Genomic DNA, 113473 nt, shown 5'->3' with positions numbered 1-113473 from the left:
CGAATTCGCCGTACAGCTTGACTGCGATGAAATTCACCGAGCCCATCGCCATGAGCGCCGCGAGCGCCCAGATCCAGTTCGGCACGCCGGGGAACCACATGTGCATGTAGACGCCGACCGCCGTGATTTCCGCCATGCAGGTGACGATCCACACGAACCAGTAAGTCCAGCCGGTCAGGTAGCCGGCGAGCGGGCCGAGGTAGTCGCGCGCGTAGCGGCTGAACGCGCCGGCGACCGGATTGGTGATCGCCATCTCGCCGAGCGCGCGCATGATCAGGAAGATCGCGATGCCACCCAGCAGGTAGGTCAGCAGGATGGCCGGGCCGGCCGTGCGGATCGCGCTGGCCGAGCCGAGGAACAGGCCGACGCCGATCGTCGCGCCGAGCGCCATCAGGTTGATGTGCCGTTCTTCGAGCCCGCGGTGCAACTGGTCTTCCGGTTGTTTCAAGTCCGTCTCCTGGCAGCCGGGAGCGGCCGCCGTCATTGTGTCGATGTCAATGCGCGACCGTTCATGCCGATATAGGCAGCCGAAAACGAAATAATCCCCGCCGTTGATTTCCGAATGAGAAACGACACGGATACTGCGTCAATCCGATGGGAATCGCCGCGGATTATCCGCATATTCCGGAGAAATCCGGAAAACGGATCGGGCCTCTTTCACGGAATACGCCCGTGCGGCCCGTGCGGCCCGTGCGACGCGGCTGAGCGCGTGACGAGCGGCAACGGGATCAATCGCTTTCGGCGCGAACGAACGCGCGTCGAATGTGCGCGATCACGCGCACGCAATATGCAGGCGGGATTATATGGATACTTGGAGGTTTCACGCCAGCCGATTTTCACAAAATCGCAATGCGTGAAACCGGTAGCGATATTCGAATGCGCGCGGTGCCGCGCGCGCATCTATTTTGACAACGTCGCGCGCACCGTATATTCGCCTTCGAGCGCGCCGTGTTCCGGACGCACGAAATAGCGCGACGAATCGAGATCGGCCGGCAGCGGCTCGACCGGATAGCCGTGCTTCTCCCACGCATCGAGGCCGCCCTTCAGCGCCCGGATGTTGTGGATCATCTTCTTGCGCTGCATCTTCGCAATCAGGCGCTTCGCGGTTGCTTCGTTCGGGCACACGCAATAGACGACGATCGGCCGTTTCAGCATTTCCGGGTCGAGCAGGTCCGGCGAATCGAGATCGACCGGCACCGCGCCGGCGATCCGGTACGGCTCGCGTTCGCGGATCGCGCGCGGCCGCGCATCGAAGATCAGCGGCGGTTCGTCCGACGTCATCATCTCGACGAGCTGCGGCGGCGAGATGCGCACCTGCGCGAGATAGCGGCGGAACTGCACGCGGCGCACCCAGCGGTACAGCAGGAACGTGATGAAGATCGCGAGGAACGCGTCGAGGATCGTGCCGCCGCTCGCGCGCACCCACAGCACGAACTGGACGATCTGATCGTGAATGGCCGCGCCGCCGACCAGCCAGAACGCGGCCCACAGCGATGCGCCGGCCAGATCCCAGAACAGGAACACGCCGACGCCGATCGCGGTCGTGCCGAGCAGCGGCGCCGACACGAGGCCGAGGCCCGGCAGGAACTTGGACAGCACGAGCAGCGGCGCGCCGTATCGTTCGAATACGTTACGCGCGAAGCGCAGCGTCGTGTCGAGCGACAGCGAGAAGCGCACCAGGCCGTTCAGCAGGCGCCGGCCGCGCGTGCGGCCCATGAAGAACCACAGCGAATCGGCAAGCATCGTCGCGCCGATCGCCGCCGCGAACATGCTTGCCCAGGACGCCTGCCCCATTGCCGCCATCGTGCCGCCGAGAATCAGCATCGGCACGGCCGGCACCGGCACGCCGAGTTGCGTGATCAACACGCTCGCGAATACGGCCCACGGGCCGAGCGACGATGGAATTGCAACGGGAAAGTGCCACACGGCGGCGCTCCTGGAAGACATGCGGGCCGCGCGACGGGGGCCGTCGGTCCGGCTGTGCAACGGCCGCCGCGGCACGTCCGCAGCAGGCCTTGCGCATCACGGGCATTCTAAACGGGTTTGACCGGGATCGTGCGGAACACACGCCGTCGGCGCGGGCTTCGGGGCCGACGGTTGCACCGCTTGCGGCGATCACGCGGCCGGGCGCTGCGCGAGCCTTGCAACGTGCTCCGCGTAGTCGGGAAACGCGGCAGCCAGCATGGCCGCGTCGGCCAGCTCGAATTCCGCGAACTCGAACCCCGGCGCAACCGTGCAGCCGACGAGCGCGACGTGCTCCGGCGACGCGCAGCGCGCGCCGAACCAGCGCCCGGCCGGCACGACCGCCTGGAACACGGTGCCCGGATGCGTGAGCGGGTTGCCGAGCCGGTGAATCGTCAGCCCGTCGCGCTCGTCGAGCACCCACACCTCGAGCGGATCGCCCGCGTAGAAATGCCAGACCTCGTCGGAACGGATCCGGTGCCACGACGAATAGGCGCCGTCGCACAGCAGGTAGTAGATCGCGGTCGATGCGGCGCGCGGCGCGCCGTCGGCCGGGCGCACGACCGAATCGGTCGCGCGGTAGGTTTCGCGGAAATAGCCGCCCTCGGGGTGCGGCTGCAGGTTGAACTGGCGAATCAGGTCGGTGGCGGAAATCGGCATGGCGGATGACGTCGGCAAGGTGAGAAACCGGCATCCGGCGTACGGCCCGGTTGGTCGCGGATGCGACCGGGTGCCGCCGGATGCCGCTGCGTCGATCGCCGCGGCCATACGCGCGGCGAGGAAGCGGACACGGTCGATGCTGCCAGAACTGCGTGTCGGGATGCAACCGCGGGCACGCAATAGCGCACATGCGCTCGCGCATCCGGTGCGCCCTCGACCGTTCGGCGCATGCGTCGAACGCGACAGGCGCACCCGCGCGCGCTGCGCCGATCAGCGCGTCGCGCGTTCCGTCAGGCGGACATCCGGCAAAGGCGCCCGCCCGCAACCGCCCATGCGTCAGCAACGCACCGCGTGCATCACGCGGCCGTCGGCGCGCCGGGCTCGCTGTGCCGCACCAGCAGCACGGGCCGGTCGGCCGCGCGCAGCAGCGATTCCGCGACGCTGCCGAGCAGCAGCCGGCGCAGCCCGTGCCGCCCGCTCGTGCCCATCACGATCAGGTCGGCGTCGGCTTCGGCCGCCGTACGCATCAGCACCGTGGCGACATCCTCGCCGTACGCGTCGAGCGCGCGCACGGTGCCCGGCACGTGCTGCTGCGCGAGCTCCGCTTTCGCATCGTCGAGCACCGGCGTCGCGGCAGCGGTGGCGGCCGCATCGCCGTCGTGCTCGGCCGCGAAGCCCGCATCGACGTCGACGAGCTGCGGCCGATGCTCGACGACATACGCGCAGGTGACCTCGCCGCCGGACGCCGCCGCGATCCGGATCGCCTCGTTCAGCGCGAGACGCGCGCTCGGGCTGCCGTCGAGCCCGACGAAAATCCGCTTGTACATGGTCCCTCCCTCCGACCGGGCACGCGTCGCGCGTTGTGCGACGGCGGCCCGTTATCGCAAGCCGGCCCGGCGCCGGTTTGCCTGCCGAACAGTCTGCCCCACGTGCCGACGCGCTCGTTGACGCGCGTCAAGCGCGGCCGGCGCGCCCGCTACTTCGCGCCGTTTGCCGCATTTTCAGCTGACCCTATTACAAAAAACGTGTAAAACGCGCACAATTTCACCTTGAAAATAGACGTTGTGCGCAGCCGGTGCGAGTTTTGCCCGGTTTTGCCGTGCTGCCCGAGTGCCTTGGGTCTGTTCACGCTAACAACTGATTTGCAAGCGTGCGTTGCCGGTTGCCCCCAACGGGCTTCTTTCGGAGCGCATGCAAGGAGTGAAGCGCGCCGTTTGGCCGAGCCAAACGCCCGAAGGAAGTCCCCTTGGGGAACAAGCGACGATCTACGCCACAATGAGGCCGGCAACGCACGTCTCCCTGATTTTTGATAGAACATTTTTGTGAGGCTGGCCACCGGAAGGGCCGATCGCCGTGTGATGCTCCTGGCGAATACGTCGAGTATTCGCTTCGTCGCATTCCTTGCGATCGGCCCTTCCGGCGGCCAGCGCAAGCCCGTTAATAGCGTGAACAGGCCCTTAGGCGGCCCCGACAACAGAATGGCCATCGAATGACCGCCAGTGGAACCCCGACGCGTGATGCCCGAGGGCCCACGCGCCTCCAGATCATGTTACGCCAGCCGCTCGCGGCTGGCGTCGTCGCGCTGTGCGCCGGCGCGGTGCTGTCGCTCGGCGTCGCGCTGCTGGTGCGCGAGCAGTGGCAAGGCGCCGTCCGTACGCGCTTCGCGCGCCGCACGACGCACGTGACCGCAATGCTGCGCCACGAGCTGCAGGCCGGCGTTGCCGTGCTCGAAGGCGCGCGCGGCGCGTTCAGCCTCGTTCCGGAAATGACGCCCGAGCAGTGGCGCCGGTATGCGGAGACGCTCGATCTCGACAGCGGCCGCTCGCCGGTCCGGCAGATCGGCTATGTGCCGCTGCCGCCCGCGGCGCGCAGCGCGCTCGCCGGCGCGAAACCGATGCCGGGCGGCGTGCTCGCGGCGGCGGCGCTCAGCGCGCCCCCGTCGAGTTCGCCCGTCGTACGCTTCGGTGCATCCGACGCGGCGCCGCTGGCGCGCGCGCTGCAGACCGGCGACATCGCGCTCGGCGTGCACCCGGCCGACGACGAGACGTCCCGCGACGCGCGCACCCTCACGCTGTTCCTGCCCGTGAGCACCTCGCCACGTGCGGCCGCCACGCCGTCCGGCACGCGCGAAGCCGGCGCCGACGGGATGCTGTTCGCGGCGCTGAGCCCGCGGCGGCTGGTCGAGCGCGCGCTCGACGCGGAACGCGGGATCGACCTGTGGATGACCGCCGGCGGCGATCCGCGCGCGATCGTCAGCGTCGAGGCGACGACGGACGAAGCGTCGGCGTCGCCCGACCTGTTGCGGCGCACCGACGAACTGAATTTCGGCGGCACCGCGCTGACGCTCGCCTACTCCGCGGACGGCCGCCCGAGCGCGACCGGCGCGCAGCGCGCGGCCGGCACGGTGCTCGCCGCGGGGCTGATCGCGTCATTCGCATTCGCGGCGCTCGTCCATGCGCTGATACGCGGCCGGTTAGGCGCCACGGCCGATTCCGGTGCGAGCAGCCGCGGCATCCTCAACGAGGCGCGGATGATGGGCATTATCCGTTCGTCGATGGAAGCGATCATCACGATCGACGAGAAGCAGACGGTCGTGATCTTCAATCCGATGGCCGAGCAGGTGTTCGGCGTGTCCGCGATGGAGGCGATCGGCGCGCCGCTGTCGCGCTTCATCCCCGAGCGGTTCCGCGCCGCGCACGCGAAGCATGTCGACCAGTTCGGCGTGACGGGCGTTTCCGAGCGGCAGATGGGCCGCCAGCGCGTGCTGTTCGGGCTGCGCGCCAACGGCGAGGAATTTCCGATCGAGGCGTCGATCTCGCAGATCCGCGACGCGTCGGGCAAGCTCTATACCGTGATGCTGCGCGACATCACCGAGCGGCTGCGCGCCGAGAATGCGCTGAAGCAATCGCGCGAGGAATTGCGCGAACTGTCGGCGAACCTGCAGAACGTGCGTGAAGAAGAAAAGACGCGCATCGCGCGCGAACTGCACGACGACCTCGGCCAGCAACTCACCGCGCTGAAGATGGACCTGTCGGTGGTCGAGCAGCAGTTGCGCGTGCCCGACCGCGCGCAGCCCGACGCGGGCACGCTGTCGCACCTGCAGGGCATGCGGCGGCTGATCGACGCGACGGTCGCATCGGTGCGGCGCATCGCGGCCGACCTGCGGCCGGTGATGCTCGACGATCTCGGCCTCGTGCCGGCGATCGAATGGCTCGCGAACGATTTCACGAACCGCTACGGGATCGATGTCGAGCGTCACATCGAAACGGGCGGCCTCACGTTCACCAGCGCGGGCGCGACCACGCTGTTCCGCATCGTCCAGGAAGCGCTGACGAACGTCGCGCGTCATGCGGATGCGACGCGCGTCGCGCTGCGGCTCGACATCGAGGACGGCCTCTGCGTGCTGCGCGTCGCGGACAACGGCCGCGGCGCGGCGCCCGGCGGCACGGTCCACGAGGACAAATCGTTCGGCCTGATCGGCATTCGCGAACGCGCACACATGCTGGGCGGCACCGTGACGATCGATACCGCGCTCGCGCGCGGTTTTTCGATTACCGTCGCGTTTCCGCTCAGTTCCGTTCAACAGGAAACTCTCATCTCATGATCAAGGTGCTCATCGCCGACGACCATACGCTCGTGCGCGACGGTCTGCGGCATATCCTCCAGAACGCCAGCGGATTCGAGGTGGCCGGCGAGGCCTGCGACGGCCCGTCGACGATTGCGCTCGTGCGCTCGACACCCGCGCAGGTGCTCGTGCTCGACCTGTCGATGCCGGGCCGCAACGGCGTCGAACTGATCAAGCAGATCAAGGACGAGAAGCCCGCGCTGCGCGTGCTCGTGCTGACGATGCACGCGGAGCAGCAATATGCGGTGCGAGCTTTCCGCGCGGGTGCATCAGGCTATCTGACGAAGGAAAGCGCGAGCGCCGAACTGGTCGGCGCGGTCACGAAGGTGGCGTCGGGCGGCGTCTACGTGAGCCTCGCGATGGCCGAGCAGTTCGCGCAGAGTCTGAACGAGCCGGCCGAGACGCTGCCGCACCAGCGGCTGTCCGACCGCGAATTCGACGTGTTCCGGCGGATCGCCGCCGGCCAGACGCTGACCGAGATCGCGCAGGCGCTGTGCGTGAGCGCGAAGACGGTCAGCACCTACAAGACGCGGATCCTGGAAAAGATGCAGATGCCGCACGAAGCGGCGCTGGTGCGTTACGCGATGCGGCACAAGCTGCTCGACGAAACGGACGACGTGTAACGGACGACGTGTAACGGACGACGTGTAACGGACGACACGAAACAGCGGATCGCGAGCCGCACCGGCCGAGCCGGTGCGCGACTTTTACCTGGCGGGCACCGGGCACGCGAGATCGCCTTCCTCGCAGGACAGATAGGCCTTCAGCGTTTCCGTGCGCGCCTTCGTCAGATCGTCGAGGCAGGTCGATACGACCATCGGGTATACGCTGCCGCCCTCGGCGTTCGCGCTGGAGAAACCGCATTCGGCATCGCGGTAAGCGATCCACGCGCGCTGCGCATTCACGAGTTTGTCGGCAAGCGGCCGCGCATCGCGCAGGCGCCCGGTGACGGCCTGGTAGGTCCGGTTCAACTCCCCATCGGATTTCTTGTACGCGCGATCGGCACACGCCGTCATCGTCGCCTGATCCGTCGCGTCCGCACAATTCGCCTGTGCATGGGCGACGTTCGCCGCCAGTGCCAGCGAGCACAGCAGACCGGTCAAGACACGCATGGATGCTCCTTGTTGTTCGTTGAAGTCGTGGAAGCCGGTGCGGAGCCTGACGCCCCTGCCGCGCCTCGGCGCGCGGCGACACCGTCCGCGATGCTAGCGCATGCGCGTTCGCTTGTCAGCCGGCATCGTGCTCGCGCGCCGGCTTGCATATCACCCACGCGCACCTAAACTGGAAAAATTGATACGCCGCTTCAGGCCAGCGCTATCGCATCCATCCCGTCCCGCTTCCGCGCATTTCTCAGCGCATTTCGCGTTCGTACCGCCGAGCGGGTGTGACGTTTCGTCAGCCGGTTTCCTCTGCCTTGCGCAACGCGCAATCGCCGTCACTCTCTGGAGGAAATCATGAGCTATCACCTGGAAGGCCGTCTGCTCGAGGTCTGCAACTGTCGCGTACTATGCCCGTGCTGGATCGGCGAAGATCCGGATTTCGGCGTGTGCGACACCATCGTCGCATGGCATGTCGACAAGGGCACGGTCGACGGCGTCGACGTCGGCGGCAACACGATCGCCGCGGTGTGCCGCGTGCCGGGCAATATCCTGCAAGGCAACTGGACGGCCGCGATCTTCGTCAGCGACACGGCGTCCGACGCGCAGGAGCAGGCGCTGCTCAAGGTCTACACGGGACAGGCCGGCGGCCCGATCGCCGAACTCGCGAAACTGATCGGCAAGGTCGTGTCGATCGAGCGCGCACCGATCCGGTTCGACGTCGAAGGCGCGCGCGGCACGCTGTCGATCGGCACCGACTATCACGCGGAACTCGAGCCGTACCTGGGCCCGAGCGGCGCGCAGACGACGCTGACCGACACCGTGTTCTCGACGGTGCCCGGCGCACCCGTGTTCGTCGGCAAGGCGCCCGTCTACCGGTCGAAGAATGCGGCGATCGGCATCGACGTCGATCTGAAGAATCACAACGCGTTGCAGAGCACGTTCCTGTTCGACGCGTGAATCGCGATCGCACGGCAACGGCCATGGCAGCGTCGCTGCATCGGCGCCTGTTTCCGCTTGTGCTCACGAGCCTCGTTGCATTCGCGTGGGTCACGCTGTGGGCGTGGACGCGCAGTCCGTACGGGCGTTATCTCGAGCACGGCGACGGTGTCGCCTCCGAACCGTTCAGCGCGCTTTGTCGCGCGCTGCCGGGCGGCGCGTTATGGCTGCCGGCCGTGCTGAACGCGGCCGCCTGGACGCTGATGATTCTTGCGATGATGCTGCCGACCACGCTGTCGCTGTTCGATGCGTTCGCGCGCGTCGTCGCGAACCGCCCCGACCAGGCGCGCCTGCTCGCGCTCGTCGGCGTCGGCTACGTCGTCGTGTGGAGCGGATTCGGCCTCGTCGCGCACGGGCTGCATGCGCTGGTGCTGACGGGCGTCGCGCATGTGCCGGCGCTCGCGTGGCGCGGCTGGCTGATCGGCGCGGCCGTGTTCACGCTCGCCGGCGCCTTTCAGTTCAGCCGGCTGAAGGAACACTGCCTGGACCGGTGCCGCACCCCTTTCAGTTTCGTGATCAGCCGCTGGCGCGGCCGCACGCCGTTGCGGAACGCATTTGCGCTGGGCGCAAGCCACGGGCTCTTCTGCGTCGGGTGCTGCTGGGCGCTGATGCTGCTGATGTTCGTCGTCGGCGCCGGCAGTCTGGGCTGGATGCTGTCGCTCGCCGCGCTGATGGCCATCGAAAAGAATGCGGCGTGGGGACGGCAGCTCACGGCGCCGCTCGGCGTCGCGCTGTTCGGCGTGGCCGTGCTGATCGCCGCGAACCACGCGTGAGGCCCGCGATGCGCCCGCCCGCCTCCGCATTCGCGCTGCACGTGCGGCCGGGCGTGCGGGTCGCCGCGCTGACGTCCGTCGCGATGCTCGCATTCGCGTCGAATTCGCTGCTGTGCCGGCTCGCGCTGCAGGGCGGACGGATCGACGCGGCCAGCTTCGGCAGCCTGCGCCTCGTGTCGGGCGCGCTGATGCTCGCGATCGTTGCCCGCGCGGGTGCGCAACGCCCCGCCCCGCCTGCGGACTGGCCCGCGGCGGCGATGCTGTTCGCCTATGTCGCGTGTTTCTCGTTCGCGTACCTGACCGTCAGTGCCGCGACCGGCGCGCTGATCCTGTTCGGCGCCGTGCAACTGACGATGTTCGCGGCGGGATGGCGCGCCGGCGAACGGTTCGCCCCGGCGGGCTGGGCCGGGTTCGGCGTCGCGCTCGGCGGGCTGCTGTATCTGGTTTCGCCGGGGCTCGCGGCGCCGACACCGCAAGGCGCCGCGCTGATGACTGTCGCCGGCGTTGCATGGGGCATCTACTCGATACGCGGCCGCAAGCCTGCCGATCCGGTCGCGGCGACCGCCGGCAACTTCCTGCGTGCCGCACCACTGGCGCTCGCGTTGAGCGTCGCGCTCGCCGACCGCGTGCACCTGACGCCGGCCGGCATCGTGCTTGCCGTGCTTTCCGGTGCACTCACATCCGGCCTCGGCTACGTCGTCTGGTATGCCGCGCTGCGGCACCTCACGGCCATGCGCGCCGCGGCAATCCAGTTGTCCGTGCCGCCGATCGCCGCGGCCGGCGCCGTGCTGTTCCTGTCGGAACAGCCGACCTGGCGGCTCGCGCTCGCATCGGCCGCCATCCTCGGTGGCGTCGCGGCGGTGCTCGCGACCCGCGCTCGCCACGCAGGCACCTCGCCGTGACGCCAGGCCGGCGCACCGCGCTCGCCCCGGCTCATTCGTGCATGCAGAAACGAAAAACCCGCACACGGATACCGTGCACGGGTTTCGGGGAAGCCTGCAAACCGGGCGCCCTCGCGGGCGCCGGCCGGCTTAGTGGCCGAAGTACACCGACGAACGATCGGCTGCGGCCGGCACGACCACGCGCTGACCCGATTGCGACGTTGCGGCGGCATTCGCGCCGTAGCCCGTTGCGTCGGCCTGCGCGCCGGTGTTCTGCGCGGCGGCGATCTTTGCCTGGGCGGCCTGGATGTTTTCCGGGTAGTTCACCCAGTCGTTCGGGTTGTAGCCGGCCTTTTCGAGCTGCACCAGCTCGGCGCGCACTTGCGCGCGCGTCAGGGGCTGCTGGTTCGATTGGGCGAACGAGACGATCGGTGCGGCCACCAGCGCGGCCAGTGCAACTGCCTTGATCAGCGATTTCATGATGCGTTACCTCCAGGATTGTTTTGTCAGGCGCTTCGGACTCGGGGTCGTTGCGCATGAGTAGAAGTCTAGGAGGCTCGACTATCAGGGTAAATACTTAAATCGCAAATTCACTGTTGACGGGAACCGTACAATCGCGGGGAAATTGGCCTATTCATCAGACGATTATCGGCGTTCACGCGCCGAATGCCGCGCTACGGCATCCGGCGGGCGCTGCCCGCGTGTCAGCGCGCTTGGTCGGTATCCGTCGACGCCATCAACCTGTCGAACAGCAGTGCCTTGAGGCGAACCAGATCGTCGGCGCCGGTCTCGCCGAACGCCGCGTGATGAAGCGTCAGCGCCGGCGCCACCGGATCGGCATGCACGGCCCGCACCGTGCCGTCGAGCGCCAGCAATTCGACGCTGTCGCCCGCCGCGTACGGCAGCAGCACGCGCAACGGCTCGCCGGGTGCGGCGATCGTCCGGTCGAACGCGACCGACAGTCCGCTCAGGCTGATGTCGTGCACCATTCCGATGCGTTCCGTCCCACCCGCTCCACCCGTACAGCAGGCCGCGATCCGCGCCGGCACGCGCGGCTCGGCGCGCGTGCGCAGCCGATCGACGAAACCGGGCGGCGACAGGATCATGAACGGCGCGGCGCCCGACGCCTGCACCGACTCGACCGTCGCGCCGAAACGGGACACCGCGGCCCGGCCGATCGCCACCGCTTCGACGTCATCGCCGCGCGCGAAGTCGAGCGCGGCCGCCGGCTGCGGCTCGACGAACAGCGCACCCGACGCGGCGACGCCGATCAGCCGGAAACGCTGCAGCGTGCGTGTCGTGCCGACCCGGCGGCGGATGCCGATCGCCGCGCCGGCCGACAATCCCATTCGCGTGGCGGGCGGCGCCGTGCCAGGCACGCGCGGATCGGCATCGGTGTCATCGCGCCGGCGCACGGGCCGGAAATGGTCGAACAGGAAAGCATGCTGCGCGGCATCGCTCAGCGTCGTGCCGGCCGGCAGCAGCGCGGCGCCGTCGGCATCGTAGAGATCGAAGCCGAATGGCACGCCTGCGCAGAGGTCGTCGCGCGCCAGCGCGACATAGTCGTTGGGAGGCCGCATCGGAGTGGCGCGGAGCGACCGCGCGAGCTGTCGTGACAACAGGATTACGGCAGCATCGCGCGAAATCTGAACGGCTTCGTTACTGCGAGGCGCCCGTCGTGTCGGGAGCGGCCGGCGCGACCGGTGCGGGCGGCTGGACTGGCGTGGCCGAAGGCGCTGCGGCCGGTGCGGCGCCGATGCCCGTGCTGCCGCCGCTCGCCGTACTTGCACCGGCCGGCGGCTGCGCCGTCTGCGGTTGCGATGCGCCTGCCGACAGCGCGGCGGCCGATGCGGCCACGTCGGACGCCGGGAGCCATTCCTCGACGATGCCGCCGGACGCCGCTTCAGGTGCCGATGCGGCCGAAGCAGCCGATGCCGCGCCTTCGTCGGCCTCCGGCGGAAGCTCCGGACGCTGCGTCCTGACGGGCGCGGGCGTCTTCTTCGGCTCGGGCCTGAACCATGTGTCGAACAGATCCGTTGCACGCTCGCGCAGCGACGCGAACCAGCCGGGCGACGGCTCGGTATCGAATTTCGCCTTCGTGTCGACGATCCGGGCGCGCTGCGCGCGCTGGAAGAAATCGCCGACGATCGGCAGCGCGCTGTGCGCACCCTGCCCCCAGTAATCGCTGCGCAGCGTCACGCGGCCGTCGTCGAATCCGACCCACGCACCGGCGACGAGGCCGGGCTGCATCAGGATGAACCAGCCGTCCGCGTTGTCCTGCGTCGTGCCCGTCTTGCCGGCTACATCGCCGCGAATGCCGAAGCGCGTGCGGATGCTGCCGCCGGTGCCGCGCGTCACGACATCGCGCATCACGTCGAGCAGCGTCTTGTCGGCTTCGGCGTCGAGCGCGCGCTCGGGCGGCGCCGGCGCGTACTCGGCGAGCACGTCGCCCTGGCGGTTTTCGATGCGCGTCACCATTTGCGGTTCGACGTACAGCCCGCCGTTCGCGATCGTCGCGTACGACGCGACCATCTCCTTCAGCGTGACCGGGCTCGTGCCGAGCGCGAGCGACGGCACGCGTTCGAGCGGGCTTTCGCGCACGCCCATGTCGCGCGCGAACCGTGCAACGGCCGCGGGCCCGACCTTCTCCATCACCTGCGCGGTGATCCGGTTGCGCGACAGCGCGACCGCGTCGCGCAGCGTCATCGGCTTGCCCGTAGGCGGTACGTCGTCGTTCGGCCGCCAGATCTCGCCGCCCTTCAGCGGAATCTCGACCGGCTGGTCGATGAACGTGTCTTCCGGCTTCATCCCGCTCGCGAACGCGACGCCATAGACGAACGGCTTGAACGTCGAGCCCGGCTGGCGCCGCGCCTGCGCGACGTGATCGAACGGCTCGTCGGTAAAGTCGCGGCTGCCGACCCATGCGCGGATCTGCCCGTCGCGCGGATCGATCGCGACGAAGCCGGCCTGCACGTCGGTCTTCGTCTTGCACAGCGCGCGCATGAAGCCGCGGTCGGCCGCGAGCAGCTTCATCGCGGCCGCGTCGTCCTTGCCGGCGTCCTGCGCGGCCTTGTACTCGGGCGACTCGCGCATGAAGGTGCGGAACACCTCGTTGTCGGTGCCGCAGCCGTCGCGGCCGCTCCACGCGTTGTTCGCAATGCCCTGCAACTGGTTGCCCTGCAGCGTGAGCGCCTGGGTCGCCATCTGCTGCAGCCGCGAGTCGATCGTCGTGCGCACGACGAGGCCATCCGAGTAGATGTTGTAGTCGTTGCGGTCGGCCCACGCGATCAGCCATTTGCGCAACTGCTGCGCGAAATGCGGCGCCGGCCCCGGCGGCTCCTTCTGCCGCTCGAAGTCGATGCGCAGCGGCCGGCGCTGCAACTGCGAGAACTGCGCCGGCGACAGCTTGCCGTACTTCACCATCTGGCCGAGCACCGTGTTGCGCCGCTGCAGCGCGCGCTCCGGGTTCAGCACCGGGTTGTAGTAGCTGTTGCCCTTCAGCATCCCGACGAGCGTCGCGCTGTCGAGCACGTCGAGCTCGTCGGCCGACTTGTCGAAATAGGTGCGCGCGGCCATCTCGACGCCGTACGCGTTGTACAGGAACGGCACCGTGTTCAGGTAGGTCTCGAGGATCTGGTCCTTGCTGTAGACGGCTTCGATCTTCAGCGCGGTGATCGCCTCCTTCACCTTGCGCGTGAGCGTCGGCGCGCGGCCGATCTCGTCCGGATACAGGTTGCGCGCGAGCTGCTGCGTGATCGTCGAGCCGCCCTGGCGGCTGCCCGAGAACGTATGGAGCGCGGCCGACGCGGTGCGTTTCCAGTCGAGGCCGTGATGCGCGTAGAAGCGATGATCCTCGGTCGCGATCAGCGCGTCGACCATGTGCGGCGAGATCTGCTTGAGCGGCACCCACTCGCGGTTCGACGGCTTGAATTCGGCCAGCAGCTTGCCGTCGGCGGACAGCACCTGTGCGGGCTGGTCGACGCGCGCCTTGCGGATATCGCCGATGCCCGGCGTGAACGGGATCAGCACGACCACGTACAGCACGAACAGCGCCGGCACGGCGGCGGCCGTGAGCAGCGCGCCGCGGCGCGTCGGATGACGGAGATGCCGCAACGCGGCGGCGGCGAGAGGCTTGACCCTCGCGACGGCGGCAGCCGCGACGGGTTGGGCGCGCGCGACCCAGCTGGCACAGAAGTCACGCACTGACGACACGTTTCGGCGATTCACGCGGGTGGAGCTCGGCTGAAAAGGGTGCATCGTACCAAAACTCGCGCGGCCCGCCGGGCCGTGGCGGCTTTACGCCGGCGTGCACCGCGCGGCGGCGCGGCCGTTCGCACGCAAAAAAGGCGCGTGCCCCGCAACGGGGGCGACGCGCCAAGCCTGGTACTACAACCGGGTAGCCGCGCGACGGCGGCCGATCGGCGCCGCTGTTCAGCGCACGAGAAAACCGTAGGTCAGCGGATCGCGTTCGTCGACGATCCAGTTCGCGAAACCGCAGATATGCGCGCTGCCTTCCACTTCCGGGATCACGGCCGGGATGTCGCCGACCGTCGTCTCGCGCAGCACGCGCCCCTTGAAGATCGTGCCGACGATCGATTCGTTGACGAGCGTGTCGCCGGCCGCGAGCAGCCCGCGCTGGTACAGCTGCGCGACGCGCCCGCCGGTGCCGGAGCCGGTCGGCGAACGGTCGACCTCGCGATCCGCGAACACGCAGCAGTTCGCCTGCGTCGAGCCAGGATGGCGCGGCGCGTTCGCGATGATCGTGCCGTAGATATGGTTGATTTCCGGAATCTCCGGATGCACGACCGGGTACTTCGCGTTCGCGGCGGCCTTCACTTCCGCGCCGAAGCGGATCAGCTTTTCCACCGCCGCCTCGCGCACCGGCAGGTCGAACGGTGCGCCGTCGACGTAGAAATAGAACGCGCCGCCATACGCGATGTCGCCGGTCACGGTGCCGAACGACGGCGTGTCGACCGACACGTCGCGCCGCCAGATGAACGACGGCACGTTGACGAAGCGCACGGGCCCCGCATGCTCGCCGTCCCACTTGACGAAGGCCTCGATGAAGCCGCACGGCGCGTCGATGCCGACCCGCGTTTCCGGCACGGTGCGCTGCACCCAGCCGAGCTCGACCGCGGCGGTCGACAGCGCGATCACGCCGTGCCCGCAATGGTCGCTGTAGCCTTCGTTGTGCACGAAGATCACGCCGAAATCGGCGTTCGGCGACACGGGCTCGGTCAGGTAGCCGCCGTACATGTCGGCGTGGCCGCGCGGCTCGAACATCAGCGCGCAGCGGATCTCGTCGGCGTTCTCCTTGAGCCATGCGCGGCGCTGGACGATCGTGTCGCCGGGCAGGCGCGGCAGCCCGCTCGTGACGATGCGGAACGCTTCGCCGCCCGTATGGACTTCGACAGTGGAAAGGGATCGGGAAATTTTCATCAGATGCTCTGAGAAACCCCGTCCTTCAGGGCGGGGAGGAAAGGAGCGCCGCTGTTTGACAGCGGCATTCCAACGTTAAAATGACCGGCATGATTCTTGTCTACCGCTACCGGGTGAAGTCGCTCAACGGACTGCTTAACAAGCAGAGCCGTGCGGTGAACTACGTCTGGAACTTCTGCAACGACACGCAGAAGCACGCGCTCAAGTGGAGCAAGAAGTGGCCGACAGGTTTCGACCTCAACATGCTGACGACCGGCAGTAGCAAGGAACTCGGACTCCACTCCGGCACGATCAATGCGACGTGCGAGCAATATGCGAAGTCGCGCAGCCAGCACCGTCGCCCCTACCTGCGCTATCGCGGCAGGAAGTCGCTTGGCTGGGTGTCGCTGAAGGGCCGCGATCTGAAGCGCGAGGGCGACGCATTCCGCTTCGCCGGCCACACCTTCCGCGTGTTCAGCAGTCGCCCGCTGCCCGACGGCAAGATCAAGGACGGCACCAACTTTGCGCAGGATGCGCGGGGCAACTGGTCCCTGAATATCGTGATCGAGATGCCTGATGTTAAGGCGCGCCCGATCCGTTCCGGCGTCGGCCTCGATCTCGGTCTGAAAGACTTCGCCACACTTTCGACCGGCGAGAAGCTGCCTAACGACCGGTTCGGCCAGCGCGCGGCCGAAAAGCTGGCGAAAGCGCAGCGTGCGCGAAAGCACAAGCGGCACATCGCGAAGCTGCACGCCAAGGTGGCAAACGCTCGCGCGGACTTCCAGCACAAGCTCGCGCTCGATCTGGTGCGGCGCTTCGACTACATCGCGGTCGGCAACGTGTCGGCCGCCAAGCTCGCCAGAACCAGGATGGCGAAAAGCGTCTATGACGCGTCCTGGTCGTCCTTCCGAAATAGGCTCCGTTACAAAGCGATGGCGCACGGGGCCACGTTCGAGGAAGTGGACGAAAGCGGTTCCACCCAGTCCTGTTCGGCGTGCGGGTCGAAAGCCAGCACAACGCGGCCGAAAGGTATCGCGGGACTGAGAATAAGGGAGTGGAAGTGCAGCAACTGTGGTGTCGAGCATGATCGCGATATCAACGCTGCATTGAACATTCTCCGATGCGGACGTGCATCGCCAGGTGTGGGAATCACCTCCCTTTAGGAAGGCGAGGACGTCAAGGTCGATCGAATGCGTTGAAACGAAGAACGGCGGCCAGGCCGCCGTCCGATGGCAGGCTGGCCGTTACTTCGCGTACGGTTCGGGCAGGCCGTTGCGGATCACGTAGACGGACGTCGGCGCGCCCTTCAGGTCGCCGTTCGCGTCGAACGAATAGGTGCCCGCGACGCCCGCATAGTTCGACTTCGCGAGCTGCGCGATCAGCTTCGCCTTGTCGGTGGTCGTGCCGGCCTTGACCATCGCGTCGGCGAGAAGTTTCACGCCGTCGTAGTAGTTGACGCCGTAGACCTGCGTGTCCGTGTGATAGGCGTCGTGGTACTTCTTCAGGAATTCGCGCCCGGCCGGCGTCTTCTCGAGCGCGACGCCGCCCTGCGCGCAGTAGACGATCGATGCCGCATCGCCCGCCACCTTGCCCATGTCGGCCGAGCAGATGCCGTCGCCGCCGAGCAGCTTCGCGCGCAGCCCGCGCTGCTTCATCTGCTTGGCCATCGGCGCGCCCTGCGCCGCATAACCGCCGAAGAAGATCACGTCGGGGTTGCCGGCCTTGATCTTGGTGAGGATGCCGAGGAAATCGGTGGCCGACGAACTCGTGTATTCCTGGTCGACGATCTTGATCCCGTTCGCCTTCGCGACGTTCATGAACTGCTCGGCGACGCCCTGCCCGTACGCGGTGCGATCGTCGACGACGGCCGCGGTTTTCGCGTTCAGCGTCTTCGCGGCGAACGTGGCCATCGTGCCGCCGAGCTGCTCGTCGCTCGCGCCGATCCGGAAGATGTTCTTGAAGCCCTGCTTCGTGAGCGCCGGATTCGACGCAACCGGCAGGATCGGCACGCCGGCGTTCGAGTACACACGCGATGCCGGGATCGCGACGCCCGAGTTGTACGGGCCGAGCACCGCGACGACGCCCTTGTCGACGAGGTTCTGCGCGACCTGCACGCCGGCCTTCGGGTCGGCCTGGTCGTCGTCGGACAGCAGCTTGAACGTGACGGTCTTGCCGGCCACCTTCACGCCGGCCTTGTTGAGTTCGTCGACGGCAAGGCGCGCGCCGTTTTCATTGTCCTTGCCGTTCGCGGCCTGCGGGCCCGTCAGCGGCGCCGAGTGGCCGATCATCACGACTTCCTGCGCGTGAGCGGAAGTCAGCGCGCCGGCGGCAACAGCCACCGAGAGCGCGGTAACGAGGTGTCGCATGATGCCTCCTGATTGGTTTTGTGTGAAACCAATGTAGGACACGCGTGGTCACATCGCAAGCAATTTCAAAATAATTTTCGCGATTCTGGTCATATTTCAGACCAGAACGAAGCCGCGCACGTCACTTCGGCGCGATGTCGCGCCGCACGCGGCGGATATGCTGCTCGACATAGAACGCGGCCGCATCGGCATCGCCCGACACGATCGCCTCGTAGATCAGCCGGTGTTCGGACACGTAGAGCCGGATCCGGCCGGCGTCGTAGATGCCGTCGTCCTTCAGCCGCTTCCAGAGCGGCTGGTCCATCGTCTTCGCGACCTCGTCCGCGATCTTCACGATCAGCGGGTCGCCGGTCATCAGCGCGAGTTGCCGATGGAACAGCCGGTCGCTCTCGTTCCACAGCGCGCGCTGGTGCGGATCGTCGACGTCGGTGATGGTTTCCATCTGCGCGAGATAGCGCTCGGCGCCCGGGTCGGCGCGGCCGTGCGAGGCTGCGAGGCGCGCGATCGCCGGCTCCAGGATCAGCCGCACGTCGAGCGTCGACGTCGGGCTGAAGTCGGCTTCGGACGCCGCTCGCATGTCGCCGCGTTCCGCCAGCACGTCGAGTGGCGACGTGACGACGTAGGTGCCCGAATTGCGCTTCGTGAACACCAGCCCTTCGTTCTGCAGCGCGCCGAGCGCCTCGCGCACGGCCGGTCGGCCGACCTGGAACAGCACCGCGAGCTCGCGCTCGGACGGCAGCCGCGAATCGGCCGCGTAGCGCCCCGCGCGAATCTCGTCGCGGATCTTCTCGGCGACCTGCTCGTAGATCTGCAGCGGCCTGAAACCGCCTTCGAATGATTCGGAACGCGCGGACATCATCGTATGGCTCCTGCCCGGTCGCGGGCGTGGACTTGGAATGGGTTCGCACTATACCGGAGCGGCGCGTGCATCGAGACTACGGCGCCCCTTCTGGACAGATATTAGAACCAAAATCGGTGCCGCGTTTGATTTTCCGGGTTGCGCGCGCGGGTGAAATTGGTATAGATTCGATCCACACTGCCCTGTATTACGGTATCCGGCAGCCTCGCGGCGGGCGCGTCATGCGCCCGTCGTCCACGCTCACCGACGCCCACGACGTACACGATGACCGCCCTTTCCCGGATTCCCGTTTTCGATGCGGCCGACACGGCCGCGCTGCTCGACTACCCGGCGCTGCTCGCCACGCTCAGGCAGGCCGTCGCCGAATACGCGGCAGGCGAGATCGTCAGCCCCGAACGCCTGGTCGTGCCGCTGCAGGCCGGCGGCGTGATGCTGTCGATGCCGTCGAGCGCGCGCGACCTCGCGACCCACAAGCTCGTGAACGTGTGCCCCGGCAACGGCGCGCGCGGGCTGCCGACGATCCTCGGCCAGGTGACCGCGTACGACGCGACCACCGGCGAGATGCGCTTCGCGCTCGACGGCCCGACCGTCACCGGCCGCCGCACGGCGGCCGTCACCGCGCTCGGCATCGACGCGCTGCATGGCGCCGCGCCGCGCGACATCCTGCTGATCGGCACCGGCAAGCAGGCGGCCAATCACGCGGAAGCGCTCGCGGCAATCTTTCCCGATGCGCGCCTTCACGTGCGCGGCACCAGCGCCGCCGGCGCGGCCGCCTTCTGCGCCGCGCACCGCGCGCAAGCGCCGCGGCTCGCACCGCTCGACGGCGACGCGATTCCCGATGCGATCGACGTCGTCGTCACGCTGACGACGAGCCGCACGCCCGTCTACCGCGAGGCCGCGCGCGAAGGCCGGCTCGTGGTCGGCGTCGGCGCGTTTACCGCGGATGCGGCCGAGATCGATGCGAACACGGTGCACGGCAGCCGGCTCGTCGTCGACGACCCGGCCGGTGCGCGCCACGAGGCCGGCGACCTGATCGTCGCGCAGGTCGACTGGCAGCACGTCGCGTCGCTCGCCGACGTGCTGGGCGGCGCGTTCGCCCTCGGCGGACCGCTGCTGTTCAAGAGCGTCGGCTGCGCCGCGTGGGATCTCGCCGCGTGCCGCACCGCACGCGATGCGCTGGACGCGCGCCGGGCCGGCTGACCCGGCAGCGAAGCCCGCCGGAGCGGCATCGCAACATCCAGAGCGCTCCGGCGCTTTCCCGTACGCGTTGTAGGAAACGCCCTACAACGCGTCGAAGCGGCCTACATCAACTTCCAATTCGGCCGATTTCATTTTCGGCGGCGCAACCCGATACTGCCGGCATGAATGCCAGCCTGTCACCCGCCGCGCTCAGGGTGTTTCTCGTCGATCATGCCGTCGCCGTCCGGCAGCGCATCGCGCTGCTCGTCGGCGCGATCCGCGGCGTCGCCGTCGTGGGCGAAGCGGAAGACGGCCAGGACGCATGGACGCAGATCCGCAGCGGCCGTGCGGATGTCGTGATCGTCGACCTGCGGCTCGCGGACGGCAGCGGCCTCGACCTGATCGGGATGCTGGCGAAGGCCGCGCCGCGCATCGTCACGATCGTGCTGACGAATCATTCGGCGCCGGCGTTCAGAGAGGCATGCGCCGCGGCCGGAGCCGATTACTTCTTCGACAAGACCGTCGAATTCGACGCCGCGTGTCGTGTCATCGAATCCCTGGTGCACGCTCGCGTGCACCGCCCCTGACAAGCCGGAGCGACCCATGTCCACCGCCACCGCCTGCGCCGCCGACCTGCCCGTCGCGCCCCGGCCGACGACTCCGCTGCGTGCGCTCACGCGCGCCGACGCCGCCAAACATCCGGCCGCGCGCTGCTCGGCCTGCGCGATGCGCTCGATCTGCCTGCCGCCGCAACTGACTGCCGCCGAATACGGCCGGCTCGACGCGATCATCTGCACGACCCGGCAGGTTCGCCAGGGCGACGCGCTGTTCCGCACCGACGATCCGTTCCAGAGCATCTATGCGGTGCGCGCGGGTTCGGTCAAGACGGTGATGATGCATCGCGACGGCCGCGAACACGTGACGGGCTTCCAGATCGCCGGCGACACGCTCGGGATGGACGGCATCGGCAGCGGCCAGCACTGCTGCGACGCGATCGCGCTCGAGGACAGCGTGGTGTGCATCATCCCGTTCGGTGCGCTCGAAGCGGCGTGCCGCGAGATCAAGCCGATGCAGCACTTCCTCTACCAGATGATGAGCAGCGAGATCGTGCGCGAATCGAGCCAGATGCTGCTGCTCGGCACGATGTCGGCCGAACAGCGCGTCGCGCATTTCCTGCTGAACCTGTCGTCGCGCTTCGAGGCGCGCGGTTATTCGGCGACGGAATTCAACCTGCGGATGACGCGCGAGGAAATCGGCTGTTATCTCGGGATGAAGCTCGAAACGGTCAGCCGGATGTTCTCGCGATTCCATCGCGACGCACTGGTCGAAACGCGCGGCAAGCGCGTGCGCATCATCGACGCGCAAGCGCTCGCGCAGGTCTGAATCGGGCTGACGTACGCACCGGCATCATCGACGCGGCGGCGCGCGCCATGCGTCACCGAGCCGCCGTGCCATCGGTCGCCGCGTCGCGCGGCATCACCCTTCCACGGCCCGCCTGGCACGCGATCAGCGCCTGTTCGGCCTGAGCGAACGCGCGGCGCAGCGCGTCGTCCACGTTGTCGCCGGTGCACGGCGGCAGCGGGCTGAGCACGGAGCCGTGAAACACCAGGTCGAGCCGCACGTCGTAGGTGCGCGCGCCGTCGGCTGCCGCGCGCGATTCGATTGCGAGGTGACAGCCGTCGATCAGCGCGCGAAACCGCTCGAGCCGCACCAGTTGCGCGCCGGCTTCGGCTTCGACCGCTGCCGAACCCGTGAATCCGAGGCAGGCGATCTGCATGCCCACGCCCATGTCGTTTCTCCTGACGGGGCCGCCCGCTCGTCGACCGCCTTGCATGCACCGCGCGCGCCGAAACGCGGCGGTGTGTGTTTCCCGTGGCATGGCGCGGATCCTTCGATCGCCGGCCTGCCGATGTGGTGTGCCCGCGCCCCTGTCGGCGCGGCACCGTTCATACGTTGAAAACCTGCGACGTCTTCATCTCGATCCACGTCATTCCGGCCCGCAGCCCTTCGATCATCGCCTCGCGCTCGGTCGGATACGCGTGGCTATGCTCGAACGTATGGTGAAAGCGCGCGGCGCCGCTGCCGTGCTCGACCGACACGCGGCAACGGAATTCGCCCGATTCGCACGGGCGCGTCTCGACCTCGACCGACCAGTCGCGTTCGTGTATGTTGCCCTGCAGTGTCATGCGCCCTCCTGCGGTGTCAGTCGCCGAGCCGGAAGTGGCCGCTGTGCAGCAGCACCGGCCGGCCGCCGATTTCCTCGAGCATCCGCCGTGCCATGGCCTCGATCGCCGGCCGGTGCGCGTCGAACGCGGCCAGCAGGTCGCGTTCGAGCAGCGACGGTGCGCCGAAATGGTCTTCCAGTGCCTCGGCCGTGACCGCGCACTGCACGCAACGCCCGTCGACCAGCGCCGAAAACGCGACGACCAGGTCGCGCGCGCAATATTCGGCCGGCTCGGGCGGGAAGGTAATCTGCATCTGTCCGCCAGTCATTGTCGTGATGGCTCCATGAAGAGAGCATAGCGGCGCGCGCCGCCGCCCGCTTGACCCACGTCAACCGGTTCGCTGCACCGCACGATCGCGGTGCGGTATCGTGCCGCCGCGTCAGCCCGCGTCGGGTTCGATCGCCGCGCCGCGCTCCGCGAGCAGCTCGCGCAGCACGCTGCGGTGGCAATGGCGCTCATCGTCGCAATAACAGCCGATCGAGAACGCGGTGGTCGCCGACAGCGCCGCCAGCAGGTCCAGCACCTTCGCCGGATCGCCATGCGCCATCTCCGCGCGGAAGTGGCGCTTGAACGCGTTCCATTCGGCATCGGTTTCGGCGGCCTGCGCCTGCGCGACGAGCTCGGGGCTCGGCGACAGCGTCGGCAACCATACATCGTAGTAGTTGCGCGACGCGAATTCCGCCTTCGGTACGCCGCGCGGCGGCCGCCGCACCGTGCCGATCCGCAGGCCCTCGCCGGCCGCGCGCGGCGTGCCGAGCTGGATGATCCGGATGCCCATGTCGCTCCTGTGTCCTGTGTCCGATGCCGTGATCGTACCGCCGCGGCTGCGCGCGCGTCAGCCGGCCGGCCGCGCAACAAAAAAACCGGCTGCCTCCGCGACGGGAGACAGCCGGTTCGGCCAGCAGCGTTGCGCGCCGGGCGCGCGACGATCAGACGCCGCTCTTCAGCACCTTGCCGATTGCGTCGGCAACGATGCCGACGTTCGAATCGTTCAGGCCCGCCACGCACATCCGGCCCGAACGCAGGATGTACACGCCGTGCACTTCGCGCAGCGCGTCGACCTGCGATTCGGTCAGGCCCGTGTACGTGAACATCCCGCGCTGCTTCACGTAGCGCGTGAGCGCTTCGCCGCTGACGTGGTCGCGCAGCCCGTCGTGGATCGACTGGCGCATCCGCGCGATGCGGCGGCACATCGCCGAGAGTTCCTCTTCCCACTGCTTGCGCAGCGCGGGCGTGTTGAGCACGGCCGCGACGACTTTCGCGCCGTAGGTTTGCGGGTTGCTGTAGTTCGAGCGCACGGCGCCGGCCAGTTGCCCGAGCACGCGCTCGGCCGCGGCCGCATCCTCGCAGACGACGCTCAGGCCGCCCACGCGCTCGCCGTACAGCGAGAAGTTCTTCGAGAACGAGTTCGCGACCAGCGCCGGCACGCCGCGACGGGCCAGCTCGCGCACCGCGAACGCGTCCGCGTCGAGGCCCGCGCCGAAGCCCTGGTATGCCATGTCGACGAACGGCAGCAGGCCGCGCGCCTCGATCACGTCGATCAGCTTTTCCCACTGGCCTTCGTCGAGGTCGACGCCGGTCGGGTTATGGCAGCACGCGTGCAGCAGCACGATGCTGCGCGCCGGCAGCGCGTCGATCGCCGCGAGCATCGCGTCGAACTTCAGGCCGCCCGTCGCCTCGTCGTAGTACGGATACGTGTTCACCGTGAAGCCGGCGCGCTCGAAGATGAAGCGGTGGTTTTCCCAGCTCGGATCGCTGAGCCACACCTGCGCGTCCGGGAAGTAGCGCTTCAGGAAATCGGCGCCCACCTTCAGCGCGCCCGAGCCGCCGAGCGTCTGCAGGGTCGCGATGCGGCCGGCCGCGCGGGCCGGGTGATCGGCGCCGAACACCAGCGCCTGCACCGCGTCGCGATACGTGGCCAGGCCGACCATCGGCAGGTACGGCTTCGGGCCGCTCTCGCGCTGCAGCGCGGTTTCGGCTTCGCGCACGGCGCCCATCACCGGAATCCGCCCTTCGGCATCGAAATAGATGCCGATGCTCAGGTTGACCTTCTGGTCGCGCGGATCTTTCTGGAAGTTCTCGTTGAGCGTCAGGATCGGGTCGCCCGGGTACGCGTCGATGTGTTCGAACATGGCTTGAGTCGGTCTCGTTTGGAAGAATGGTCGGTAGTGGCCTGCGTCAGCCTGCGGACACGCCGTCGCGCACCGCATAGCCTGCATTCTTCTGACGAAAGCGATACCCGATCGCGAGCACCGCGAGCCATACCGGGATCAGGTACACCGACAGGCGGAGATCCGGCGTCAGGTACATCACGACGAGAATGCCGGCCATGAATGCCAGGCACAGGTAATTCGTGAAAGGATAGCCCAGACTGCGGAAGGAAGTCTTCTCCCCGGCTGCGCGCTTGGCCTGGCGGAACTTCAGGTGGATCAGGCTGATCATCGCCCAGTTGATGATCAGCGCCGACACGACGAGGCCCATCAGCACCTCGAACGCCTTGCCCGGCATGAAGTAGTTGACCAGCACGCACGCGCCGGTGGCGAGCGCCGACGCGCCGAGCGCGGCGAGCGGAATGCCGCGCTTGTTCACCGAGCACAGCACCTTCGGCGCGTTGCCCTGCTGCGCGAGGCCGAACAGCATCCGGCTGTTGCAGTACACGCCGCTGTTGTAGACCGACAGCGCGGCCGTCAGCACGACGACGTTCAGCACGTTCGCGACCAGGTTGCTGCTCAGCGCGTGGAAGATCAGCACGAACGGGCTGCCGCCGCTGACGACCTTCTCCCACGGATACAGCGACAGCAGCACGGCGAGCGCGCCGATGTAGAAAATCAGGATGCGGTAGATGACCTGGTTGGTCGCGCGCGGGATGCTGTGCTTCGGATCGTCGGCCTCGGCCGCCGTGATGCCGACGAGCTCGAGCCCGCCGAACGAGAACATGATCGCGGCCATCGACATCACGAGCCCCGACACGCCGTTCGGGAAGAAGCCGCCGTGCTGCCACAGGTTCCTGACGCTGGCCTCCGGCCCGGCATTGCCGCTCGCGAGCAGCCAGCCGCCGAAGCCGATCATCCCGACGATCGCCGCGACCTTGATGATCGAGAACCAGAATTCCGTCTCGCCGTACGACTTCACGCTGGTCAGGTTGACCAGGTTGATGACGACGAAGAACACGAGCGCCGACACCCAGGTCGGCACGCCCGGCCACCAGTACTGCACGTAGATCCCGACGGCCGACAGTTCGGCCATGCTGACGAGGATGTACAGCACCCAGTAGTTCCAGCCCGACAGGAAGCCCGTGAAGTGGCCGAAATACTTGTTGGCGAAGTAGCTGAACGAACCTGCGACGGGCTCGTCGACGACCATCTCGCCGAGCTGGCGCATGATGAAGAACGCAACGATGCCGGCCACCGCATAGCCGAGCAGCACGGACGGGCCGGCCATCTTGATCGTCTGCGCGATGCCGAGGAACAGCCCCGTGCCCAGCGCGCCGCCGAGCGCAATCAGCTGGATGTGCCGGTTCTTCAGCCCGCGCTTCAGGCCGTCGCTCTCGTTTCCAGAAACCATGTCTTCTCCACTCTGTCCGCCTCCGCCTGAAGCGGTGCGGCGCGCCTCGGTGTGCCGGGCGCTGTTTTTGCTGTGCCGGCGGCCGTTCGTGGAGCCGCCGGGTTGGGGACTGCAATCTTCGCGTGGCGGCGCCCGATTCCTGTCAGCGTGCCCGCCAGACCGGCCGCCGATTTGTCTCCGCGCCCGCATTGCTGCGGCCACACACGAAAATCCGGCGTCAGTTTAGCGTCGCGACGGCGAAATCGGGTTTCGTAACCCGTTCATGCAAACCCTACATTATGAGATAAGATTGCATCCAGGAGACAAATGAGGAAATAAAAATGCCTGAACCGGTTCTCGACCGCATCGATCGCCACTTGCTTTCGATCCTGCAGGAGAACGGCCGTGCGTCGAACCTCGACCTGGCGAAGGCCGTCGGCCTGTCGCCCGCGCAGACGTTGCGGCGCCACCGGCGGCTGGAAGAGATCGGCGCGATCCGCCGCTATGAAACCCGGCTCTGCCCCGACACGCTCGGCTTCGGCGTCACCGCGTTCGTGCACGTGACGATGGAGCGTGGGCATATCCGCGACCTTTCCAAGTTCCAGAAACTGGTGTCCGATCTCGCGCAGATCCAGGAATGTTTCTCGGTCACGGGCGACATCGACTATGTGCTGAAGGTCGTCGCACACGACCTGAAGGGACTGTCGCAATTCCTGCTCGAAACGCTGATGCGTATTCCCGGCGTGAGTGGCGTGCATTCGAGCGTGTGCCTCGACGAGATCAAGTGCACGAGTGCGATGCCGGTTGAAGCGTGAGAGCCGCCGGCCGGTCGGTCATTCGCAGACGGACGCCTGCGAGATCGGTCGCGTAGTTGCCGTCACGCGGCCGCCGGCGTCGACATGCAGTTCGCGCAGCGTCAGGCGGTCGTACGCGGATCCTGCCGAACCCCAGACTTCATAGTCATGCCCGGCTGCCGGAACGAAAGTCCCGGATACCGGCGGGTCGGAAACCCGCACGGGTTTGCCCCCGCGCAGGTCCTGGTAGTTGGCGCGCGACGTGATCGTGATCGGCTTGCCCGCCGGCACGACATACTCGTGGAAATATTTTGCTGCGTCGTCCGGCACCGGCATGCCGACCGTCTTGTTGACCAGTGCGGACAGGCCCGGCTTGGTTGCGACGATCGTATCCGGGTATCCGGCAAGCAACGATTCGGGTGGCCGGCATCCGCGATTGAAATGGAAATACACGACCGGCCCCCAGTAGGCGCGAATCCGCGCATCCTTCGTCGGGTCGTAAGTCGCATGCGTCCCGCCCTGCGTCGCGCATCCCGCCAGCGCCAGCATCACCAGCGCGGCCGTCAGGCGCCCGGTCGTCGTCTTCGTTGTCATCCCTGCCCCGTTCACCCGAAAGTCGTCATGCATGGCCGCCGTGACCCGCGTGGCCGCGACGGCGGCCGGGATTATGCCATGCATGCACGCCAGGATTCGATATACCAGCCTTTCGAGGCATCTTGTCGATCCTCCTGTTCGGCCGGGCGGTCCCGACATGCGTCCGACACTCGCACGATGGCACCGCCCATGGCAGGTCCGACTCATCAACGTCGATGAATCATCCTTCACCGTCAGTACATCACCCGTTCCCGTGCGACCGACACAAGCCCGGGTGACGCGCACGTTTACCGCACCGCTTCAAACGCACTGATCAGCAACGCCCCCGCCGCAATCACCGCACATCCCGCAGCACGGCGCGGCGTCAGCCGCTCGCCGAGATACACGCGCGCGATCAGTGCCGCGAACACCACGCTCGTTTCGCGCAGCGCCGACACCGGGCCCATCGGCGCGCGTTCCATCGCCCAGATCACGATGCCGTACGCGAGCGCCGCGAACACGCCGCCGCATGCAGCCTTCGCCGTCTCGCCGACATCCTGCGTCAGCCGCAGCGGACCCGCGCGCAGCCGGTAGTACGCGGCCATCATCATGCCCGTCAGTACGAACATCCACGCGGTATAGCCGACCGTGCTGCCGCTTTCCCGCACGCCGATTCCGTCGACCACGCTATAGGCCGCGATCGACACGCCGGTCGCGAACGCGGTCGGCAGCACCTTCGTCATCCGGTGCTTTGCGCCTCGCCCGCCCTCCAGCCCGATCGCCAGGATGCCCGCGCAGATCAGCATGAGCCCACCTTGCGCGCCGGCGTTCAGGTGCTCGCCCGCGAACGCCGCCGCGCCGAGCGTGACGAGCAGCGGCGCGGTGCCGCGCGCAACCGGGTAGGCAACGGTCAGGTCGCCGTGCTCGTAGGCGCGCACCAGCAGCAACGTGTAGACGACGTGGATCACGGCCGATGCGACGACACAGAGCCAGCCCATGAGCGTGATCGGCGCGGCGGCAGGCAGGAACAGCAGCGCGAACAGCCCGATCGCGATCTGCAGCACCGTGGCCGACCGCAGCCGGTCGCCGCTGCTGCGGACGAGCGCATTCCATGACGCATGCAGGAACGCCGCACACAGGACGGCGAACAGAACGGGGATCGGCACGCTGAATTCTCGGTAACGGTCGGCAACATGAAATCGTCGTCGCGGGGCATCCATCGTATGAATACGTCATCCGCTTGTCAAAAACCCGGCACACGCCGCCTCTTGCCGGATCCGGCCGACCGCGCCCTTTCGCCCGCCCCATGCGGCCTGCGTGGCAGGCGGCTCCGCGCGCCGCGAAACGGGCTCGCATAGTTGCGCGCGGTCTGCCCCTTTCCGTTCTCTTTCGCACCGCGTCGCGCCGTAATGAAATCGATACCGCAGCGCAACCGTCGCGAAACCACTCCGCCCCCATATCTTCATACGCGACTGTTCCAATGCGCGTGCTCTCTCGCGAGCTCCGCGCCGAACCGACACGACGACGGGGCCGCTCTCCACCATCGAAGGCCTTACCTGGAGTTTCCCGATGTTCCGTCAAGCCTTGCTCGTCACCGCCTGCGCAGCCGCGGCGCTTGCGCTGTTCGCCTGCGGCGGCAGCGACGATCCGACGTCGACGCCCGCGGTGTCGTCGCAGGATGCGCTGCAGACCGCCACGCCGATCAAGCACGTCGTCGTGATCTACGGTGAAAACATCTCGTTCGACCACTACTTCGGCACGTATCCGAACGCGACGAACCCGTCGGGCGAGCCGGCGTTCACCGCGAAGGCCGGCACGCCGACGCCCAACGGCCTGACGGGCACGCTGCTCACCGCGAACCCCAACTTCACGAACACGGCCAACGGCACCGACGCGGCGAACCCGTTCCGCCTCGACCGCACGCAGGCCGCGACCGCCGACCAGAACCACGCGTACACGGCCGAACAGCTGGCCGAGGACAACGGCCTCGCCGACCTGTTCCCGAAATACACCGGCAAGGGCTCGTCCGGCGGCGCCGGCGCGTTCGGCACGAAGGGCCAGGTGATGGGCTACTTCGACGGCAACACCGTGACCGCACTGTGGAACTACGCGCAGCGCTTCGCGATGAGCGACAACGCATACACGACGGTCTATGGCCCGTCCACGCCGGGCGCACTGAACGTCGTGTCGGGTCAGACCAACGGGATGCAGATCGTCAAGACGTCGAAGCAGCACTCGACGCTCGCAGCCACCTCGTACTACATCAACGACGGCCAGGGCGGCTTCACGATGATCAACGACGTCGACCCCGGCTTCGACGTGTGCTCGAGCACGACCGACCAGGCGATGATGACCGGCAAGAACATCGGCGACCTGCTGAACGGCGCGAAGATCACGTGGGGCGGCTTCATGGGCGGCTTCAACCTGTCGACGACCAACGGCAACGGCACGACCGGCTGCAGCCGCAGCACGGTCGCCACCGCCGTGAACGCCGCGACGGCCGACTACATCCCGCACCACAACTGGTTCCAGTACTACGCGTCGACGTCGAACCCGCAGCACACGCGCCCGAGCTCGATCGCGGCGATCGGTTCGAGCGTCCAGACCGACGGCAAGACGGCGGAACCCGCGAACCACCAGTACGACAGCGACGATTTCTTCGCGGCCGTGAAGGCCGGCAACTTCCCGTCGGTCAGCTTCCTGAAGGCGCCGGCCGCGCAGGATGCACACGCGGGCTACTCGGATCCGCTCGACGAGCAGGCGTTCGTGACGAAGGTCGTCAACTTCCTGCAGCAGCAGCCGGACTGGCAGAACACGGCCGTGATCGTCACCTATGACGACTCGGACGGCTGGTACGACCACGTGTACACGGCGCCGACCCATTCGTCGTCCGACGCCGTCGACCAGGTCAACGGCAACGGCAAGTGCGGCACGGGCGGCACCACCGGCGTGAACGGCGGCACCGTGAACGGCCGCTGCGGCCCGGGCGTGCGCATTCCGCTGATCGTGATCTCGCCGTACGCGAAGCAGAACTATGTCGACCACACGATGATCGACCAGGCATCGGTCGTGCGCTTCATCGAGGACAACTGGCTCGGCGGCCAACGCATCGGCGGCGGTTCGTTCGATGCACTGGCGGGCGACCTGCGCGGGCTGTTCGACTTCACGTCGAAACCGAACACGACGCCGCTGTACCTCGACCCGACGCTCGGCACGGCACTGAGCGCGGCACCGTCGATCTGACCGGCATCCATTGACCGCAGGCCGGCGCATCACGCGCCGGCCGTTTCCATTTGACGCGCCGCTTCGTGCGGCGCCCGATTTCCGACCGACAGCATGACAGCTCGCCCCGCGTTCCCGTCTCCCGACGCCTCCGGCACCCCCGCGCCGCGTTCCCCCTCCCGCCTGCTGCGCCGCGCGGCGTTCGTGCTCGGCGCGGCCGTGCTCGGTTATGGCGCGTTCGCGATCGCGTTCCCCGCGCGGGTGCCTGCCGCAATCGGCACCGTCGTCGCCGGCTGGACGGGCGCGAATCCGCATCCGGTGGTGCTGCAGCGGCCCGCCGCGCAGCCGCTGTCGGCGGTCGCGCAGCTCGGGCGCGCGCTGTTCGTCGATCCGTCGCTGTCCGCGTCGGGCAAGCAGTCGTGCGCGTCGTGCCACAGCCCCGATCATGCATACGGCCCGCCGAACGCGCTCGACGTGCAGCCGGGCGGCCTCGCGATGACGCAGCACGGGTATCGCCCGCCGCCGTCGCTGATGTACCTGTACCGCCAGCCGAACTTCAGCATCGGCCCCGATGCCGGTGAAAACGACGCCGCACCGAGTGTCGCGCAGCAGGCCGCGTCGGCGGCCGGCGTCGTCAAGGCGCAGAAGGTGGCCGGCACGTCGGCCGCGCCGCAACTCGTGCCGCAGGGCGGGATGTTCTGGGACGGCCGCGCGGATACGCTGCAGCAGCAGGCGTTCGGCCCGCTGCTGAATCCGGTCGAGATGGCGAACGCGAGCATCGACGACGTCGCGCGCAAGCTCGCGCAGTCGTCGCACCGCGCGCAGTTCGAGCAGTTGTTCGGGGTGCGCGTGTTCGACAGCCCCCAGCTCGCGGTGTCGGAGGCGATGTTCGCGATCGCGCGGTATCAGGTCGAGGATCCGTCGTTCCATCCGTACAACAGCAAGTACGATCGCTGGCTCGAAGGCCGTGCGCGCCTGTCGCAGGCCGAACTGCGCGGGCTGCGCCTGTTCAACGATCCGGACAAGGCGAATTGCGCGGGCTGCCACCTGTCGAAGCCCGGCAAGGACGGGCTGCCGCCGATGTTTACCGACTACCAGTACGAGGCGCTCGGCGTGCCGCGCAACCAGCAGCTTGCGCAAAACCGCAACGCGGCGTTCTACGATCTCGGCGTGTGCGGGCCGTTCCGCGACGACCTGAAGGAGCAGACGCAGTATTGCGGGATGTTCCTCACGCCGACGCTGCGCAATTCGGCGACGCGCCAGGTGTTCTTCCACAACGGCGTGTTCCACACGCTCGACCAGGTGATGGCGTTCTACAACGAGCGCAGCATCTCGCCGCAGAAGTTTTATTCGCGCGGCGCGGACGGCAAGGTCGACGAGTACGACGACATCCCGCCGAAGTATCGCGCGAACGTCGACGTGACCGATGCGCCGTTCGATCGCAAGCCGGGCGACAAACCCGCGATGACGGCGCATGATATCAAGGATATCGAAGCGTTCCTCGGCACGCTGAACGACGAGCCGGTGCGGCACTGAGCGCCGCTTGACCGCCGCGCCGCGTCAGCGGCGCGCGCGGATGCAAAGGAAGGCCGGCGCCAGCGACAGCTCCGCATGGAGCCGTTCGGACGCGGCCTTCATCTCCGGCAGCGGCTTCGGTTCGACGAACCGGTCGAGCCGCCAGCCGCTGTCGGCTACCGCGTTCAGGATGTCGGCGAGCGGCCGCCGCCAGGCCTCGACATACGGCTTCGGCTCGCCGAAGCCCGACCAGTGAAAGCCGAACCGGGACGTGTCGAAATACGTGCCCTCGCCGCGCGTGCGTTCGTCCATCCAGTCGCGCATCGGATGCGCCATCGAGAACACGAGCGTCGCTCCCGGCCGCGCGATGCGCCGGAATTCGCGCAGCGGCGCTTCGAGATCGCGCACGTAGTCGAATGCCAGCGAACACAGCACCTTGTCGAAGCGGCCGTCGGGCAGCCAGTCAAGCGGCACCGACAGGTCGCCTTCGGCCACCTCGACCGCAAGACCCGCGCAACGCGTGCGGGCGAGCGCAACCATCTCCGGCGTGACGTCGAATGCGTGCACGGTCGCGCCGTGGCGCGCGAGGTGCTCGCTGCAGATGCCGGGCCCGCAGCCGGCGTCGAGCACCGTCAGGCCGTCGACGTCGCCGAGCAGCGCCATAGTCGCAGGACGCTCGTAGAGCGCGTTGTGCGCCTTGGTCGGCGCGATGTCCGCATAGCGTTGCGCGAAGCTCGCATACGCGCGGCGGCCGGGGGGATCGTTCGAATCGGTCATGCGGCATCCGTCGTCGGAAACGGGGAGTGTCGATTCTGCCCGATCGGACGACCGATGGCGACCAGCGTCCGCGCCCCGTCAGGAAAGGCTGTCGAGCAGCCGATACCAGGCCACTCCGGCCGCGATATAGAAGCGCTGCAGCCCGTGAAACGGAATCGGCCGGATCGGCGTGGCCCGGAACGGCAGCGGCAGTTGCGCATCGCCGGACAGGTGCGCGGCCAGATGCTTGCCGAGCGTCGTCGCCATCGCGATGCCGCGGCCGTTGTAGCCGAGCGCGATCGTCACGCCCGGCGCGGGCTCGTGCACGTGCGGCATGAAATCCGCGGTGATCGCGACGCGCCCCGCCCAGCGGTATTCGAACCGGACGCCCTTCAGCTGCGGATAAAGCAACGTCGTCGCGCGCTCGAGATGGCGCCAGTCGCTCGTCGCACGCGGCTCCGCGAACGGGCCGCGGCCACCCATCAGCAGGCGGCCGGCCGCGTCGCGGCGGAAGTACAGCAGCAGGCGCCGTGCATCCGATGCGACCTCGCCGCCGGCAAGAATGTCGCGACCGAGATCCGGCGCGAGCGGCTGCGTCGCGACGATGAAACTGTTCGCGGCGATCACCGACTGGCGCAAGCCGGGCCACAGCGCGTCCGTGTAGCCGTTGGTCGCGATCACGACGCGATCCGCGGACAGCGTCGCACCACCGGCCGTCGCGATCCGCCAGCGGCCGTCGGCACGCGTCAGCCCGACGGCGCGCGTCAGCCCGTGCACGACCGCCCCGCTCGCCTGCGCGGCGCGCACGAGGCCGCGCGTATAGCTGAGCGGCTGCACGCTGCCTGCGCGGCGATCGATCCAGCCGCCCGCATACGCGTGCGTGCCGAGCCGCCGCGCGACGTCGTCGCGGCCGAGCACTTCGACCGGTGCGCCGCGCGCGGCCCACTGCTGCGCACGGCGCGCGACCGTATCGAGCATCGCGGCGGTCGGCGCCGGCTGGATCCAGCCATGGCGACGCGCATCGCAGTCGATCGCGTGCCGCGCGATCAGGTCGAACACCGTGTCGGCCGCGCCGCCGACCACGCCGGCAAGCTGCTCGCCGGCCTCGTCGCCGAACCGGCGGATCAGTTCGTCGGGATCGTATTTCAGCCCGGGGATCACTTGCCCGCCGTTGCGGCCCGACGCACCCCAGCCCGGCTGCGCGCCGTCGATCACGCGCACGTTCGCACCGCGTTCGGCCAGGTGGAGCGCGGTCGACAGACCCGTGAAGCCGGCACCGACGATCGCCACGTCGCACGATGCCGACGCATCGAGCGCGGGGGTGTCAGGCGCCGGCGCGGCCGTCGCCGCCCACAGCGAATCCGGCCACCGGGAGTCGGGCCATGCGGGTGCCGGTTTCCTTTCGCTCATGTTCGATCCGGGTTGGCGGCGCCGTCCGACGCCAGCAGGCGGCGCAGGAATTCCTGCGTGCGCGGATGCGTCGGCTGCGTGAGCACGTCGCGTGCAGGCCCGCTTTCGCAGATGGTGCCGTCGTGCAGGAAGCACACGCGATCGGCCACCTCGCGCGCGAACCCCATCTCGTGCGTGACGACCACCATGGTCATTCCGTCGCGCGCGAGCCCGCGCATCACGCCGAGCACCTCGCCGACGAGTTCGGGGTCGAGCGCCGACGTCGGCTCGTCGAACAGGATCGCCTGCGGCTCCATCGCCAGCGCGCGTGCGATCGCGACGCGCTGCTGCTGGCCGCCCGACAGCTCGGACGGGTACGCATTCATCCGGTGCGCGAGCCCGACCTTGTCGAGCAGCGCGCGGGCCTGCTCGCGTGCCTGCGCGGCCGGCACGCGCCGCACGTGCACGGGGCCTTCCATCACGTTCTCGAGCGCGGTGCGGTGCGCGAACAGGTTGAAGCGCTGGAACACCATGCCGACCCGCATCCGCAGCTCATGGATACGCGTCGAATGCGCATCGACCTTCACGCCGTCGATCGTGATCGAGCCTTCGTCGTAGGTCTCGAAGCCGTTGATACAGCGCAGCACGGTCGATTTGCCCGAGCCGGACGGCCCGATCAGGCACACGACCTCGCCCTGCCGCACGTCGAGACTCACGCCCTTCAGCACCGCGTGCTGCTGGAAGCGCTTGTGTATCGAATCGATCCGGATCATGCGCCTCTCCTCAGCGTGAGCCGCTTGCCGAGCCGGTTCACGCCGAACATCAGCGGCAGGCCGAGCGCGAGATACAGCAGCGCGACGAGCGTATAGACGCTCATGTTCTGGAATGTCGACGACGCGATCAACTGGCCGGCCCGCGTGATCTCCGCGACCGTGATCGTCGACGCGACCGATGAATCCTTCAGCAGCATCACGAGCGTGTTGCCGTATGGCGGCAGCGCGATGCGGAACGCCTGCGGCAACACCACGCGCCGCATGATCATCGGCCCGCGCATGCCGATCGCGTGCGCGGCCTCGATCTGGCCGCGGTCGATCGCCTCGATGCCGGCGCGGAAGTTTTCCGCCTGGTAGGCCGAGTACGCGATGCCGAGGCCGAGCACGCCGGCCTGGAACGCCGACAGTTGCACGCCGAGATCGGGCAGCACGAAGTACATGTAGAACAGCTGCACGATGATCGGCAGCCCGCGGATCACGTTGACGATCGTGCTGCCGGCCGTCGACACGGCGCGGTTGCGCGACACCTTCAGCAGCGCGAGGACCAGCCCGAGCACCGAGCTGAGCACGAACGCGCATGCCGTGATCTCGATCGTGACCACCGCCCCCTTCAACAGGATCGGCAGGAAATCGATCGCGTTCTGAAAAAACATGAGGTCTCCTATGCGACAGCGGAGCGGGCCGCCGCAGCGGGTGCCCGCAAGGCGCGGGCGATACCGGCGTGGAACCGGGGGCCGGCGCTCAGCTCATGTGCCACTTCTGCAGGATTTGCTGCAGCGTGCCGTCGGTTTTCATCTTGCGGATCGCGCCGTTGAGCTGCTCGAGCGTCGCGGTATCGCCCTTGCGCACGATGAAGCAGACCTGCCCCTTCACGACGCTCTGGTATTCGGGCACGAGCCGCACCTGGCGGTTGACGCCGTGCTCGATCTGGTACGCGACGATCGGCTGGTCGGCGAAGCCGGCCTTGATGCGCCCGAGCGCGACGTCGCGCATGATGTCGGCGATCGAATCGTAGGTCCGGACTTCCTTGAAGATGCCCTTCTTGTTGAGCGCGTCGACGAACGCCGTGCCGACCTGCGCGCCGACCACCTGCCCCTTGAAATCGTCCATCGACGTATAGCGGCCCGGGTCGTCCGCCTTCACGATCAGGCCTTCGCCGAACGAATAGACCGTGTCGGAGAAATCGACGACCTGCTGGCGCGCCGGCGTCTTCAGCATCGCGGCCGAGATGATGTCGATCTTCTGCGTGGTGAGCGACGGGATGAGCGCAGAGAACACGGTCTGCTGAACGTCGACGCGGAAACCGGCCGATTTCCCGGCCGCGGTGATCGCGTCGACCATCATCCCCTGGATCGAATTGCTCTTGACGTCGAGAAACGTGAACGGCACGCCGGTGGCCGTCGCGCCGACCTTCAGCGTCGGCTCGGCCGCGACGGCGCCCGCCGATGCCGCCGAAATGGCGATACAGGTGGCGAAACCGGCGGCCAGTGCGCCGAACTGCTTGATGAACGAAACCATGGTGTCCCCTTCTCGAATAATCCGGTGCGCCGCCAGTCGCTCATCGACGTTGCGACGTGACTTCATCTTAAAACGAATCAAAAACATCGCAAATAGATTTTTGCGTATCGATATTCGATACGATATGATTCGATATCGAATCGATCAAGCCCCCTTGCTCATGGAAACATCGCCCGATCAGTCAAACGACCTGCTGTTCAACCAGTCGCTGGAGAAAGGGCTGAACGTGCTGCGCGCGTTCAGCGCGAAGCGGCGCACGATGACGCTTGCGGAAGTGGCCGATGCGGCGGGGATGACGAAGAGCTCGGCGCAGCGGATGGTCTATACGCTCGAGAAGCTCGGCTATATCCGCAAGCATCCGGTCACGCGGCGTTACCAGCTCACGCCGCACGTGATGCGGATCGGCTTCAACTACCTCGCGGCCGATACGCTGATCGACGTCGCGAATCCGTTCCTGTCCGAGCTCACGAACCTGACCGGCGAAACCACCAACCTCACCGAGCCGGACGAGGACGAGATGGTGTACGTCGCGCGTTTCGTGTCGACGAAGTTCGTGCCGATCCACATGCCGATCGGCAGCCGCATCCCGATGTATTGCACCGGCAGCGGCCGCGCGTTCCTGAGCGCGCTGCCGCCGGACGACGCGCGCGCGCGGCTCGACGGCATGGCGCGCACGCCGCACACGCCGCGCACGGTCACGGCGCTCGACGCGCTCGTCGCGCTGCTCGACAGCGCAAGGCAAGAAGGCTACGCCACCAATCAGGAAGAACTGTTCATCGGCGACATGTCGATCGCGGCGCCCGTGCTCGGCAGCCAGGGGCAGCCCGTCGCGGCCGTGCATGTGGTCGCGCCGACGAGCCGCTGGACGTTCGACGACGCGCGCCGCAAGCTCGCGCCGGCCGTGATCGACTGCGCGCGCGGCATCAGCAATTCGATCCGGACGCTCGAATAGCGACGGCGATACGGTAAACGGCACGCCGCGGCATTGCGCAGCGGCGGCGCTCGATCACTGCTGCGGCTTCCGCGGATTCTCGGTGCGATAGGTACGGTTCGGGCGCAATACGAGTTGCTTCGCCGCGGTGTCGAGTTCCTTGCCGTGATACAGGTCGACGCACTTCAGGAAATCGAACTTCACGCCCTTCACTTCCGCTTCGACGACCGGATTCCGGTAATCGCGCGCGAGATACTTCACCACCAGCGCGTGAATGATGTCCGGCGCGCGCTCCATGTCGTAGTAGGTCCAGTCGCGCAACGCACTGGTGCTGCTGCCGATATCCTTGCTCGCGCCGGGCTCCTGCTTGTAAGCGGTAGCCAGGCACTCCGCGAGCACCATGTCCTTGAAGTTCTGGATATATGTCCTTGAACCGGCCTCCGGCGAGGCTTGCCCGACATCCTTTGCCGAAACCGCCGCGGGATGCAGCGCAACACCGGCCAGCACGACCGCGGCCCAGACTCTCGTCATGACAAACTCCAAAAATTCGCGCGATCGGTACGATACCGTGCGCCGGGCTCGTTGAAGTAGCAGTGGTCGTAGCAGGTGGTGCCATTGAACAAAGTGGCATGACCCTGGGCATCGTCCCAGCCCGATACCTCGAACAGGATGACGCCCCGTTGGCCAGCCAATGGCCCTCCGTTCGACGGCGGGTACTTGACCACCTCTGCCTTCCCCCATCGTTGCTCGAGAAAACGAATCAGGTCCCTGACACGAAAGAAGTATTGTCGATTGTCATGTCCCGATACCGTTTGCCCGAGGATTCGGGGGATCGCCATCCCGGCCTCGCCGAGGATATAACTCATCCTTACTGCGCATGTATTGCTCCACCGCTGCGACGGACTCGGATTGTTGACGTTCTTCTCGACGAACCCGCCGATCACTTTCGCGACACGCTCGCCAGAGTTGGCTGGGTCGTAGATGCGCTGCGATGCCGCCCACGCGACGGCAAATGACGGTCGTTTCACTTTGGCTCCTTGCAATTGAAATGCGTTCGATTGCCCCGAACACATCAAAAATTACGGATTTTCATGGTTCCGAACGCCTTCGGCGCTATCGATCCATGCGCGAAGCAGCATGACACGAAAGGTAATCGAAAGACAAATAACAAGACAACGCAGGGGCAGTCGGCGGCTTCTTGTGCTGCCCTTTCGCCTCCTCGTTTTCCCGGATCCCGTCCGCCTTGACTCCCGCGGCCCGGTCGACCACACTTCGGACACCAAAAGTGTGATCACAGATCGCAGATCAAACCCTGGAGAACCCCGCCTTGGTGCCTCGTATCGTCCCGCCCGCACTGAAAGCCATCGAACAGGAAACGATGGCCGACAAGGTCTATCAGCAACTGCGCGAAGCGCTGATGAGCGGCCGTTTCGCGCCCGGCCAGGCATTGAGCCTGCGCAGCGTCGCCGAAGCGGTCGGCTCGTCGACGATGCCCGTGCGCGCGGCGCTCACGCGGTTGCGCGCCGAACGCGCGCTGGTCGACGGCCCGAACCGTGCGCTCGTCGTCCCGCCGATGACGCTCGACATGCTCGACGAACTGCGCGACGTGCGGATAGCACTCGAAGGCTGCATCGCCGAGCGCGCTTGCGCGCGGATGACCGGCACGCAGATCGCCGCCGTGCGCAAGACCTGCGAGACGATGCAGGCACACGTCGAAGCCGGTCGCTCGCGCGCCTACCTGCAGAGCAATTTCGCATTCCACAGCGCGATCTACGCGCACGGCGCGAGCGAAAGCACGCTCGCAATCGTCGAAAACCTGTGGATGCGCGTCGGGCCGTTTCTCAACATGGTCGCGCTCGACATCCCGCACATGCGGCGCTCGATGGACGCACACCGCGCGATCGTCGATGCGCTCGAACGGCGCGACGGAGCGGGCGTGCGGGCCGGCATCGCGCTTGACATCGGCGGCGCCGCGCACGACCTCGCCGAGACGCTGCGGGCCGAACAGACACCGCGGTCCATGAACGCAAAGCCGTAGCGGCCGCTTGCCGCGGTCACCTGATCTCGAGCAGCCGCATCCGACAACACCAACGATGGAGACAACCCGACATGACTGCTTCCGACCTGCTGAAACCCTATGACGGCCTGCGCGTCCTCGTGACGGGCGGCGCATCCGGCATCGGCCTCGAGATCGCCGATGCGTTCGCGGAGTGCGGCGCGCGCGTGCACGTGTGCGACGCGTCGCAAGCCGCGATCGCGGCGCTCGCCGACCGGCCGCCGCGCGCCGGGGCCAGCGCGATCAGTGCGACGTTGGCCGATGTATCCGATCCGGCCGCCGTCGAGCGCGTGTTCGCCGACGTATCGGCCACGCTCGGCGGCCTCGACGTGCTGGTCAACAACGCGGGCATCGCAGGCCCGACGGGCGGCATCGACGAGATCGCCCCCGTGCAGTGGGAGCAAACCATCGCGATCAACCTGAATGCGCAATTCCAGTTCGCGCGCCTCGCAGTGCCGCTGCTGCGCGAATCCAAACACGGCGGCGCGATCATCGCGCTGTCGTCGGTCGCGGGCCGGCTCGGCTACGCGTTCCGTACACCGTACGCGGCGACCAAGTGGGCCGTGGTCGGCCTCGTGAAGAGCCTCGCAATCGAGCTCGGGCCGCTCGGCATCCGCGTGAACGCGATCCAGCCCGGCATCGTGCGCGGCCCCCGGATGCGCCGGGTGATCGATGCGCGCGCGCAGCAGCTCGGCATCGGTTACGAAGAAATGGAAAAGCGCTACCTCGAGAAGATCTCGCTGCGGCGCATGACCGATCCGGCCGAGATCGCCGCGACCGCGCTGTTCCTGTGCTCGCCGGGCGGACACGGGATCACCGGGCAGGCGATTTCCGTCTGCGGCAACGTCGAAGTGCTCTGACGCCTCCTGCATCGCTCACCAAAAGGAATCCCTCCGTGGCAAACGCTCGTAAAGTCATCATCACCTGCGCGCCGACCGGCGCGATCCATACGCCGTCGATGTCGCCGTACCTGCCCGTGACGCCGCACGAGATCGAGACGGCCGCCGTCGCGGCGGCGCAGGCCGGTGCGGCGATCCTGCACCTGCACGCACGCAACCCGTCCGACGGCAAGCCGACTCAGGATCCGGCCGTGTTCGCCGAATTCCTGCCGCGCATCAAGGCGCAGACCGACGCGGTGATCAACCTCACGTCGGGTGGAAGCCCGCACATGACGGTCGACGAACGGTTGCAGCCCGCGCTGCATTTCCAGCCCGAGGTCGCGTCGCTGAACATGGGCTCGATGAACTTCGGGCTGTACCCGATGCTCGAGCGCTTCCGCGAGTTGAAGCATCCGTGGGAGCGAGAACATCTCGAGAAGAGCCGCGACCTCGTGTTCAAGAACACGTTCGCCGACATCGAGACGATCCTCACGCGCTGCGGCGCGAACGGTACGCGTTTCGAATTCGAGTGCTACGACATCTCGCACCTGTACAACCTCGCGCATTTCGTCGACCTCGGGCTCGCGAAGCCACCGTTCTTCGTGCAGAGCGTGTTCGGCCTGCTCGGCGGGATCGGTGCGCACCCGGAAGACCTGATGCACATGCGCCGCACGGCCGACCGCCTGTTCGGCGGCGACTACGTGTGGTCGATCCTCGGTGCCGGCCGCAACCAGATTCCGCTCGCGACGATCGGCGCCGCGCAGGGCGCGAACGTGCGCGTCGGGCTCGAGGATTCGCTGTGGATCGCGCCCGGCAAGCTCGCGGAATCGAGCGCCGCCCAGGTACTGAAGATGCGGCAGGTGCTCGAAGGCCTGTCTCTGGAGATCGCGACGCCGGCCGAGGCGCGCGCGATGCTCGCACTCAAGGGCGGCGACGCGGTGAATTTCTGATCTCCGGGTAGCGCCCCAACACCAGGCCCCGCAAGCGCAGTGACAAGGCGCCGGCCCGAGCCGGCCGACGCCAGGACGCCTATCATCGCCCCGCTCCGTTCGAGCGCCGCCGGCGCGGCTCCGTCGTCTGCCCATCCGCTGCATGCACGCAGCGGCATCTGCCGAACGCGGCGCACCGTGCTTGCCGTGCGCGCCGGTTCGCCCTTACCGGAGTCGTCCGCATGTCCACTCAACACGCCCATGCCCTGCCTTCCGCCGCCGGCGACGCGAGCGCGTCGCTGAACCGGCTGCTGTTCCGCAAACTCTTGCCGCTGCTGATCGCCGCCTACGTGATCAGCTTCCTCGACCGCACCAACATCGCGTTCGCCAAACACTCGATGGGGGTCGATCTCGGCATTTCATCCGCTGCGTACGGGCTCGGCGCGGGCCTGTTCTTCCTGACCTATGCGCTCTTCGAAATCCCGAGCAACCTGATCATGCATCGCGTCGGCGCGCGCTTCTGGATCACGCGGATCATGGTCACGTGGGGCGTGCTGTCGGTCGCGATGGCGTTTGTCAGCGGCGCGACGTCGTTCTACGTGATGCGCCTGCTGCTCGGCGCCGCCGAAGCCGGCCTGTTTCCCGGCGTGATGCTGTACCTGACTTATTGGTTCGGCCGCGAGGAGCGTGCGCGCGCTACCGGCTATTTCCTGCTCGGCGTGTGCATCGCAAACATCGTCGGCGGACCGCTGGCCGGCGCGCTGATCGAACTCGACGGCACGCTCGGCTTCCATGGCTGGCAATGGCTGTTCGTCGTCGAAGGAATCCCCGCGATCCTGCTCGCGTTCGTCGTGTGGACGCGGTTGCCGGATCGCCCGAGTACCGCACCGTGGCTCTCACCGGAAACCGGCCGCGCGCTCGAGCGCACGCTGGCCACCGAACAGGACGCGGGCATCGCCACGCACGGCGGCCATACGTTCGGCGCCGCGCTGCGCGATCCGCAGATCTGGCTCGCGATCTTCGTGTACTTCTGCCACCAGTTGACGATCTACACGGTGATCTTCTTCCTGCCGGGCATCATCGGCGCGTCGGGGCGCCTCTCTCCGTTCGCGGTCGGGTTGCTGACTGCGCTGCCCTGGCTCGCCGCCGCGTTCGGGGCTGCGACGCTGCCGCGCTTCGCGCGCCAGTCGCGTCATTCACGCCGGATGCTGTGCGCGGGGCTGGTCGTGATGGCGGCCGGGATGGTTGGCGCCGCGCATACGTCGCCTGTCGCGGGGCTCGCCTGCGTGTGTGTAGCCGCGTCGATGTTCTTCGTCGTGCAGTCGATCGTGTTCACGTTTCCCGCATCGCGGCTCGCCGGCAGCGCACTGGCCGGCGGGCTCGGGCTCGTGAATACGTGCGGGCTGCTCGGCGGCTTCGTCGGACCGACTGTCGTCGGCGCGATCGAACAGGCAACCGGCAATGCGAAGAACGGGCTGACGCTGCTTGCGGCCGCGCTCGTCGTCGCTGCGTTCGCGAGCCTCGCATTGCGTCACGGGCACGAGCGACCCGATGCGCGGTCGCGCGGTTGACGGCCGGTGTAACTCGAGCCGGTGCGATGCGGGCTTCGAACCTTGCCCGCATCGCGCCTTACCCCGTCGGCACGTTCGGGTCGAAACCTGTCGGTCACTTCTCGTGCGCACTTGAGCGCGCGCCTCTGCGTGTCATTGCAGAAACTCCAGACGTAGTTGATGCGATCGCGAAACCGAGAAAAAACGGCAAGCAGCGTACCCGCCGGCGCCTGCCTCGCGTATCGATCTGCTGTACGTACGCGCTAATGCGTCGCCACCTCCCGCGCGCGCACCGCCTCGTCCGCCTTCGCCCGCCGCTCGCCCAGCCCCTCCGCAAACCGGTACGCAACAAGCGCCCCGGCCACTGCAAGCAGCATCGGCACGAGGCTGTCGTGATTCGCGCGCGTGAATTCGAGCAGCAGCACGACCGCCGTGATCGGCATCTGCATCGACGCCGCAAGAAACGCGGTTGCGCCGACGAGCGCACACCCGCCGATCGATGCGCCCGGCCAGACGAGGCTCCACAGCCCGCCGAGCACGATGCCGAGCAGCGCGCCGTTCGCGAGTCCCGGCGTCAGCAGGCCGCCCTCCGCGCCCGCGCGCAGGCTGCCCGCCTCGATCAGCACCTTCAGCACGAGCAGCGTCGCCGCGAGGCCGATCGTCAGCGTGCCGTCGAAGCCGAGCGACGCCGGCCCCTTGCCGTTGCCGAGCAGTTGCGGAAACCGCATCGCGAGCATGCCGATCACCGCGAAGTTGACCAGCGCGAGCACCGGCAGCCGCCAGTCTTTCGGCGCGTTCGCCCGCGCGCGGGTCGTGAGCCGCACGAAGCCGTACGCGGCGAAGCCGAACAGCGGCCCGCAGCCGATCGACCAGGCGACGAGCGGCGTGCTCAGCACGAACGCGGGAACCGTGTACTGGTGTTCGTTGCCGAGGCCGAGCCACGCGACGGCCGCCGCGATCGCCGACGTCACGACCGCGACGATCAGCGCACGCAGTTCGAACGTGCCGAGCAGCACTTCGAGCACGAAGATCGCGCCGCCGAGCGGCACGTTGTAGACAGCCGCGAGGCCGGCGCCGGCACCGCACGCAACCATCAGCCGGCAGTCGTCCGGCGTGAGCCCGGCGCGATGCGCAAGCCGCCCGGCAAGCAGCGAGCCGATTTCGCGCGGCGCGACTTCGCGGCCGAGCGGCGAACCGAGCGCAACGGTGACGATCTGCAGCAGCGCGTGGATCGTCGTGCTGACGAACGGCATCCGCGGATCGGCCGCACGCACCGCGCGGCGAATGCTGACGAGCGGCCGGCCGTACCGGTAAAGCGCCCACCAGCCGCCGCCGGCGACGATTCCGCAGACGATCAGCACCGCGAGCCGGCGCAGCGGATCGGCATCGGTCACGCCGGTGAGGAAGCTCTCGGTGCCGATCACGTGCGCGATGCTGTAACCGTACGCAACGTGCTGGATCGCATGCAGCAGCAACGCGAGCAGCATGCCTCCGAGGCCCGCGCCGACGCCGGTCAGGATCGTGACGACGGCCACGCGCGCGAACGGGCTGGCGGGCGGGGAAGCGGATGCGGGAGCGGACGGGAGATCGAGGCGCATGAGGTCGGCGAACAGGAATCGAAAGGACGGCGCGCAACACGCGTGCCGTCGTCAGGACCGCATCGTAGGCTCGCGCCTCTCATGCAACAAACGTATTTTTCGAATCGACTCATGTATTTCATGAATACATGAGCATGGACGGCTTGTCGCCACATTCCGCATCAACCCGGTCGATCCGGATAAGTGATGCGTTCCGGTTCACGCCGCATCTGTAGAAAAAGCACGCACCGCGCATCAAGACCAGCCCTCGATCGTCAGGCCCGTCTCGGCAGCCGCCTGCTCAGGTGTCACGTCGCGCACGTGCTGACCGAACGTCCACACGTGCTGCTCCGGATCGCGCGCGCGATAGGTGCGGTCTCCATAGAACTGGTCGGCCGGTTCCTGCAGGATTTCCGCGCCGGCCTGCCGCGCGTGTTCGCAATGCGCGTCGAGGCCGTCGGCAAGCTGCACGTGCACGCTTTGCGTGTTCCTGCCGCCGATCTCTTGCGGGCTCGCAACGAAATCGGCCCAGTGTCCGCCGATCATCACGACGCCGCCGCGATGCGTGAGCTCCGCATGCGTGACCTCGCCTTCAGGCGTACGGACGACGATGCCGCGTGCGAAGCCGAACGCGCGCTCCAGCCATTCGAGCGCGGCGCCCGGATCGCGGTAGTACACGGCGGCGCTGATCGGCGGATGGCGGTCGGGCTGGGGCATCGTGTGTCTCCGGTCGTGGGCACGAGCGGCTCATTCTCCGCGCGTCGGCCGAACCGATCAACCGCCGCGCCGCGCCCCGCGCATGTTGCAACGGCGCGACAGACGGCACGCCTCAAACGGATGCTGCCCGCGCGCGATAACGCAAAAACGACCGGCCTCGGGTGCGCGCGGCGCGTCGTGTCAGTTTTGTGAAGGACTCTTGCAGGATTCGGAAAGGTGCGCTCGCGGCCCAGGCGGCCTTGCGCGCGCAATGCATTCCTATACTTGCGCCGAACTTTCGTTTCCAGTCCCACACGCAGGAGCTTCACCATGAAAAAAACCCTCATCGCCGGCGCTTGCGCGGCCGCGCTGTTCGCCCCGCTCGCCCACGCGCAAAGCTCGGTCACGCTGTACGGCCTGATCGACGCCGGCATCGCCTATACCAACAACGCCGGCGGCGCATCGCTGTGGCGCATGACCACCGGCACGATCAACGGCAGCCGCTTCGGCCTGCGCGGCACCGAGGATCTCGGCGGCGGCGTGAAGGCGCTGTTCGTGCTGGAGAACGGCTTCAACGCGAACAACGGCGCGCTCGGCCAGGACGGCAAGCTGTTCGGCCGCCATGCGTATGTCGGCCTGAGCGGTAACGGCTACGGCACGCTGACCCTCGGCCGCCAGTACGACACGATGGTCGACTTCGTCGCGCCGCTGTCCGCGACGGCCGGCGACTTCGGCGATGCGGGCTTCGCGCATCCGTTCGACAACGACAACCTGAACCACTCGCTGCGCATCAACAACGCGGTCAAGTACACGAGCGATACGGTCGCGGGCTTCAAGGTCGGCGCAATGTACGCGTTCTCCAACTCGACGAACTTCAGTGCGAACCGCGCGTACAGCGTCGCGGCGAGCTATACGAACGGCCCGTTGAAGCTGGCCGGCGCGTACCTGCAGATGAACGGCACGAAGGGCTCGACGAGCGCCAGCCCCGGCGCGACCGATTCGGCCGAAGCGAAGAGCGTGAACCAGGGCGGCTGGTCGATCTGCTCGGACCGCATGCGCTCGTACGGCGGCGGCGTCAGCTACGTGTTCGGCCCGGCGACCGTCGGCTTCGTCTATACGCGCTCGCAGTACGACAATACGGGCTCGTTCGGCTCCAGCGGCCAGGTCGCGTTCAACAACTACGACGTGAACGTGCGTTATGCGGTGACGCCGGCGGTCAGCCTCGGCGCGGCTTACGTGTACACGGACGCCAGCGTGTCGAACCCCGACAGCAAGCACGGCACCGATCCGAAGTGGCATCAGGTCGACCTGCAGGCCGTGTACAAGCTGTCGCGCCGCACCGACCTGTATGCGGAAGCGATGTACCAGCACGCGTCCGGCCGCGGCTACCAGGCGTTCATCAACGGTTCGGGCGGCGCGTCGAGCACGCCGAACCAGATCGTCGGCGCGATCGGCATGCGCACTCGCTTCTGACCGGTGCGATGCAACGTCGCCCGCCGGCCGGCCACGAACCCGCGTTCGCATGCGGGTTCGGTCGCCGCGGGCGACGCGCCCAAATGTTGTGCCATCTGGAAGGCAGCCTGCCTGGAATCGGGGTTTTTGCGCGCACAAGCGCTGCGTAGACTCGTATCGAAGGTCCGGGGCGCGCATCGCGCGTCGAACCGGCCGTCTACCCCATACCCAGGAGAACCTCGTGAAATCGCTCGTCGTTACCGCCGCCGCTGCCGTCCTGCTTGCCGCACCGGCCCTGTCGTTCGCCCAGTCGGCGAAGTCGCCCGTCACGCGCGCGCAGGTGCTGCAGGAACTGGTCGATCTCGAGTCGGTCGGCTACAACCCGGCGCGCGGTGAAGCCGGCAACTATCCGGAAGACATCATGGCGGCGCAGGAACGACTGCAGGCGAAGCGTCTCGCGGAACGGAAGGCCGCGCAGGCCGCATACGGCCCGGCCGGCGAGCCGGCAACCGAATCGGGCACGGCGGCGAAGCCCGCGCTGTGACGACGTGACGAAGCGCATCGCCCGCATGAATCGTGTGCTGCGGGCGATGCGCTTGTTGCGTGTGCATGAAGAAGCCTGCCGCGCGATCACCGGCCTTCGCAACGTATCGACGTGCCGGTGCGCGCCCCGCCCTCAGGCGGCCTGCGGTTCGCGACCGAGCGCGTTCAGCATCTCGACGTCGCGCGCGATCATCCCCGGCACCTGCGCGCGCAGCATCTCGACCCAGGTCCGCACTTTCGCGTCGACGAAGCGGCGCGACGGATACAGCGCATACACGTTCATCTTCTGCAGGATATGTGCGGGCAGCACGCGCACGAGCGTGCCGTCGCGCAGCGCGTCGATCGCCGAGTACAGCGGCAGCATGCCGAGCCCGATGCCGTCGCGGATCGCGAGTGCGAGCGATTCGGCCGTATTGGTCTGCACCGGCCCGGCAACGTGGATCTGCTCGACGCCTTCGGGCCCTTCGAGCACCCATTCGTGCGTCGGGAATGCCGGCGTGCACAGCGTCAGGCACGCGTGCGCGGCGAGATCCTGCGGACGGGCGGGCACGCCGTGCCGTTTCACATAGTCGGGCGACGCGCACAGGATGCTGAACGTCGATCCGAGCAGGTGCGACACGAGTTCCGAATCAGGCAGCGACGACGCGGTCACGACGGCCATGTCGCTCGTGCCGTCGAACAGGTCGGGCATGCGCTGGGACAGCGACAGTTCGATCGATACGTCCGGGAACTGCGCGTGATAGCGCGTCAGCGTGGGCAATACATAGTGATGACCGACACTCGCGAAACTGTGCATGCGCAGCACGCCGGCCGGCCGTTCGTGCGCGCAGCTCGCCTCTTCTTCCGCGCGGTCGACGTCGGCGAGGATCTGGCGGCAGCGCCGCAGATAGCTTTCGCCGGCCGACGTCAGCGCGAGGCGGCGGGTCGAGCGATTCATCAGGCGGGTGCGCAGGCGCGCCTCGAGCTCCGACACCGCGCGCGACATCGCGCCCGTCGTCGAATTCAGCGATTGTGCGGCAGCCGTGAAGCTGCCGGTCTCGACGACGCGCGAAAACACCCGCATGTTTTGTAGGGTATCCATTCCTGTGAGCAACCTGTAGCGGAGCCGCTATTTTCCTCCACTGGATGCGACAGATTGTTACTCCGGCTGCAACTATCGTTTCCCGGCAGCTGCGTTAATGCGCGGGCGCCGCACTCCTACAATCGGCGCCTCACCAGTCGAACGGACCCGTTCGGATGCGCCGCGGCACCGTGCCCGGCCCTGCACGGGCCCCCTCTTTTCATGAAGCCACAACCTGCGATCGAGCGAACTTCCATCGAACCGGCACGATGGCGATCATGGCTCGATCCGCTCGGCGACGCGGCACGCGACTGGGCCGTCAGCGACGGGCTGATCTGGCTGCACCTCGCGAAGACCGTGTTCGCGGCGCTCCTTGCGATGGGCATCGCGATGCGTCTGGAGATGTCGCAGCCGCGCACGGCGATGACGACCGTGTTCGTGCTGATGCAGCCGCTGTCGGGGATGGTGTTCGCGAAGAGTTTCTACCGCATGCTCGGCACGGCGGCCGGCCTCGTCGCCGCGCTCGCGCTCGGCGGGCTGTTCGCGCAGCAGCCCGAGCTGTACATGGCCGGCATCACGCTGTGGATCGGCGGCTGCATCGCGCTGGCGGTGCGCAACCGCCACTTCCGCTGGTACGGCTTCGTGCTCGCCGGCTACACGGCCGCGCTGATCGGCCTGCCGGCGGTGATGACGCCGCAGACGCTGTTCCAGTCCGCGCTCACGCGCGCCGCGGAAGTCGCGCTCGGCATCGCATGCTCGGGCGCGGTCAGCGCGTTGATCCTGCCGCTCAGCTCCGCGAAAGCGCTGATGCGCTCGCTGAGCACACGCCACGCGACGTTTGCGGCCTTCACGGCCGGCGCGCTCGCGGGCGACGTCGCACGCGGCGATTTCGAGCGGCGCTTCGCCGATTTCGTCGACGACATCGTCGGCTTCGAAGCGAACCGCGCGTTCGCATCGTTCGAGGATCCGCACGTTCGCGCGCGCAGCCGCCGGCTCGCACGGCTGAACAGCGAATTCATGAACGCATGCACGCGCCTGCATGCGCTGCACCAGCTCGTCAAGCGCCTGCGCGCGAACGGCTCGGACGCGGTGCTCGACGCGCTGGCGCCGCACGTCGACGCGCTCGCGCAGCGGTTCGCCGCGTTGCGCGACGAGCGGCAGCACGGCATCGCGCCGGCCACCGGTGCAATGCTCGAACTGCGCCGCTTCCACGGTGCGTTGCCGAAGGCCGCGCGCGCGTCGCGGCGGACCATCGAGGAGCATGCGGCCGGCGGCGTGCTCGACTTCGATACCGCGATCGAACTGCTGTACCGCTTCATCGGCGAATACCTCGGCTACGCCGACACCTACGCGTCGCTCGACCAGGACGATCACGCCTTCGAGCGCTCGGTCACGCATTACGCGGTGAAGACCAATTCGTTCTTCGTCGGCTTCGCGTTCCTGCGCACGCTCGTCGCCGTCGGCGCGATGAGCGCGTTCTGGATTGCGTCGGAATGGCCGAGCGGCTCGCTCGCGGTGATCGCCACCGCGATCGCGTGCGCGCTCAGCTCGACGTCGCCGCGCGCACCGAAGTTCGTCGCTCAGATGGGCGTCGGCGCGGCGTTCGCGACCGCCGTCGGTTACCTGTTCCTGTGCTACGTGTATCCGAACATCGACGGCTTCCCGCTGCTGTGCGCGACGCTCGCGCCGGTGCTCGGCCTCGGCGCGTTTCTCGCGATGCGGCCGGGGCTGTCCGGCTACGGGATCGGCTTCGCGGTGTTCTTCTGCCTGCTCGCGGGCCCCGACAACGCGATCGCGTATACGCCCGAGGTGCTGATCAACAACGGGCTGGCCGTCGTCGTCGCGATGCTCGCGTGCTCGCTGGCGTTCGCGGTCGTGTTCCCCACCCATATGCCCTGGCTCACGGGCCGCATCGCGCACGACCTGCGCCGCCAGGTCACGCTTGCATGCGAAGGCGCGCCGGACGGCCTCGCGCAGCGCTTCCAGTCGAGCACGCACGACCTGATGGCGCAGTTGCGCACGCTGCTCGTGCGACGCACGCGGCAGCATCGCGACGCGCTGCGCTGGATGCTGTCGACGCTCGAGGTCGGCCATGCGGTGATCGACCTGCGCGACGAACTGCACGCGTTCTGCGAAGCGAAACCGCCGCAGACGCTGCGCTGGACCGGTTCGATCGACGCGGTGCTGCACGAGCTGCCGCGCTTCTTCGACGATCCGACACCCGGCCACCATGCGCGCACGCTGAAATCGGTGAACCTCGCGATCCGCGCCGCGCAGCACACGCTGCAGGCGTGGTACGCGGTGCCCGACGCGCGCCGCCGCATGCAGCGGATCGTCGGCTGCCTGCACTTCATGCGCAGCGCGCTGCTCGACAAGGACGCACCGTTCAACCGGCGCCGCCATTGAACATCGATGCGCGCACAACGGGATCCTTGTTCCGAATGGAAATAAGCTCTACAGGCGCGGTGATTAATCTTTAAGCAGTGCGAGCCTATAGTTTCCTCACTGCCAGCGAGACTGGCACTCACCCAGGAGAAACAAAATGAAGCCGCTGCACCTCGCCCTCGTTGCCCTGTCGCTCGCCGCTGCTGTCGCCCACGCACAGCCGGCGCCGGCCGACGCCGCACCGCAACAGGCGAACCGCACCGAAGCCGTCAAGGCCGCAGGCCGCGTCGATCGTTCGCAATCGAAGCAGGAAGACCCGAACGCCTGTGTCGGCCCGGTCAGCTTCTGCAACATCTACTTCGGCAGCTGAGCATGACGCCGCGTCGTCACGGCCAGGCCCGCATCGAATCCGCGGGCGGGCGGCGGACCGGCCGATCGCCGCATCGCCGCCCCGCTCCACGCCGCTTCGATTGAAGCGGCGCCTGCCGTTTCAGGCGCCGCGCCCCGGCCGCCAGCCCACTTCGCGCAACGCATCCAGCAGGCGCGCCTGCCCGAGCCCTTCGACCCGCGCACCGCGCGATTCGACGTCGCCGCCCGCGACGAGCGCATTCACGATCGCTTCCTCCACCGCCTCAGCCGCCGCGACGAACAGCGCGGAAATATGGTCGTTGTTGACCATCTTCACGCCGGTGGTCGGCGCGCCCTTGTTGCCGTAGTTCGCGGCCGGCAGCCCGTCGTTACCCGTTGCGAACGCAAGGAAGATGTCGCCGCTCGAATCCTCGGTGCCGCCGCCGACGCGCGCGAGCCCGACGCTCGCGCGCTGCGCGATGCGCGTGCACTGATGCGGCAGCAGCGGCGCGTCGGTCGCGATCGTCACGACGATCGAGCCCATGCCGGACTCGCCTGTCGCGTCGGGCGCGCGGAACGGCGAATGCACGTGGCGCAGCACTTCGCCGACCGGATAACCGGCCACGCGCAGCATCTCGCGTACGCCGTAGTTCGCCTGCACGAGCGCGCCGACGGTCCAGCCACCCGCATCGGCCGCGAGCACGCGCGACGCGGTGCCGATGCCGCCCTTGAACTCGTGGCAGATCATGCCCGTGCCGCCGCCCACGCCGCCTTCGGCAACCGGCCCCGACTGTGCGGCGGCCAGCGCGCGCTGCACGTGTTCGGCGCTCACGTGCTGCCCCCAGATGTCGTTCAGCAGCCCGTCGTAGGTTTCCATCACGACCGGCATGCACCAGTACACGCGGCCGGCCGCCGCTTCCCGCTCGTTCGCGACGAGCGCGTCGCGCACCGCGCCGACGCTGTGCGTGTTCGTATAGGCGATCGGCGTCGTCAGCAGGCCGGCCTCGCGGATCCATTCCAGCCCCGTCGCGTCGCCGTTGCCGTTCAGCACGTGCACGCCCGCGAAACACGGCGAATCGTGCGCGGCGCCCGCGCGCGGCTCGATGACGGTGACGCCGGTGCGGATCGATGCGTCGCCGTTCTCGACGTTCAGCGTGCAATGCCCGACCCGCACGCCCGGAACGTCCGTGATCGCGTTGAAGCGGCCCGGCGTGCCGAGTCCGATGCGGATGCCGAGATCCCTCGTGCGCATGATGCAATTCCTCCAGTCTTTCAATGGTTCGGTGTTGCGGTGTTGCAAGGTGGCGATCCGGCGTTCAGAGCGCACGGAACGCTTCGCTGTGGCGCGCCCAGACGACGTACATCACGAGTGCGGCGACCAGCAGCACAGCAATGATGACCAGGTCGGTCGGCTTCGTCGCCGTCGCCAGCGTCGTGTAGAGCGTGTATGCAGCGCCCGCTACCGCGACGAGCGGCGTCACGGGCCACAGCGGCATCCGGTAATGATGTTCGACGTCGCGGCGCACGAACCGGCTCGCCAGTGCAGCCAGCCCGACGACCAGATAGATCAGCAGCAGCAGGTCGACCGTGAACGCGGTCAGCTCGTCGAGGCTCGACACGAACACGAGCCCCGCCGACGGCACCGCGAGCGCGATCGTCGCGAGCCACGGCGATTCCAGGCGCGGATGGATCGTCGAGAATGCGCGGTTGCAGGTGCGCGACCAGAGCGCGTGCCGGCCGCTGCTGTACAGCAGGCGGCCCATCGTGATCACGATCGCGATGATCGCGTTGAACACCGACAGGAAGATCCCGGCGCTGACCACGCGCGACACGGCCGGGTTGCTCAGCGAACGCACGACATAACCGATCGGGTCGGCGCTTTTGGTGAGCTCCGTCAGCGACGGCGCGCCGAGCACGATCGCGGTGAGCGGAACCAGTTCGACGACGAGGATCACGAGCAGCGAGTAGATCACCGCCTTCGCGACGTTGCGGTTGCCGCCGCGCAGATCTTCGGCGAGGTATGCAGCGGAGCCGAAGCCGTTGTAGCAGAAGATCGCCGTGCCGATCGCGGGCACGATGGCGGCGAGCGTCGCCGGCACGAGCGCGTTGCCGCTCGCGACGACCGGCGCGACCAGCACGTCGGCGCCGCGATGCAGCGAGCCGAAACCGAGCCCCGCGATCAGCATCAGCACGCCGATCTCGACGACGAGGAACGCGCCGGTGATCCATGCATTCGTCTTGATGTTGAGCATGCCGAGCAGGTAGCTGAGCAGCACGATCGTCAGCGCGACGGACTGGTTGCCGAAGTGCGTGCCGAGCGCGTTGTTCAGGTACGGCGCGGCGCCGCTCGCGAGCACGGCCGGGATGAACACGCTGACGGACAGCACCGTGATGAAGGTCAGGTAGCCGGGCAGCGTGCCGAACACGCGCTTGGCCATCACGTATTCGCCGCCCGCGCTGCGGTGCGCGGCGCTGAGCTCCGCATAACAGAGCGCGAATGCGAGCGCGAGCACGCCGCCGAGCAGGAACGACAGCACCGCGCCGCTGCCGGCCTGCTGGATCGCGAACGGCGCGATCACGAAGATCGAGCTCGCCGGCGTCACGCCCGACACGGTGATCATCACGGCATCGCGCACGCTGAGCGTCTGCGACAGCGCGTGCGGCGCGTTTTCCGTTGCGGGCGCCGCTTGCAGCGTGCCCGTCGATTCCGACATCATCGCCATTTCGTTCTCCTGTGCTCCTGTGCTGCGCTTTTTTGAACGCCCATACTCGGGCCCGATTGATTGCGTGGCAGTCTAGGAAGCCAATTTCAGGACCGCTATTCCCCCTTCGTGTTACGCCCTTCCGGTGGTGGTATGGATCGTCTCTTCTCCGAAATCGCGATGCACCAGGCGCTTGGCCGCGCAATCGATCATCTCGGCCAGCCGCGCTTCTGGCGGTTCCTGGTGCTGCTGCTCAATGAAATGGCGCCGTTCGACAACGCGCTCGCGACCGCGATCGGCCGCGACGGCGTGCCGCTCGTGCTCGACGAGTACGACACCGGCGGCACCGACACCGCGTCGCCGGTGCCGCTTTACCTGAATGGGTTATATCTGCTCGACCCGTTCCTGCAGGCCGCGCACGACGGGCTCGCCGACGGCTGCTACCGGCTCGAGGAAGTCGCGCCCGACCTGTTCCGGCAGAGCGAGTATTTCCTGAGCTATTTCCGCGATGCGGTCGGCGACGATGAGATCCAGATCCTGGTGCGGCCGAATGCCGACACGCTGCTGTCGCTGTCGCTCGGTGCAGCCGCGCGCTTCGACGTCGAGCCGCTCGGCAAGCTGACGGCCGCGATGCCGTGGGTGCTCGCGACGATCCGGCAGCACTGGCGGCTGGTCGGCGACGCCGCGCGCACGACGCCCGACGCCGATCTCGGCGCGCGCGTCGAGCAGGCGCTCGCGCGCTTCGGCGCGGGCGTGCTGACCGATCGCGAGATGTCGATCGCGAGGATGGTGCTGCGCGGCAATTCGTCGAAGGCGATCGCCGAACGGCTGGCGATCTCGCCGGAAACGGTGAAGGTGCATCGGCGCCATCTGTACGCGAAGCTCGGGATTTCGTCGCAGCCCGAGCTGTTTTCGCGATTCATCCAGGCGCTGGGAGAAGATGCGGTGGGATGAGCGCACCGATCAACACCGACGGCAACGGGCGCTGAATCGTGCAATATCCGTGAATCGCCGCATGCCATGGTCATCCGGTGAAGCAAGCACGGATGTTCCGTCGACAACGAAGTTGCCTCGAAACAGGAATCCCGAATCATGTCGCTCGTTCCGCTCGTCGGACTCGGCTGGTTGCTTCTATGTGTCGTCAGCGTCGCGTCGATCGTGCTCGTGCCGCCGCTGCTGCTGGTCGCCTGCCTGATGGGGAAGAATGTGTGGTCGATCCTGACCCGCGGCCGGCTGCAGTTCGCGTTCCTGGCCTACCTGGGTTCCGCGCCGGTGCCGGCGGTCTTCACATTCCTGCTGGAAGCCGGCGCGGCGGCCGGGAATGCGGGCGGCGTCGCACCCGACAGCCTGTACAGATGGAACGAACGCTGTTTTTTCATGTTCCTGGGTGCGGCTGCGCTGAGCGGCTTGCTGTTGCTGCTGCGGCCGAAAGACAGGCAAGCAGCAAACGTCGAGCCGTCACAGTCTGCGCAATAGCCGGCACGCGAACACCGCGCCGTGCCCCTGCCCGGTTTTCGGGCAGGGGCACGGTCATGCGCAGCGTCTTGCTACCTCCACTTCGCGCCGAGTTGCGCGAGCCCGGCGTTCCGGAGATCGTCCGGCAGCATCACCACGCGGAACTCGCAGTCTGCATTCAACATCAGGAACCACGGCTCCGCGAGCGCCGGGATCTGCGACGGGTCATCCAGATTGACGATCACGACCGCCCCGCGCCCGCCGCTCTGCTCAGTGAAATACACGGCCTCCGGCCTGACCGCTTCGAGTATTCGCGAGATCACGTCGCCGACGCTGCCGTCGCGCACCAGCGTGTTGAACGGCTCGTGAGGGATTCGTATGTTGAGAAGCATGCGCATGACCATCCTCCTTGGGCTCCGCCCGGCCTGGGCCCTTCAAGCATAGGTGCTACGCGACGCCGCGCCAGTGGCGCCGCAAGCAGTTGCCGGCACGCATTCACATTTCGACGATTCGATGACACCGCGTCGCACAAACGGCAATCGCGCGCGCGATGCAGGCCGGATCGAATCGACCGCTTATGCACCCATCATGCGGAGACCGTATCGGCCGTCAGCCCCGTCGGTTCGATCGCCAGATGCAGCGCCCGCTCCGGCCGCAGCGTCACGTTCAACACCGCGCGCGGCGGCGTCATGCCGGGCGGCACCGACAACACAAAACGCTGCAGGATCATTGCGGCCACCACTGTCATCTCCGTCATCGCCAGATGCTGCCCGAGGCATACGCGCGGGCCCGTGCCGAACGGCATGTACGCGCCGCGCGGCAGCGCGGGCGCATCGTCGGCGAAGCGCTCGGGCCGGAACGCATGCGGCTCCGGAAACCGTCGTTCGTCGAGATGCATCAGTTGCAGCGGCAGCATGAACAGCGTGCGCGCGGGAAACTGCCACGCGCCCAGCGCGACCGGCCTCGATGCACGGCGGCTGATCAGGATCGGTGCGGACGGATACAGGCGCAGCGTTTCGTCGAGCGTCTGCGTCAGGTAACGCAACGACGATCGCGTCTCGGCGGACGGCGCGCGACCGCCCAGCACGCGGGAAACCTCGTCGCGCGCGGCGGCTTGCACGGCCGGATTCGTGGCCATGCACCATGTCCACCAGGTCAGCGCCCCGGCCGTCGTCTCGTGGCCGGCCAGGAACGCCGTCACGCACTCGTCGTGCACGGCCTGCAGCGGCCATTTCCGTGCATCCGCCCGATGCAGCCGCAACAGGCGCGACAGCAGATCGTCGGGCCACGTGTGCTCCGGCATGTCGAGGCGCGCACGCAGTTGCCGGTCGATCAGCCCGTTCAGCACCGTCATCGCCCGCACCTTGGCGCGCTTCCACGGCACCCAGTCCGGCGTGCTCGCCGGCTGGTAGAACGCCGCGTTGGCCGCAGCGCTCACCACGCGCACCGCCTCCTCGGCCGCGCGTGCGTCGTCGCCGATCGTATCGGAGAACATCGTGCGCATGATCACGTCCATCGCGAGCGACGTCAGCGCGCTTTCGATCGGCCAGTCCGGATCGCGCGCGGGCCACTGCGCGAGTGCATGGTCGGCCGTCGCCGCGATCGCCGGAACGAACGCCTGAACCGGTTTCGGCATGAAATTCGGCTGCAGCGCATGCCGCTTGTCGCGCCACGCATCGCCCTCGGCGACCAGTACGCTATGGCCGTGGACCTGCGCGAACACGCGGATGGCGCGCTCCCAGCGCCCGAACGCATCGTGATGCGTGACCAGCAGTTCGCGCACGAGCGCCGGATCGGTCACGACCACGGCGTGCTCGGGCCGCACGCGCAAGTGCACGACGTCGCCGTACGCGCGCTGCCAGCCGGCCAACGTGCCGATCAGGTCGCGCGACATCGCGCGCAGCAGCCCCCACCCCGTCAGGCCGGCACGCGGCCCCGGCGGCCATACGCCGGGCGGGTGAAGCACGGGCGCCGGCGCTGCGGTGCCCGCATGGAATGGACATTGGGAAGAGGATCGTGTGTTCATGCGCCGGATTGTCGGCATCGGCGAGCCGGCGGTCTTGAACGCAAACGACATCGACACGCGTGCGGCCGGTCCCTATACTCCGGCGTCATGTTCTCCGGACCGCCATCGATCCCGCCGTCATGCCCCGATCCGCTTGCGCGCGCCCCCCGTGTGCAAAGCGGCGGACAGTCGCCGCACGCGCGGCTGCATCCCGCGCCGGCCGCGCTGCAGGGCGCGGTGGTCGCGATCGTCCTGTGCGACACGCGTGGCGTCGCGTTGAGCGACGCGCAGCGACTTTCGCACTTTCCGGCCACGCCGTTCGTCTGCGTGTCGTGGTATCGGGATCTCGACGTGGGCTTCATCGAACCCACGGCCGACGGCCCGCAATGGCGCCCCTTCGGCGCGGCCGCGACGCTGTCGGGCAGCCACTCGGGCCCCACTGTCGCGTGGGCGCCGACGGGCGGGCTGGTCGGCATGATCTGTTTCACTGCCGACGCGGCGCGGACGCTGTTCGGCATCGCGCTGCCGGACATCCACGACCGCGTGCTCGACGCGCATGCCTGCCTCGGCCGCGACTGGCATCCGTTGCTCGATGCACTGATCGGCGCGGATCGCGACGCCGACGTGCTGGCGGCGATCGATCGCCATCTCGCGCCTCGCTGGCAGGCGCTTCGGCCCGCGACGCCGCTGTCGTCGCTCCGCAACGCGGGGCGCAGCTGGGTCGAGCGCCTCGCTCTGCAGGCGCGCGAGTGGCGAGGCACGCACGGCCCGCGCCAGGTCGAGCGGCGCATCAAGTCGTACAGCGGCCGATCGCTGCGCGAATGGCAGGCGCTCGTCAGGACGGAAAGCACATTCTTCGCGGCGCGCGACCGGTTCGAAGCCGGCGCCGCGTTCAACTGGGCCACGCTGGCGCTGGAAGAAGGATTCGCCGACCAGGCGCACCTGAGCCGCGAGGTCAAGCGCATCACGGGATTCTCGCCGAGCGAATTCACGCAACGCTTCATCGAAGACGAATCGTTCTGGATGTATCGGCTCTGGGTGTAACGCGGCGGCCGATCCCGCCCGGTCATCCGTTTCGCGATGAACGGCCCGCTCGCGTCTTCCACTCAAGCGTGCGGTTCGACGAAGCCGCCTTCAGGCGCAGCGTGCGGCACGTTCCAGCCGAAGTACACCTCGGCCTCGACGATCCGGCCGTCGCGGATAAGCAACCGCTCCGCGTTCCTGAATCGTCTGCCGTCGGCCGTTTCCGCCTCGTACACGACGAACACATGCTCGCCGTGAACTGCAACGTCGACGAAATCGAAGCGCGCCAGCGTCACGCTGTTCGGCCAGCAGCGCCGGAAATACGTGTCGCGGTCGAGCCGGTTGTCGAGCGGGCTCGTGAAATGGAAATCCGGCGCGATCAGCGCTTCGATCGCGTCGCGGTCCTTGTCGGCATATGCGCGGTAGCTTGCGCGCGCAACGTCGCCCGGGTTCTGAAGCATCGTCGTGACCTCCTCGAAGAATCGGCGTGCGCCTCGCTCGCACCGGTGCAGATGTTTCGGCGGAACGCGTCCGTTGCCATCCACGCGAACCCGCATCGGCCGGCAGCCCGCGCTTTCCATCGTAAGCCGCCAATGCCGCGGTTGCCCGATTCGGCGGGCACGGGCATGATGTCCGCGAACTCGCCGGCCGCATTTTCCCGCTGATTCTCGCCGACCTTGCCGCACCTGTGCGGCGTGTCGCGCGAACGCTGCCGCCGTCACGCGAGCAATCCGCATGCCGGCCCGTCGCCCACGTCACTTCGTCCATGTCACTACGCGCATTCAGAACGCTGGTCGCCATCGCCCGATACCGGACCTTCGCACGCGCCGGCGAAGCCATCGGGCTCACGCAGTCGGCGGTGAGCCTGCAGATCAAGACGCTCGAAAACGAATACAACGTGCAGTTGTTCGACCGTTCGCGCCGGCAGCCGGTGCTCACCGAAGCCGGCAACATCCTGCTCGCGCAGGCCGAGCAGGTGCTCGCGATGGTCGACCGGATTCCCGATGCGCTCAGCGACGAGAAGAAGCTCGTCGGCCGCCTGCGGATCGGCGCGATCCAGACCGCGCTGTCCGGCCCGCTGCCCGACGCGCTGCTCGCGCTGCGCAATGCGCATCCGTCGCTGCGCGTGCACGTGTCGGCCGGCATGTCGGCCGAGCTGGCGAACCGCGTCGCGGCCGGCGAACTCGATGCGGCGATCACGACGCGCCCCGTGCGCCCGCATCCGGCGGAACTGACGTGGACCACGCTGTACGAGGATCGCTTCTGGCTGCTCGCGCCGCCGGACCATACGGAACGCGACGCGGGCACGTTGCTCGAAGCGCTGCCGTTCATCCGCTTCGACGCGCAGGCCTGGGCCGGCCGCATGATCGCCGCCGAGCTGCGCCGCATCGGCGTGCGCGTGCGAGAAGAGATGGTGCTGGACAGCGCGGAAACGATCGCACGGATGGTGGCGCGCGGGCTCGGCGCAGCGATCGTCGCGCTCCCCGATGCGACGCTCGCGCGCCTGCCGCCCGTCACGCGCTTGCCGTTCGGCCAGCCGCAGATGGGGCGCGCGGTCGTGCTGCTCGAACACCAGTCGCGTCCGGCCGAGCGTTTCGCGCGTGCGCTGGCCGCCGAAGTGACCGCGTCATCAATGAGAATTTCTCATTGAACACCCGATAATTAACAATTATTCCTGCTGCTTTCGCGTGTTAACTTGGCGCCATCGTCACTCTTTCGATTGCGAGTCGCCATGTTGCCCGCCGGATGGATTTCCGCGTCGTTCCGCCGCTCCGCCTGCCGGCCGCTCCGCACGGCCGGCGTGAAGGCGCGCCGATGATCGGCCCGATCCTGCTCGCGCTGGCGCCGGTCGCGCTGCTGGTGGCGTTCGGCCACGGCCTGCGTCGCACGGGTTTCATCGCCGAAGCCTTCTGGCCGCAGGCCGAGCGCCTTTGCTACTACGTGCTGTTGCCCGCGCTGTTCGCGGACGGCCTCGCGAACGCGCGACTGCAAGCACTGCCCGTTTTGCCGCTCGCGGCAGCGCTGGTCGGATCGACCGCCGTCGCCGCGGCGCTCCTTCTGCTGGTCCGCCGGTTCGTCCGGGTCGACGGCGCCGGCTTCACGTCGGTGTTCCAGGGCGCGGTGCGCTTCAACAACTATGTCGGCACCGCACTCGCCGCCGGGCTGTTCGGCGCAAAGGGCATCGCGCTCGCGGCCGTCTGCGTCGCGGCGATCGTCCCGACCGTCAACCTGATGTGCGTGCTGGTCTTCGCGCGGTATGGCGACACGCGGCTCGGCGAGGGTGCGCTCGTGCGGCAGATCCTGTCGAATCCGCTCGTCGTCGCGTGCGCGCTCGGGATCGCGATGCAGGCCGGCGGCGTCGCGTTCCCCGCTGCCGTCGAGCCGGCCGTGCGCGCGCTCGGCGCCGCGTCGATGCCGCTCGGCCTGCTGTGCGTGGGCGCGGCACTGAAATTCGATGCGGCCCGTGCGTGGCTGCAGCCGGTGTGCGTCGCGTCGGCGTTCAAGTTCATGGCGATGCCGCTGATCACGCTCGCGGCCGGCCGCCTGTTCGGGCTCGGCGATGCGGCGCTGACCGTCGCGCTGCTGTTCCAGGCGCTGCCGACGTCGTCGGCGTCGTACATCATGGCGCGCCAGCTCGGCGGCGACGCGCCGCTGATGGCCGGCATCACCGCGTTCCAGACGATCGCCGCGGCGCTCGCGATGCCGGTCGTGCTGACGGCGCTCGCGTCGGCACCGGTATTTCGCTGACGGCGCGGCACCCGGCCCGAGACCCGGCCCCGGCCAATACCCGCTGAATCGGCCCAATACCCACATCGGCCTGCCGGCCAGTCGTCGTACGGTTCGACATCGTCGGCCGCGCGCCGTCATGCGCGCATTGCCTCGTCCCCTTTCGACAAGCCACGACACATGAACGCTCCCGCCCCGCCCGCCGGCATCGCCGCCACCCGGCCGAATGCGGCCATCTACGTGAAGCTCACGCTCGTCGCGCTGTTCTGGGGCGGCACGTTCATCGCGGGCCGGATCCTGGCCGCGTCGATGTCCGCGACTTCGGCGGCCACCGGCCGCTTCGCGATCGCCGCGTTGCTGCTGGTCGCGCTGACGTGGAAGTTCGAAGGCGGTCTGCCGAAGCTGAGCGGCCGCCAGATCGTGACGACCTTCGCGCTCGGCGCGACCGGCATCTTCCTGTACAACGTGTGCTTTTTTGCGGCGCTCGCGCAGATGCCGGCCGGCCGCACCGCGCTGTTCGTCGCGCTGAATCCGGTCGCTACCGCCGTGCTGTTGTCGGTCGTCATGCGGGAGCGCCTGTCGCTGTCGCGCTGGGCCGGCATCGCCGTCGCGCTGTGCGGCGCGCTGGTCGTGATCAGCCGCGGCGAATTGCTGCGCGTGCTGACCGACCTCGGCAACACGTTCGGCGCCGGCGAACGTTACATGCTTTGCGCGGTGCTGAGCTGGGCCGCCTATACGGTGATCGGCCGGCGCGCGCTCGACGGGCTGTCGCCGCTCGCGGCGACGACCTACGCGACGCTGTGGGGCCTCGCGCTGCTGGTCGTCGCGCATCTGTTCGGACCGGGCGCGAGCGGCGACACGCCGCTGACGTGGCAGGCCGTCGTGTCGATGATCTATCTCGGCGCGATCGGCACCGTGGTCGCATTCGTCTGGTATTCGCAAGGCATCCGCGAACTCGGGCCGGCCCGCGCGGCCGTGTTCACCAACCTGGTGCCGGTGTTCGGCGTGCTGCTGTCGGTCGCGCTGCTCGGCGAGCCTCTGTCGCCGTCGATGCTGGCCGGCGGCGCGCTCGTGATCGCGGGCGTCGCGCTGACCAATCGCGCACGGCGCTGACGTATCGGCGCATGCGCCACGCAGGCTCGGGGACGGATCCCGAATACCGGATCGCGACGGCGCGCGCCGCACCGTTGTGCGACGCCTACGCGCCGCCAATACGCGCTCCGACTTTCTCGCAGCCCTGCCAAAAACCGCCTATCGTGAATGAAGCGCCCCGTTCGTCGCCATCCGACCCTGAGTCGCTCGCACCGGCGGCAACGGTACAGCGCTCCGGCACCATTCATCGCGATCGTCGCGCCCGCTCGCCCGTGCGCACGATCGCGGCCGCCCACCGGATTACAGGAGGCATTCATGAAAGCCGCGCTGCTCGTCAGCTCCGCCCTGCTCGCCATTGCGTCCGCTTCGGCCTCGGCCCAAGGCTCGATCACGAAAGTCGAAAACGGCGCGCTCGTCGCCGCGAACGGGATGACCGTCTACACCTTCGACAAGGACAAGCCCAACGCCGGCACCAGCGCGTGCACGGGCCAGTGCGAATCCTTCTGGCCGCCGTACAAGGCCAGTGCGACCGACGCACCGGTCGGCCCCTACACGATCGTGAAACGCGAAGACGGCAGCCCGCAATGGGCGTACAAGGGCAAGCCGCTGTACTTCTTCTCGAAGGACATGAAACAGGGCGACCGCAACGGCGACAACTTCAAGGACATGTGGCACGTGGTCGCGCCGTAAGCGTTGTTTCGCCGCTGTCCGCGCAATTGGCGCGGACGTAAAAAAGCCCGCCCGGATCGTGGTCGATCGGGGGCGGGCCTTCGCATCTTTCACGCGGCCACATCGCTTCGCCAGCCGACAGGCCGGCGATGCATGCCGCCGAAATGCGCGTCAGCGGTTCGACGGGAAGCTGAACACCGTCCCTTCGCGCACGCCGGCCGACGGCCAGCGCTGCGTGATCGTCTTGCGCTTCGTATAGAACCGCACGGCGTCCGGGCCATATGCGTGCAGGTCGCCGAACAGCGAACGCTTCCAGCCGCCGAACGAGTGGTACGCGACGGGCACCGGCAGCGGCACGTTGATGCCGACCATGCCGATCTGGATGTTGTCGCTGAAGTAGCGCGCGGCCTCGCCGTCGCGCGTGAACAGGCACGTGCCGTTGCCGTATTCGTGCGCGTCGATCAGCGCCATCGCCTCGTCGAGCGACTTCAGGCGGATCACGCCGAGCACCGGCCCGAAGATCTCGTGCTGGTAGATCGGCATGCCGGGCTTCACGTTGTCGAACAGGCACGGGCCGAGGTAGTAGCCGCCGTCGTGACCGTCGACCTTCACACCGCGGCCGTCGACGACGAGCGTCGCGCCCGCTGCCACGCCCGCTTCGACGAAGCCCGTCACCTTCTCGAAATGCTGCTGCGTGACGAGCGGGCCCATGTCGACGCCCGCGCCGTTGCCCGGGCCGACCTTCATCTTGTCGATTTCGGCCTTCAGGCCCGCGACGACCTGGTCGCCCGTGTCGTCGCCGATCGCGACGACCAGCGGGATCGCCATGCAGCGCTCGCCGCACGAGCCGTACGCGGCGCCCATCAGCGCGTTCACCGCATTGCCGATGTCGGCGTCGGGCATCACGACCGCGAAGTTCTTCGCGCCGCCGAGCGCCTGCACGCGCTTGCCGTGCGCGCAGCCGGTCGAGTAGATGTATTCGGCGATCGGCGTCGAGCCGACGAAGCTCACGGCCTTCACGCGCGGATCGGTCAGGATCGTGTCGACCGCTTCCTTGTCGCCGTTCACGACGTTCAGCACGCCCGGCGGCAGGCCGGCCTCGAGCGCGAGCTCGGCCATGCGCAGCGTCGACGACGGCGTGCGTTCGGACGGCTTCAGCACGAACGTGTTGCCGCATGCGACCGCCATCGGCCACATCCACAGCGGCACCATCACCGGGAAGTTGAACGGCGTGATGCCGGCCGCCACACCGAGCGCCTGGAACTCGCTCCACGAATCGATCGCGGGGCCGACGTTCTTGCTGTGCTCGCCCTTCAGCAGCTCGGGCACGTAGCTCGCGTATTCGACGTTCTCGATCCCGCGCTGCAGTTCGCCCATCGCATCGGCGAGCACCTTGCCGTGCTCGGCCGTGATCAGCGCGCACAGCTCGTCGGCGTGCTCCTCGAGCAGCGTCTTGAAGCGGCTCATCACATGGGCACGCTTCAGCGGCGGCGTGTTGCGCCACGCCGGGAACGCGGCCTGCGCGGACGCGATCGCGGCTTCGACGGTCAGCTTGTCGGCGAGCACGACGCTCTTGTGCGATTCGCCGGTGGCCGGGTCGAACACCGGCTGGACGCGGCTGCCGCCATCGACGCGCTTGCCGTCGATCAGGTGGCCGAGGGTGGAGGTCACATTGCTGTCGTGTTTCATCTGTCTGGCTCTTTCGTGAATTCGGTAGTCGCTTGGGGGCGGGCCGCGGCTCAGTCCACTTCGTTCAGCGCGTCGGACAACGCATTGACCAGGTTGTCGATCTCGCGCTTTTCCGAGATGAACGGCGGCGCGAGCTGGATCGTGTCGCCGCCGTAGCGCACATAGAAGCCCTTCGCCCAGCAGCGCATCGCGATCTCGTACGGGCGCCGTGCCGGTTCGCCCGGCAGCGCCGCGATCGTCAGGCCGGCCGCGAGGCCGTAGTTGCGGATGTCCGCGATGTGGCGCTGGCCCTTCAGCCCGTGCACCGCCGCCTCGAAATGCGGCGCGAGATCGCGCACGCGGGCCACCGCATCTTCCTTCACGAGCAGGTCGAGCGCCGCGACGCCGGCCGCGCACGCGACCGGGTGCGCCGAATACGTGTAGCCGTGCGGGAATTCGAGCATGTACTCGGGGCCGCCTGCCGCCATGAACGTGTCGTAGATTTCCTTCGTCGCGATCACGCCGCCGAGCGGCTGCACGCCGTTCGTCACCTGCTTCGCGAAGTTCAGGATGTCCGGCGTCACGCCGAACGCGTCGGCGCCCGTCATCGCGCCGGCACGGCCGAAGCCCGTGATGACCTCATCGAAAATCAGCAGGATGTCGTGTGCGGTACAGATGTCGCGCAGCCGCTTCAGATAACCCTTCGGCGGCACGACCACGCCCGCCGAACCGGAGAACGGCTCGACGATCACGGCCGCGATGTTCGATGCGTCGTGCAGCGCGATCAGGTCGAGCAGGCGGTCGGCCAGCTCCGCGCCGTGTTCGGGCATCCCGCGCGAGAACTTGTTCTCGGCGAGTTGCGTGTGCGGCAGGAAATCGGCGTCGAGGCCCTGGCCGAACAGCTTGCGGTTCGGCCCGATCCCGCCGACCGAGATACCGCCGAAGTTCACGCCGTGGTAGCCCTTCTCGCGGCCGATCAGGCGCGTCTTCGTGCCCTTGCCCTTCGCGCGCCAGTATGCGCGGGCCAGCTTCAGCGACGTGTCGGCCGCTTCCGAGCCCGAACCCGTGAAGAACACGTAGTCGAGGCCGGCCGGCGTCAGGTCCTTGATCTTGTTCGCGAGCTCGAACGACTTCGGATGGCCGAACTGGAACGCCGGCGCGTAGTCGAGCTGCGCGACCTGGCGGCTCACGGCTTCGACGATTTCCGTGCGGCCGTGACCGAGGCCCGTGCACCAGAGGCCCGACAGGCCGTCGAAGATCTTGCGGCCTTCGGCGTCCGTGTAATACGCACCCTGGCCCGACACGATCATGCGCGGATCGGCCTTGAACTGGCGGTTGGCCGTGAACGGCATCCAGTGCGCGTCGAGCCAGGCGGCGTCGGTGCGGATAGTCGGGTCGTCCTGCTGCGCGGCGGTGGTGATGTCGGTCATGTCGGTCGGCGCGGCGCGCCCCTCCTTCTTGTGATGATATTGCGCATTGTCGGGAGGCCAATTAGTCTCTTCAATATCGCAATATCAATGTTCACTTGCGCAACTATGCAAGCAAAGAAACCGAAGAGCCGCGCGCTGCTCGGGCAGCTCAGCGACATGGATCTCCGCCTGCTGCGGGTCTTCAAGGGCGTCGTGCAGTGCGGCGGGATGGCGGCGGCCGAACTGGAACTGAATATCGGCATCTCGACGATCAGCCGGCACGTGAAGGATCTGGAAACGCGCGTCGGCCTCGTGCTGTGCCGGCGCGGCCGCGCCGGCTTCACGCTGACGCCCGAGGGCCAGACCGTGTACGAGGAAACGCTACGGCTGCTGGCGTCGATGGAGGCCTTTCGCAGCAGGATAGACGGTATTCACGACAGGATGGGCGGAGAACTGCACATCGCGGTGTTCGACAAGACGGCCACCAACCCGAACGCGCGGCTCGGCGACGCGATCCGCCGGTTCGCGGATGAGGCGCCCGACGTCACGCTGAACCTGCATGTCGCGTCGATCAACGAGGTCGAGCGCGGGATCATCGACGGCAGCTACCAGGTCGGGATCATTCCCGCGCACCGCAACTCGGGCAGCCTCGTGTATTCGGAGCTGTTCGACGAACGGATGCTGCTGTACTGCGGCCGCCAGCATCCGCTCTACGATGCGCCGCACGGCAAGCTCACGTGGACGACGATCCGCAACCATGCATTCGCAGGGCTCGGCTTCCATTCGCCGAACATGGAGCTGAGTCATCGCGCGAAGCTCACGCGCAGCGCAACCGCGTCGGACCAGGAATCGATCGCGACGCTGATCCTGTCCGGCCGTTATCTCGGTTTCCTGCCCGACCATTACGCGGAAAGCTTCGAAAACAAGGGGCTGATGCAGCCGATCGCGCCGCACCGGTTCAACTATCGGTGCCGGTTCGTGAGCCTGCTGCGGCGCTCGCCGCGGCCTTCGCGGGCCGCGTTGCTGTTCCAGTCGTGCCTGGAAGCCGCGCACGATGCGAAGGCGCGGCCGGGCGGCGGCGACGCGTAGCCGTTGCGACGGTCCGCGCCGCGCCGCGTCGGGTCGGGTCGGGTCGCATGGGAACGGCGGCGCAGGCATCGCGTTCAGCGCCGTGCGCCGCATGCGAACCGCCGCCGTTCAGCCGTGCGATCCGCCTCTGCGATAATGCGGGCTCCCCATTTCCGCTCCGCCTTCCGCCATGACGCAGCCGCCCGCCCCGCTCCCCACCGACCTGCCGCCGATCTCGTGCCTGCCCGGCGACGCGCTGCCGTGGCTGCCGATGAGCGCCGACCTGCCGGGGCTGGCGATCAAGTACCTGCACATCAATGCGGCCGAGGACACGCTGACCGCGCTATTGAAGATGCCGGCCGGCGGCACGCTGCCGCGTCATCGCCACGACGGCGAGGTGTTCGTCCATACGCTGCAGGGCGCGTGGCGCTACCTCGAGTACGACTGGATCGCGCAGGCCGGCTCGACGGTGCTCGAACCGGCCGGCTCGGTGCACACGCCGCAAACGCTCGGCGCGCCGGGCGAGGATGTGATCACGCTCAACGTGATGCGCGGCGATCTCGTGCTGCTCGACGACGACGGCCGCGAGACCGCGCGCGAGAATTGCCGCGTCGCGCTGCTGCGCCAGCGCAAGCATGCGCGCACGGCGCCGGACGACGCGGTGGCGTTCGTCACACGGTAAGTCAGGCGGCATCGTCGCGTCACGATCCGCATGGTGCCGCTCTCGCTCATGCGCGGATGGCCGCGTGCGCGCTTGGCCAGCTTCCCCGGCCGACCCGCGCATTACCGAAAACGCCGGAAAAATCGCCGAATATCGTTGGCCAGCAGATCCGGCTCTTCCATCGCGGCAAAATGGCCGCCGCTCGGCATGTCGGTCCATTGCACGACGTCGAACACCCGTTCGAGCCAGCTGCGCGGCGGGTGGCTGATTTCCTTCGGAAAACGCGCAAACGCGACGGGCACCGCCACGCGTTGCCCGGCCGCGAAGCGCATTGGCTGCAGCCGGTTTTCCCAATACATCTGCATTGACGAGCCGATGCAGCCGGTGAACCAGTAGAGCGAGATTCCGGTCAGCAGCGTGTCGTGCGAAAACCGTCGTGCGACGTCGCCGTCGCAATCGCTCCACGAGCGGAATTTCTCGGCGATCCATGCGGCCAGCCCGGCCGGCGAATCGTTGAGCGCGACGGCCAGCGTCTGCGGCTTCGTCATATGCATATGCGCGTATCCGCCTTCCAGCGCGGCCCACTCGCCGCGCTGCGTCACGAAGGCCTGTTCGTCCTCGGTCAGCGGCGAAGCCGCGTCGGTCGGAGGCTCGTAGCTGCCGGGCAGGTAGTTCAGATGGATGCCGTCCACCACGTCTGCATGTCGCGCGCCCAGCGCAATCGACACGCCTGCGCCGAGATCGCCGCCTTGCGCGCCGAAGCGTCGATATCCGAGACCGGACATCAACGCCGCCCAGCGGTCGGCGACCTGAAATGCCGACATGCCGGGTGCCGCGGGCGCCGGCGAGAACAGGAAGCCCGGCAGTGACGGTACGACGACGTCGAACGCATCGTCCGGATCGCCGCCGAACACTGCCGGGTCGCAGAGGCGATCGATCAGCGCGTCGAATTCGAATACGGAGCCCGGCCAGCCGTGCGTGACGACGAGCGGATAAGGCTTCGGCCCGGCGCCGCGTCGATGGATGAAATGCACGCGCTGCCCGCCTGCGTCTGCGACGAACTGCGGCAGCCGGTTCAGCGCACGCTCCACCGCACGCCAATCGAAGCGTTCGGCCCAGTACGCGGTCAGTTCGCGCAGCCACGCGCCGTCGACACCCTGCTGCCATGGCCCGGCGGGTGTCAGCATCGGTGCGCGCATGTCGCGCAGGCGCCGGCGCAGGTCATCAAGCGCGTGATCGGGAATCGCAATGTTGAACGGGGCGGCGTGCATCGTGTCTCCTCGCGAAGAATATCGACGAGATTCTGCGCCATTTTTCCGGCCCGCGACGAACGGCTCGCGCCCACGCGTCAGCCTGTTTCCCGCTCGTCCGCGCGCGCATCGCGCCGCATCGCCTGCGGCGGCACGCCAAACCCGCGCACGAACGCCTCGCGCATGTGCCGGCGATCGCGAAACCCGTTCTCCTTCGCGATCACATCGAGCGGATGCCGGCTCTGTTCGATCATCAGCCGCGCGGCTTCGAGCCGCAGCCGCTCGATCGCCTTCGCGGGCGACTGCCCCGTTTCGAGCGTAAACACCCGGCTGAACTGCCGCGGGCTCAGGTGGACCGCATCGGCCAGTTCCTCGACGGTCAGCGCACGGCCGAGATTCTGCCGCGCGTAGTTCAGCGCGTTCTGGATCCGGTCTGATTTCGGCGCGAGCTCCAGCATTTCCGAATGCTGCGACTGGCCGCCGGCCCGGCGCTGGTGCATCACGAGCTTGTGCGCGACCGAGCGCGCGGCATCGGCGCCGAGATCCTTTTCCACCATCGCGAGCGCGAGGTCGAGGCCGGCCGTCATCCCGGCCGACGTCCAGATCGGCCCGTCGACGATATAAATCCGGTCTTCCTCGACGCGAATCTCCGGGTAGTGCCGCTGCATGTCGCGGCCGAACGCCCAGTGCGTCGTCGCGCGGCGCTGCGCGAGCAGCCCGGCCTCGGCCAGCACGAACGCGCCCGTACAGATGCCGGCGATCCGCCGCGCACGCGCGTTCGCGCGGCGCAGGAACGCGACCACGCCGGGCGGTGCCGGCGCAGCGAGCGGATCGTTGACGCCCGCGACGATCCACGTATCGACGTCGATCCGCCCGCGCAGCGCGCGCGTGGCGACCGACAGCCCGAGCGACGAGCGCACGTCGCCGCCGTCGACCGAATAGTTGTCCATCACGTAGAACGACTCGCCCGCGCCCATGTTCGCGTATTCGAACACCGACTGCGCGGCAAGCGCCATGATCTGGAAGCCGTCGCTGATCAGAAAGCCGATTCGGTGCATGCGTGCTCTCCAGTCCGGGCGTGCGTTTGGCCCTATGTCCTGAATCATACCCATCTACGTCATTTGTGTCGCATCGATTCGAAGCCAGAATGCATTCACGCCATTCGGCCACTTCATCGAAAACGGAGCGACATCATGACTCAAGCACATCGCGGTACCGCCCTCATTACCGGCGCGTCGTCGGGCATCGGCGCCCTCTACGCGGACCGGCTCGCGCGCCGCGGCTACGACCTGATCCTGGTCGCGCGCAACCGCGACCGGCTGGCCGCCCTCGCCAAGCGCATCACGAACGACACGCAGCGCAGCGTCGAGATCGTCGACGCCGACCTCAACGACCGCGCGGCGCTCGCCGCCGTCGAGGCGAAGCTGAAGCAGGACGCGAGCATCACGCTGCTCGTGAACAACGCGGGGGTCGGCACGCACACGCCGCTGCTCGACAGCGACGTCGACACGATGACGCGGATGATCGACCTTAACGTGACCGCGCTCACGCGCCTCACCTACGCGGCCGTGCCCGGCTTCGTCGCCCGCGGTCGCGGCGCCGTCATCAACATTTCGTCGGTCGTCGCGATTTCACCGGAGACGCTGAACGGCGTGTACGGCGGCACCAAGGCGTTCGTCCTCGCGTTCAGCCAGTCGCTGCATCACGAACTCACCGACAAGGGCGTGCAGGTGCAGGCCGTGCTGCCCGGCGCGACAGCCACGGATTTCTGGCAGACGGCCGGCTTGCCGATCGAGCACCTGCCGAAGGAAATCGTAATGCCGGCGCCGGAGATGGTCGACGCGGCGCTGGTCGGCTTCGATCGCGGCGAACTCGTGACGATTCCGTCGCTGCACGCGGGCGAAGAATGGGATGCGTACGAGGCCGCGCGCCAGACGATGGCGCCGCACCTGTCGACCGATACGCCGGCGCCGCGCTACACGGCGGCGCGCTGATTCCCGTTTTCGCTTCTCCCCGATCCGATCAGACAAATGGAGCACGCATCATGAAACTCAGCGGCAATACCGTCTTCATCACGGGTGGCACCTCCGGCGTCGGCCGCGCGCTCGAAATCGCGCTCGAGTGGCGCGGCAGCAAGGTGATCGTCGCCGGCCGGCGCAAGGCGCTGCTCGACGAGATCTCGCGGCAGCACACATCATGACGACCGCACTGGAAGAGAAAAACACGGCCTTCGTCCTCGAAGCGCCGGATACGCTCTTCAACCGGAAAGACTACGAGCGTGCCGCGCAATTCTGGGCCGACGATTACGTGCAGCACAGCCGGCACGTTCCGGCCGGCCGCGACGGGCTGTTCGGCCTCGTCGATTCGATGTCCGACCTGCGTTTCGAATACGACAGGGTCGCCGCCAACGGCGACTTCGTGTGGGTGCACAGCCGGTACACGAACTCGGCGAGCGCCGTCGCGCTGATCGCGATCAATATCCTGCGGATCGAGGGCGGCAAGCTGGTCGAGCACTGGGACGTGCTGCAAGACGAGGCGACGCGCGCCGAATCGGCCGGCGGCCATCCGATGTTCGGCTACGCATTTCCGCACGCGGGTTGATGCGATCGTTCGTCTGACGAAAAAGCCCGGCGCCGGCGCGCCGGGATGCCGCCGGGGATTCTTTCCCTGACGGCGCATATAGGCGCCATCGAGCGCCGATTCCCGCGCGCTTGCCATGTACTTTTCGCAACAGTAAGCTCTACCGCTGCAGTCTCCGAAGCAGCGCCATACCGGGCGCAATCCGTCCGATCACCCGGGCAATCGACCGTTGCGGAATTCGACCATGCGGCTTCGTATGTGCACCACCGAGACCGGCAGCATGCCCGTCTCCCCGCTTGTTTCCCCGCGCATATCGGCCGACCGTTCGCCGGATCTGCCGGCGCTCCCCGAACTCGAAACCGTATGCCGCGTGGCACGCGCGCATTTCGGCACGGCCGGCGCGTTCGTCGCGCGCGCGCAAGCCGGCGCGCAATGCTTGCTGGCGTCCGACGGGACGCTCCCCGAAACGCTTCCGCCGAATGCCTTCCCGCCAAGCGTCGAGCGAGATTCCCTTGCCGGCGGACGACTCGTCGTGCCCGACGTGGGCAACGGCCCGTTTCACACGCCGCAGGTCGTCGCAGCCTGCGAACTGGCCACGCCCGACGGCACCGCGCTAGGCGCGCTGTGCCTCGCCGGCTACACCGGCCTGGCACTCGACGCCACCCAACGCGCATTCCTGCACGACCTCGCGTCGCTCGCGGAACGCGCGTTCGCCCGCGCCATCGCGGAAGCCGCGTTGCGCGAACGGCTCGGCATCGTCGAGGAACACAGCACGCTGACGACGCTCGCGCTGACCGAAAGCGGCACCGGCGTGTGGGATCGCAACGTGGAAACCGGCGAGATCCATTACTCGCCGACCTGGAAGGCGATGCTCGGCTACGCGCCGCACGAGCTGAGCTGCCGGATCGAGGATGCGTACGAACGGCTGCATCCGGACGATGCCGACGACGTGAAGGCGGCCATGCTCGCGCACTTCGAGCGCCGGACCGACAGCTACGAGGTCGAGCACCGCATCCGCTGCAAGGACGGCACGTACAAATGGATCCGCAGCCGCGGCAAGGTGATCAGCCGCGACGGCAACGGCCGCGCGCTGCGCATGGTCGGCACGACCACCGACATCACGGCGCTGCGCGAACTCGCCGCGCGGCTGCGCGACTCGGCCGCGCTCGTCACGGATCTCACCGACCAGGTTCCCGGGCTCGTGTTCCAGCTACGGCAGGCGGCCGACGGGCGCCGCACCTTTACCTATGCGAGTGCGGGTATCCGCGACGTCTACGAACTGACACCGGAGCAGATCGCCCGCAACGCGGGGGCGGTCGAGACGCGGATCCATCCGGCCGACCTGATCGCGTATCGGCAATCGCTGCATGAATCGTCCGCGCGACTGACGCCGTGGCGCCTCGAATATCGCGTGCTGCTGCCCGGCCAGGGCCTGCGTTGGCGCGAAGGCGATGCGCGCCCGCAACGCATGGCCGACGGCGGCACCGTGTGGCACGGCTTCATCACCGATGCGACCGAGCGCAAGCGCATCGAGGCCGAACTGCAGCGGATGGCGACGACCGACCACCTGACGCAACTGTCGAACCGCCACGCGTTCATGCGGCAAAGCGAAGCTGCGCTGCGCGGCGTGCGCGCGACCGGCCGGGCCGCCGCGGTGCTGATGCTCGATCTCGATCACTTCAAGGCGCTGAACGACCGCTGGGGCCATCCGCTCGGCGACCGCGCGCTCCGGCATTTCGCGGGGCTGCTGCTCGCGGAAACCGGGCCGGACGGCATCGTCGGCCGGATCGGCGGCGAGGAATTCGCGATCGTGCTGCCGGGATCGGACCTCGATACGGCGATCGCGTTTGCGCGGCGCCTGCAGCAACGCGCGATGCTGGCGCGGCTCATGCATGAGAACCAACAGGTCGAATTGACCGTCAGCATCGGCATCGACGCGATGCGCGAGTCCGACTTCGGCGCGTACCAGTCGCTGTCGCGCGCCGACAAGGCGCTCTATCTCGCGAAGGATCGCGGCCGCAACCGGATCGAGGTGTATCGGGCGTAGCCGAAGCGGCACGGACCACCCGCGTCGAACCGGACGGCGACAACACCAGCCGCCCGATCGCCCGACCTCACGATCAATGTTGCGCTTCCGCTCGTACGAGCGCGGCTTCGCCCTTCACGCCGAGCATCAGCGCGACGCCGCTGGCGACCAGCAGCGCGGCCAGCAGGTACACGGCGAGATCCATGCTGCCCGTGCGCGTGCGAATGATCCCGATCACCCACGGGCTGACGATGCCGCTCGTGATCCCGATGCTGCTGATCAGCGCGATCCCGGCCGCGGCCGCGTTGCCCGACAGGTAGCGGGTCGGCACGGCCCAGAAAATCGGCAGCGCGGCGAAGATCAGCGTCGCCGCGATCGACAGGCACGCGAGCATCGCCGCGAAGCTGTGCAGGTGCAGCGTCAGCGCCGCGAGCGCGAGCCCGCCGCCGATCGTGCAGCACGCGAAGTGCTTGCGGCGCTCGCCGGTGCGGTCCGAGCGGCGCGCGATCAGGATCAGCCCGACCGCACCGACCGCATTCGGCACGACCGTGTAGAGGCTCACGGCAACGACGTCGGTCACGCCGAAGTCGCGGATCATCAGCGGCATCCAGAAATTGAGCGTCAGCGATGCGCAGGTCAGCGAGAAATAGATGAACGCGAACAGGTACACGCGCGGGTTCGCGAGCGCGGCCGCCAGGCTGCGCCCGTCGTGCGCGCCGCCGTGCCCGCGGCCGTCCGCGCACAGCGCGGCGACGCGCGCCTTTTCATCGGACGTGAGCCAAGCGGCGTCCTGCGGCCGGTCGACGAGGAACGTGAACGCGGCGAACGCGAGCAGGATCGCCGGCGCGCCTTCGATCGCGAACATCCATTGCCAGCCGTGCAGCCCGAGCACGCCGCTCATGTCGCGCATGATCCAGCCCGACATCAGGCCGCCGAGCACGCCGGCCACCGCGACGCCCGCGAAGAACACCGAGATCGCCGCCGCGCGCCGGTTCGCGGGGAACCACCAGGTCAGGTACAGCACGATGCCGGGGAAGAAGCCGGCTTCGAACACGCCGAGCAGGAAGCGCAGCACGTAGAAATGCGACGGCTGCGACACGAACATCATCCCGGTCGACGCGATGCCCCACAGCAGCATGATCCGCGTGAACGTGCGGCGTGCGCCGAAACGCGCGAGCAGCAGATTGCTCGGCACTTCGCAGAACACGTAGCCGACGTAGAACACCGCCGCGCCGAGGCCGTACATCGCATCGCTGAAGCCGAGATCGTGCTTCATCTGCAACTGCGCGAAGCCGATGTTGATGCGGTCGAGGAACGACACGACGTAGCAGAGGAACAGGAACGGGACGATTCGCCACGCGATCTTGCGGAACAGCAGCGCGTCGCCGGATTCGGACGTCGATGAGGATACCGAAGCGCTCGTGTGCGCGAGCGTCGCTTCGGCGGGAAGCGATTGGGGCATGTCTCTCTCCAAACGGGCCGCGCGATTCGAGCGCGCAGCAGTCTCCGAGGGCGTGCATGCGCCCTGCTTTCTTGTGAGACCGGATATGGCTGCCGGAACCGCGGCGCAATGCCTCAGCGGAACCCGCAGCCCTCAGGGAAACGGCGACGCGTTCATCCGAACGCCCCGCCGCCGTGTGCCGCTCAGTCCTGCAGCGCAGCCCACATTTCCTTGTCGCGCTGCGCCGTCCAGATGCGCGGATGCTTGATGCCGCTCGCCTCGTCGAACGCGCGCGACACGTCGAACGGCAAACAGTGCTCGTAGATGAACACATGGCCGAACTTCGGATCCATCGCTTCGCGCGTGAGCGCCATCGACGCCTTCAGGTCGAGATTGCGCTCCACGGCCTTGCGGCCCTGCGCGAGCAGCGTCGTGACGAAATCCTTCGTGTAGTCGAGGCCCTTGTTCACGTCGGACGGATTCAGCAGCGCGGGGCCGCGGCCCGGCACGAGCTTCTCGGCGCCGAGCGCGCGCAGCGCCTCGAGCGTGGCCGGCCACTGTTCGAGCTGCGCGTCGCCGCAGTAGCACGCGGCGTCGTATTCGACGAGGTCGCCCGAAAACAGCACCTTCTGCGACGGCAGCCAGACGATCGTGTCGCCCTTCGTGTGGCCCGAGCCGACATGCATGATCTTCACTTCGAGCTTGCCGAGGAACAGCGTGATCTCGCGCTCGAACACGAGCGTCGGCCAGGTCAGGCCGGGCACCGTCTCGACGCCGGCGAACAGGCGCGGGAAACGCTCGATCTCCGACTTCATGTCGGCCTCGCCGCGCTCGACGATCATCTCGTACGTGCCGCGGCTCGCGATCACGTGCTGCGCGCCTTCGTCGAAATACGCGGACGCGCCGAGCACGCGCACCGCGTGGTAGTGCGACAGCACCACGTGCTTGATCGGCTTGTCGGTCACGCTGCGGATCTTCGCGATCAGGTCCTGCGCCATCGCGGGCGTCGCGGTCGTGTCGACGATCAGCACGCTGTCGTCGCCGATGATCACGCCCGAGTTCGGGTCGCCTTCGGCGGTGTACGCGTACGCGTTCTCGGACAACTGCGTCCAGGTGACTTTCTTCTCTTCCAGATCGGCTTGGGAGGCGAATGCTTTGGCCATGTTGCGTTCCGTGGCTGCGAGCCATGTGTTGAGGGGTGTGAGCGGATCATCTTCCCGCATCGATTATTTGTCAATGACAAAGTCACTTGCTATTGTTTAATACGGGTAAACCTGCGGGCTGGCGCGATAAATGGCGTCGGATACCATGCGGGGTTTCGTCAACGGAAGATTCATCGCGTGCAGAACCACGAAGTCAGCGCAGACGACGCGCCGCCCAAGGCGCAGCGCGGGATCCAGAGTGTCGAGGTCGGCGGCCGGCTGCTCGACGCGCTCGCGCGCCGGCGCAAGCCGCTCGGCCTGTCGGAGCTGGCCGCGGCAGCGGACCTGTCGACCGCGCAGGCGCACACCTATCTCGTCAGCCTGACGCGGCTCGCGCTCGTGAAGCGCGACGCGATCACCGGCAATTACGAGCCGGGCCCGTTGTCGTTGCGGCTGGGGCTGATGTCGATCGAGCGCCAGCCTGCCTACCGCGCGGCGCTGCCGCACGCGGCGCGGCTCGCGGAAGCGGTGGGCTTGAGCGTCGCGCTGTCGGTGCCGGGCGTGCTCGGCCCGACGATCGTGCGCATCGAGCACGGCGGCTATCCGCTGCACGTGAACCTGCATGTCGGCTCAGTGATGTCGCTCGACACGACGGCGACGGGCCGCGTGTTCCGCGCGTTCGGCGATCCCGCGCAACTCGACGCGATGGCGGCCAGCCAGGCCGGCGCGGGCGATACGCTCGCCGGCGCCGAAGGCCCGCAGCCCGCGCCGGACGCCGCAGCACAACTGGCCGAACGCGACGCGATCCGCGCGCGCGGCATCGAGCGCAGCGTCGACCGGCCGAGCCCCGGCGTCAGCGCGATGTGCGTGCCGGTATTCGACGCGCACGGGCGCCTGCAGCTCGCGTTGACGGTGATCGGTTCGAGCGGGTCGATCGATGTCGGCTGGGACGGCCCGATCGCGACCGCGTTGCGCGATGCGGCGCGGCAGGCCACCGCGTCGCTCGGCGCGGCAGTTTCGGAACCGCCGCCGGCCCCCTTGGCGGGCGCTCCGCGCGTGCCGCCCGCGCTGGCCGACGACGCGAAAGCGCAGCGCGGAATCAACGCGCTCGACAGCACCGGCGAGCTGCTGCTCGCGCTGGTATCGGCAGGCCGCGCGCTGCCGCTGCGCGATCTCGCGGCGGCGGCCGACATGCCGGCGGCAAAGGCGTTTCCGCATCTCGTCAGCCTGCAGAAGATCGGCCTGCTGAGCCGCGACGACGCCGGTTGCTTCGACGGCGGCCCGCTCGGGCAGGCGCTCGGCCTGATCGCGATGCAGCGCGTGTCGCCGACGCGCGACGCGGAAGCCGAGATCGTCGCGCTGGCCGCCGCGACCGACATGAGCGTGGCTGCCGCGACGCTCGGGCCGCTCGGCCCGACCGTGATCCGCCTCGAGGAATCGGCGCGGCCGCAGCACGTGAGCCTGCAGGTCGGCACCGTGATGTCGCTCGTCAATACGGCGATCGGCCGGATCTTCGCGGCCGGCATGTCCGACGACGTGCTGGCCGACCTGCTCGCCAGCGAGCCCGTGCGCCTCGCCGGCAGCGGCCCCGCGCAGGCCGACGACGCATTCCGCGCGCGGCTCGCGGCGATCCGCGCGGACACGCTCGATTTCGCGTTCGACGCGCCGGTGCCGGGTATCGGGACGGTCGCCGCGCCCGTGTTCGACCACACCGGCAGCATCCGGCTCGTGATCGCGATCATCGGCTCATCGCGCGGCTTCCCGCGCGGGCCGGACAGCGACCTCGCGCAGACGCTGCTCGCCGCGACGCGGCGGCTGTCGTGGCGGTTCGGGTGGATCGGCCGGTAATCGCCGCCGCCTTCCTCTCCGTCGCTCGATTCCCCTCTCTTTCTCGTTGAAGGCCGTGCGCTCGCCACGGCCTTCTCGCGCCTGTCCGCTACCTGACGGACCACCCCAATTCATGTTGCGAAGCAGCAACACAAATTGTCAGTAATTCTCATATAACGAAATCGCATTTCACAAAGCGGTGACGTTTCGCTATGATTAGGGTTATCCCTAACTCGCCACCTAAATGGGGCTTCGTCATGCAAACGTCTAATGTCTCCGATCGTTCCACCCAATCCACTGGCTGGCTCGCACGTGTTGGCGAGCTGCTTGCGGAAGCCTGGCAACTCCACCTCGAGAACTGCGAAGTCATCGCCGAAGCGCACGCGCGCCTCCCGCACTGAGCGGTACGACCGGGGCTACACCAGTTTGAAATGAATGACGGTCCGTCGAGCGGACCGTCATTTGCACTCGGGCATGCTGTCCGCCGCGGCCTGCGCCGGTCTCCCGGCCAGGTTCAAGCGACGGGCGGGCGTCAGCCCTTCACCGCATGCTTCGCGGTCGCCGGCCGCGCATCGTCATCGTCGTCGTGCCGCCGCGTCGCCTGCTGCGTGTCGCCCGGCCGCACCGGGTATGCCTTCGCCCCCATCAGCCCCTTCCACAGCACCTTGTTGTACGCGACCGCATCGAGCCGGTCCTCGACCGAGAAGTCCATCCCGCGCGTGACCGCTGCCCAGTAGCGCATCCCGTGCGTCGGCTTCAGCGCGGCCGTCTTGATGTCGCCCGCCGGGATCGGCAACTGCGTATTCGCGAGCAGGCCCGACGCAACCGCCTTGTACGTCCACTTCGACTGACTCATGTCGAACACGTCGGTCATCGGCCCTTGTGTCGCGTCGAACAGCCCGAGGTGATCGAGATTCAGCACCTCCGTGATCGTGCGGATCATGTTGACCGTCGTGTAATGCGTGCTGACGACCGCGTTCTGCTTCACGTACGGCCCGATCACGAATGCCGTGCTGCGATGTGCGTCGACGTGGTCCGGCCCGTCTTGCGCATCGTCCTCGACGATGAAGATCAGCGTGTCCGACGCATACGGGCTGTTCGCCAGCGCCTGCGCGACGCGGCCGACCGCATAGTCGTTGTCGGCCATGTCGAGCTCCGGCGTGTTGACGCCGTCCAGCGACGACGCAAAGCTGCCGGTATGGTCGTGCGGCAGCCGCAACAGCGTCAGCGCGGGCATCTGGCCGTTGCCGACGAACTGGTTGAATTCGCGCTCCCACTCCAGCTCGCGGTACAGGTCCGGATACGCGTTGTCATAACCGCGGAAATACGGATCGGTGCGATCGACAAGCGCAGGCGTCACGCTGTACCCCTGCACCTTGTTGTCGGCGAACGGCGCGCGATCCATCGGAATCGCGTTCGGGCCGCCGTTGCGCGAGATATCCATGAAGAAGCCGTAGTTGCGCACCGTCAGGCCCGCGCGCAACGCGGCGTTCCAGATATAACCCTGCTGTACGGCGTCGGACGGGCCGTCCGGCGCCGACACGTCGGCCGTGCCGGGCAGCAGGTCGGGGTCGACCGGGGTGAGCGGGTTCGCCGTCGTGCGTTGCGCGCCGGTCAGGCCCACGTCGACGTTTCGGTTCTGGCCTTCCCAGTCGTAAGAGCCGCCGCGCGAGCCGCTGCGCACCGGGCTGCTGGCATAGTTGACGGGCAGCATCTTCGCGCCGGCGTCGGATTCGCGCGCGCCGGTCGACCACGGCCAGCCGTTGCCGCTCACGTCGCCGGAATCGTGGAAGTTGTCGAGCGTGACGAACGTCTTTGCGAGCGCGTGCATGCTCGGCGTCGTCGCGTCCGGGAACTCGGCCAGCGACGGGTCGCCGTTTCCGCGGCCCAGATCGCCGAGGATCTGGTCATACGTACGGTTCTCCTTGACGATATAGATCACGTGCTTGATCTTCTGTCGCAGCGCGTTCATCGTCGCGACGTCGGCCGTGGAGAGCGCGGCATTGAAGCTGTTGTTGTCGGCGACCTGCTTCGTCAGCAGACCGAGCGTCGCGCTGTCCGGCGCGGGCATCCACATGAAGCCGCCCTTGCTCAACTGCTCGATGTACTGGTTCTCCACCAGGTGCACGGGCGAGTTCTTGACCGGGCAAGGCACGGTCCGGCCGCTGTCCTTGCAGTTGCCCGGATTCGGCCCCGGCATGTTTTTCGTGTAGACCATGTAGAGCGCGTTGTTCGCGCCGACCGCGACATCGGACGGATACCATCCGGTCGGAATCAGTCCGGTCACTTTCGCCGTATCGCCGGACAGCGATACGACCGCGACGTCGTTGGTGCCGCGATTGGTCACGTACAGTGCGGTTTCGTCCGGCGACAGCGCGAGCCCGTTCGGCGACGCGCCGCGATACTGCATTTCCGTGACGAGCCCCGCGGGCGCTACCGTCGACACGCTCGACACGACCTTGTTCAACGTCGTGTCGATCACCGACACGATGTCGGCGTTGTCGGACGCGACATAGAGGCGCGTCTGCGCCCGGTTCAGCACCATCTTGTTCGGATTGCCCTTGACCGGGATGCGCGTGACGACCTGCGGCGCATTGGTCGAGATGTCGACGACGACGATCTCCCGATCGCGTTCGCTCGACACGTAGGCGGTCTTGTTGCCGACGATGCGCACCGCGTTCGGATATTCGCCGCCCGGCGCGCCCGCTGCGCCGCCGCTCTTGCCCGGCCGGAGATCGCGTTCGGCCAGAACGGCGCCGGCCGCGACATCGACCAGCGTGACGGAGTCGTGATAGCGATTCGCGACGACCGCGCGCTTGCCGTCGGCCGTCACGTCGACGCCGGTCGCGAGCGGCGAGCTGCCGAGGCCGTTGCCGCCCTTGTGATTCAGCGCAATCGGCGCGCCGGCTTCGCCCCACACGCCCTGCGATAGCGCGAACACGTGCAGGTTGTCGTCGCCGCCGCCGGTCACGTAGAAATGCTGGCCGTCGGGCGCGAATGCGATGCCGACGTAGGTATCCGCCACCGGCAGCACCTGCTTCTTCACCGGCGTGCCGCCCGACACGTCGAACACGAACACATACTCGTTCGAATCGGCATTGATCAGCTTGCCGCCCGCGTCGAGCCGGTTATTGTAGCCGCTCGTCAGCACGAGCAGCGTCTTGCGGTCCGGACTGAGCGCCTCCGACACCGGCTGGCCGGCGATCAGGTCCGGCACGTCCTGCAGCCCCGGATTCAGCGCGACGAGCGTCGCGCCAGGCGCGGCCGACGGCGTGATGCGCTGTCCGGTCGACAGCAGCGTCGACGTCGTGTCGCCGAGTGTCGCGGTCGTGTTCACGGAATCGCTGTTGCACGCAGTCAATGTCGCGGCAACCGCTCCGGCTAGGACGAGAATTTTGTACACGGATGCTCCTGTTCGTCGAATGAGAACGTTTTCACCGCCCCAACCGAAACGAGCGGTAATAATTCGTAACGACCAGCAGGATATTGACCGTGGGTGAACCACCGGTGACGGCAACCTTGCCGAAGGCATTCAAGCGCTTTCGTTTCGCCTTCCATCACGGCCCGGTGCGCGCGCCGGCCAGTGCGCATTGCGCGTCGACGACGTCCGCGCATGCCGATCGCGGACGACGGGCAACACGCGCCCCGCCCCCCTCACACCTGGATCGACGGCACATCCTTCATGCAGCGCAGCGCGAACATCGAGCGGCTGTGACGGATGCTCGAGATCCTGTACAGCTTTTCGCGCAGGAACCGCTCGTAGCCGGCCGTACCGTCCACGGCAACCTTGATCCAGTAGTCGTACTCGCCCGACACCAGATACGCCTCGAGCACTTCCGGCAGCGCCGCCAGTTCGGCGCCGAAACGCGCGAGCGCGTCGTCCTCGTGACGATCGAGCGTGACTTCGAGGATCACGATGTCCGCGTAGCCGAGCATGCGCTGGTTGACCAGCGCGACGTAACCGTCGATGTAGCCGTCGGCTTCGAGCTGCCGCGTGCGGTTCCAGCACGCGGTCGTCGACATGCCGATCTGTTCGGCCAGTTCGGCGTTCGACAGGCGCGCATTTTTCTGCAATGCACCAAGGATCTTGCGATCCTGATTGTCGAGCGTTTTCGGCATGCGTTCGCGGTTGGCCATGATGAGAAGAATTTTCTACTGAAAATCGGCATTCTATCTGAACATGATTCCTGTTTCAGGCCCGTTTTACTGGAAAACAGGAAGCCTTTTAATCGGCTCGCTTGATACATTTTCACCATGCCTGTTGCCCGGCACGCTCCCCGCGACAACCCCTTCGCACCGGGACGCACGGCCGCAATCACGAGTTGCGGTGCCGGACAAGCAGGCATGCGATTCCTCCGCCGCCCGCACGCCTGTCCGACCGCGTGCGGAGCCGGTGCCTGCGTCCCCTTCCCGCACTTCCCGTCATGTCGTTCAGGCTTTATCTGTCGTTCCTCGCTGCTTCCGCCGTTCTCATCTACGCGCCCGGCCCCGTCAACCTGCTCACGATGAACCAGGCGCTGCGCGCCGGCTGGCGCCGCGCGCTGCCGTGCGTGTGGGGCGGCACGCTCGCCGTGATGCTGCAACTCGCGCTGACCGCGCTGTGCCTGAATTCGCTGGTCCACATCAATGAACACGCGCTGACCGTGCTGCGCTGGGCCGGCGCTGCGTATCTCGTGTGGCTCGGCGGCAAGCAATGGCTCAGTCGCGCACCGGCAAACGCGCCTGCCGCTTTGGCGGAAGCCGGAGCCGCGATCGTCCCGCAGGACACCGACACCGGACGCGCGCTGTTCTGGCGCGGCGTCGCGACGTCGGGCCTGAACCCGAAGACGCTGCTGTTCTTTCCGTCGTTCTTTCCGCAGTTCATCAGCCCGACTGCCGACCGGAGCCTGAATCTTCAATTCCTGCTGCTCGCCACGACGTTCGCGCTGCTGTTCGCGGGCGGCGTCGCATCGATGGCGCTGTTCTCGCACCGGCTGAGCCGCGCGTTGCAGCGGCCGGCGCGGATGCGCGCGATGAACCGCGTGACGGGCGGTCTGCTCGTCGGGATGGGCGCGATCATGGTCGGCTGGAACTGAGCGACCACGCGTATGCACTTCATCGCGGCAGCCGTCAGGCCCCGCGAAAAAGCAGCCGATCGCCGAATGCTTTAGGGTAGCGCCTGGTTCGTTGGACATGCCCGGCCTGCCGGGCGACTGGATGAAGCACGTCACTACCCGCCTGCGGCGCCTGTTCGCGCCGGTCGGCCTGCACTGGTATCTCGCCCTCCTCCTCGCGCTCGATGCGTTCATGGTGCTGCGGCCCGTCGTCGAGCATGCAAAGCTCGGCGTGCATCACGCATGGCTTGCCGATGCGCTGAACCTCGTCGACAACGCGGGGCTCGTCGTGCTGCCGCAGGTCGTCGTCGCGGCCGGCCTCGCGACGATGGCCATCGGCATCGTGCTGCGCGCCCGCGTCGCCTGGGTGCTGTCGATCCTGCTGCTGGTCGCGGCCGCCGCGATCAGCATGCTCGGCGGCTATCGCAGCCACGCCGTGTTCGTGTACACGGCCGTGCTGGTCGTCGCGCTGCTTTATTACTGGCGGCATTTCGACCGCGCGAGCGTCGCCGCGAGCAGCCTGTTCGCGTTGCTGAGCATCGTGTCGCTGCTGATCTACGCGACCTTCGGCGTGCTGTATCTCGGCGACGAATTCACGCCGCCCGTCCACGATCTCGCCACCGCCGTCTATTTCTCGATCGTGTCGATGTCGACGGTCGGTTACGGCGACATCGTTCCGCACGCACCGACCGCACGCCTGTTCACCGCCTCGGTGATCGTGCTCGGCATCACGGTGTTCGCGACGTCGATCAGCGCGGTCGTCGGCCCCGTGATCGGCGGCAATCTGAAACGGATCGTCAAGGGAGGCATTTCGAACGTGATCCGCAAGCATCATTTCCTGATCGTCGGCGCGACGCCCGTCGCGCATGCGGTGCACGACGGGCTGCGCAAGCGCGGCTACGCGGTGACCGTCGTCGTGCCGGCCGGCGTCGAGCACAACTACGCGGCGGCGACCGACCTGATCGTCGGCGACGCAACCGACCACGCAGTACTGGAAAGCGCCGGCGCGGCGACCGCGCGTGCAGTGCTCGCGCTGCGCTCCGACGACGCCGAGAACGCGTTCATCATCCTCGCGATCCGCGAGATCGCGCCGTCGGTGCGCACGGTCGCGCTCGTGAACCAGCAGCGCAACCTCGAACGACTGCGCCTGCTGAAACCCGACATGGTGTTCTCGCCGCAGCAGCTCGCGGGCGAACTGCTCGCGAGCACGCTCAACGACGAACCGGTCGACAAGTCGGTGATCTCGCACCTGCTGTTCGGCACGGCCGATGCCGCCTGCCCCTGCGACCCGCTGAACCGCTGAACCGCTGAACCGCTAAACCGCTAAACCGCTAAACCGCTAAACCGCTAAACCGCTAAACCGCTAACAATGTGACCCACGGCGGCCGGTGCTCGGCCGGTACAATCGCGCGATGTCCGAATTGCTCACTTACGGCGGCCTGTTCGCCGTGTCGATGGTCGCCGCGACGCTGTTGCCGCTCCAGTCCGAAGCCGTGCTCGCCGGCCTGCTGCTCGCCGGGCGCGAACCCGTGTGGGCGCTGGTGCTCGTCGCGAGCATCGGCAACGTCGCCGGCTCCGTGATCAACTGGGCGCTCGGGCGCGGCATCGAGCACTTCCGCGACCGCCGCTGGTTTCCGGTCAAGCCGTCCGCGCTCGCGCGCGCCGAGCGCTGGTATGCGCGCTACGGCCGCTGGTCGCTGCTGCTGAGCTGGGCGCCGGTGATCGGCGATCCGCTGACGATGATTGCCGGCGTGCTGCGCGAGCCGCTGCCGACCTTTGTCGCGATCGTCACGCTCGCGAAGGTCGGCCGCTATCTGGCAGTCGCGTGGCTCGTGACGTACTGACGGTACCGACGGTACCGACGCGACCTTTCCTCCGCCGACGGCGCCTGCGCACGCCGCCACCGGCTTCGCACCGCTAAAGAATTCGTCGAAGCTGCCGTATTCCTTACGGTGTGCGGTGACGCGTGCGTTCCGCTCCTCTCCCTCCCCACTCAGGATGCCGTATGAGATTGACCCAATTGGGCCGGGTGAGCGTCGGCGCGCGCCTTGCCGCGCCGGCGTGCGCGCTCGTCGCACTGCTGTTCACCGTTTTCGCATGGGCGCTCGCTCATTTTGCCAGCCAGCAACTCGCGGACGAGGCGCACGCGCGCATCGCCGACAAGGAGCAGTCGATCCGTGCGATGGTCGAGATGTTCGACAAGGCGCTGTCGGCCGAAGCCAGTCGCTCGATGTCGCTGTTCGCGAGTTTCCTGCCGGCCGATTTCTCGCTCGACCCGGCGCGCACCGTCGACATCGGCGGCGTCGCCGCGCCCACGCTTTCCGCGGGCGGCCAACCGCTCGACCTCGATTACTCGATTCCCGACCAGTTCCTGAAGAAAAGCGGCGCGATCGCGACGATCTTCGCGCGCGACGGCGACGATTTCGTGCGCATCACGACGTCGCTGAAGAAACAGGACGGGGCACGCGCGGTCGGCACGCGCCTCGATCGCGCGAGCCCCGCGTACGCTCCGCTCGTCGCCGGGCGCAGCTACACGGGCCTCGCCAAACTGTTCGGTCGGCAGTACATCACGCAGTACAAGCCGGTCACCGATGCAACCGGCCGCGTGATCGGCGCGCTGTTCGTCGGTCTCGACGTCGGCGCCGAGCTGCAAGTCGTCCAGGACGGCATCCGTGCGTTGAAGGTCGGCGAGAACGGCTACTACTTCGTGCTCGACGCCTCTCCGGGCGCATCGCGCGGCACCTTCGTCGTCCATCCCGATGCAGCCGGCCAACGCGCCGACGACACGCGTGCGCCGTACACGCAAATGCTCGCGGCCGGCCAGGGCCGGCTCGCGTATACGTCGGCCGACCCGGCCGCGCACGACGGCCAGCCAACCGCGAAATTCGTGTCGTTCACGACGATTCCGCAGTGGCAGTGGCTGGTCGGCGGCATCGCAATCGACGACGAACTGCTGGCCGGCATGCGCACCCTCCGCGACCGCTTCCTGATGATCGCCGGCGTGCTCGTCGCGGCGTTCGCGGCGCTGTTCGTCGTGGTCGTGAAGCGCGTCGTGAGCCGGCCGCTCGACGCGGCGGCACGCGCGTCCGAACGCTACGCGGCGGGCGACCTCAGCGTGCGAATCCGCGACGGCGAGGCGGCACGCGGCGCCACGCGCAACGACGAGATCGGCCGGCTCGTGCAGGCAGTCGACGGGATCGGCGACGGCCTGGCGCGGATCGTCGCGCAGGTGCGCAGCGGCTCGGCCGGCATCGCGCGCGGCATGGTCGGCATCGCGGCCGGCAGCGGCGACATCGCCGCGCGGATCGCAACGCAGGCGAGCAGCGTCGAGCAGACGGCGGCCAGCATGGAGCAGATCACGGCCGCCGTGCAGCAGAACGCCGAGCATGCGGCGCAAGCGAACACGCTGGTCGCGAACGCATCGGCCGCCGCGACCGACGGCGACGCGGCGGTGCAGCGCGTGGTCGCAACGATGGACGAAATCGGCCGCGCAACGCGCCGGATCGCCGAAATCACGGGCGCGATCGAAGGCATCGCGTTCCAGACCAACATCCTGGCGCTGAACGCTGCCGTCGAGGCCGCGCGCGCGGGCGAGCACGGCAAGGGTTTCGCGGTGGTCGCGGCCGAAGTGCGCGCGCTCGCGCAGCGCAGCGCGGCCGCGGTCAAGGAAATCGACGCGCTGAGCGCCGAATCGTCGACGACCGTCGAACAGGGTTACCGAATCGCGGACGCGGCGCGCGGCACGATGCGCGACATCGTCGCCCGCGTCGATCAGGTCCGCACGCTGATCGGCGAGATCAGCTCCGCATCGCGAGAGCAATCGGCCGGTATCGAGCAAGTGAACCAGGCCGTCACGCAGATCGGGGAAGCCACGCAGCAGAACGCGACGCTGATCTCGGATGCCGAGCGCGCGGCCGTCGCACTGCGCGACCAGGCCGCGCAACTGTCCAAAGCCGTCAGCGTGTTCCGGCTCGAGCGCGACGCATGAGCGTCAGCCGGCGGCGGCCGGTGGCCGCCCGCCGCCTACTTCTTGTCGCCCGCCAGGTCGATCGCCTTGTCCGATCCGACCGCATTGCGCAGCTGGAACTTCTGGATCTTGCCGGTCGACGTCTTCGGCAGCTCGCCGAAGCGCACGACCTTCGGCACCTTGAAGCCCGCGAGCAGTTGCCGGCAGTGCGCGACGATCTCCTCCTCGGTCGCGCGCGCGCCTTCGCGCAGCTCGACGAACGCGCACGGCACCTCGCCCCATTTCGGGTCTGGCATCGCGACGACGGCCGCAACCGCGACGGCCGGATGCCGGTACAGCGCGTCCTCGACCTCGATGCTCGAGATGTTCTCGCCGCCCGAGATGATGATGTCCTTGCGGCGATCCTTGATGCGGATATAGCCGTCCGGCGTCAGCACGCCGAGATCGCCGGTATGGAACCAGCCGCCGTGGAACGCCTCGTCGGTCGCGTGCGGGTTCTTCAGGTAGCCCTTCATGCAGATGTTGCCGCGGAACATGATCTCGCCGAGCGTCTCGCCGTCGGCCGGCACCGGCGCCATCGTGTCGGGATCGAGCACCGTCGCGCCCGCTTCGAGGTGGTAGCGCACGCCCTGGCGCGCATTGAGCCGCGCGCGCTCTTCATCGGGCAGCGCTTCCCAGTGCGACTGCTTCGCGCACACGGTCGCGGGGCCGTAGACCTCGGTCAGCCCGTACACGTGCAGCAGGTCGAAGCCGATCTCCTTCATCTTCGCGATCACCGCCGGCGCGGGCGCCGCGCCCGCGACCATCGCGTGCACCGTGTGGTCGATCCCTTCGCGGAATTCGGCCGGCGCGTTCGCGATCGCGCTCTGCACGATCGGTGCGCCGCAATAGTGCGTGATGCGTTCGCGGCGAATCAGGTCGAACACGGTCTTCGCGTCGAATTTGCGCAGGCACACGTTCACGCCCGCGCGCGCCGCGACGGCCCACGGGAAGCACCAGCCGTTGCAGTGGAACATCGGCAGCGTCCACAGATACACCGCGTGCTTCGGCATGTCCCATTCGAGGATGTTGCTGATCGCCGCCAGATACGCGCCGCGATGGTGGTAGACGACGCCCTTCGGGTCGCCGGTCGTGCCGGACGTGTAGTTCAGCGCGATCGCATCCCATTCGTCGCCGGGCGGTGTCCATGCGTAGTCGGCGTCGCCGCCGGCGACGAACGCCTCATAGTCGGTCGCGCCCGCGAAACGCTCGGGATCGGCCGGCATCGCATCGGCGACGCTGACGATCTTCAGGCCCGGCACCTCGAGCGCCGCGCGCTGCGCGAGCTCCGCGTATTCGGTGTCGACGATCAGCACCTTCGCCTCGCCGTGACGCAGCATGAAGATCACCGACGGCACGTCGAGCCGCGTGTTGATCGTGTTCAGCACCGCGCCGGCCATCGGCACGCCGAAGTGCGCCTCGACCATCGCCGGGATGTTCGGCAGCAGCGCCGCGACGGTGTCGCCGCGCTCGACGCCGGCCCGCGCGAGCGCGCTCGCCAGCTGCTTCGCACGCGTATAGGTCTCGCCCCACGTTTGCCGCACGTCGCCGTGCACGATCGCGAGGCGCTCGCCATAGACTTCCGCCGTCCGGACCAGGAAGTCGATCGGGGTGAGCGGTACGTAATTGGCATCGCGGCGGCCGAGTCCGGCCTCGAACATCTGCGTCATGATCCTGTCTCCCGTGTTCTGTCGACCGGGGTGCATGCACCCCGGATCGTTTTGATGTGGTTCAATTGCCGACAGCCTAACGGGCGTTATTGTGAGCCGTCTGTCATCGAAACGACAGAGTGCCTTTCGAGCGCTGCGCGTTATCCCTAACCTCGCAAACCCGCACCCATGCACGACCACCACGTTGCGCCGCCCGACTCGGCCGCCCACCCGGCCGACGCGCTTCCCGAACCGGGCCCGCTGCCGGCGCTGTCGACACTGTTCGGCCAGTGCGCGTGGTTCCGCACGCTCGCGCCCGAGCATCAGGCGCTGGTGCTCGCGCAGTCGCACGTAGAGCAGTGCGAGGCCGGCGCCGTGATCGCGCACCGGCTCGCGCCGTCCGAATACTGGATCGGCGTGCATCGCGGGCTGCTGAAGCTCGCGATCTTCAATGCGTCGGGGCGCGGCTGCACGTTTTCCGGCGTGCCGTCGGGCGGCTGGTTCGGCGAAGGCAGCGTGATCAAGCGCGAGCTGCGCAAGTACGAGGTCGTCGCGATCCAGCGCTCGACCGTGCTGTTCGTGCCGGTCGACACGTTCCATGCGCTGCTCGACACGAGCCTGCCGTTCACGCGCTTCGTGATCCACCAGTTGAACAACCGGATGGGCGAATTCATCGCGTCGATCCAGAACAGCCGGCTGCTCGACGTCGATGCGCGCGTCGCGCAGTCGCTCGCGCAGCTTTTCAACCCAGCCCTGTACCCGGACACCGGCCCGTCGCTGTCGATCTCGCAGGAGGAACTGGGGATGCTCGTCGGCGTGTCGCGGCAGCGGATCAACCAGGCGCTGCAGCAGCTCGAGAAGCTCGGCGCGCTGCGGCTCGCGTACAACCAGATCGAGGTCGTCGATCTGGGCGCGCTCGCGCGCTTCGGGATGGAGCAGATCTGAGCGCGGCACGATGAGCGAAGCCGTCGCCGGCACGACGTACGCTGACGTTGCCGCAGCCGTTCGCGGGTCGCAGCGGGCGCACTATTTCGTCAGCAGAATCGGCCGGCGGCGACCGCGCGCCCAACCTGACAATTCCGCCAGTTTCGCGACAGTAACCCGTTCCACGCCGACGCCTATCATTCGGGTTCCCTTCACCGACGCCTGATCACCGCCTGTCCCGCTGCCTCCATGTGGATCGTCAATCTCGCGCTCAGGCGCCCCTACACGTTCATCGTCATGGCCATCATGATCGTGCTGGCCACGCCGCTTGCGCTGATGCGCACGCCGGTCGACGTGCTGCCCGCGATCAACATCCCCGTGATCAGCGTGATCTGGAATTACGGCGGCTTCTCCGCGACGGAGATGACGAACCGCATCACGGCCGTGCATGAACGGATCCTGACGACGACCGTCAACAACATCCAGCATGTCGAATCGACGTCGCTGCCCGGCATCGCGGTCGTGAAGGTGTTCCTGCAGCCCGGCGCGAACGTGCAGACGGCGATCGCGCAGACGGTGTCGTCCGCGCAGGCGATCGTGCGGCAGATGCCGCAGGGCGCGACGCCGCCGCTCGTGATCACCTATTCCGCGTCGAGCATCCCGGTGATCCAGCTCGGGCTGTCGAGCACGACGCTCAGCGAACAGTCGCTCGCGGACATCGCGCTGAACTTCCTGCGCCCGCAACTGATCACGATTCCCGGCGCCCAGGTGCCGTTCCCGTACGGCGGCCGCACGCGCGTGGTCGCGATCGATCTCGATCCGCAGGCGCTGCTCGCGAAGGGCCTCACGCCGGCCGACATCGTCAACGCGGTCAACGCGCAGAACCTCGTGCTGCCGACCGGCACCGCGAAGATGGGCCAGACCGAATACCGGATCGACACGAACGCGTCGGCCGACACGGTCGCCGACATCAGCCGCCTCCCGATCCAGACCGTCAACGGCGCGACGACCTACCTGCGCGAGGTCGCGTCCGTGCGCGACGGCTTCGCGCCGCAGACCAACGTCGTGCGCCAGAACGGCCAGCGCGGCGTGCTCGTGTCGATCCTGAAAAGCGGCGACGCGTCGACGCTCAAGGTCGTGTCGGACCTGAAGGCGCTGCTGCCGAAGGTGATCCCGACGCTTCCCGAAGGGCTCACGATCACGCCGCTGTTCGACCAGTCGGTGTTCGTCAACGCGGCCGTCCAGGGCGTGATCCACGAAGCGCTGATCGCGGCCGTGCTGACCGCGATGATGATCCTGCTGTTCCTCGGCAACTGGCGCAGCACGCTGATCATCGCGATCTCGATTCCGCTGTCGATCTTCACGTCGCTGATCGCGCTGTCGGCGCTCGGCGAGACCATCAACATCATGACGCTCGGCGGGCTCGCGCTCGCGGTCGGGATCCTGGTCGACGACGCGACCGTCACGATCGAGAACATCGAGCGGCACCTGCATCTCGGTACTGACCTGCACGAGGCGATCCTCGAAGGCGCCGGCGAGATCGCGGTGCCCGCGTTCGTGTCGACGCTGTGCATCTGCATCGTGTTCGTGCCGATGTTCTTCCTGACGGGCGTCGCACGCTTCCTGTTCGTGCCGCTCGCGGAAGCCGTCGTGTTCGCGATGCTCGCGTCGTACGTGCTGTCGCGCACGCTCGTGCCGACGCTCGCGATGCTGCTGTTCCGCCCGCAGCAGGCCAGCACCGGCCCCGATCATGCGACGTCGCGTTTCGCGCGCCTGCATCATGCGTTCAACAACGCGTTCGAGCGGCTGCGCGCGTGGTACATCGTGCTGCTGAGCATGCTGCTCGTGCGCCGCCGCTTCTACGCGATGTGCTTCCTCGGCTTTTGCGTGCTGTCGACGGGCCTCGTGTTCGCACTCGGCCGCGACTTCTTCCCGAACGCCGATTCCGGCAACATCCGGCTGCACATGCGCGCGCCGACCGGCTACCGGATCGAGGAAACCGCGCGCCTCGCCGACCGGGTCGAGCGCGTTATCCGCGAAGTCGTGCCGCCCGACGAGCTCGGCGCGATCGTCGACAACCTCGGCCTGCCCGTCAGCGGCATCAACCTGTCGTACAGCAATGCCGGCACCATCGGCACGCTCGACGGCGAGCTGCTGATCGCGCTGAAGCCCGGCCACCGCGCGACCACGCACTACGTGCAGACGCTGCGCAAGCTGCTGCCCGAGCGCTTCCCGGGCGTCGAATTCTTCTTCCAGCCGTCGGACATTATCACGCAGATCCTCAACTTCGGTCAGCCGGCCGCGATCGACGTGCAGGTGCTCGGCAACGATCTCGCGAGTAACATGACTATCGCGAGCAACCTGATGAAAAAGGTCAGGCAAATCCCCGGCGCCGTCGACGTGCACGTGCTGCAACGCAACGACGAGCCGACCCTGCTGGCCGACATGGATCGTACGCGCATGCAGCAGCTCAATCTCTCCGCGCAGAACGTCGCGCAGAACATGCTGATCTCGCTGTCCGGCAGTTCGCAGACGACGCCGTCGTTCTGGATCAACCCGCGTACCGGCGTGCAGTACCCGCTGCAGATCCAGACCCCGCAATACAACATCTCGTCGGTCGACGACCTGCTCGGCACGCCGATCTCGGCCAGCGGCCGCACGGGCATGCCGCTGCAACTGCTCGGCAACCTCGTGCAGGTGCGCACCGCCGCGAATCCGGCCGTGATCACGCACTACAACATCCGCCCGGCGATCGACCTGTACGTGAGCGTCGAGGGCCGCGACCTCGGCTCGGTCGCGGGCGAGATCGACCGCATCGTGTCCGACACGCGCGCGAGCCTGCCGCGCGGCACCGAGCTGACGATGCGCGGCCAGATCGAGACGATGCGCACGTCGTATATCGGCCTCGGCGCGGGTGTCGCGATGGCGATCGTGCTCGTCTACCTGCTGATCGTCGTCAATTTCCAGTCGTGGCTCGACCCGCTGATCATCATCAGCGCGATGCCGGCCGCGCTCGCCGGCATCGCGTGGATGCTGTTCATCACCGGCACGCACCTGAGCGTGCCCGCGCTGACGGGCGCGATCATGACGGTGGGCGTCGCGACCGCGAACAGCATTCTCGTGGTGTCGTTCGCGCGCCAGCGGCTCGCCGCCGGCGCGCCGCCGCTCACGGCCGCGCTGGAGGCCGGCGCGACGCGGATCCGGCCGGTGCTGATGACGGCGCTCGCGATGATCATCGGCATGGTGCCGATGGCGCTCGGCCTCGGCGAAGGCGCCGAGCAGAACGCGCCGCTCGGCCGCGCGGTAATCGGCGGGCTGCTGTTCGCGACCGTTTCGACCTTGCTGTTCGTGCCGCTCGTGTTCGGCGGCGTGCATTCGCGGCTGGCCCGCCGGCGCGCGCGCCAGGCCGGACACTGACTTTCGCCTATAGACCCGGTCAATTCATGGAAGAGAAACATCACAGCTCCGTCGGCATCCAGGTGGATGAACACGGCATGCACCTGCCGACGCGCACGTCGGTGTCGCGGCGCGGGCGAATCGTACTGGGCGTGATCGGCGTGCTGCTGGCCGCCGGCGCCGCGCGCACGATCGTCGTCAACGTGCTGAACCGCAACCGGCTCGACGCGATCGCCGAGCAGAACACGCGCCAGTACGTGAACGTCGTGCGCCCGGCCGACGCGGCCGCCGGCGGCAAGCTGACGCTGCCCGGCACGCTGCGCGGCTTCGTCGAGGCGCCGATCTACGCACGTGCGAGCGGCTATGTGCTGCGCTGGCAGGCCGACATCGGCGCGCACGTGAAGCAGGGGCAAGTGCTCGCCGAACTCGACACGCCCGAGCTGAACCAGGAGCTCGCGCAGGCCACCGCGCAGCGCCAGCAGGCGCAGGCGGCGCTCGCGCTCGCGAAGACGTCGTTCGACCGCGCGCAGCAGTTGCGCCAGCGCGATGCGGTGTCGCAGCAGGAACTCGACGATCGGCAAGGCGCGTTCAACCAGGGCACCGCGAACCTCGCCGCGGCCGACGCGAACATGCGCCGGCTCACCGAGCTGAAGGGCTTCCAGCGGATCGTCGCGCCGATCGACGGGATCGTCACGCAGCGCAACGTCGACGTCGGCGATCTCGTCAACTCCGGCAACGCGGGCCGCTCGCTGTTTACGGTCGTGCAGGCCGACCGGTTGCGCCTCTACGTACAGGTGCCGCAGGCGTACGCGCAGCAGGTGAAGGTCGGCCAGCACGTGAGCGTCGCGCAGGCCGAGCTGCCGGGCCGGACCTTCGACGGCACGATCACGCGCACGTCCGAGTCGATCGATGTCGCGACGCGCTCGCTGCAGATCGAGATCACGCTGCCGAACCCGGATGCACGGCTGCTGCCCGGCGCGTACGTGCAGGCGACGCTGCCGATGACGCCGCTCGGCCGCCTGCAGATCCCGGCCAATACGCTGCTGTTCCGCGCCGAGGGCCCGACGGTCGCGACCGTCGACGCGAACGGCCAGGTGCGCCTGAAACCGGTGACGGTCGTGCGCACGATCGGGCAGACGCTCGAAGTCGACGGGCCGATCACGCCGAACGACCGCCTCGTCGCGAACCCGAGCGACGCGCTCGCGAACGGCGATCCGGTCGTCGTGTCGGCGCCGGCGGCAAAACCCGCATCGGCCGTCGCGGGAGCGAAGTCGTGATCGCGAAACGCGCCCGCGTGCGGCCCGCGGCGCTCGCCGCCGTCGTGACGGCAACCGCCCTCGCCGGCTGCACGGTCGGCCCCGACTACCGGCCCCCGGCCGTCGATACGCCGGCCGCATGGCGGCTCGACCCGGCCGACGCGTACTGGCACCCGGCCGCGCCGGCCCGCGCGCCGCTCGATCCCGCGTGGTGGACCGCGTTCGGCGATCCGCAGCTCGACACGCTCGAAGCCGACGCGCTGCGCAACAACCAGAACCTGAAGGCCGTCGCCGCGCGCTACGACCAGGCGAAGGCCACGCTCGCATCGGTCGGGTCCGCGCAGTATCCGGCGGTCGGCCTGAACGCCAGCGGCCAGCGCTTCAAGATCTCCGCCGACCGGCCGCAGACCAACTACGCGACGCGCAGCATGTCGACCGTGCAGAACGAGATCCAGGTCGGCGCGAGCGTCAGCTACGAACTCGACCTGTTCGGCCGCGTGCGACGCAGCGTCGAATCCGCGCAGGCAAGCACCGAGCAGGCACACGACGATTTCGCGAACGCGCGCCTGGTGCTGAGCGCCGATCTCGCGTCGAGCTATTTCGCGCTGCGCGAGTTCGACAGCGAGATCGACGTCGTCAAGCGCTCGATCGACCTGCAGCAGAAGGCGCTCGACTACGTGAGCGCGCGCCACGAACTCGGCGCGGTGTCGGGCCTCGACCTGCTGCAGCAGCGCTCGCAGCTCGACGCGACGCGCACGCAGGCGCAGTTGCTGATCCAGCAGCGCGCGCAGGTCGAAACCGCGATCGCGACGCTGGTCGGCACGCCGGCTCCCGAATTCTCGCTGCCGCCGCGCGTGGTGCCGATCAACGCGCCCGCGCTGCCGACCGGCATGCCGAGCGACCTGCTGCAGCGGCGCCCCGACGTCGCGTCGGCCGAGCGTGCGATGGCGGCCGCGAACGCGCAGATCGGCGTCGCGCGCGCCGCGTATTTCCCGCGCATCACGCTGTCGCCGGACCTCGGCTGGGATGCGACGCGCTTCGCGAGCCTGTTCACCGTGCCGGCGCTGCTGTGGTCGGTCGGCGCGTCGGTCAGCCAGCCGCTGTTCGAAGGCGGCAAGCTGAAGGCCGGCGTCGATTTCGCGCAGGCCGGTTATGCCGCCGCGCAGGCCAGCTACCGGCAGACCGTGCTCACCGCGTTCCAGGAGGTGCAAAATGCGGTGACGGGCCTGTCGGTGCTGGCCGACGCCGCGCAGCAGGCATCGGCGGCCGTCGACGACGCGCGCAAGCTCGTGTCGCTCGCGCAGGACCGCTACGCGGGCGGCCTGACGCCGTTCATCGACGTGCTGACGGCCCAGCAGCAACTGCTGACGAGCGAGCGCCAGGCCGTGCAGATCCAGGGCCAGCGCGCGGCGCTCGTCGTCTTTCTCGCGAAGGCGCTCGGCGGCGGCTGGGACGGCGGCACGACGAGCGGCCCCGCGCCGTCCGACGTCGCGGCGGCCGGCCCGCAGCCCGCCGCGAGCGTCGGCCCCTAACCCGGTTACGCGGAACAACAACATGAAAGTGCTGATCGTCGAAGACGAACCGAAAGTCGTCGAATACCTGAAGAGCGGCCTGACCGAGGAAGGCTGGGTCGTCGACACCGCGCTCGACGGCGAGGACGGCGCGTGGAAGGCCGTCGAATTCGACTACGACGTGGTCGTGCTCGACGTGATGCTGCCGAAGCTCGACGGCTTCGGCGTGCTGCGCGCGCTGCGCGCGCAGAAGCAGACGCCCGTCATCATGCTGACCGCGCGCGACCGCGTGGACGATCGCGTGCGCGGGCTGCGCGGCGGCGCCGACGACTACCTGACCAAGCCCTTCTCGTTCCTCGAGCTGATCGAACGGCTGCGCGCGCTGACGCGCCGCGCGCGCGTGCAGGAATCGACGCTGATCTCGATCGGCGACCTGCGCGTGGACCTGATCGGCCGCCGTGCGACCCGCGACGGCACGCGGCTCGACCTGACCGCACAGGAATTCCAGCTGCTCGGCGTGCTTGCGCGGCGCAGCGGCGAGGTGCTGTCGAAGACGACGATCGCCGAACTCGTGTGGGACGTGAACTTCGACAGCAACGCGAACGTCGTCGAGACGGCGATCAAGCGCCTGCGCGCGAAACTCGACGGCCCGTTCGCGGACAAGCTGCTGCACACGATCCGCGGCATGGGCTACGTGCTCGAGGCGCGCGAGGACGGCGACACCGAGAGGCAGGCATGAAGCGCTCGATCGTCCTGCGGCTGTCGGCGATGTTCGGCATCGTGTCGCTGCTCGTGTTCACGCTGGTCGGCTGCGGGCTGTTCGTGTTGATGGAGCGCCAGCTCTTCGCCGAGCTGCGCGCGACGATCGACACGCGCGCGAAGGTCGCGCAGATGATCGTGTCGCACGCGACCACGGCCGCGCGCGGCCGCCTGATGCAGGAAAAGCTCGCCGACCTCGAACCGCCCGACGGGTCGACGCGCTACCAGATCGACAGCCCCGACGCCGACTTCCGCTTCGGTCACCCGGTCGACGGCGTGCCCGTCGGCGAACCGTTCGGTGCGTTCCAGCAGTACGCGCTCAACCACAGCAGCTACGACGTGATGACGAAGACCGTCCCGATCGCAGGCAGCGGCGAACGCCCCGATCTGAAGCTGATCGTCGCGTCGTCGTGCGAGCGCACGCAGCGGATGCTGCGCCGTTTCGTGTGGACGCTCGCCGCGCTGATCGCGATCGCCACCGTCATCACGCTGATGCTGGGCCGCGCGGTCGCGCGCTTCGGGCTCGCGCCGCTCGACCGGCTGTCGCAGGATGCGGCGGCCATCAGCGCCACCAACCGCCGCCAGCGGCTGCACACCGACGCACTGCCGACCGAGCTGCGCGATCTCGCCGCGTCGTTCAACGGCTCGCTCGAGCGCATCCAGCAGACCTACGCGCGGCTCGAAGCGTTCAACGCCGACGTTGCACACGAGCTGCGCACGCCGGTCAGCATCCTGATCGGCCAGACCCAGGTCGCGCTGACGAGCCGCGACCGCTCGGTCGACCGGATGCGCCAGACGCTGCAGTCGAACCTCGAGGAATTCGAGCGGCTGCGCGTGATCATCAACGACATGCTGTTCCTGTCGCGCAGCGATCGCGGCGAACGCGCGACCGACCTGAAGGACGTGTCGCTCGCCGACGAGGTGCGGCGCATGCTCGACTTCCTCGAAATCCCGCTCGACGAAGCGCAACTGCGCGCCGAACTGCACGGCGATGCGCGCGCGACCGTCGATCCGTCGCTGTTCCGCCGCGCGATGACGAACCTGCTGATCAACGCGATCCAGCATTCGGCGCCCGGCGCGACGCTGAACGTGACGATCGCGCGCCGCGACACGCTCGTCGAGATGGCCGTCGCGAATCCCGGCGAGCCGATCGACCCCGCCCAGCGGTCGCACGTGTTCGAACGCTTCTACCGGCTCGAGGAAGCACGCGCGAACAGCAAGGAAAACCACGGGCTCGGGCTGTCGATCGTCAAGGCCGTGGCCGAGATGCACGGCGGCAGCGTGTTCGTCGCATGCTCGGGCGGCGTCAATACGTTCGGCTTCTCGGTGTCGACGCAACCCTGCGCGGGCGGCCCGCTGCGCCCGGCCGATGCAGGCGATGCCGCCGGCTCGGCCGATCCGCGCGACACGCGGCCGGCGCACGCGCCGCGCGCGTTGCACTGACGGCGGCCGCGCGCCGCCGAGGGTTGTTTTCTTCAATACGTACCGGTGCGGCTCCCGTAGTCTCGATGCGACTTTGAACATTTCGCATGGAGACACCTGATGAGCATGCTGGTTTCGATGGCCGCGTTCGCGCTCGCCTCGTCGATCACCCCCGGTCCCGTCAACATCGTCGCGCTCAGTGCCGGCGCACGCCACGGCCTCGGCGCGAGCCTGCGTTATGCGGCCGGCGCGACGCTCGGCTTCGTCGCGCTGTTCCTGCTGATCGGCCTCGGCCTGCACGCGGCGCTCGCGCGCTGGCCCGTGCTGACAACCGCCACGCAGTGGTCGGGAATCGCGTTCCTGCTCTATATGGCGCTGCGGCTCGCGCTCGATGACGGCCGGCTGTCGGCCGACCCGAACGTGGCCGGCCCGTCGGCGGCGGCCGGCGCGGCGATGCAGTGGCTGAATCCGAAGGCATGGCTCGCGTGCGTGGCCGCGATGGGCGCGTATGCGGCCGATGGCGACCGCGTGCAGGTCTGGTTATTCGCCGCGCTGTATCTGGTGATCTGTTTCGCGTCGATCGCGTGCTGGGCGTATGCGGGTGCGTCGCTGCGGCACCGGCTCGCGAACGCGCGGCGCATGCGCGTGTTCAACCGGTTGATGGCATTGCTGCTCGCGGGCAGCGCGCTCTTTCTGCTGGACGTATAGCCGGCCGGCTCGACATCTGGCTGGCCTGCTCGACGTCTAGCCAGCTTGCTCGCGGGTCGGGTGCTTCGTCGCATCGACAGCGGACGCGCACTCCGCACTCCGCCGCCCAGCCGCTCAACTCATCGCGCTACGGTACTGCCCGGGCGTCGCGGCCGCGATCCGCCGGAACGCGCGCTGGAAATGCGCCTGGTCCGCGAAGCCCGCGTCGAGCGCGACCTCGGCGATCGGCCGGCCGCGGCGCAGCTCCGTGCGGCCGTACTGCACGCGGCGATCGATCAGGAACGCATGCGGCGTCATCCCGTAGCGCGCGTTGAAAGCGCGGATCAGGTACGACGGCGACAAGTCGGCCGCCGCGCAGATCGCATCGAGCGTGACGCCCTCGCGGCAATGCGCGGCGATGTAGTCGGCCGCACGCGCGAGCTTCGCGTTGTCGTCCGAGGGCCGCATGCCGGGCAGTTCGCGATCGAGCGCGCCGTGCAGTTGCGTGAAGAATTCGACCGCCGCGCTCTCCTTGCCGAGCGGATCGATGCCGGGCGACACGAGCGTGCGGTAGAAGCCGCCAAATTGCGCGAACAGGTCGCGCCGCTCCGTCAATTTCGGCGAAAAGCCGTGAAAATCGCGGTTCGGATCGCGGCCCAGCGAATGCTGCAGCCGCGCGAGCCATGGAACGTCGACGTAGACCATCCGGTACGCCCATGCGTCGGGGCCGTACGGATTGCACGCGTGCACCTGCTCCGGATCGATGATCACGAGCACGCCGCGCCCGACACGCGCGTTCGTCGCGCCGTTCACGTAGGTACTCGTGCCGCCGACGATCGCGCCCAGCGAAAACGTGTCGTGCGTGTGCTTCACGTAGCAGATCGCGCGCCCGTCGTCGACGGTGCGCGCCTCGATGAACGGCAGCGCGGCGTCGCGCCAGAACGGCGACGGTACGGCGGATCGGTTGACGGGACGGCTCACGCGGCGGGCTCCTGGTTCGGGCGGCGAACGCTCACCGTACAAGACTGTGCGGGCCGATGCAACCGGCGCTTTGCAGCTTCGAAGCCGAATCGCGCCGTTTCGCCTAAGCTTTGAAATCCGGCCGCCGCGACACGCGCGGCGGTTCCCGTTCACTCCTCTCCCCGTCACGCTCATGCACATCGATCTGAAAGGCAAGACCGCGGTCGTCACCGCCTCCACCGCCGGCATCGGGCTCGCGATCGCCGAAGGGCTCGCGCGCGCCGGTGCTCGCGTCGTCGTCAACGGCCGCAGCGACGCATCGGTGCAGTCCGCGCTCATGCAACTGCGCGCCGCCGTGCCCGACGCGAGCTTCGACGGCGTCGCCGCCGACCTGTCCGACGCGGCCGGCGTCGCGCGCATCACGCAGCACACGCCCGATGCGGACATCCTCGTCAACAACGCGGGCATCTACGGCCTGAAGGCGTTCTTCGACATCGACGACGCCGAATGGGAACATTACTTCCAGATGAACGTGATGTCCGGCGTGCGGCTCGCGCGGCACTACCTGAAGGGGATGATCGAACGCAACGCCGGGCGCGTCGTGTTCATTTCGTCGGAATCGGGCCTGAACATCCCGGTCGACATGATTCACTACGGGTTCACGAAAACCGCGCAGCTGTCGATCGCGCGCGGCCTCGCGAAGCTCGCGGCCGGCACGAACGTGACCGTCAACTCGGTGCTGCCGGGGCCGACGCTGTCGGAAGGCGTACGCGCGCTGCTGAAGGAAACGGCGGACAAAACGGGCCGCAGTATCGAAGACGTGGCCGTGGATTTCGTGCGCGATCATCGCTCGAGCTCGATCATCCAGCGACCCGCGACGCCCGAGGAAGTCGCGAACCTGGTCGTGTACGTATGCTCGCCGCAGGCTTCGGCGACCACGGGTGCGGCGTTGCGCGTCGATGGCGGCGTGGTCGACACGCTCGCCTGACAGCTCACGCGGGCGCACGCCGCCGCGCTAGCGCGAAGCGGCCTTGTCCGGCTGGAGCGTGCCCTTTCGATCGGCGTCCATGCAGGTATCGAAGCCGTATTGCGTGACGACGCCGGCCTTGTCGAATACGACGAAGTAAGGCCGGTGATCGTTGCCGTGCTCGATGAAGTAGTTGTAGCAGACGCCGCTGCCGTTGCGGACCATCCATACGCTGCGCGGGTTGCCGCCGGCGCGCACGACATCGGCGCGCGTCGCGCCATGCCGCGACGCGGCCCGCGCGAGCGGCGTGCGCGAATACGAGAACGGTAGCCACGAGTCGAACCACGCGCAGCCGTGCAACATCAGGCAGCCGGCCGCCAGGGACAGCGTCGCCGCGGGACGGGACATCGAAATCAATCGCATGCTTGGGGAATTCTGCTGCGCCATGCCGGCGTGATCGAAAGCCCCATGCTACTAGACCTTTGGGTCCGGATCGAAAAGAAATGTAGAGCGCCTCATGCGAACCACTGCCCGGCATGCCCCGCGCGCCGGCCGGATCGTTGCCGATCGTTGCGGCCGGCGCATGCTTGCACGCGCATCCATCCCGCCGCGCCGATCCATCGAATCGGCGCGACGGCGGATATCGTCACGCGATCCATTCGGACCACAGCATCGTCAGCACCGTCATCAGCGCGGGGCCGACGAACAGCCCGATCAGGCCGAACGTCTCGGCGCCGCCGAGGATGCCGAACAGCACGAGCAGGAACGGCAGCCGCGCCGAACTGCCGATCAGCACCGGCCGCACGAAATGCTCGGCGACGAACACGACGACGAAACCGAGCACCGCCACCACGATGGCCCACACGGTCGCGCCCTGCACGAACAGCCACAGCGCCGCGCCGCAGAACACGATCGGCGCGCAGAACGGCAGCATCGCGGCAATCGCCGTGACGAGGCCGAGCAGCGCCGCATGCGGAACGCCCGCGAGCGCATAGGCGACGCCGAGCAGCGCACCCTCGCCGAGCCCGACGACCACGAGCCCCGTCACCGTGCCGTACACGGCCTTGACCATGCGCTCGATCAATTCCGCGCCGTTGCGCCCGAACGCGCGCTGCCCGCCCTGCAGCAATGCGCCCGACAGCTTGTGGCCCGCGCGCAGGATCACGAACAGCGTGACGAGCATGAAGCCGAATTCGAGCAGCGCATGCGCGAGCTTCGTGCCGAACTGCCGGCCGAACGCGAGGAATTTCTCGCTGTTGACGCCGTGCATCGCGCTGGCCGCATGCAGCGGATGACCGAGATTGGCCTGCCACCACTCGGTGATCTGCGCCGAGCCGTAAGGCAGCCGGCCGACGACGTCCGGCAGCGGGATGCCGTTGTCCTCGATCGTACGCAGCCACTCGCGCAGGTCGTGCGCCTGCCCGATCGCCTGGGTTGCCGCGACGGCGATCGGCAGCACGACGAGCAGCGAAATCGCCGCCGTGATGACGAGCGCGGTGATCGTTGGCCGGTTGCGGAACAGCTGGTGCGATTCGAAGCGTTTCAGCAGCGGCCACATCGCGATGGCGCTCACGCAGGCCCACGCGATGGCGGGAATGAAGTCGCGGATCACCCACAGCGCGAGCACCAGCAGCGCCGCATACAGCGCGACGCGGGAGATCTGCTGCGCGCGCGGCTGCGGGGCGGACTCGTGAGACGACGGCACATGTGCGTCCATGGCACCTCTGTCGAAATGAAAAAATGGCGATTCGCGCAGGCAACCGGCCTGCACGAACCGCCATTCTATCCATCGGCACCGGATCGACGGCGCGCATCATGCGCGGGCCGTTCCGGCGCTACGCTGCCGCGCCCGCTCAGGCCACCTTGTCGGCGATCCGGTAACGCTCGAGCCAGTGTGCGTACGGCGCGGGCAGCGTCCACGACGGGCGCTCGACGCCGAGCTGCTTCGCCGCGTAATACGGCCAGTGCGGGTCGGCCAGGTGCGCGCGGCCGACCATCACGAGATCGAGCTGTTCTTCGGCAACCACGCGGTTCGCCAGTTGCGGCGTGTCGATCCCCCACGCGGACGACACCGGCAGCCCGGCCTCGCGCCGCACGCGCTCGGCGATCGGCGCGAGGAACGCCGGGCCCCACGGAATCCGTGCATCGGGCGTCGAGAAGCCGACCGACACGCTCAGCATGTCGAGCCCTTCCCGCTTCATCCGCTGCGTGAGCGCGATCGACTCGGCGAGCGTCTCTTCGTCGCGGCCGTCGTATTCGATCACGCCCAGGCGCGCGGTCAGCGGCAGGTGCTCGGGCCATACCTTGCGGACGGCCGCAAGCGTCTCGACGAGGAAGCGGCCGCGATTCTCGGCCGAGCCGCCGTATTCGTCGTCGCGCCGGTTCGCATGCACCGAGAAGAAGCTCTGGCCGAGATAACCGTGCGCGAAGTGCAGTTCGAGCCATTCGAAGCCCAGGTCGCGCGCACGCTTCGCCGCTGCGACGAAGTCGGCCTGCACGCGGGCGATGTCGTCGTGCGTCATTTCACGCGGCACCTTCGGCAGATGCGCGCCGAACGGCACGGCCGACGGCGCGATGGTCTGCCAGCCGCGCGGATCGCCGTCGGCGATATGGTCGTCGCCTTCCCACGGACGGTTCGCGCTCGCCTTGCGGCCCGCGTGCGCGATCTGGATGCCGGGCACCGCGCCGGCCGCCTTGATCGCCGCGACCGACGGCGCGAACGCTTCGGCCTGCGCATCGTTCCACAGCCCCGCGCAGCCCGGCGTGATGCGCCCTTCCGGCGACACGGCGGTCGCCTCCGCGATCACGAGGCCCGCGCCGCCGCGCGCGATGCCGGCCAGATGCACGTGATGCCATTCGTTGACGACGCCGTCTTCGGCGACGTACTGGCACATCGGCGGCACCGCGATGCGGTTGCGCAGCGTGACATCCTTGAGTTTGAACGGTTCGAACAGGGCAGACATCCACGGCTCCTTTGCTTGGTTCTGCGAAACGACTGGGAACTCGCCGCGCGACGCGCACGGCGAAACGATGCGGGCCGTCGTCGGCGCGGCTGCGCCCGGCGACGGATACGGAACGGCGCCGGCCCCGCCGGCGCCAGGTGCTTACCGGTGGCCGAGCTTCGCGAGCAGCGCCTCGGCGGCGGGCTCCGACGACGCGGGGTTCTGCCCCGTGATCAGCAGCCCGTCGGTGACGACATGCGGCGCCCAGTCGGCGCTGCGCTCGAATTCCGCGCCGTTGGTCTTCAGCATGTCCTCGACGAGGAACGGCACGACTTCCGTCAGCTCGACGGCCGCTTCCTCGCTGTTGGTGAAGCCCGTCACGCGCTTGCCGCGCACGACCGATTCGCCGGTTGCGGGGTTCTTCACGTGACGCAGCACGCCCGGCGCATGGCAGACGGCCGCGACCGGCTTGCCGGCCGCGAGCGTGCGCTCGATCAGGCCGATCGAATGCAGATCCTCGGCGAGATCCCACAGCGGACCGTGGCCGCCCGGGTAGAACACCGCGTCGTAGTCGTCGGCCGACACGTCGGTCAGCTTGCGCGTCGATGCGAGTTCGGCCTTGGCCGCCGGATCGGCGTCGAAGCGGCGCGTTGCGTCGGTCTGCGCGGACGGATCGCTGCTTTTCGGGTCGAGCGGCGGCTGGCCGCCCTTCGGCGAAACCAGCGTCAGCTCGACGCCCGCATCCTTGAACGCGTAGTACGGCGCGGCCAGTTCCTCGAGCCAGAAGCCGGTCTTCTTGCCGGTGTCGCCGAGCGTGTCGTGCGAGGTCAGGACAACCAGAATCTTCATGATCGAAACTCCTTCGAAAATGGGGGAACGGGGCCGTGCGGCCCGGCATCGGCCGGCACGGCACGCCTGTCGGTTAGTCCGATACCGCGCGCCAACGTGCCGCTCGCGGATCCGAAATACCGCACGATCCTATTAGACCAGTCGTCTAGAAAAAATCCGAAAAAAACGACGGCATCTCGCTGCACGTTCAGCATCGCAGTGCGATATGGCATTTTCGCGTCCGCGTTGCCCGAGTCGGGAGGCGTCGTCGCATTCGTCAGGACGGATGATATCCGCTGATTAGACCGGTCGTCTAGAAAGCAGGTATTCATCCCTGCCCTCGTCATGGCCTTTTCGACCGGGCGCGATCCGGGCACGTCCGCCCCCGATCGCGCCCCGCCCGTGCCGTCGTGCCGGCTAGCCGCGCACCGGGCCGTCGGTATCGCCGGCCTCGATTACCGGCGCCTCGAGTCGATGCTCTCGTGCGCCGTGGTCCAGCCGCTTCAGCATCAACTCCGCCAGCGCGCGCCCCGACGCGTGCCCGGTCGGCTGCATGACCGCCGTCACGCGATGCGGATGCGCGAGGTCCGGCGGCACGCCGTCATAGACGATCAGCGAGATGTCCTGCCCCAGCCGCAGCCCGCTGTCCACGAGCGCCTGAAACGCGCCGCCGCCCGCGATGTTGTTGTCGACCAGCAGCGCCGTCGGCCGCTCGGCGCGCGCGAGCAGCGCCCGCGCGGCCTGCAGCCCGCCGTCGTGCGTAAACGTGCATTCGACGAGCAGCGCCGGATCCGGCTCGATACCGGCCTCGTGCAATGCCGACAGATAGCCGGCGCGACGCTGCGCGGCGAAATTCAGCGCCAGCGGCGCGCTGATCATCGCAATGCGCCGATGCCCGAAACCGGTCAGCCGCCGGACAGCATCGCGCGCGCCCGCCTCGTTGTCGAAATCGAACCACGCATACGGCTCGGCAGCTTGCGTGCGGCCGTATGCGACGTACGGAAACGCGTTCGACTGCAGGTACGCAATACGCGGATCGTCGACCAGCGTGCGCGCGACGATCAGCCCGTCGACGAGCTTGCCGTCGACGATCCGCCGATAGGTGTCCAGTTCCGCATTCGGTCGCGCGGAAGCGATGATGAAATCGAGATTGCGCTCGGCCAGCCGCTCGGTGATGCCCGCGACGACCTCGCCGAAACGCGGATCGCCGAGATCGCCGGCACCGAACGGATAGACGATCCCGATCACGTCCGCGCGCCCGGTCGCGAGCCGGCGCGCGGTCGGGTCCGCCACATAGCCCATTTCCCGGGCAGCCTTCGCCACGCGTTCGCGAGTCGCCTCGCTGACGTCGTCGTAACCGTTCAATGCGCGGCTGACCGTTGTCCGCGACAGCCCAAGCGCATCCGATAGCGCCTTCAGGTTCACCTTCACCGTCGCTCCTCGTTTTTTGCTGGACCGCCCGGACGCCCCAATCTGGTAATTATTTCCATTTGGTAAGCATTACCGTCAAATAAATATCTTTTGCGTTCCAAACCGGTTTGAAATAGTATCCAAACCGGTTTGGACATCGATGCCACCTTCAGCCGTTCCCTTTCACCGTCAACTGAAATAACGTCGAGATGACACACTTTCCTTTTTGCCGCACGACTGCGGCCAAACGTTTGCTGTTCGCTGGCGCGGCACTGGCCGCCTTCGCGTCCGCTTCGTCCGTTACGCATGCGCAGAGCGCCGGCGCCCCCGCGCCCACGCCGCATACGCAGCAGGCCTACGATCCCGAAGGCAACTTCACGATGCGCTGGACCCGCGCGGACATCCGCCAGATCGTCGCACAGTCGCACACGGCCGGCGCCGACAGGAACTCGCTGCCGCAAGCGCTGACGATGCCGGACATCCCGCAGGATTTCCCGCTGGTCAACTCGAACGTGTGGGTCTGGGATACCTGGCCGCTGGCCGACCTGCGCGCGAACCAGCTCAGCTACAAGGGCTGGGAGGTGATCTTCTCGCTCACCGCCGATCCGCATGCGGGCTACACGTTCGATGACCGCCACGTCCACGCGCGCATCGGCTTCTTCTACCGCCGCGCGGGTGTCCCCGCGTCGCAGCGCCCCGCCAACGGCGGCTGGACCTGGGGCGGCCACCTGTTCCCGGACGGCGCGAGCGCCAAGGTGTTCGGCACCGCGCCGATGACCAACAACGCCGAATGGTCGGGTTCGGCGCGCCTCACGCACGGCGACAACGTCAGCCTCTACTACACCGCCACGTCGTTCAACCGCTCGGCGCCCGGCGGCGCCGACATCACGCCGCCGCAGGCGATCATCACGCGCACCGACGGCCACATCCACGCCGACGACAAGCACGTGTGGTTCAGCGGCTTCGACGATCACAAGGCGCTGCTGCAGCCGGACGGCAACTACTACCAGACCGGCCAGCAGAACACCTACTTCTCGTTCCGCGATCCGTTCGTGTTCACCGATCCCGCGCACCCGGGCAAGACCTACATGGTGTTCGAAGGCAATACGGGCGGCGAGCGCGGCGCACGCACCTGCACCGAGGCCGATCTCGGCTACGCGCCGAACGATCCGTACAAGGAAGACCTCAACGCGGTGATGAATTCGGGCGCAGTGTATCAAAAGGCCAATGTCGGCCTCGCGGTCGCGACGAACCCACAGTTGACCGAATGGAAGTTCCTGCCGCCGATCCTGTCGGCGAACTGCGTCGACGACCAGACCGAGCGCCCGCAGATCTACCTGAAGGACGGCAAGTACTACCTGTTCACGATCAGCCACCGTACGACGATGGCCGCGGGCGTCGACGGGCCGGACGGCGTGTACGGCTTCGTCGGCAACGGCATCCGCAGCGACTTCCAGCCGCTGAACGGCGGCAGCGGCCTCGTGCTCGGCAATCCGACCGATTTCTCCGCACCGGCCGGCGCACCGTATTCGCAGGATCCGAACCAGAACCCGCGCGAATTCCAGTCGTATTCGCACTACGTGATGCCGGGCGGGCTCGTCGAGTCGTTCATCGATGCGATCGGCCCGCGGCGCGGCGGCACGCTCGCGCCGACGGTGAAGGTCAACATCAACGGCACGTCGACGGCGGTCGACCGCGCGTACGGACGCGGCGGGCTCGGCGGCTACGGCGACATCCCGGCGAACCTGCCCGCAACGGGCGCCGGCCACAACGACGGCCCGGGCACCCGCCCGTAACCGCCGCAGCGGGCACCGCCCGCAAGCGTTGAGGCGGCGCACATCGCGCGTGTCGCGTGTGCGCCGCCTCGTTCTTCCGCAGATCGCGCGTGCCGCCTTTGCAAGCGGCATGCGCCCTCCTTTCCCGCTTCGCGCGCCGGAGCACGGAACCCCGCATGAGATCGACGTTTTTCCGCTTTTCCTTCCGGATCGCCCGGCTGCTGCTCGCCTGTGCGGCGGGCGCCGCCTGCACGCAGGCCGCCGCCGCGCCCTGTGCTACATCGCCCGAAAACGGCACGCCGCAATGGCGCCCCGCGCTGCACTACACGCCGCAGCGCAACTGGATGAACGATCCGAACGGGCTCGTCTACGACAACGGCCGCTACCACCTGTTTTATCAGTACAACCCGCTTGGCAACGACTGGGGCAACATGTCGTGGGGCCATGCGACCAGCACCGATCTCGTGCACTGGCGCGAGCAACCGGTCGCGATGCGCGCGAATGCCACCGAGGAAATCTTCTCCGGCTCGATCGTCGCCGACACGCACAACACGTCCGGCCTCGGGTCGCCCGGCGAGACACCGCTGGTTGCGCTTTACACGAGCGTCTACAAGGAGGGCTCCGGCCACGCGCCCGGCACGCAGGCGCAGTCGCTCGCCTACAGCGTCGACCATGGCGCGACGTGGCAGCCCTACGCGCACAACCCCGTGCTCACGCTCGATCCCGAATCGAAGCAGTTCCGCGACCCCAAGGTGTCGTGGTACGCACCGGGACGCTACTGGCTGATGACGACGGTCGTCGCCGACGCGCACGTCGTCAAGCTCTATCGCTCCGACGACCTGATCCACTGGTCGTTCCTGAGCGACTTCACGTTGCCGGACGTGCCGCACGCAGGCGCGCTGTGGGAAATGCCCGACCTCGTGCCGCTGCCGCTCGACGGCGATCCCCGGCACATCAAGTGGGTGATGATCGTCAATGTGAATCCGTGGTCGATCGCGGGCGGCTCGGGCGCGATGTATTTCGTCGGCGACTTCGACGGCCGCACGTTCACGCCCGATCGCGTCGCGCCGGCCGGTTCCGATCCCGCCCGATTCCGCTGGGTCGATCACGGCGCCGACTTTTATGCCGCAGGCACCTTCTCGGGCGCGCCCGGCACTCGGCCAGTGGCGATTGCATGGATGAGCAACTGGGATTACGCGGCAAAAGTGCCGACCACGCCGTGGCGCGGCGCGACGACCCTGCCGCGCGAGCTGGCGCTGAAGACGATCGACGGCGAACCCCGGCTCGTCGCCGCGCCGACCGCCGCGTTCGCCGCGTGGGCGGACGGCCGGCCCGCCGTGCACGAGGGCGAGCTCGCGGTCGAGTCCGCCACGCGCGAGCTGTCGGCCGCGACGCGCGGCGTCGTGCAACGCATCACGGTGACGATTGCGCCGCAGCGCGCGACGCGCGCGGGCCTGATCGTCCGGCGCTCGGCGGACGGCACGACCGGCACGCGGATCGTGTACGACACGGCGAAACGCACGCTGACGCTCGACCGCTCGCAGTCCGGCGAAGCGAATTTCGCCGGCACGTTCAGCCGCGAGCACATCGTCGACCTGCCGCTCGAACACGGGCAACTGCGGCTCGAAATCGTCGTCGATCGCGGGTCGGTCGAAGTGTTTGCGAACGGCGGTCGCGTCACGCTCACCGACCTGGTCTTCCCGCCGCTCGACGCGGACCGCGTCGCCGTGTTTGCCGAGCACGGCCGCGCGACGTTCTCGGGGCTCACGGTGACGCAACTCGAAGCCGGCGGCGATACGCGTCGCGCCTGTGCGGCGCGATAGGTGCGGTAGGTGCGGCTCGATAACGTCGCCCTTCCCGCATGTGACAGGGACCGTCCGCCCGGCGTTGCGTCGGTCGGTGCGGTCCCCACCGGTTTCCCGGCTCAGAGCAATCCCATCCCGCCCGACGCGATGATCTCCGCGCCGACGATGAACGCGGATTCCGGCGCGCTGAGGTGCAGCACCGTCGACGCGATTTCGTCCGGCGTGCCGAACCGGCCGATCGGGACGAGGCCCTTGATCTTCTCGGCCGTCTCGTCGAGCGTCGCCGCATCGAGCCCGAGCTTGCCGTACAGCGGCGTCTGAACCGGCCCCGGGCTCACGACATTCACGCGCACGCCGTGCGGCAGCAGTTCCGTCGACAGCGTCTTCGCGAACGAGTTGACGGCCGCCTTGCTCGCCGCGTACACCGACGAGCCGGGCATCCCGATGTGCGCGTTGATCGAGCCGTTGATCACGATCGACGCGCCGCGGTTCAGCAGCGGCACCAGCGACTGGATCTGGAAATACGCACCCTTCACATTGGTGTTGAACACGAGGTCCCACATGGCCTCGTCGCTGTCGGCGAACGGCGCGAGTTTCGCGACGCCCGCGTTGATGAACACGGCGTCGAGCCGCGCGCCCGCGGCGGCAATCGCGTCCGCCAGTGCGCGCGCCGACGCGACGCTGCCGGCCTCGTTGCGGATCGCGAGCGCGCCATCGCCGAGCGTCTGCCGTGCGGCTTCCAGCGTCTGCGCGTCGCGCCCGGTGATGATGACCCGCGCGCCTTCGGCCGCGAATGCGCTGGCGGCCGCCAGGCCGATGCCGCTGTTGCCGCCCGTGACGAGGACCGTTTTTCCTTCGAAGCGTTGCATGATGTTCTCCTGTGAACCGGTGAGTTGACGTGAACACAGCATGCGCGCGGGGCACGGACATGCCGTACGACGGGCGCGACGAACATGTTCGAAATCGTCGAACGTGTTCGAGTGGATGATCCGCCCCCTTTCCCACGCTCAGCCGGTCACGTCGATCCCGTCGAGCAGGCGCTGCGCGAGCCTGGGCTCGCGCAATTGCTCCAGCCACCATTGCAGCGCGCGGCCGTCGCGATCGCCGTGCCACGCGACATACAGCACGTTCGGTTCGCGCGGGTTGGCCGTCTGTTTCTCGACGAGCTCGCCGCGCGCGAGCAGCGACGCCACGCGCCGGCGCGGCACCCAGCCGACGCCGAGCGCGTCGCGCTGCGCGAGGATCTTCGCGCGCATCGACGGCACCGCGAGCACGGCTTGCCCGCCGAGCAGGCCATACGCGCGGCCGGCCGCGCGCCGCGACGAATCGGCGACGACGACCGCGCGATGCGCGCCGATCGCGTCGCGCGTCAGTGCGTCGTTCACAGATGCAAGCGGATGGCGCGGCGACACCGCGAACACCCACTCCATCGCGCCCAGCTCGAACCATTTGAAGCCGGGGATCGCCGGCGGCTCGTTGGTCGCGCCGACCACCAGATCCGCGCGACCGTCGCGCAGCGCCTCCCAGGTGCCGCCGAGCACCTCGTGCGTGAAGCGCAGCGACACGCCCGAATCGAGCGCGTCGAACGCGCGGACGACCGGCAGCAGCGTGTCGAACTCCAGCACCTCGTCGCTGACGATCCACAGCCGGTCCTCCCACCCGCTCGCGACCTGCCGCACGCGCTGCGTCAGCCGCGCGACGTCCAGCGCCAGCCGCGCCGCCTCGTCGGCCAGCAGTTGTCCGGCCGGCGTGAGCTGCAGCCGGTAGCCGCGCCGGTCGAACAGCAGCGCGTCGAAACGCGTTTCGAGCTGGCGCGCGGCGTGCGACACGGTCGACGGCGCCTTGCCGAGCCGCGCGGCGGCGCGCGACAGGCTACCGGTCGCGCGGATCGCATCGAGCAGCGCAAGTTCGTCTTCGGACAGCATGGGGTCGCTCCGGTTCGGGGTGGATCTGGGGTTGTCGTGGCTCCCGTGGATCGTAAGGCAGCGGCGGGCGGCGGTCCAATCGGATGGCGTTCGATGCGGCGGATGGACGGGCAGGTGTCGGGCGAACGTCGCTTCACTCCGTGTTCCGCTCGAATGGCCCGCCGGTATCGCACGCTCGATCGCCGCTCTCGCACCGCATCGGACACAACATCCCGCCAACCCGAATCCGCGCGCCGGCGGCATACTGGCGGCACACCGATTCCGACAAAACAGTATCAATCGAGGTAACCACTGCGATGGACATCGCGATCCGCATCGAAGGCCGCCACGACCTGACGGGGCAAATCTTCCGGCAACTGCGCACCGCGATCGTCGACGGGCGCCTCGAAGGCGGCGCACGGCTGCCGTCGACGCGCGATCTCGCGAAGCAGCTCGGCGTATCGCGCAAGACGACGCTCGACGCATTCGAGCGTCTCGTCGCCGAGGGCTACCTGAATACGCGTGCGGGCGACGGCACGTTCGTCGCCGACGGCCTCGCGCGCGTGCCGCACGCCGCGACCGTGCCGGCGCCGTCGATCGTCGAGGACACGCCGCGCATCGACGCGGTCGACGCACGCGCGCTGTGGAACGACCTGCCCGACGCGCTCGCGATGCCCGCGCCGCAGGATTCGCCCGGCTTCGACTTCCGCGGCGGCGTGACCGACAAGACGCTGTTCCCGTTCGATGCGTGGCGGCGCTGCCTGCATCACGCGCTGCGCCAGCAGGCACGCGGCCCCGGCCAGTACCACGCCCCGGCCGGCGATCCGCAGTTGCGCGGCGCGATCGCGCGTTATGTCGCATTCAGCCGCGCGGTCGCGTGCAGTTGGGACGACGTGCTCGTCACGCAAGGCGCGCAACAGGCGCTCGACCTGCTCGCGCGCGTCGTCGTGCGGCCCGGCGATGTGGTCGCGGTCGAGGATCCCGGCTATCCGCCGGCGCGCGCCGCGTTCGCGTCGCTCGGCGCGACGGTGATCGGCGTGCCGGTCGACGTGCACGGCCTCGTCACGGAGCGGCTGCCCGACGAAGCGCGCCTCGTCTACGTGACGCCGTCGCACCAGTTCCCGCTCGGGATGCCGATGACGCTGGAGCGGCGCATCGCGCTGCTCGAATGGGCACAGCGCCGCCGCGCGGTGATCATCGAGGACGATTACGACGGCGAGTTCCGCTTCGAGGGCCGGCCGGTGGAATCGCTGAAGAGCCTCGACCGCACGGGCCTCGTCGCGTACGTCGGCACGTTCTCGAAGACGATCTTTCCCGAACTGCGGATCGGCTACGCGATTCCGCCGCGCGCGCTGCGCGGCGCGCTCGCCAAGGCGAAGCAGATCGTCGACTGGCACACCTGCACGCTGACGCAGGCGGCGCTCGCGCGCTTCATGCTCGAAGGCGATTTCGCGCGGCACCTGAAGCGTGTGCAGAAACATTACGATGCACGCCGCAAGATGCTGATCGCGCATCTGCGCGGCGAGCTCGCGCCGTGGTTCGACGCGATCGTGCCGACCGCCGGCATCCACCTCGCCGCGCACCTGAAACCGGGGCTCGACGAAGCGGCGCTGGTCCGCGCGGCGCGCGAGCGGGACATCGGCCTGTACGGGATCTCGGCGTTCCATGTCGGCGTGCCGGTCCGTGCGGGGCTGCTGTTCGGCTATGGCGGGATCGACGCGCTGCGCATCGACACGGCGCTCGCGCAGCTGGCCGGGCTGCTGGGTTCGGGCCGTGTCGGTCGCCCGGAACTGGTTACCTGAATTTACTCAAAATTGGCTATTCAAGCAGGCCAATCAGAATCTTAAAGTGGGTCCTGTCGCGCCACCGTGCGCACCAACCGAAAAAGGACCTGCCATGCAACCGCGCCTGAACTTCTATACCGCCAGCCCGAATGCGATCAAGGTGATGCGCAACGCCGAGGACTTCATCGCGAAAAGCTCGATCGAGAAGCCGCTCGCCGAACTCGTCCGCCTGCGCGCGTCGCAGATCAACGGCTGCGCGTTCTGTGTCGACATGCACACCAGCGACGCGCGCAAGGGCGGCGAAACCGACCGTCGTCTCGCGACCGTCGTCGTGTGGCGCGAAACGCCGTTCTTCACCGAGCGCGAGCGCGCGGCGCTGGAATGGACCGAGGCGCTGACGCTGGTTGCCGGCAACCACGTGCCCGACGCCGTCTGGGAAGCCGTGAAGCCGCACTTCAGCGACGAGGAGCTGTTCGACCTGTCGATGCTGATCGCGACCATCAACACGTGGAACCGCTTCGCGATCGCGTTCCGCAAGATGCCCGAGTAAGGAGACGACGATGATCCGCTCCACGCTCCAGCGAGCCGCCCTGTGCGCGGGGCTCGTGCTCGGCGCCACGCTGCCGGCCGCCGCCCATGCGCACGACGCCGGCGACAACGTGCACGCGATCATGCGGCAGGCCGTGCCCGAAGCCCCCGGCAAGCTCGCCGTCGTCGCGACCGTCGACTATGCGCCCGGCCAGGCTTCCGAAGCGCACCGGCACCTCGGCTCGGTGTTCGCGGTGGTGTCGAAGGGCGAAGTGCTGTCGCAGGTGAACGGCGGCCCGTTGCATCGCTACCGCGCCGGCGAAGGCTGGTACGAGGCGCCCGGCTCGCGCCATCAGGTGTCGCGCAACGCGAGTGCGACCGAGCCCGCGCAGCTCGTCGTGTTCGGGCTGACCGGCGAACACGAGCCGCTGAAGTCGCCGATCGATCAGTGACGACGTTTCGGGGGCGCGTGCCGTGTGCGGCCCGTGCCTCCGTTTCGCGACCGGTTTTCCTTCCGGTTCCGTGCGGTTTCTCGGCCTTCTCCGCCGCTTGTCGCTGTTTCCCCTCTGCTGTTTCCCCTCTGCTGTTTC

Annotated in this window: 103 protein-coding genes and 1 pseudogene (1 of these 104 cut by a window edge); 53 read left to right on the top strand and 51 right to left on the bottom strand. The window is 67.9% G+C overall.

The window, feature by feature from the left end; genetic code table 11:
- The 4 genes from GD429_RS12855 to GD429_RS12835 all read right to left on the bottom strand — a co-directional run.
- A protein-coding gene (locus GD429_RS12855; RefSeq protein WP_152857268.1) for an amino acid permease crosses the window boundary here: on the bottom strand, positions 1–448 show its start. 935 nt of this gene lie to the left of the window's left edge; the window shows 448 of its 1383 coding nt (coding positions 1–448); the start codon lies at positions 446–448; its stop codon lies beyond the left edge, outside the window.
- Between the two features lie 452 nt (positions 449–900).
- A complete protein-coding gene (locus GD429_RS12845) occupies positions 901–1926 on the bottom strand; it encodes a DedA family protein/thiosulfate sulfurtransferase GlpE (protein WP_175942260.1) in 1026 nt (341 codons plus the stop codon).
- A 189-nt stretch (positions 1927–2115) separates the two neighbouring features.
- Positions 2116–2622 (bottom strand): cupin domain-containing protein, encoded by a 507-nt coding sequence (locus tag GD429_RS12840; protein ID WP_152857266.1) that lies wholly within the window; start codon positions 2620–2622, stop codon positions 2116–2118.
- A 356-nt stretch (positions 2623–2978) separates the two neighbouring features.
- Complete coding sequence (locus GD429_RS12835; RefSeq protein ID WP_152857265.1) at positions 2979–3449, bottom strand: universal stress protein; 471 nt, start codon at positions 3447–3449, stop codon at positions 2979–2981.
- 662 nt (positions 3450–4111) lie between these two features.
- Here GD429_RS12835 and GD429_RS12825 point away from each other — a divergent pair.
- Together GD429_RS12825 and GD429_RS12820 are read left to right on the top strand one after the other, a co-directional pair.
- Positions 4112–6226 (top strand): PAS domain S-box protein, encoded by a 2115-nt coding sequence (locus tag GD429_RS12825; RefSeq protein ID WP_152857263.1) that lies wholly within the window; start codon positions 4112–4114, stop codon positions 6224–6226.
- Positions 6223–6870, top strand: a complete 648-nt coding sequence (locus tag GD429_RS12820; RefSeq protein WP_069748173.1) for a response regulator transcription factor — start codon at positions 6223–6225, stop codon at positions 6868–6870. Before GD429_RS12825 ends, GD429_RS12820 begins: the two co-directional genes overlap by 4 nt.
- Positions 6871–6954: 84 nt before the next feature.
- On the opposite strand, the gene GD429_RS12815 is transcribed toward GD429_RS12820, so the two are convergent.
- Complete coding sequence (locus tag GD429_RS12815) at positions 6955–7359, bottom strand: lysozyme inhibitor LprI family protein (RefSeq protein WP_152857262.1); 405 nt, start codon at positions 7357–7359, stop codon at positions 6955–6957.
- Positions 7360–7701: 342 nt separating this feature from the next.
- On the opposite strand from GD429_RS12815, the gene GD429_RS12810 reads away from it, so the two are divergent.
- Genes GD429_RS12810 through GD429_RS12800 form a run of 3 tightly spaced genes read left to right on the top strand, consistent with a single transcriptional unit; the run spans position 7702 to position 10018 of the window.
- Positions 7702–8304 carry a DUF1326 domain-containing protein gene (locus GD429_RS12810; protein WP_152857261.1) on the top strand — a complete coding sequence of 201 codons (603 nt, stop codon included), beginning with the start codon at positions 7702–7704 and terminating at the stop codon, positions 8302–8304.
- Between the two features lie 23 nt (positions 8305–8327).
- Entirely contained in the window at positions 8328–9116 is a 789-nt protein-coding gene (locus GD429_RS12805; RefSeq protein WP_152857260.1) for a DUF2182 domain-containing protein, read from the top strand.
- A gap of 8 nt (positions 9117–9124) precedes the next feature.
- On the top strand, positions 9125–10018 hold the full coding sequence (locus tag GD429_RS12800; RefSeq protein WP_152857259.1) for a DMT family transporter: 894 nt from the start codon (positions 9125–9127) through the stop codon (positions 10016–10018).
- Between the two features lie 129 nt (positions 10019–10147).
- Here GD429_RS12800 and GD429_RS12795 read toward each other — a convergent pair whose 3' ends face one another.
- From GD429_RS12795 to lhpH, 4 genes are all read right to left on the bottom strand, one after another.
- Complete coding sequence (locus GD429_RS12795; RefSeq protein ID WP_152857258.1) at positions 10148–10477, bottom strand: DUF4148 domain-containing protein; 330 nt, start codon at positions 10475–10477, stop codon at positions 10148–10150.
- 224 nt (positions 10478–10701) lie between these two features.
- A complete protein-coding gene (locus GD429_RS12790; protein ID WP_152857257.1) occupies positions 10702–11577 on the bottom strand; it encodes a PilZ domain-containing protein in 876 nt (291 codons plus the stop codon).
- Positions 11578–11656: 79 nt separating this feature from the next.
- Positions 11657–14254, bottom strand: coding sequence for a penicillin-binding protein 1A (locus GD429_RS12785; RefSeq protein WP_152857256.1), 2598 nt, complete (start codon positions 14252–14254; stop codon positions 11657–11659).
- Positions 14255–14428: 174 nt separating this feature from the next.
- The gene (lhpH, locus tag GD429_RS12780; RefSeq protein ID WP_152857255.1) at positions 14429–15436 is read right to left on the bottom strand and encodes a trans-3-hydroxy-L-proline dehydratase; all 1008 of its coding nucleotides are present in this window, start codon (positions 15434–15436) and stop codon (positions 14429–14431) included.
- An 89-nt stretch (positions 15437–15525) separates the two neighbouring features.
- Here lhpH and GD429_RS12775 point away from each other — a divergent pair, with 89 nt between their 5' ends.
- Positions 15526–16578 carry an RNA-guided endonuclease InsQ/TnpB family protein gene (locus tag GD429_RS12775; protein WP_152857316.1) on the top strand — a complete coding sequence of 351 codons (1053 nt, stop codon included), beginning with the start codon at positions 15526–15528 and terminating at the stop codon, positions 16576–16578.
- A gap of 81 nt (positions 16579–16659) precedes the next feature.
- Here the strand turns inward: GD429_RS12775 and GD429_RS12770 are convergent, their stop codons facing one another.
- Entirely contained in the window at positions 16660–17781 is a 1122-nt protein-coding gene (locus GD429_RS12770) for a branched-chain amino acid ABC transporter substrate-binding protein (RefSeq protein WP_152857254.1), read from the bottom strand.
- A gap of 121 nt (positions 17782–17902) precedes the next feature.
- The gene (locus tag GD429_RS12765) at positions 17903–18640 is read right to left on the bottom strand and encodes a FadR/GntR family transcriptional regulator (RefSeq protein WP_152857253.1); all 738 of its coding nucleotides are present in this window, start codon (positions 18638–18640) and stop codon (positions 17903–17905) included.
- Between the two features lie 264 nt (positions 18641–18904).
- On the opposite strand from GD429_RS12765, the gene lhpI reads away from it, so the two are divergent.
- The 3 genes from lhpI to GD429_RS12750 all read left to right on the top strand — a co-directional run bounded on the left by lhpI (position 18905) and on the right by GD429_RS12750 (position 21202).
- Positions 18905–19840, top strand: a complete 936-nt coding sequence (gene lhpI, locus GD429_RS12760) for a bifunctional Delta(1)-pyrroline-2-carboxylate/Delta(1)-piperideine-2-carboxylate reductase (protein WP_152857252.1) — start codon at positions 18905–18907, stop codon at positions 19838–19840.
- A 161-nt stretch (positions 19841–20001) separates the two neighbouring features.
- A complete protein-coding gene (locus GD429_RS12755; protein WP_152857251.1) occupies positions 20002–20406 on the top strand; it encodes a response regulator transcription factor in 405 nt (134 codons plus the stop codon).
- A gap of 16 nt (positions 20407–20422) precedes the next feature.
- On the top strand, positions 20423–21202 hold the full coding sequence (locus tag GD429_RS12750) for a helix-turn-helix domain-containing protein (protein WP_152857250.1): 780 nt from the start codon (positions 20423–20425) through the stop codon (positions 21200–21202).
- A gap of 52 nt (positions 21203–21254) precedes the next feature.
- Here GD429_RS12750 and GD429_RS12745 read toward each other — a convergent pair whose 3' ends face one another.
- From GD429_RS12745 to GD429_RS12720, 6 genes are all read right to left on the bottom strand, one after another.
- Positions 21255–21608 (bottom strand): metal ABC transporter ATPase, encoded by a 354-nt coding sequence (locus GD429_RS12745; protein ID WP_152857249.1) that lies wholly within the window; start codon positions 21606–21608, stop codon positions 21255–21257.
- A gap of 157 nt (positions 21609–21765) precedes the next feature.
- Positions 21766–22005 (bottom strand): hypothetical protein, encoded by a 240-nt coding sequence (locus tag GD429_RS12740; protein WP_034179571.1) that lies wholly within the window; start codon positions 22003–22005, stop codon positions 21766–21768.
- 16 nt (positions 22006–22021) lie between these two features.
- Positions 22022–22312, bottom strand: coding sequence for a DUF1488 domain-containing protein (locus tag GD429_RS12735; protein WP_152857248.1), 291 nt, complete (start codon positions 22310–22312; stop codon positions 22022–22024).
- Positions 22313–22423: 111 nt separating this feature from the next.
- On the bottom strand, positions 22424–22822 hold the full coding sequence (locus GD429_RS12730; protein WP_072436759.1) for a DUF488 domain-containing protein: 399 nt from the start codon (positions 22820–22822) through the stop codon (positions 22424–22426).
- Between the two features lie 151 nt (positions 22823–22973).
- Positions 22974–24176, bottom strand: coding sequence for an amino acid aminotransferase (locus GD429_RS12725; protein ID WP_152857247.1), 1203 nt, complete (start codon positions 24174–24176; stop codon positions 22974–22976).
- A 46-nt stretch (positions 24177–24222) separates the two neighbouring features.
- A complete protein-coding gene (locus GD429_RS12720) occupies positions 24223–25608 on the bottom strand; it encodes an amino acid permease (RefSeq protein WP_152857246.1) in 1386 nt (461 codons plus the stop codon).
- A 320-nt stretch (positions 25609–25928) separates the two neighbouring features.
- Here GD429_RS12720 and GD429_RS12710 point away from each other — a divergent pair, with 320 nt between their 5' ends.
- The gene (locus tag GD429_RS12710; RefSeq protein ID WP_034179576.1) at positions 25929–26402 is read left to right on the top strand and encodes an Lrp/AsnC family transcriptional regulator; all 474 of its coding nucleotides are present in this window, start codon (positions 25929–25931) and stop codon (positions 26400–26402) included.
- An 18-nt stretch (positions 26403–26420) separates the two neighbouring features.
- Here GD429_RS12710 and GD429_RS12705 read toward each other — a convergent pair whose 3' ends face one another.
- On the bottom strand, positions 26421–26975 hold the full coding sequence (locus GD429_RS12705) for a hypothetical protein (protein WP_152857245.1): 555 nt from the start codon (positions 26973–26975) through the stop codon (positions 26421–26423).
- 287 nt (positions 26976–27262) lie between these two features.
- The gene (locus tag GD429_RS12700; RefSeq protein WP_321574573.1) at positions 27263–28120 is read right to left on the bottom strand and encodes an EamA family transporter; all 858 of its coding nucleotides are present in this window, start codon (positions 28118–28120) and stop codon (positions 27263–27265) included.
- A gap of 403 nt (positions 28121–28523) precedes the next feature.
- On the opposite strand from GD429_RS12700, the gene GD429_RS12695 reads away from it, so the two are divergent.
- Together GD429_RS12695 and GD429_RS12690 are read left to right on the top strand one after the other, a co-directional pair.
- A complete protein-coding gene (locus tag GD429_RS12695) occupies positions 28524–30197 on the top strand; it encodes a phospholipase C (RefSeq protein ID WP_152857243.1) in 1674 nt (557 codons plus the stop codon).
- A 93-nt stretch (positions 30198–30290) separates the two neighbouring features.
- On the top strand, positions 30291–31712 hold the full coding sequence (locus GD429_RS12690; protein ID WP_152857242.1) for a cytochrome-c peroxidase: 1422 nt from the start codon (positions 30291–30293) through the stop codon (positions 31710–31712).
- A 24-nt stretch (positions 31713–31736) separates the two neighbouring features.
- Here GD429_RS12690 and GD429_RS12685 read toward each other — a convergent pair whose 3' ends face one another.
- From GD429_RS12685 to GD429_RS12665, 5 genes are all read right to left on the bottom strand, one after another.
- Positions 31737–32468, bottom strand: a complete 732-nt coding sequence (locus GD429_RS12685; protein WP_152857241.1) for a class I SAM-dependent methyltransferase — start codon at positions 32466–32468, stop codon at positions 31737–31739.
- A gap of 78 nt (positions 32469–32546) precedes the next feature.
- Positions 32547–33857: an NAD(P)/FAD-dependent oxidoreductase gene (locus GD429_RS12680; RefSeq protein ID WP_152857240.1), complete on the bottom strand. Its 1311-nt coding sequence runs from the start codon at positions 33855–33857 to the stop codon at positions 32547–32549.
- On the bottom strand, positions 33854–34609 hold the full coding sequence (locus tag GD429_RS12675) for an amino acid ABC transporter ATP-binding protein (RefSeq protein WP_034179584.1): 756 nt from the start codon (positions 34607–34609) through the stop codon (positions 33854–33856). The genes GD429_RS12680 and GD429_RS12675 overlap by 4 nt, the downstream gene beginning before the upstream one ends.
- Positions 34606–35262: an amino acid ABC transporter permease gene (locus GD429_RS12670; RefSeq protein WP_152857239.1), complete on the bottom strand. Its 657-nt coding sequence runs from the start codon at positions 35260–35262 to the stop codon at positions 34606–34608. Before GD429_RS12670 ends, GD429_RS12675 begins: the two co-directional genes overlap by 4 nt.
- Before the next feature lie 88 nt (positions 35263–35350).
- Entirely contained in the window at positions 35351–36127 is a 777-nt protein-coding gene (locus GD429_RS12665; protein ID WP_152857238.1) for an ABC transporter substrate-binding protein, read from the bottom strand.
- Positions 36128–36287: 160 nt separating this feature from the next.
- Between GD429_RS12665 and GD429_RS12660 the strand changes: the two genes are divergently transcribed.
- A complete protein-coding gene (locus GD429_RS12660; protein ID WP_152857237.1) occupies positions 36288–37079 on the top strand; it encodes an IclR family transcriptional regulator in 792 nt (263 codons plus the stop codon).
- Between the two features lie 54 nt (positions 37080–37133).
- Here GD429_RS12660 and GD429_RS12655 read toward each other — a convergent pair whose 3' ends face one another.
- The gene (locus GD429_RS12655) at positions 37134–37589 is read right to left on the bottom strand and encodes a type VI secretion system amidase immunity protein Tai4 (protein WP_034179588.1); all 456 of its coding nucleotides are present in this window, start codon (positions 37587–37589) and stop codon (positions 37134–37136) included.
- A complete protein-coding gene (locus GD429_RS12650) occupies positions 37586–38086 on the bottom strand; it encodes a type VI secretion system amidase effector protein Tae4 (protein ID WP_081938374.1) in 501 nt (166 codons plus the stop codon). The genes GD429_RS12655 and GD429_RS12650 overlap by 4 nt, the downstream gene beginning before the upstream one ends.
- 299 nt (positions 38087–38385) lie before the next feature.
- Here GD429_RS12650 and GD429_RS12645 point away from each other — a divergent pair, with 299 nt between their 5' ends.
- The 4 genes from GD429_RS12645 (at position 38386) to GD429_RS12630 (ending at position 42492) form a co-directional block, all read left to right on the top strand.
- Positions 38386–39096 (top strand): GntR family transcriptional regulator, encoded by a 711-nt coding sequence (locus tag GD429_RS12645; protein WP_152857235.1) that lies wholly within the window; start codon positions 38386–38388, stop codon positions 39094–39096.
- A gap of 71 nt (positions 39097–39167) precedes the next feature.
- A complete protein-coding gene (locus GD429_RS12640; RefSeq protein ID WP_152857234.1) occupies positions 39168–39974 on the top strand; it encodes an SDR family oxidoreductase in 807 nt (268 codons plus the stop codon).
- A gap of 35 nt (positions 39975–40009) precedes the next feature.
- Positions 40010–40942 carry a 3-keto-5-aminohexanoate cleavage protein gene (locus GD429_RS12635; protein WP_321574570.1) on the top strand — a complete coding sequence of 311 codons (933 nt, stop codon included), beginning with the start codon at positions 40010–40012 and terminating at the stop codon, positions 40940–40942.
- A 221-nt stretch (positions 40943–41163) separates the two neighbouring features.
- Positions 41164–42492 (top strand): MFS transporter, encoded by a 1329-nt coding sequence (locus GD429_RS12630; RefSeq protein ID WP_152857233.1) that lies wholly within the window; start codon positions 41164–41166, stop codon positions 42490–42492.
- Positions 42493–42734: 242 nt separating this feature from the next.
- On the opposite strand, the gene GD429_RS12625 is transcribed toward GD429_RS12630, so the two are convergent.
- Complete coding sequence (locus GD429_RS12625; protein ID WP_152857232.1) at positions 42735–44069, bottom strand: chloride channel protein; 1335 nt, start codon at positions 44067–44069, stop codon at positions 42735–42737.
- A gap of 234 nt (positions 44070–44303) precedes the next feature.
- Complete coding sequence (locus GD429_RS12620; RefSeq protein ID WP_105389970.1) at positions 44304–44765, bottom strand: VOC family protein; 462 nt, start codon at positions 44763–44765, stop codon at positions 44304–44306.
- Positions 44766–45074: 309 nt separating this feature from the next.
- Between GD429_RS12620 and GD429_RS12615 the strand changes: the two genes are divergently transcribed.
- Both GD429_RS12615 and GD429_RS12610 read left to right on the top strand, forming a co-directional pair.
- The gene (locus tag GD429_RS12615) at positions 45075–46217 is read left to right on the top strand and encodes a porin (protein ID WP_152857231.1); all 1143 of its coding nucleotides are present in this window, start codon (positions 45075–45077) and stop codon (positions 46215–46217) included.
- Between the two features lie 220 nt (positions 46218–46437).
- Complete coding sequence (locus GD429_RS12610; RefSeq protein ID WP_034179597.1) at positions 46438–46740, top strand: DUF4148 domain-containing protein; 303 nt, start codon at positions 46438–46440, stop codon at positions 46738–46740.
- A 132-nt stretch (positions 46741–46872) separates the two neighbouring features.
- On the opposite strand, the gene GD429_RS12605 is transcribed toward GD429_RS12610, so the two are convergent.
- A complete protein-coding gene (locus GD429_RS12605) occupies positions 46873–47820 on the bottom strand; it encodes a LysR family transcriptional regulator (protein ID WP_152857230.1) in 948 nt (315 codons plus the stop codon).
- A 201-nt stretch (positions 47821–48021) separates the two neighbouring features.
- Between GD429_RS12605 and GD429_RS12600 the strand changes: the two genes are divergently transcribed.
- Both GD429_RS12600 and GD429_RS12595 read left to right on the top strand, forming a co-directional pair.
- A complete protein-coding gene (locus GD429_RS12600; RefSeq protein WP_152857229.1) occupies positions 48022–50205 on the top strand; it encodes an FUSC family protein in 2184 nt (727 codons plus the stop codon).
- Between the two features lie 136 nt (positions 50206–50341).
- A complete protein-coding gene (locus GD429_RS12595) occupies positions 50342–50554 on the top strand; it encodes a hypothetical protein (protein ID WP_152857228.1) in 213 nt (70 codons plus the stop codon).
- A 120-nt stretch (positions 50555–50674) separates the two neighbouring features.
- Here GD429_RS12595 and GD429_RS12590 read toward each other — a convergent pair whose 3' ends face one another.
- Both GD429_RS12590 and GD429_RS12585 read right to left on the bottom strand, forming a co-directional pair.
- On the bottom strand, positions 50675–51784 hold the full coding sequence (locus GD429_RS12590) for a P1 family peptidase (protein ID WP_152857227.1): 1110 nt from the start codon (positions 51782–51784) through the stop codon (positions 50675–50677).
- A 64-nt stretch (positions 51785–51848) separates the two neighbouring features.
- Complete coding sequence (locus tag GD429_RS12585; RefSeq protein WP_152857226.1) at positions 51849–53255, bottom strand: APC family permease; 1407 nt, start codon at positions 53253–53255, stop codon at positions 51849–51851.
- A gap of 132 nt (positions 53256–53387) precedes the next feature.
- Between GD429_RS12585 and GD429_RS12580 the strand changes: the two genes are divergently transcribed.
- Positions 53388–54188 carry a helix-turn-helix transcriptional regulator gene (locus GD429_RS12580; protein WP_152857225.1) on the top strand — a complete coding sequence of 267 codons (801 nt, stop codon included), beginning with the start codon at positions 53388–53390 and terminating at the stop codon, positions 54186–54188.
- A 138-nt stretch (positions 54189–54326) separates the two neighbouring features.
- A complete protein-coding gene (locus tag GD429_RS12575) occupies positions 54327–54710 on the top strand; it encodes a hypothetical protein (protein WP_152857224.1) in 384 nt (127 codons plus the stop codon).
- A 71-nt stretch (positions 54711–54781) separates the two neighbouring features.
- Here the strand turns inward: GD429_RS12575 and GD429_RS12570 are convergent, their stop codons facing one another.
- Positions 54782–55087 (bottom strand): panthothenate synthetase, encoded by a 306-nt coding sequence (locus GD429_RS12570; protein ID WP_131946776.1) that lies wholly within the window; start codon positions 55085–55087, stop codon positions 54782–54784.
- A gap of 188 nt (positions 55088–55275) precedes the next feature.
- Positions 55276–56715 carry a cytochrome P450 gene (locus GD429_RS12565; RefSeq protein ID WP_152857223.1) on the bottom strand — a complete coding sequence of 480 codons (1440 nt, stop codon included), beginning with the start codon at positions 56713–56715 and terminating at the stop codon, positions 55276–55278.
- Between the two features lie 87 nt (positions 56716–56802).
- Here GD429_RS12565 and GD429_RS12560 point away from each other — a divergent pair, with 87 nt between their 5' ends.
- Positions 56803–57738: a helix-turn-helix domain-containing protein gene (locus GD429_RS12560; RefSeq protein ID WP_152857222.1), complete on the top strand. Its 936-nt coding sequence runs from the start codon at positions 56803–56805 to the stop codon at positions 57736–57738.
- Positions 57739–57800: 62 nt separating this feature from the next.
- On the opposite strand, the gene GD429_RS12555 is transcribed toward GD429_RS12560, so the two are convergent.
- Positions 57801–58178, bottom strand: a complete 378-nt coding sequence (locus GD429_RS12555) for a nuclear transport factor 2 family protein (RefSeq protein ID WP_152857221.1) — start codon at positions 58176–58178, stop codon at positions 57801–57803.
- Positions 58179–58483: 305 nt separating this feature from the next.
- Here GD429_RS12555 and GD429_RS12550 point away from each other — a divergent pair, with 305 nt between their 5' ends.
- The 4 genes from GD429_RS12550 (at position 58484) to GD429_RS12535 (ending at position 62226) form a co-directional block, all read left to right on the top strand.
- Entirely contained in the window at positions 58484–59368 is an 885-nt protein-coding gene (locus GD429_RS12550; RefSeq protein WP_152857220.1) for a LysR family transcriptional regulator, read from the top strand.
- Positions 59369–59532: 164 nt separating this feature from the next.
- On the top strand, positions 59533–60465 hold the full coding sequence (locus GD429_RS12545) for an AEC family transporter (RefSeq protein ID WP_227791627.1): 933 nt from the start codon (positions 59533–59535) through the stop codon (positions 60463–60465).
- A gap of 159 nt (positions 60466–60624) precedes the next feature.
- Positions 60625–61557 (top strand): DMT family transporter, encoded by a 933-nt coding sequence (locus GD429_RS12540; RefSeq protein ID WP_152857218.1) that lies wholly within the window; start codon positions 60625–60627, stop codon positions 61555–61557.
- 294 nt (positions 61558–61851) lie between these two features.
- Positions 61852–62226 (top strand): hypothetical protein, encoded by a 375-nt coding sequence (locus GD429_RS12535; RefSeq protein ID WP_152857217.1) that lies wholly within the window; start codon positions 61852–61854, stop codon positions 62224–62226.
- Positions 62227–62376: 150 nt separating this feature from the next.
- Here the strand turns inward: GD429_RS12535 and GD429_RS12530 are convergent, their stop codons facing one another.
- Positions 62377–63894, bottom strand: coding sequence for a CoA-acylating methylmalonate-semialdehyde dehydrogenase (locus GD429_RS12530; RefSeq protein WP_152857216.1), 1518 nt, complete (start codon positions 63892–63894; stop codon positions 62377–62379).
- A 50-nt stretch (positions 63895–63944) separates the two neighbouring features.
- Positions 63945–65303, bottom strand: a complete 1359-nt coding sequence (locus GD429_RS12525; protein WP_152857215.1) for an aspartate aminotransferase family protein — start codon at positions 65301–65303, stop codon at positions 63945–63947.
- 105 nt (positions 65304–65408) lie between these two features.
- On the opposite strand from GD429_RS12525, the gene GD429_RS12520 reads away from it, so the two are divergent.
- Both GD429_RS12520 and GD429_RS12515 read left to right on the top strand, forming a co-directional pair.
- Positions 65409–66371 carry a LysR family transcriptional regulator gene (locus GD429_RS12520; protein ID WP_152857214.1) on the top strand — a complete coding sequence of 321 codons (963 nt, stop codon included), beginning with the start codon at positions 65409–65411 and terminating at the stop codon, positions 66369–66371.
- A 169-nt stretch (positions 66372–66540) separates the two neighbouring features.
- A complete protein-coding gene (locus GD429_RS12515) occupies positions 66541–67032 on the top strand; it encodes a 2,4'-dihydroxyacetophenone dioxygenase family protein (protein ID WP_152857213.1) in 492 nt (163 codons plus the stop codon).
- A 101-nt stretch (positions 67033–67133) separates the two neighbouring features.
- On the opposite strand, the gene GD429_RS12510 is transcribed toward GD429_RS12515, so the two are convergent.
- The gene (locus tag GD429_RS12510) at positions 67134–68282 is read right to left on the bottom strand and encodes an epoxide hydrolase family protein (protein WP_152857212.1); all 1149 of its coding nucleotides are present in this window, start codon (positions 68280–68282) and stop codon (positions 67134–67136) included.
- A 77-nt stretch (positions 68283–68359) separates the two neighbouring features.
- Entirely contained in the window at positions 68360–69319 is a 960-nt protein-coding gene (locus GD429_RS12505; RefSeq protein ID WP_152857211.1) for a GlxA family transcriptional regulator, read from the bottom strand.
- Positions 69320–69454: 135 nt separating this feature from the next.
- Here GD429_RS12505 and GD429_RS12500 point away from each other — a divergent pair, with 135 nt between their 5' ends.
- The 4 genes and pseudogenes from GD429_RS12500 to GD429_RS12485 all read left to right on the top strand — a co-directional run bounded on the left by GD429_RS12500 (position 69455) and on the right by GD429_RS12485 (position 72888).
- Complete coding sequence (locus GD429_RS12500; protein WP_152857210.1) at positions 69455–70255, top strand: SDR family NAD(P)-dependent oxidoreductase; 801 nt, start codon at positions 69455–69457, stop codon at positions 70253–70255.
- Positions 70256–70305: 50 nt separating this feature from the next.
- A pseudogene (locus tag GD429_RS12495) lies at positions 70306–70446 on the top strand (short-chain dehydrogenase); the annotation flags it as partial.
- 11 nt (positions 70447–70457) lie between these two features.
- Positions 70458–70862, top strand: a complete 405-nt coding sequence (locus GD429_RS12490; protein WP_152857209.1) for a nuclear transport factor 2 family protein — start codon at positions 70458–70460, stop codon at positions 70860–70862.
- Between the two features lie 259 nt (positions 70863–71121).
- Positions 71122–72888, top strand: coding sequence for a sensor domain-containing diguanylate cyclase (locus GD429_RS12485; protein WP_227791626.1), 1767 nt, complete (start codon positions 71122–71124; stop codon positions 72886–72888).
- A gap of 73 nt (positions 72889–72961) precedes the next feature.
- Here GD429_RS12485 and GD429_RS12480 read toward each other — a convergent pair whose 3' ends face one another.
- A complete protein-coding gene (locus GD429_RS12480) occupies positions 72962–74329 on the bottom strand; it encodes an MFS transporter (protein WP_152857208.1) in 1368 nt (455 codons plus the stop codon).
- Between the two features lie 182 nt (positions 74330–74511).
- Complete coding sequence (locus GD429_RS12475; RefSeq protein WP_152857207.1) at positions 74512–75471, bottom strand: MBL fold metallo-hydrolase; 960 nt, start codon at positions 75469–75471, stop codon at positions 74512–74514.
- A gap of 177 nt (positions 75472–75648) precedes the next feature.
- On the opposite strand from GD429_RS12475, the gene GD429_RS12470 reads away from it, so the two are divergent.
- Both GD429_RS12470 and GD429_RS12465 read left to right on the top strand, forming a co-directional pair.
- Positions 75649–77298 carry an IclR family transcriptional regulator gene (locus GD429_RS12470; protein WP_321574566.1) on the top strand — a complete coding sequence of 550 codons (1650 nt, stop codon included), beginning with the start codon at positions 75649–75651 and terminating at the stop codon, positions 77296–77298.
- 236 nt (positions 77299–77534) lie between these two features.
- Positions 77535–77678 (top strand): hypothetical protein, encoded by a 144-nt coding sequence (locus tag GD429_RS12465; protein ID WP_227791625.1) that lies wholly within the window; start codon positions 77535–77537, stop codon positions 77676–77678.
- 131 nt (positions 77679–77809) lie between these two features.
- Here GD429_RS12465 and GD429_RS12460 read toward each other — a convergent pair whose 3' ends face one another.
- Positions 77810–80680 (bottom strand): alkaline phosphatase family protein, encoded by a 2871-nt coding sequence (locus GD429_RS12460; RefSeq protein ID WP_321574564.1) that lies wholly within the window; start codon positions 80678–80680, stop codon positions 77810–77812.
- Positions 80681–80931: 251 nt separating this feature from the next.
- Positions 80932–81414, bottom strand: coding sequence for an Lrp/AsnC family transcriptional regulator (locus GD429_RS12455; protein WP_152857204.1), 483 nt, complete (start codon positions 81412–81414; stop codon positions 80932–80934).
- A gap of 287 nt (positions 81415–81701) precedes the next feature.
- On the opposite strand from GD429_RS12455, the gene GD429_RS12450 reads away from it, so the two are divergent.
- The 4 genes from GD429_RS12450 to GD429_RS12435 all read left to right on the top strand — a co-directional run bounded on the left by GD429_RS12450 (position 81702) and on the right by GD429_RS12435 (position 86358).
- A complete protein-coding gene (locus tag GD429_RS12450; RefSeq protein ID WP_152857203.1) occupies positions 81702–82352 on the top strand; it encodes a LysE family translocator in 651 nt (216 codons plus the stop codon).
- A 121-nt stretch (positions 82353–82473) separates the two neighbouring features.
- Positions 82474–83673 carry a voltage-gated potassium channel protein gene (gene kch / locus GD429_RS12445; protein WP_152857311.1) on the top strand — a complete coding sequence of 400 codons (1200 nt, stop codon included), beginning with the start codon at positions 82474–82476 and terminating at the stop codon, positions 83671–83673.
- 109 nt (positions 83674–83782) lie between these two features.
- Positions 83783–84214, top strand: a complete 432-nt coding sequence (locus tag GD429_RS12440) for a YqaA family protein (protein WP_105390013.1) — start codon at positions 83783–83785, stop codon at positions 84212–84214.
- A gap of 161 nt (positions 84215–84375) precedes the next feature.
- A complete protein-coding gene (locus GD429_RS12435; RefSeq protein WP_152857202.1) occupies positions 84376–86358 on the top strand; it encodes a methyl-accepting chemotaxis protein in 1983 nt (660 codons plus the stop codon).
- A gap of 35 nt (positions 86359–86393) precedes the next feature.
- Here GD429_RS12435 and GD429_RS12430 read toward each other — a convergent pair whose 3' ends face one another.
- Positions 86394–88046 carry an acyl-CoA synthetase gene (locus GD429_RS12430; protein WP_152857201.1) on the bottom strand — a complete coding sequence of 551 codons (1653 nt, stop codon included), beginning with the start codon at positions 88044–88046 and terminating at the stop codon, positions 86394–86396.
- A gap of 168 nt (positions 88047–88214) precedes the next feature.
- On the opposite strand from GD429_RS12430, the gene GD429_RS12425 reads away from it, so the two are divergent.
- The 7 genes from GD429_RS12425 to GD429_RS12395 all read left to right on the top strand — a co-directional run bounded on the left by GD429_RS12425 (position 88215) and on the right by GD429_RS12395 (position 98001).
- Positions 88215–88970 carry a Crp/Fnr family transcriptional regulator gene (locus tag GD429_RS12425; protein ID WP_152857200.1) on the top strand — a complete coding sequence of 252 codons (756 nt, stop codon included), beginning with the start codon at positions 88215–88217 and terminating at the stop codon, positions 88968–88970.
- A gap of 228 nt (positions 88971–89198) precedes the next feature.
- Complete coding sequence (locus GD429_RS12420) at positions 89199–92366, top strand: efflux RND transporter permease subunit (protein ID WP_152857199.1); 3168 nt, start codon at positions 89199–89201, stop codon at positions 92364–92366.
- Positions 92367–92392: 26 nt separating this feature from the next.
- Entirely contained in the window at positions 92393–93622 is a 1230-nt protein-coding gene (locus GD429_RS12415) for an efflux RND transporter periplasmic adaptor subunit (protein WP_152857198.1), read from the top strand.
- Entirely contained in the window at positions 93619–95133 is a 1515-nt protein-coding gene (locus GD429_RS12410; RefSeq protein WP_321574561.1) for an efflux transporter outer membrane subunit, read from the top strand. Before GD429_RS12415 ends, GD429_RS12410 begins: the two co-directional genes overlap by 4 nt.
- A 22-nt stretch (positions 95134–95155) precedes the next feature.
- A complete protein-coding gene (locus GD429_RS12405; protein WP_034179625.1) occupies positions 95156–95851 on the top strand; it encodes a heavy metal response regulator transcription factor in 696 nt (231 codons plus the stop codon).
- A complete protein-coding gene (locus GD429_RS12400) occupies positions 95848–97314 on the top strand; it encodes a heavy metal sensor histidine kinase (RefSeq protein ID WP_152857197.1) in 1467 nt (488 codons plus the stop codon). The genes GD429_RS12405 and GD429_RS12400 overlap by 4 nt, the downstream gene beginning before the upstream one ends.
- Before the next feature lie 99 nt (positions 97315–97413).
- Positions 97414–98001, top strand: coding sequence for a LysE family translocator (locus GD429_RS12395; RefSeq protein ID WP_152857196.1), 588 nt, complete (start codon positions 97414–97416; stop codon positions 97999–98001).
- Between the two features lie 114 nt (positions 98002–98115).
- Here GD429_RS12395 and GD429_RS12390 read toward each other — a convergent pair whose 3' ends face one another.
- Positions 98116–98961, bottom strand: a complete 846-nt coding sequence (locus tag GD429_RS12390; protein ID WP_321574560.1) for an AraC family transcriptional regulator — start codon at positions 98959–98961, stop codon at positions 98116–98118.
- Between the two features lie 172 nt (positions 98962–99133).
- On the opposite strand from GD429_RS12390, the gene GD429_RS12385 reads away from it, so the two are divergent.
- Positions 99134–99928: an SDR family NAD(P)-dependent oxidoreductase gene (locus tag GD429_RS12385; protein WP_152857195.1), complete on the top strand. Its 795-nt coding sequence runs from the start codon at positions 99134–99136 to the stop codon at positions 99926–99928.
- A 27-nt stretch (positions 99929–99955) separates the two neighbouring features.
- Here the strand turns inward: GD429_RS12385 and GD429_RS12380 are convergent, their stop codons facing one another.
- The 5 genes from GD429_RS12380 to GD429_RS12360 form a co-directional block, all read right to left on the bottom strand.
- On the bottom strand, positions 99956–100330 hold the full coding sequence (locus GD429_RS12380) for a hypothetical protein (RefSeq protein ID WP_096474477.1): 375 nt from the start codon (positions 100328–100330) through the stop codon (positions 99956–99958).
- A gap of 223 nt (positions 100331–100553) precedes the next feature.
- Positions 100554–101624 carry an AI-2E family transporter gene (locus GD429_RS12375; protein WP_152857194.1) on the bottom strand — a complete coding sequence of 357 codons (1071 nt, stop codon included), beginning with the start codon at positions 101622–101624 and terminating at the stop codon, positions 100554–100556.
- A 136-nt stretch (positions 101625–101760) separates the two neighbouring features.
- Positions 101761–102870 (bottom strand): NADH:flavin oxidoreductase/NADH oxidase, encoded by a 1110-nt coding sequence (locus GD429_RS12370; protein WP_152857193.1) that lies wholly within the window; start codon positions 102868–102870, stop codon positions 101761–101763.
- A gap of 141 nt (positions 102871–103011) precedes the next feature.
- Positions 103012–103698 (bottom strand): type 1 glutamine amidotransferase domain-containing protein, encoded by a 687-nt coding sequence (locus GD429_RS12365; protein WP_152857192.1) that lies wholly within the window; start codon positions 103696–103698, stop codon positions 103012–103014.
- A gap of 396 nt (positions 103699–104094) precedes the next feature.
- Positions 104095–105108, bottom strand: a complete 1014-nt coding sequence (locus GD429_RS12360; protein ID WP_321574559.1) for a substrate-binding domain-containing protein — start codon at positions 105106–105108, stop codon at positions 104095–104097.
- Between the two features lie 188 nt (positions 105109–105296).
- On the opposite strand from GD429_RS12360, the gene GD429_RS12355 reads away from it, so the two are divergent.
- Both GD429_RS12355 and GD429_RS12350 read left to right on the top strand, forming a co-directional pair.
- Complete coding sequence (locus GD429_RS12355) at positions 105297–106883, top strand: glycoside hydrolase family 68 protein (protein ID WP_152857191.1); 1587 nt, start codon at positions 105297–105299, stop codon at positions 106881–106883.
- A gap of 155 nt (positions 106884–107038) precedes the next feature.
- Positions 107039–108685, top strand: a complete 1647-nt coding sequence (locus GD429_RS12350; protein WP_152857190.1) for a glycoside hydrolase family 32 protein — start codon at positions 107039–107041, stop codon at positions 108683–108685.
- Between the two features lie 101 nt (positions 108686–108786).
- Here GD429_RS12350 and GD429_RS12345 read toward each other — a convergent pair whose 3' ends face one another.
- Positions 108787–109536, bottom strand: a complete 750-nt coding sequence (locus GD429_RS12345) for an SDR family oxidoreductase (protein WP_152857189.1) — start codon at positions 109534–109536, stop codon at positions 108787–108789.
- 138 nt (positions 109537–109674) lie between these two features.
- Positions 109675–110592 (bottom strand): LysR family transcriptional regulator, encoded by a 918-nt coding sequence (locus GD429_RS12340; protein WP_152857188.1) that lies wholly within the window; start codon positions 110590–110592, stop codon positions 109675–109677.
- A gap of 296 nt (positions 110593–110888) precedes the next feature.
- On the opposite strand from GD429_RS12340, the gene GD429_RS12335 reads away from it, so the two are divergent.
- From GD429_RS12335 to GD429_RS12325, 3 genes are all read left to right on the top strand, one after another.
- Positions 110889–112373, top strand: a complete 1485-nt coding sequence (locus tag GD429_RS12335; protein ID WP_152857187.1) for a PLP-dependent aminotransferase family protein — start codon at positions 110889–110891, stop codon at positions 112371–112373.
- Between the two features lie 94 nt (positions 112374–112467).
- Positions 112468–112905, top strand: a complete 438-nt coding sequence (locus tag GD429_RS12330) for a carboxymuconolactone decarboxylase family protein (protein ID WP_152857186.1) — start codon at positions 112468–112470, stop codon at positions 112903–112905.
- 10 nt (positions 112906–112915) lie between these two features.
- Positions 112916–113335: a cupin domain-containing protein gene (locus GD429_RS12325; protein WP_152857185.1), complete on the top strand. Its 420-nt coding sequence runs from the start codon at positions 112916–112918 to the stop codon at positions 113333–113335.
- The last annotated feature ends 138 nt before the right edge of the window (positions 113336–113473 follow it).

This window comes from Burkholderia sp. BE17, assembly GCF_009362305.1.
Taxonomy (GTDB): Bacteria; Pseudomonadota; Gammaproteobacteria; order Burkholderiales; family Burkholderiaceae; genus Burkholderia; species Burkholderia pyrrocinia_C.
The sequence above is the reverse complement of the archived record's forward strand: the minus strand, read 5'-3'. Positions and strand labels throughout refer to the sequence as shown.

What these genes read in the sequence shown, in the direction of transcription:
- GD429_RS12840 (WP_152857266.1), bottom strand. Translation starts at nt 2,622, where the DNA reads ATGCCGATTTCCGCCACCGACCTGATTCGCCAGTTCAACCTGCAGCCG.
- GD429_RS12835 (WP_152857265.1), bottom strand. Translation starts at nt 3,449, where the DNA reads ATGTACAAGCGGATTTTCGTCGGGCTCGACGGCAGCCCGAGCGCGCGT.
- GD429_RS12825 (WP_152857263.1), top strand. Translation starts at nt 4,112, where the DNA reads ATGACCGCCAGTGGAACCCCGACGCGTGATGCCCGAGGGCCCACGCGC.
- GD429_RS12820 (WP_069748173.1), top strand. Translation starts at nt 6,223, where the DNA reads ATGATCAAGGTGCTCATCGCCGACGACCATACGCTCGTGCGCGACGGT.
- GD429_RS12815 (WP_152857262.1), bottom strand. Translation starts at nt 7,359, where the DNA reads ATGCGTGTCTTGACCGGTCTGCTGTGCTCGCTGGCACTGGCGGCGAAC.
- GD429_RS12810 (WP_152857261.1), top strand. Translation starts at nt 7,702, where the DNA reads ATGAGCTATCACCTGGAAGGCCGTCTGCTCGAGGTCTGCAACTGTCGC.
- GD429_RS12805 (WP_152857260.1), top strand. Translation starts at nt 8,328, where the DNA reads ATGGCAGCGTCGCTGCATCGGCGCCTGTTTCCGCTTGTGCTCACGAGC.
- GD429_RS12800 (WP_152857259.1), top strand. Translation starts at nt 9,125, where the DNA reads ATGCGCCCGCCCGCCTCCGCATTCGCGCTGCACGTGCGGCCGGGCGTG.
- GD429_RS12795 (WP_152857258.1), bottom strand. Translation starts at nt 10,477, where the DNA reads ATGAAATCGCTGATCAAGGCAGTTGCACTGGCCGCGCTGGTGGCCGCA.
- GD429_RS12790 (WP_152857257.1), bottom strand. Translation starts at nt 11,577, where the DNA reads ATGCGGCCTCCCAACGACTATGTCGCGCTGGCGCGCGACGACCTCTGC.
- GD429_RS12785 (WP_152857256.1), bottom strand. Translation starts at nt 14,254, where the DNA reads ATGCACCCTTTTCAGCCGAGCTCCACCCGCGTGAATCGCCGAAACGTG.
- lhpH (WP_152857255.1), bottom strand. Translation starts at nt 15,436, where the DNA reads ATGAAAATTTCCCGATCCCTTTCCACTGTCGAAGTCCATACGGGCGGC.
- GD429_RS12775 (WP_152857316.1), top strand. Translation starts at nt 15,526, where the DNA reads ATGATTCTTGTCTACCGCTACCGGGTGAAGTCGCTCAACGGACTGCTT.
- GD429_RS12770 (WP_152857254.1), bottom strand. Translation starts at nt 17,781, where the DNA reads ATGCGACACCTCGTTACCGCGCTCTCGGTGGCTGTTGCCGCCGGCGCG.
- GD429_RS12765 (WP_152857253.1), bottom strand. Translation starts at nt 18,640, where the DNA reads ATGATGTCCGCGCGTTCCGAATCATTCGAAGGCGGTTTCAGGCCGCTG.
- lhpI (WP_152857252.1), top strand. Translation starts at nt 18,905, where the DNA reads ATGACCGCCCTTTCCCGGATTCCCGTTTTCGATGCGGCCGACACGGCC.
- GD429_RS12755 (WP_152857251.1), top strand. Translation starts at nt 20,002, where the DNA reads ATGAATGCCAGCCTGTCACCCGCCGCGCTCAGGGTGTTTCTCGTCGAT.
- GD429_RS12750 (WP_152857250.1), top strand. Translation starts at nt 20,423, where the DNA reads ATGTCCACCGCCACCGCCTGCGCCGCCGACCTGCCCGTCGCGCCCCGG.
- GD429_RS12745 (WP_152857249.1), bottom strand. Translation starts at nt 21,608, where the DNA reads ATGGGCGTGGGCATGCAGATCGCCTGCCTCGGATTCACGGGTTCGGCA.
- GD429_RS12740 (WP_034179571.1), bottom strand. Translation starts at nt 22,005, where the DNA reads ATGACACTGCAGGGCAACATACACGAACGCGACTGGTCGGTCGAGGTC.
- GD429_RS12735 (WP_152857248.1), bottom strand. Translation starts at nt 22,312, where the DNA reads ATGACTGGCGGACAGATGCAGATTACCTTCCCGCCCGAGCCGGCCGAA.
- GD429_RS12730 (WP_072436759.1), bottom strand. Translation starts at nt 22,822, where the DNA reads ATGGGCATCCGGATCATCCAGCTCGGCACGCCGCGCGCGGCCGGCGAG.
- GD429_RS12725 (WP_152857247.1), bottom strand. Translation starts at nt 24,176, where the DNA reads ATGTTCGAACACATCGACGCGTACCCGGGCGACCCGATCCTGACGCTC.
- GD429_RS12720 (WP_152857246.1), bottom strand. Translation starts at nt 25,608, where the DNA reads ATGGTTTCTGGAAACGAGAGCGACGGCCTGAAGCGCGGGCTGAAGAAC.
- GD429_RS12710 (WP_034179576.1), top strand. Translation starts at nt 25,929, where the DNA reads ATGCCTGAACCGGTTCTCGACCGCATCGATCGCCACTTGCTTTCGATC.
- GD429_RS12705 (WP_152857245.1), bottom strand. Translation starts at nt 26,975, where the DNA reads ATGACAACGAAGACGACGACCGGGCGCCTGACGGCCGCGCTGGTGATG.
- GD429_RS12695 (WP_152857243.1), top strand. Translation starts at nt 28,524, where the DNA reads ATGTTCCGTCAAGCCTTGCTCGTCACCGCCTGCGCAGCCGCGGCGCTT.
- GD429_RS12690 (WP_152857242.1), top strand. Translation starts at nt 30,291, where the DNA reads ATGACAGCTCGCCCCGCGTTCCCGTCTCCCGACGCCTCCGGCACCCCC.
- GD429_RS12685 (WP_152857241.1), bottom strand. Translation starts at nt 32,468, where the DNA reads ATGACCGATTCGAACGATCCCCCCGGCCGCCGCGCGTATGCGAGCTTC.
- GD429_RS12680 (WP_152857240.1), bottom strand. Translation starts at nt 33,857, where the DNA reads ATGAGCGAAAGGAAACCGGCACCCGCATGGCCCGACTCCCGGTGGCCG.
- GD429_RS12675 (WP_034179584.1), bottom strand. Translation starts at nt 34,609, where the DNA reads ATGATCCGGATCGATTCGATACACAAGCGCTTCCAGCAGCACGCGGTG.
- GD429_RS12670 (WP_152857239.1), bottom strand. Translation starts at nt 35,262, where the DNA reads ATGTTTTTTCAGAACGCGATCGATTTCCTGCCGATCCTGTTGAAGGGG.
- GD429_RS12665 (WP_152857238.1), bottom strand. Translation starts at nt 36,127, where the DNA reads ATGGTTTCGTTCATCAAGCAGTTCGGCGCACTGGCCGCCGGTTTCGCC.
- GD429_RS12660 (WP_152857237.1), top strand. Translation starts at nt 36,288, where the DNA reads ATGGAAACATCGCCCGATCAGTCAAACGACCTGCTGTTCAACCAGTCG.
- GD429_RS12655 (WP_034179588.1), bottom strand. Translation starts at nt 37,589, where the DNA reads ATGACGAGAGTCTGGGCCGCGGTCGTGCTGGCCGGTGTTGCGCTGCAT.
- GD429_RS12640 (WP_152857234.1), top strand. Translation starts at nt 39,168, where the DNA reads ATGACTGCTTCCGACCTGCTGAAACCCTATGACGGCCTGCGCGTCCTC.
- GD429_RS12630 (WP_152857233.1), top strand. Translation starts at nt 41,164, where the DNA reads ATGTCCACTCAACACGCCCATGCCCTGCCTTCCGCCGCCGGCGACGCG.
- GD429_RS12625 (WP_152857232.1), bottom strand. Translation starts at nt 44,069, where the DNA reads ATGCGCCTCGATCTCCCGTCCGCTCCCGCATCCGCTTCCCCGCCCGCC.
- GD429_RS12620 (WP_105389970.1), bottom strand. Translation starts at nt 44,765, where the DNA reads ATGCCCCAGCCCGACCGCCATCCGCCGATCAGCGCCGCCGTGTACTAC.
- GD429_RS12615 (WP_152857231.1), top strand. Translation starts at nt 45,075, where the DNA reads ATGAAAAAAACCCTCATCGCCGGCGCTTGCGCGGCCGCGCTGTTCGCC.
- GD429_RS12605 (WP_152857230.1), bottom strand. Translation starts at nt 47,820, where the DNA reads ATGGATACCCTACAAAACATGCGGGTGTTTTCGCGCGTCGTCGAGACC.
- GD429_RS12600 (WP_152857229.1), top strand. Translation starts at nt 48,022, where the DNA reads ATGAAGCCACAACCTGCGATCGAGCGAACTTCCATCGAACCGGCACGA.
- GD429_RS12595 (WP_152857228.1), top strand. Translation starts at nt 50,342, where the DNA reads ATGAAGCCGCTGCACCTCGCCCTCGTTGCCCTGTCGCTCGCCGCTGCT.
- GD429_RS12590 (WP_152857227.1), bottom strand. Translation starts at nt 51,784, where the DNA reads ATGCGCACGAGGGATCTCGGCATCCGCATCGGACTCGGCACGCCGGGC.
- GD429_RS12585 (WP_152857226.1), bottom strand. Translation starts at nt 53,255, where the DNA reads ATGGCGATGATGTCGGAATCGACGGGCACGCTGCAAGCGGCGCCCGCA.
- GD429_RS12580 (WP_152857225.1), top strand. Translation starts at nt 53,388, where the DNA reads ATGGATCGTCTCTTCTCCGAAATCGCGATGCACCAGGCGCTTGGCCGC.
- GD429_RS12575 (WP_152857224.1), top strand. Translation starts at nt 54,327, where the DNA reads ATGTCGCTCGTTCCGCTCGTCGGACTCGGCTGGTTGCTTCTATGTGTC.
- GD429_RS12570 (WP_131946776.1), bottom strand. Translation starts at nt 55,087, where the DNA reads ATGCGCATGCTTCTCAACATACGAATCCCTCACGAGCCGTTCAACACG.
- GD429_RS12565 (WP_152857223.1), bottom strand. Translation starts at nt 56,715, where the DNA reads ATGAACACACGATCCTCTTCCCAATGTCCATTCCATGCGGGCACCGCA.
- GD429_RS12560 (WP_152857222.1), top strand. Translation starts at nt 56,803, where the DNA reads ATGTTCTCCGGACCGCCATCGATCCCGCCGTCATGCCCCGATCCGCTT.
- GD429_RS12555 (WP_152857221.1), bottom strand. Translation starts at nt 58,178, where the DNA reads ATGCTTCAGAACCCGGGCGACGTTGCGCGCGCAAGCTACCGCGCATAT.
- GD429_RS12550 (WP_152857220.1), top strand. Translation starts at nt 58,484, where the DNA reads ATGTCACTACGCGCATTCAGAACGCTGGTCGCCATCGCCCGATACCGG.
- GD429_RS12545 (WP_227791627.1), top strand. Translation starts at nt 59,533, where the DNA reads ATGATCGGCCCGATCCTGCTCGCGCTGGCGCCGGTCGCGCTGCTGGTG.
- GD429_RS12540 (WP_152857218.1), top strand. Translation starts at nt 60,625, where the DNA reads ATGAACGCTCCCGCCCCGCCCGCCGGCATCGCCGCCACCCGGCCGAAT.
- GD429_RS12535 (WP_152857217.1), top strand. Translation starts at nt 61,852, where the DNA reads ATGAAAGCCGCGCTGCTCGTCAGCTCCGCCCTGCTCGCCATTGCGTCC.
- GD429_RS12530 (WP_152857216.1), bottom strand. Translation starts at nt 63,894, where the DNA reads ATGAAACACGACAGCAATGTGACCTCCACCCTCGGCCACCTGATCGAC.
- GD429_RS12525 (WP_152857215.1), bottom strand. Translation starts at nt 65,303, where the DNA reads ATGACCGACATCACCACCGCCGCGCAGCAGGACGACCCGACTATCCGC.
- GD429_RS12520 (WP_152857214.1), top strand. Translation starts at nt 65,409, where the DNA reads ATGCAAGCAAAGAAACCGAAGAGCCGCGCGCTGCTCGGGCAGCTCAGC.
- GD429_RS12515 (WP_152857213.1), top strand. Translation starts at nt 66,541, where the DNA reads ATGACGCAGCCGCCCGCCCCGCTCCCCACCGACCTGCCGCCGATCTCG.
- GD429_RS12510 (WP_152857212.1), bottom strand. Translation starts at nt 68,282, where the DNA reads ATGCACGCCGCCCCGTTCAACATTGCGATTCCCGATCACGCGCTTGAT.
- GD429_RS12505 (WP_152857211.1), bottom strand. Translation starts at nt 69,319, where the DNA reads ATGCACCGAATCGGCTTTCTGATCAGCGACGGCTTCCAGATCATGGCG.
- GD429_RS12500 (WP_152857210.1), top strand. Translation starts at nt 69,455, where the DNA reads ATGACTCAAGCACATCGCGGTACCGCCCTCATTACCGGCGCGTCGTCG.
- GD429_RS12490 (WP_152857209.1), top strand. Translation starts at nt 70,458, where the DNA reads ATGACGACCGCACTGGAAGAGAAAAACACGGCCTTCGTCCTCGAAGCG.
- GD429_RS12485 (WP_227791626.1), top strand. Translation starts at nt 71,122, where the DNA reads ATGCCCGTCTCCCCGCTTGTTTCCCCGCGCATATCGGCCGACCGTTCG.
- GD429_RS12480 (WP_152857208.1), bottom strand. Translation starts at nt 74,329, where the DNA reads ATGCCCCAATCGCTTCCCGCCGAAGCGACGCTCGCGCACACGAGCGCT.
- GD429_RS12475 (WP_152857207.1), bottom strand. Translation starts at nt 75,471, where the DNA reads ATGGCCAAAGCATTCGCCTCCCAAGCCGATCTGGAAGAGAAGAAAGTC.
- GD429_RS12465 (WP_227791625.1), top strand. Translation starts at nt 77,535, where the DNA reads ATGCAAACGTCTAATGTCTCCGATCGTTCCACCCAATCCACTGGCTGG.
- GD429_RS12455 (WP_152857204.1), bottom strand. Translation starts at nt 81,414, where the DNA reads ATGGCCAACCGCGAACGCATGCCGAAAACGCTCGACAATCAGGATCGC.
- GD429_RS12450 (WP_152857203.1), top strand. Translation starts at nt 81,702, where the DNA reads ATGTCGTTCAGGCTTTATCTGTCGTTCCTCGCTGCTTCCGCCGTTCTC.
- kch (WP_152857311.1), top strand. Translation starts at nt 82,474, where the DNA reads ATGAAGCACGTCACTACCCGCCTGCGGCGCCTGTTCGCGCCGGTCGGC.
- GD429_RS12440 (WP_105390013.1), top strand. Translation starts at nt 83,783, where the DNA reads ATGTCCGAATTGCTCACTTACGGCGGCCTGTTCGCCGTGTCGATGGTC.
- GD429_RS12435 (WP_152857202.1), top strand. Translation starts at nt 84,376, where the DNA reads ATGAGATTGACCCAATTGGGCCGGGTGAGCGTCGGCGCGCGCCTTGCC.
- GD429_RS12430 (WP_152857201.1), bottom strand. Translation starts at nt 88,046, where the DNA reads ATGACGCAGATGTTCGAGGCCGGACTCGGCCGCCGCGATGCCAATTAC.
- GD429_RS12425 (WP_152857200.1), top strand. Translation starts at nt 88,215, where the DNA reads ATGCACGACCACCACGTTGCGCCGCCCGACTCGGCCGCCCACCCGGCC.
- GD429_RS12420 (WP_152857199.1), top strand. Translation starts at nt 89,199, where the DNA reads ATGTGGATCGTCAATCTCGCGCTCAGGCGCCCCTACACGTTCATCGTC.
- GD429_RS12415 (WP_152857198.1), top strand. Translation starts at nt 92,393, where the DNA reads ATGGAAGAGAAACATCACAGCTCCGTCGGCATCCAGGTGGATGAACAC.
- GD429_RS12405 (WP_034179625.1), top strand. Translation starts at nt 95,156, where the DNA reads ATGAAAGTGCTGATCGTCGAAGACGAACCGAAAGTCGTCGAATACCTG.
- GD429_RS12400 (WP_152857197.1), top strand. Translation starts at nt 95,848, where the DNA reads ATGAAGCGCTCGATCGTCCTGCGGCTGTCGGCGATGTTCGGCATCGTG.
- GD429_RS12395 (WP_152857196.1), top strand. Translation starts at nt 97,414, where the DNA reads ATGAGCATGCTGGTTTCGATGGCCGCGTTCGCGCTCGCCTCGTCGATC.
- GD429_RS12385 (WP_152857195.1), top strand. Translation starts at nt 99,134, where the DNA reads ATGCACATCGATCTGAAAGGCAAGACCGCGGTCGTCACCGCCTCCACC.
- GD429_RS12380 (WP_096474477.1), bottom strand. Translation starts at nt 100,330, where the DNA reads ATGCGATTGATTTCGATGTCCCGTCCCGCGGCGACGCTGTCCCTGGCG.
- GD429_RS12375 (WP_152857194.1), bottom strand. Translation starts at nt 101,624, where the DNA reads ATGGACGCACATGTGCCGTCGTCTCACGAGTCCGCCCCGCAGCCGCGC.
- GD429_RS12370 (WP_152857193.1), bottom strand. Translation starts at nt 102,870, where the DNA reads ATGTCTGCCCTGTTCGAACCGTTCAAACTCAAGGATGTCACGCTGCGC.
- GD429_RS12365 (WP_152857192.1), bottom strand. Translation starts at nt 103,698, where the DNA reads ATGAAGATTCTGGTTGTCCTGACCTCGCACGACACGCTCGGCGACACC.
- GD429_RS12355 (WP_152857191.1), top strand. Translation starts at nt 105,297, where the DNA reads ATGACACACTTTCCTTTTTGCCGCACGACTGCGGCCAAACGTTTGCTG.
- GD429_RS12350 (WP_152857190.1), top strand. Translation starts at nt 107,039, where the DNA reads ATGAGATCGACGTTTTTCCGCTTTTCCTTCCGGATCGCCCGGCTGCTG.
- GD429_RS12345 (WP_152857189.1), bottom strand. Translation starts at nt 109,536, where the DNA reads ATGCAACGCTTCGAAGGAAAAACGGTCCTCGTCACGGGCGGCAACAGC.
- GD429_RS12340 (WP_152857188.1), bottom strand. Translation starts at nt 110,592, where the DNA reads ATGCTGTCCGAAGACGAACTTGCGCTGCTCGATGCGATCCGCGCGACC.
- GD429_RS12335 (WP_152857187.1), top strand. Translation starts at nt 110,889, where the DNA reads ATGGACATCGCGATCCGCATCGAAGGCCGCCACGACCTGACGGGGCAA.
- GD429_RS12330 (WP_152857186.1), top strand. Translation starts at nt 112,468, where the DNA reads ATGCAACCGCGCCTGAACTTCTATACCGCCAGCCCGAATGCGATCAAG.
- GD429_RS12325 (WP_152857185.1), top strand. Translation starts at nt 112,916, where the DNA reads ATGATCCGCTCCACGCTCCAGCGAGCCGCCCTGTGCGCGGGGCTCGTG.